The sequence below is a fragment of the Pseudomonas fluorescens group sp. genome (genome assembly GCF_020093335.1).
Taxonomy (GTDB): domain Bacteria; phylum Pseudomonadota; class Gammaproteobacteria; order Pseudomonadales; family Pseudomonadaceae; genus Aquipseudomonas; species Aquipseudomonas petroselini.
Map to the genome: position 1 here is coordinate 1 of NZ_JAIOKW010000016.1, position 115,343 is coordinate 115,343.

The 115,343-nt window shown below is 60.3% G+C and carries 101 protein-coding genes, 2 tRNA genes and 2 pseudogenes (1 of these 105 running past the window's edge); 54 read left to right on the forward strand and 51 right to left on the reverse strand.

Annotation, left to right across the window (positions count from 1 at the left end; translation table 11 throughout):
- Positions 1–178: 178 nt before the first annotated feature.
- Positions 179–255: transfer RNA gene (locus K7431_RS17575), tRNA-Met, on the reverse strand.
- Positions 256–533: 278 nt separating this feature from the next.
- Here K7431_RS17575 and dinB point away from each other — a divergent pair.
- On the forward strand, positions 534–1,592 hold the full coding sequence (gene dinB / locus K7431_RS17580; protein ID WP_015885687.1) for a DNA polymerase IV: 1,059 nt from the start codon (positions 534–536) through the stop codon (positions 1,590–1,592).
- A 69-nt stretch (positions 1,593–1,661) separates the two neighbouring features.
- Here the strand turns inward: dinB and K7431_RS17585 are convergent, their stop codons facing one another.
- From K7431_RS17585 to K7431_RS17600, 4 genes are all read right to left on the reverse strand, one after another.
- Positions 1,662–2,615: a hypothetical protein gene (locus K7431_RS17585; protein WP_015885686.1), complete on the reverse strand. Its 954-nt coding sequence runs from the start codon at positions 2,613–2,615 to the stop codon at positions 1,662–1,664.
- 20 nt (positions 2,616–2,635) lie between these two features.
- Entirely contained in the window at positions 2,636–4,351 is a 1,716-nt protein-coding gene (locus tag K7431_RS17590; RefSeq protein WP_043205836.1) for a proline--tRNA ligase, read from the reverse strand.
- A 200-nt stretch (positions 4,352–4,551) separates the two neighbouring features.
- The gene (locus K7431_RS17595; RefSeq protein WP_015885684.1) at positions 4,552–6,084 is read right to left on the reverse strand and encodes an AmpG family muropeptide MFS transporter; all 1,533 of its coding nucleotides are present in this window, start codon (positions 6,082–6,084) and stop codon (positions 4,552–4,554) included.
- Between the two features lie 43 nt (positions 6,085–6,127).
- Complete coding sequence (locus K7431_RS17600; RefSeq protein ID WP_046035256.1) at positions 6,128–6,442, reverse strand: MGMT family protein; 315 nt, start codon at positions 6,440–6,442, stop codon at positions 6,128–6,130.
- A gap of 201 nt (positions 6,443–6,643) precedes the next feature.
- Between K7431_RS17600 and K7431_RS17605 the strand changes: the two genes are divergently transcribed.
- From K7431_RS17605 to groL, 5 genes are all read left to right on the forward strand, one after another.
- Positions 6,644–7,651: a DUF481 domain-containing protein gene (locus K7431_RS17605; RefSeq protein WP_043205834.1), complete on the forward strand. Its 1,008-nt coding sequence runs from the start codon at positions 6,644–6,646 to the stop codon at positions 7,649–7,651.
- A gap of 117 nt (positions 7,652–7,768) precedes the next feature.
- A complete protein-coding gene (locus K7431_RS17610; protein ID WP_015885681.1) occupies positions 7,769–8,500 on the forward strand; it encodes a HugZ family pyridoxamine 5'-phosphate oxidase in 732 nt (243 codons plus the stop codon).
- Positions 8,501–8,566: 66 nt separating this feature from the next.
- Positions 8,567–9,043 carry an FxsA family protein gene (locus K7431_RS17615; RefSeq protein ID WP_015885680.1) on the forward strand — a complete coding sequence of 159 codons (477 nt, stop codon included), beginning with the start codon at positions 8,567–8,569 and terminating at the stop codon, positions 9,041–9,043.
- 247 nt (positions 9,044–9,290) lie between these two features.
- Positions 9,291–9,587 carry a co-chaperone GroES gene (locus K7431_RS17620; protein WP_003175874.1) on the forward strand — a complete coding sequence of 99 codons (297 nt, stop codon included), beginning with the start codon at positions 9,291–9,293 and terminating at the stop codon, positions 9,585–9,587.
- 50 nt (positions 9,588–9,637) lie between these two features.
- On the forward strand, positions 9,638–11,284 hold the full coding sequence (groL, locus tag K7431_RS17625; RefSeq protein WP_015885679.1) for a chaperonin GroEL: 1,647 nt from the start codon (positions 9,638–9,640) through the stop codon (positions 11,282–11,284).
- A 102-nt stretch (positions 11,285–11,386) separates the two neighbouring features.
- Here groL and K7431_RS17630 read toward each other — a convergent pair whose 3' ends face one another.
- Positions 11,387–12,124, reverse strand: a complete 738-nt coding sequence (locus tag K7431_RS17630) for a phosphatase PAP2 family protein (RefSeq protein ID WP_015885678.1) — start codon at positions 12,122–12,124, stop codon at positions 11,387–11,389.
- Between the two features lie 50 nt (positions 12,125–12,174).
- Positions 12,175–14,124, reverse strand: coding sequence for an LTA synthase family protein (locus K7431_RS17635; RefSeq protein ID WP_015885677.1), 1,950 nt, complete (start codon positions 14,122–14,124; stop codon positions 12,175–12,177).
- Positions 14,125–14,324: 200 nt separating this feature from the next.
- Between K7431_RS17635 and colR the strand changes: the two genes are divergently transcribed.
- The 5 genes from colR (at position 14,325) to K7431_RS17660 (ending at position 18,094) form a co-directional block, all read left to right on the forward strand.
- Positions 14,325–15,008 (forward strand): two-component system response regulator ColR, encoded by a 684-nt coding sequence (colR, locus tag K7431_RS17640; protein WP_003175870.1) that lies wholly within the window; start codon positions 14,325–14,327, stop codon positions 15,006–15,008.
- Positions 14,998–16,278 carry a sensor histidine kinase gene (locus K7431_RS17645; RefSeq protein WP_015885676.1) on the forward strand — a complete coding sequence of 427 codons (1,281 nt, stop codon included), beginning with the start codon at positions 14,998–15,000 and terminating at the stop codon, positions 16,276–16,278. The genes colR and K7431_RS17645 overlap by 11 nt, the downstream gene beginning before the upstream one ends.
- A 187-nt stretch (positions 16,279–16,465) precedes the next feature.
- A complete protein-coding gene (locus K7431_RS17650) occupies positions 16,466–17,146 on the forward strand; it encodes a class I SAM-dependent methyltransferase (protein WP_043205833.1) in 681 nt (226 codons plus the stop codon).
- 4 nt (positions 17,147–17,150) lie between these two features.
- Positions 17,151–17,870 carry a lipopolysaccharide kinase InaA family protein gene (locus K7431_RS17655; protein WP_015885674.1) on the forward strand — a complete coding sequence of 240 codons (720 nt, stop codon included), beginning with the start codon at positions 17,151–17,153 and terminating at the stop codon, positions 17,868–17,870.
- A complete protein-coding gene (locus K7431_RS17660; RefSeq protein WP_015885673.1) occupies positions 17,867–18,094 on the forward strand; it encodes a hypothetical protein in 228 nt (75 codons plus the stop codon). Before K7431_RS17655 ends, K7431_RS17660 begins: the two co-directional genes overlap by 4 nt.
- Before the next feature lie 60 nt (positions 18,095–18,154).
- On the opposite strand, the gene K7431_RS17665 is transcribed toward K7431_RS17660, so the two are convergent.
- From K7431_RS17665 to K7431_RS17695, 7 genes are all read right to left on the reverse strand, one after another.
- Positions 18,155–21,181: a multidrug efflux RND transporter permease subunit gene (locus K7431_RS17665; RefSeq protein WP_015885672.1), complete on the reverse strand. Its 3,027-nt coding sequence runs from the start codon at positions 21,179–21,181 to the stop codon at positions 18,155–18,157.
- A 3-nt stretch (positions 21,182–21,184) separates the two neighbouring features.
- On the reverse strand, positions 21,185–22,315 hold the full coding sequence (locus K7431_RS17670; protein WP_043205832.1) for an efflux RND transporter periplasmic adaptor subunit: 1,131 nt from the start codon (positions 22,313–22,315) through the stop codon (positions 21,185–21,187).
- Between the two features lie 168 nt (positions 22,316–22,483).
- Positions 22,484–25,543 carry a multidrug efflux RND transporter permease subunit gene (locus K7431_RS17675; protein ID WP_015885670.1) on the reverse strand — a complete coding sequence of 1,020 codons (3,060 nt, stop codon included), beginning with the start codon at positions 25,541–25,543 and terminating at the stop codon, positions 22,484–22,486.
- Entirely contained in the window at positions 25,540–26,697 is a 1,158-nt protein-coding gene (locus K7431_RS17680; protein ID WP_015885669.1) for an efflux RND transporter periplasmic adaptor subunit, read from the reverse strand. The genes K7431_RS17675 and K7431_RS17680 overlap by 4 nt, the downstream gene beginning before the upstream one ends.
- Positions 26,698–26,960: 263 nt before the next feature.
- A complete protein-coding gene (locus tag K7431_RS17685; RefSeq protein ID WP_015885668.1) occupies positions 26,961–28,058 on the reverse strand; it encodes a DUF1513 domain-containing protein in 1,098 nt (365 codons plus the stop codon).
- 2 nt (positions 28,059–28,060) lie between these two features.
- The gene (locus K7431_RS17690; protein WP_015885667.1) at positions 28,061–29,125 is read right to left on the reverse strand and encodes an imelysin family protein; all 1,065 of its coding nucleotides are present in this window, start codon (positions 29,123–29,125) and stop codon (positions 28,061–28,063) included.
- A 31-nt stretch (positions 29,126–29,156) separates the two neighbouring features.
- Positions 29,157–30,584: a di-heme oxidoreductase family protein gene (locus K7431_RS17695; protein ID WP_015885666.1), complete on the reverse strand. Its 1,428-nt coding sequence runs from the start codon at positions 30,582–30,584 to the stop codon at positions 29,157–29,159.
- 139 nt (positions 30,585–30,723) lie between these two features.
- Here K7431_RS17695 and K7431_RS17700 point away from each other — a divergent pair, with 139 nt between their 5' ends.
- The gene (locus tag K7431_RS17700; protein ID WP_015885665.1) at positions 30,724–31,287 is read left to right on the forward strand and encodes an NAD(P)H nitroreductase; all 564 of its coding nucleotides are present in this window, start codon (positions 30,724–30,726) and stop codon (positions 31,285–31,287) included.
- A gap of 123 nt (positions 31,288–31,410) precedes the next feature.
- Here K7431_RS17700 and K7431_RS31175 read toward each other — a convergent pair whose 3' ends face one another.
- The 8 genes and pseudogenes from K7431_RS31175 to gap form a co-directional block, all read right to left on the reverse strand.
- On the reverse strand, positions 31,411–32,166 hold the full coding sequence (locus K7431_RS31175; protein WP_370636118.1) for a methyl-accepting chemotaxis protein: 756 nt from the start codon (positions 32,164–32,166) through the stop codon (positions 31,411–31,413).
- A 102-nt stretch (positions 32,167–32,268) separates the two neighbouring features.
- Positions 32,269–33,573 (reverse strand): annotated as a pseudogene (locus tag K7431_RS31180) (PDC sensor domain-containing protein); the annotation flags it as partial.
- Between the two features lie 114 nt (positions 33,574–33,687).
- A complete protein-coding gene (locus K7431_RS17710; RefSeq protein WP_015885663.1) occupies positions 33,688–34,089 on the reverse strand; it encodes a YbaN family protein in 402 nt (133 codons plus the stop codon).
- Positions 34,090–34,237: 148 nt separating this feature from the next.
- Complete coding sequence (locus K7431_RS17715; RefSeq protein WP_015885662.1) at positions 34,238–34,846, reverse strand: biliverdin-producing heme oxygenase; 609 nt, start codon at positions 34,844–34,846, stop codon at positions 34,238–34,240.
- Between the two features lie 137 nt (positions 34,847–34,983).
- Positions 34,984–37,554, reverse strand: coding sequence for a TonB-dependent receptor (locus K7431_RS17720; RefSeq protein ID WP_015885661.1), 2,571 nt, complete (start codon positions 37,552–37,554; stop codon positions 34,984–34,986).
- A gap of 115 nt (positions 37,555–37,669) precedes the next feature.
- Entirely contained in the window at positions 37,670–38,638 is a 969-nt protein-coding gene (locus tag K7431_RS17725) for a FecR family protein (protein ID WP_015885660.1), read from the reverse strand.
- A 74-nt stretch (positions 38,639–38,712) separates the two neighbouring features.
- The gene (locus K7431_RS17730) at positions 38,713–39,231 is read right to left on the reverse strand and encodes an RNA polymerase sigma factor (RefSeq protein ID WP_015885659.1); all 519 of its coding nucleotides are present in this window, start codon (positions 39,229–39,231) and stop codon (positions 38,713–38,715) included.
- A gap of 138 nt (positions 39,232–39,369) precedes the next feature.
- Entirely contained in the window at positions 39,370–40,371 is a 1,002-nt protein-coding gene (gap, locus tag K7431_RS17735) for a type I glyceraldehyde-3-phosphate dehydrogenase (RefSeq protein ID WP_015885658.1), read from the reverse strand.
- Positions 40,372–40,592: 221 nt separating this feature from the next.
- On the opposite strand from gap, the gene edd reads away from it, so the two are divergent.
- The 4 genes from edd (at position 40,593) to K7431_RS17755 (ending at position 45,693) form a co-directional block, all read left to right on the forward strand.
- Positions 40,593–42,419, forward strand: coding sequence for a phosphogluconate dehydratase (gene edd / locus K7431_RS17740; RefSeq protein WP_015885657.1), 1,827 nt, complete (start codon positions 40,593–40,595; stop codon positions 42,417–42,419).
- Positions 42,416–43,372 carry a glucokinase gene (locus K7431_RS17745; RefSeq protein ID WP_015885656.1) on the forward strand — a complete coding sequence of 319 codons (957 nt, stop codon included), beginning with the start codon at positions 42,416–42,418 and terminating at the stop codon, positions 43,370–43,372. The genes edd and K7431_RS17745 overlap by 4 nt, the downstream gene beginning before the upstream one ends.
- An 85-nt stretch (positions 43,373–43,457) precedes the next feature.
- A complete protein-coding gene (locus K7431_RS17750; RefSeq protein WP_252121015.1) occupies positions 43,458–44,234 on the forward strand; it encodes a response regulator in 777 nt (258 codons plus the stop codon).
- A gap of 31 nt (positions 44,235–44,265) precedes the next feature.
- The gene (locus K7431_RS17755; RefSeq protein WP_015885654.1) at positions 44,266–45,693 is read left to right on the forward strand and encodes an ATP-binding protein; all 1,428 of its coding nucleotides are present in this window, start codon (positions 44,266–44,268) and stop codon (positions 45,691–45,693) included.
- A 123-nt stretch (positions 45,694–45,816) separates the two neighbouring features.
- On the opposite strand, the gene K7431_RS17760 is transcribed toward K7431_RS17755, so the two are convergent.
- Complete coding sequence (locus tag K7431_RS17760) at positions 45,817–46,746, reverse strand: AraC family transcriptional regulator (protein ID WP_015885653.1); 930 nt, start codon at positions 46,744–46,746, stop codon at positions 45,817–45,819.
- A gap of 328 nt (positions 46,747–47,074) precedes the next feature.
- Between K7431_RS17760 and K7431_RS17765 the strand changes: the two genes are divergently transcribed.
- Complete coding sequence (locus tag K7431_RS17765) at positions 47,075–47,416, forward strand: antibiotic biosynthesis monooxygenase family protein (protein ID WP_015885652.1); 342 nt, start codon at positions 47,075–47,077, stop codon at positions 47,414–47,416.
- A 44-nt stretch (positions 47,417–47,460) separates the two neighbouring features.
- Positions 47,461–47,706, forward strand: a complete 246-nt coding sequence (locus K7431_RS17770) for a hypothetical protein (RefSeq protein ID WP_043205829.1) — start codon at positions 47,461–47,463, stop codon at positions 47,704–47,706.
- Between the two features lie 114 nt (positions 47,707–47,820).
- Here the strand turns inward: K7431_RS17770 and K7431_RS17775 are convergent, their stop codons facing one another.
- Positions 47,821–48,453, reverse strand: a complete 633-nt coding sequence (locus K7431_RS17775) for a flavin reductase family protein (RefSeq protein WP_015885650.1) — start codon at positions 48,451–48,453, stop codon at positions 47,821–47,823.
- A 176-nt stretch (positions 48,454–48,629) separates the two neighbouring features.
- Here K7431_RS17775 and K7431_RS17780 point away from each other — a divergent pair, with 176 nt between their 5' ends.
- On the forward strand, positions 48,630–49,385 hold the full coding sequence (locus K7431_RS17780) for a COG4705 family protein (protein WP_015885649.1): 756 nt from the start codon (positions 48,630–48,632) through the stop codon (positions 49,383–49,385).
- Positions 49,386–49,446: 61 nt separating this feature from the next.
- On the opposite strand, the gene K7431_RS17785 is transcribed toward K7431_RS17780, so the two are convergent.
- The 4 genes from K7431_RS17785 to K7431_RS17800 form a co-directional block, all read right to left on the reverse strand.
- Positions 49,447–50,766 carry an MFS transporter gene (locus K7431_RS17785; protein ID WP_015885648.1) on the reverse strand — a complete coding sequence of 440 codons (1,320 nt, stop codon included), beginning with the start codon at positions 50,764–50,766 and terminating at the stop codon, positions 49,447–49,449.
- A 286-nt stretch (positions 50,767–51,052) separates the two neighbouring features.
- The gene (locus tag K7431_RS17790; protein ID WP_015885647.1) at positions 51,053–52,378 is read right to left on the reverse strand and encodes a sigma-54-dependent transcriptional regulator; all 1,326 of its coding nucleotides are present in this window, start codon (positions 52,376–52,378) and stop codon (positions 51,053–51,055) included.
- Positions 52,372–54,138, reverse strand: a complete 1,767-nt coding sequence (locus tag K7431_RS17795) for a sensor histidine kinase (RefSeq protein ID WP_015885646.1) — start codon at positions 54,136–54,138, stop codon at positions 52,372–52,374. Before K7431_RS17795 ends, K7431_RS17790 begins: the two co-directional genes overlap by 7 nt.
- Before the next feature lie 268 nt (positions 54,139–54,406).
- Complete coding sequence (locus K7431_RS17800; RefSeq protein WP_015885645.1) at positions 54,407–55,930, reverse strand: fumarate hydratase; 1,524 nt, start codon at positions 55,928–55,930, stop codon at positions 54,407–54,409.
- A gap of 216 nt (positions 55,931–56,146) precedes the next feature.
- Between K7431_RS17800 and K7431_RS17805 the strand changes: the two genes are divergently transcribed.
- Positions 56,147–57,079, forward strand: coding sequence for an iron-sulfur-binding ferredoxin reductase (locus K7431_RS17805; RefSeq protein WP_015885644.1), 933 nt, complete (start codon positions 56,147–56,149; stop codon positions 57,077–57,079).
- 30 nt (positions 57,080–57,109) lie between these two features.
- A complete protein-coding gene (locus K7431_RS17810; protein ID WP_015885643.1) occupies positions 57,110–57,859 on the forward strand; it encodes an enoyl-CoA hydratase-related protein in 750 nt (249 codons plus the stop codon).
- A gap of 102 nt (positions 57,860–57,961) precedes the next feature.
- Here K7431_RS17810 and pyk read toward each other — a convergent pair whose 3' ends face one another.
- On the reverse strand, positions 57,962–59,413 hold the full coding sequence (gene pyk, locus K7431_RS17815) for a pyruvate kinase (RefSeq protein ID WP_015885642.1): 1,452 nt from the start codon (positions 59,411–59,413) through the stop codon (positions 57,962–57,964).
- 173 nt (positions 59,414–59,586) lie between these two features.
- Here pyk and K7431_RS17820 point away from each other — a divergent pair, with 173 nt between their 5' ends.
- Together K7431_RS17820 and K7431_RS17825 are read left to right on the forward strand one after the other, a co-directional pair.
- A complete protein-coding gene (locus K7431_RS17820) occupies positions 59,587–59,961 on the forward strand; it encodes a hypothetical protein (RefSeq protein WP_015885641.1) in 375 nt (124 codons plus the stop codon).
- Positions 59,962–60,186: 225 nt separating this feature from the next.
- Complete coding sequence (locus K7431_RS17825; protein WP_015885640.1) at positions 60,187–60,546, forward strand: PilZ domain-containing protein; 360 nt, start codon at positions 60,187–60,189, stop codon at positions 60,544–60,546.
- A 77-nt stretch (positions 60,547–60,623) separates the two neighbouring features.
- Here K7431_RS17825 and K7431_RS17830 read toward each other — a convergent pair whose 3' ends face one another.
- The 6 genes from K7431_RS17830 to K7431_RS17855 are packed head-to-tail and all read right to left on the reverse strand — an operon-like array spanning position 60,624 to position 67,306.
- Positions 60,624–61,955 carry a DUF58 domain-containing protein gene (locus K7431_RS17830; protein WP_015885639.1) on the reverse strand — a complete coding sequence of 444 codons (1,332 nt, stop codon included), beginning with the start codon at positions 61,953–61,955 and terminating at the stop codon, positions 60,624–60,626.
- 7 nt (positions 61,956–61,962) lie between these two features.
- On the reverse strand, positions 61,963–62,958 hold the full coding sequence (locus tag K7431_RS17835; protein WP_015885638.1) for an AAA family ATPase: 996 nt from the start codon (positions 62,956–62,958) through the stop codon (positions 61,963–61,965).
- Positions 62,955–64,124 carry a DUF4350 domain-containing protein gene (locus K7431_RS17840; protein WP_015885637.1) on the reverse strand — a complete coding sequence of 390 codons (1,170 nt, stop codon included), beginning with the start codon at positions 64,122–64,124 and terminating at the stop codon, positions 62,955–62,957. The genes K7431_RS17835 and K7431_RS17840 overlap by 4 nt, the downstream gene beginning before the upstream one ends.
- Positions 64,121–65,650 carry a DUF4129 domain-containing protein gene (locus K7431_RS17845; protein ID WP_015885636.1) on the reverse strand — a complete coding sequence of 510 codons (1,530 nt, stop codon included), beginning with the start codon at positions 65,648–65,650 and terminating at the stop codon, positions 64,121–64,123. The genes K7431_RS17840 and K7431_RS17845 overlap by 4 nt, the downstream gene beginning before the upstream one ends.
- The gene (locus tag K7431_RS17850; RefSeq protein ID WP_015885635.1) at positions 65,637–66,617 is read right to left on the reverse strand and encodes a stage II sporulation protein M; all 981 of its coding nucleotides are present in this window, start codon (positions 66,615–66,617) and stop codon (positions 65,637–65,639) included. The genes K7431_RS17845 and K7431_RS17850 overlap by 14 nt, the downstream gene beginning before the upstream one ends.
- Positions 66,614–67,306, reverse strand: a complete 693-nt coding sequence (locus K7431_RS17855) for an RDD family protein (RefSeq protein WP_043205827.1) — start codon at positions 67,304–67,306, stop codon at positions 66,614–66,616. Before K7431_RS17855 ends, K7431_RS17850 begins: the two co-directional genes overlap by 4 nt.
- Positions 67,307–67,473: 167 nt before the next feature.
- Between K7431_RS17855 and sbcB the strand changes: the two genes are divergently transcribed.
- Entirely contained in the window at positions 67,474–68,901 is a 1,428-nt protein-coding gene (gene sbcB / locus K7431_RS17860; protein WP_015885633.1) for an exodeoxyribonuclease I, read from the forward strand.
- 91 nt (positions 68,902–68,992) lie between these two features.
- Here sbcB and mvaT read toward each other — a convergent pair whose 3' ends face one another.
- Positions 68,993–69,367, reverse strand: coding sequence for a histone-like nucleoid-structuring protein MvaT (mvaT, locus tag K7431_RS17865; protein WP_005790963.1), 375 nt, complete (start codon positions 69,365–69,367; stop codon positions 68,993–68,995).
- Between the two features lie 350 nt (positions 69,368–69,717).
- Between mvaT and purU the strand changes: the two genes are divergently transcribed.
- Positions 69,718–70,566, forward strand: a complete 849-nt coding sequence (purU, locus tag K7431_RS17870) for a formyltetrahydrofolate deformylase (RefSeq protein ID WP_015885632.1) — start codon at positions 69,718–69,720, stop codon at positions 70,564–70,566.
- Between the two features lie 86 nt (positions 70,567–70,652).
- Positions 70,653–70,823 carry a hypothetical protein gene (locus K7431_RS17875; protein WP_015885631.1) on the forward strand — a complete coding sequence of 57 codons (171 nt, stop codon included), beginning with the start codon at positions 70,653–70,655 and terminating at the stop codon, positions 70,821–70,823.
- Positions 70,824–70,836: 13 nt separating this feature from the next.
- On the opposite strand, the gene K7431_RS31185 is transcribed toward K7431_RS17875, so the two are convergent.
- Together K7431_RS31185 and K7431_RS31190 are read right to left on the reverse strand one after the other, a co-directional pair.
- Positions 70,837–71,601 carry a methyl-accepting chemotaxis protein gene (locus K7431_RS31185; protein WP_370636119.1) on the reverse strand — a complete coding sequence of 255 codons (765 nt, stop codon included), beginning with the start codon at positions 71,599–71,601 and terminating at the stop codon, positions 70,837–70,839.
- 93 nt (positions 71,602–71,694) lie between these two features.
- A pseudogene (locus K7431_RS31190) lies at positions 71,695–72,726 on the reverse strand (HAMP domain-containing protein); the annotation flags it as partial.
- A 204-nt stretch (positions 72,727–72,930) separates the two neighbouring features.
- On the opposite strand from K7431_RS31190, the gene K7431_RS17885 reads away from it, so the two are divergent.
- Positions 72,931–74,409, forward strand: coding sequence for a helicase HerA-like domain-containing protein (locus K7431_RS17885; protein WP_015885629.1), 1,479 nt, complete (start codon positions 72,931–72,933; stop codon positions 74,407–74,409).
- Between the two features lie 4 nt (positions 74,410–74,413).
- Here K7431_RS17885 and K7431_RS17890 read toward each other — a convergent pair whose 3' ends face one another.
- On the reverse strand, positions 74,414–74,869 hold the full coding sequence (locus K7431_RS17890; RefSeq protein ID WP_015885628.1) for a DUF721 domain-containing protein: 456 nt from the start codon (positions 74,867–74,869) through the stop codon (positions 74,414–74,416).
- Positions 74,870–75,174: 305 nt separating this feature from the next.
- Here K7431_RS17890 and secA point away from each other — a divergent pair, with 305 nt between their 5' ends.
- From secA to K7431_RS17905, 3 genes are all read left to right on the forward strand, one after another.
- On the forward strand, positions 75,175–77,910 hold the full coding sequence (gene secA / locus K7431_RS17895) for a preprotein translocase subunit SecA (protein WP_043205822.1): 2,736 nt from the start codon (positions 75,175–75,177) through the stop codon (positions 77,908–77,910).
- A gap of 123 nt (positions 77,911–78,033) precedes the next feature.
- Positions 78,034–79,251, forward strand: a complete 1,218-nt coding sequence (gene argJ / locus K7431_RS17900) for a bifunctional glutamate N-acetyltransferase/amino-acid acetyltransferase ArgJ (RefSeq protein ID WP_015885626.1) — start codon at positions 78,034–78,036, stop codon at positions 79,249–79,251.
- A gap of 20 nt (positions 79,252–79,271) precedes the next feature.
- Entirely contained in the window at positions 79,272–80,216 is a 945-nt protein-coding gene (locus tag K7431_RS17905) for a Nudix family hydrolase (protein WP_015885625.1), read from the forward strand.
- A gap of 162 nt (positions 80,217–80,378) precedes the next feature.
- On the opposite strand, the gene K7431_RS17910 is transcribed toward K7431_RS17905, so the two are convergent.
- Genes K7431_RS17910 through K7431_RS17920 form a run of 3 tightly spaced genes read right to left on the reverse strand, consistent with a single transcriptional unit; the run spans position 80,379 to position 83,960 of the window.
- Positions 80,379–80,957: a cob(I)yrinic acid a,c-diamide adenosyltransferase gene (locus K7431_RS17910; protein ID WP_015885624.1), complete on the reverse strand. Its 579-nt coding sequence runs from the start codon at positions 80,955–80,957 to the stop codon at positions 80,379–80,381.
- Between the two features lie 2 nt (positions 80,958–80,959).
- Entirely contained in the window at positions 80,960–82,996 is a 2,037-nt protein-coding gene (locus K7431_RS17915; protein WP_015885623.1) for a sensor histidine kinase, read from the reverse strand.
- A 46-nt stretch (positions 82,997–83,042) separates the two neighbouring features.
- The gene (locus K7431_RS17920; protein ID WP_015885622.1) at positions 83,043–83,960 is read right to left on the reverse strand and encodes a putative 2-dehydropantoate 2-reductase; all 918 of its coding nucleotides are present in this window, start codon (positions 83,958–83,960) and stop codon (positions 83,043–83,045) included.
- Between the two features lie 123 nt (positions 83,961–84,083).
- Between K7431_RS17920 and K7431_RS17925 the strand changes: the two genes are divergently transcribed.
- Together K7431_RS17925 and K7431_RS17930 are read left to right on the forward strand one after the other, a co-directional pair.
- Positions 84,084–84,569: a YajQ family cyclic di-GMP-binding protein gene (locus tag K7431_RS17925; RefSeq protein WP_003209785.1), complete on the forward strand. Its 486-nt coding sequence runs from the start codon at positions 84,084–84,086 to the stop codon at positions 84,567–84,569.
- A gap of 135 nt (positions 84,570–84,704) precedes the next feature.
- Positions 84,705–85,547, forward strand: coding sequence for a mechanosensitive ion channel family protein (locus K7431_RS17930; RefSeq protein WP_015885621.1), 843 nt, complete (start codon positions 84,705–84,707; stop codon positions 85,545–85,547).
- 192 nt (positions 85,548–85,739) lie between these two features.
- Here the strand turns inward: K7431_RS17930 and K7431_RS17935 are convergent, their stop codons facing one another.
- Entirely contained in the window at positions 85,740–87,032 is a 1,293-nt protein-coding gene (locus K7431_RS17935) for an OprD family porin (RefSeq protein ID WP_015885620.1), read from the reverse strand.
- An 872-nt stretch (positions 87,033–87,904) separates the two neighbouring features.
- On the opposite strand from K7431_RS17935, the gene K7431_RS17940 reads away from it, so the two are divergent.
- The gene (locus K7431_RS17940) at positions 87,905–88,330 is read left to right on the forward strand and encodes an HIT domain-containing protein (RefSeq protein WP_015885619.1); all 426 of its coding nucleotides are present in this window, start codon (positions 87,905–87,907) and stop codon (positions 88,328–88,330) included.
- A 3-nt stretch (positions 88,331–88,333) separates the two neighbouring features.
- Positions 88,334–88,540 (forward strand): SlyX family protein, encoded by a 207-nt coding sequence (locus K7431_RS17945; RefSeq protein WP_015885618.1) that lies wholly within the window; start codon positions 88,334–88,336, stop codon positions 88,538–88,540.
- A gap of 68 nt (positions 88,541–88,608) precedes the next feature.
- Here the strand turns inward: K7431_RS17945 and K7431_RS30955 are convergent, their stop codons facing one another.
- The gene (locus K7431_RS30955) at positions 88,609–89,211 is read right to left on the reverse strand and encodes a cold-shock protein (protein ID WP_025854767.1); all 603 of its coding nucleotides are present in this window, start codon (positions 89,209–89,211) and stop codon (positions 88,609–88,611) included.
- 413 nt (positions 89,212–89,624) lie between these two features.
- On the opposite strand from K7431_RS30955, the gene K7431_RS17955 reads away from it, so the two are divergent.
- The 20 genes from K7431_RS17955 to nadA all read left to right on the forward strand — a co-directional run bounded on the left by K7431_RS17955 (position 89,625) and on the right by nadA (position 106,499).
- Positions 89,625–90,098 carry a Dps family protein gene (locus tag K7431_RS17955; protein WP_003193874.1) on the forward strand — a complete coding sequence of 158 codons (474 nt, stop codon included), beginning with the start codon at positions 89,625–89,627 and terminating at the stop codon, positions 90,096–90,098.
- Positions 90,099–90,278: 180 nt separating this feature from the next.
- The gene (locus tag K7431_RS17960; protein WP_015885615.1) at positions 90,279–90,623 is read left to right on the forward strand and encodes a ribbon-helix-helix domain-containing protein; all 345 of its coding nucleotides are present in this window, start codon (positions 90,279–90,281) and stop codon (positions 90,621–90,623) included.
- A gap of 322 nt (positions 90,624–90,945) precedes the next feature.
- A complete protein-coding gene (locus K7431_RS17965; protein WP_003193872.1) occupies positions 90,946–91,167 on the forward strand; it encodes an FmdB family zinc ribbon protein in 222 nt (73 codons plus the stop codon).
- Positions 91,168–91,274: 107 nt separating this feature from the next.
- A complete protein-coding gene (gene aspS, locus K7431_RS17970; protein WP_015885614.1) occupies positions 91,275–93,050 on the forward strand; it encodes an aspartate--tRNA ligase in 1,776 nt (591 codons plus the stop codon).
- A gap of 150 nt (positions 93,051–93,200) precedes the next feature.
- Complete coding sequence (locus tag K7431_RS17975) at positions 93,201–93,947, forward strand: YebC/PmpR family DNA-binding transcriptional regulator (protein WP_015885613.1); 747 nt, start codon at positions 93,201–93,203, stop codon at positions 93,945–93,947.
- Positions 93,948–94,123: 176 nt separating this feature from the next.
- The gene (ruvC, locus tag K7431_RS17980) at positions 94,124–94,648 is read left to right on the forward strand and encodes a crossover junction endodeoxyribonuclease RuvC (RefSeq protein WP_015885612.1); all 525 of its coding nucleotides are present in this window, start codon (positions 94,124–94,126) and stop codon (positions 94,646–94,648) included.
- A 67-nt stretch (positions 94,649–94,715) separates the two neighbouring features.
- On the forward strand, positions 94,716–95,327 hold the full coding sequence (gene ruvA, locus K7431_RS17985; RefSeq protein ID WP_003175802.1) for a Holliday junction branch migration protein RuvA: 612 nt from the start codon (positions 94,716–94,718) through the stop codon (positions 95,325–95,327).
- Entirely contained in the window at positions 95,328–96,386 is a 1,059-nt protein-coding gene (gene ruvB, locus K7431_RS17990; protein ID WP_015885611.1) for a Holliday junction branch migration DNA helicase RuvB, read from the forward strand.
- A gap of 151 nt (positions 96,387–96,537) precedes the next feature.
- Positions 96,538–96,993: a tol-pal system-associated acyl-CoA thioesterase gene (gene ybgC, locus K7431_RS17995; protein ID WP_015885610.1), complete on the forward strand. Its 456-nt coding sequence runs from the start codon at positions 96,538–96,540 to the stop codon at positions 96,991–96,993.
- Between the two features lies 1 nt (position 96,994).
- Positions 96,995–97,690, forward strand: a complete 696-nt coding sequence (gene tolQ / locus K7431_RS18000; RefSeq protein ID WP_015885609.1) for a protein TolQ — start codon at positions 96,995–96,997, stop codon at positions 97,688–97,690.
- A gap of 23 nt (positions 97,691–97,713) precedes the next feature.
- Entirely contained in the window at positions 97,714–98,166 is a 453-nt protein-coding gene (gene tolR / locus K7431_RS18005; protein ID WP_161793227.1) for a protein TolR, read from the forward strand.
- Positions 98,166–99,239: a cell envelope integrity protein TolA gene (gene tolA / locus K7431_RS18010; protein ID WP_015885608.1), complete on the forward strand. Its 1,074-nt coding sequence runs from the start codon at positions 98,166–98,168 to the stop codon at positions 99,237–99,239. The genes tolR and tolA overlap by 1 nt, the downstream gene beginning before the upstream one ends.
- 17 nt (positions 99,240–99,256) lie before the next feature.
- The gene (gene tolB, locus K7431_RS18015) at positions 99,257–100,537 is read left to right on the forward strand and encodes a Tol-Pal system beta propeller repeat protein TolB (protein WP_043205819.1); all 1,281 of its coding nucleotides are present in this window, start codon (positions 99,257–99,259) and stop codon (positions 100,535–100,537) included.
- Positions 100,538–100,594: 57 nt separating this feature from the next.
- Positions 100,595–101,095 (forward strand): peptidoglycan-associated lipoprotein Pal, encoded by a 501-nt coding sequence (gene pal / locus K7431_RS18020; RefSeq protein WP_003193861.1) that lies wholly within the window; start codon positions 100,595–100,597, stop codon positions 101,093–101,095.
- A 6-nt stretch (positions 101,096–101,101) separates the two neighbouring features.
- Positions 101,102–101,938, forward strand: a complete 837-nt coding sequence (gene ybgF / locus K7431_RS18025) for a tol-pal system protein YbgF (protein WP_015885606.1) — start codon at positions 101,102–101,104, stop codon at positions 101,936–101,938.
- Positions 101,939–102,102: 164 nt separating this feature from the next.
- Positions 102,103–102,750 (forward strand): 7-carboxy-7-deazaguanine synthase QueE, encoded by a 648-nt coding sequence (gene queE, locus K7431_RS18030; protein ID WP_015885605.1) that lies wholly within the window; start codon positions 102,103–102,105, stop codon positions 102,748–102,750.
- A gap of 16 nt (positions 102,751–102,766) precedes the next feature.
- On the forward strand, positions 102,767–103,441 hold the full coding sequence (gene queC / locus K7431_RS18035) for a 7-cyano-7-deazaguanine synthase QueC (RefSeq protein ID WP_015885604.1): 675 nt from the start codon (positions 102,767–102,769) through the stop codon (positions 103,439–103,441).
- A gap of 63 nt (positions 103,442–103,504) precedes the next feature.
- Positions 103,505–103,580 (forward strand) — tRNA-Lys (locus tag K7431_RS18040).
- 316 nt (positions 103,581–103,896) lie between these two features.
- Positions 103,897–105,183 (forward strand): OmpP1/FadL family transporter, encoded by a 1,287-nt coding sequence (locus K7431_RS18045; protein ID WP_015885603.1) that lies wholly within the window; start codon positions 103,897–103,899, stop codon positions 105,181–105,183.
- Positions 105,184–105,440: 257 nt separating this feature from the next.
- Positions 105,441–106,499, forward strand: a complete 1,059-nt coding sequence (gene nadA / locus K7431_RS18050) for a quinolinate synthase NadA (RefSeq protein WP_015885602.1) — start codon at positions 105,441–105,443, stop codon at positions 106,497–106,499.
- Positions 106,500–106,636: 137 nt separating this feature from the next.
- Here the strand turns inward: nadA and K7431_RS18055 are convergent, their stop codons facing one another.
- From K7431_RS18055 to K7431_RS18085, 7 genes are all read right to left on the reverse strand, one after another.
- Positions 106,637–107,125, reverse strand: coding sequence for an RDD family protein (locus tag K7431_RS18055; RefSeq protein ID WP_015885601.1), 489 nt, complete (start codon positions 107,123–107,125; stop codon positions 106,637–106,639).
- A 96-nt stretch (positions 107,126–107,221) separates the two neighbouring features.
- The gene (locus K7431_RS18060; protein ID WP_007951194.1) at positions 107,222–107,434 is read right to left on the reverse strand and encodes a cold-shock protein; all 213 of its coding nucleotides are present in this window, start codon (positions 107,432–107,434) and stop codon (positions 107,222–107,224) included.
- Between the two features lie 393 nt (positions 107,435–107,827).
- Positions 107,828–108,952, reverse strand: coding sequence for a glycine cleavage system aminomethyltransferase GcvT (gcvT, locus tag K7431_RS18065; protein ID WP_015885600.1), 1,125 nt, complete (start codon positions 108,950–108,952; stop codon positions 107,828–107,830).
- Between the two features lie 39 nt (positions 108,953–108,991).
- Complete coding sequence (locus K7431_RS18070) at positions 108,992–110,368, reverse strand: L-serine ammonia-lyase (RefSeq protein WP_015885599.1); 1,377 nt, start codon at positions 110,366–110,368, stop codon at positions 108,992–108,994.
- A 161-nt stretch (positions 110,369–110,529) separates the two neighbouring features.
- The gene (gcvP, locus tag K7431_RS18075) at positions 110,530–113,370 is read right to left on the reverse strand and encodes an aminomethyl-transferring glycine dehydrogenase (RefSeq protein ID WP_015885598.1); all 2,841 of its coding nucleotides are present in this window, start codon (positions 113,368–113,370) and stop codon (positions 110,530–110,532) included.
- 10 nt (positions 113,371–113,380) lie between these two features.
- Positions 113,381–113,764 (reverse strand): glycine cleavage system protein GcvH, encoded by a 384-nt coding sequence (gcvH, locus tag K7431_RS18080; RefSeq protein WP_015885597.1) that lies wholly within the window; start codon positions 113,762–113,764, stop codon positions 113,381–113,383.
- 444 nt (positions 113,765–114,208) lie between these two features.
- Positions 114,209–115,343, reverse strand: the 3' portion of a protein-coding gene (locus tag K7431_RS18085) for a sigma-54-dependent transcriptional regulator (protein WP_015885596.1). The gene runs 377 nt beyond the window's last position; 1,135 of the gene's 1,512 nt are visible here — the last part of the coding sequence; its start codon lies beyond the right edge, outside the window — the gene reads right to left on this strand; its stop codon occupies positions 114,209–114,211.

Sequence of the window (115,343 nt, forward strand, 5' to 3'; positions counted from 1 at the left end):
GCGCTGGGTGGCGAAGCCGCCCCAACAAAGACACCGCCGAGCGCCTGATAAACCAAGTCGCCTGGTTTGGGGCGGCTTCGCCACCCAGCGCGGGGCAAGCCCGCTCACTACAAAAAAGCAGATACAAAAAAAGCACGCACAAAAAAGGCCACTCTTTCGAGTAGCCTTTTTTGATGTTTGGTTGCGGGAGCCGGATTTGAACCGACGACCTTCGGGTTATGAGCCCGACGAGCTACCAGACTGCTCCATCCCGCGTCTGTGTGTCGGCATTCTACAGAGGAACGCGTGTGTGTCAACCTGTGAATTGAAGAAAAGCGCTTGTGGTTCAAGTGGTTAGCTCTCCAAGCTAACGCCGGATGAGGCTCTGGGCCAGTCGGGCCGAGGGTTTCAGCTCTATTGGGATGCGAAATTCGATTGAGAAAATAAATTCATCTTGGAATTTTCCTACCGCTCAAGCGGAAGATTCAAACTACTGGTGCTATATACAGGTGTGAATGCGATACTGGCGCCCCGTAGGTTCACACCCCGTTTATATGACGCAGCGCAAAATCATCCACGTCGACTGTGATTGCTTCTACGCCGCCATCGAGATGCGCGATGACCCGAGCCTGGCGCAGAAGCCGTTGGCGGTGGGCGGCTCGGCGGACCGGCGCGGGGTGATCGCTACCTGCAACTACGAGGCACGCGCCTACGGGGTGCGCTCAGCGATGTCGTCACGCCATGCCTTGAAGCTGTGTCCGGACCTGACCATCGTCAAGCCGCGCATGGATGCTTATAAGGAAGCGTCGAAGGAAATCCAGACGATCTTTCGCGATTACACCGACCTGATCGAACCGCTGTCGCTGGATGAAGCCTACCTGGACGTGTCCGACAGCCCGCATTTTGGCGGCAGCGCCACGCGTATCGCCCAGGACATTCGCCGCCGCGTCTCCAACCAATTGCACATCACCGTGTCCGCAGGCGTGGCGCCGAACAAGTTCCTGGCCAAGATCGCCAGTGACTGGAAGAAACCCAACGGGTTGTTCGTGATTACCCCGGACCAGGTCGAAGACTTTGTCTCGCAGTTGCGAGTGAGCAAGTTGCACGGTGTGGGCAAGGTCACCGCCGACAAGCTCGCGCGCCTGGGCATAGAAGACTGCTTGCAGTTGCGTGAATGGAACAAGCTGGCGCTGGTGCGCGAATTCGGCAGTTTTGGCGAGCGGCTGTGGAGCCTGGCCCGTGGGGTCGATGATCGTGTCGTGCAGAACGACAGTCGCCGGCAGTCGATCAGTGTAGAAAATACCTACGACGTGGACCTGCCGGACCTCTCAAGCTGCCTGGCCAAACTCCCCGAATTGATGGAAACCCTGGCCGGACGCATGGCGCGCATCGACAGCAGTTACCGTGCGGGCAAGCCGTTCGTTAAGGTGAAGTTTCATGACTTTACCCAGACGACGCTGGAACAGGCGGGGGCCGGGCGGGACCTGGAGAGTTATCAGCAACTGCTGACCCAGGCGTTCAATCGTGGCGGGAAGCCGGTGCGGTTGTTGGGGATTGGTGTGCGGTTGCTGGACCTGAGCAACGGCAACGAGCAGCTCGAGTTCTCCTGGTAGGAACCCGGAACCAAAATGTGGGAGGGGGCACGCCCCCTCCCACATTTGTTCTGCAACACTTCGAGCGTCTCAGCGTGCTCCAGGGTCTGCGACTAGCCGCCCCGCATCCTTGGTCAGTGCCTGCAGGAATTCCTGCTGCAACTCGGGATCATTGCGGGTCAGTTCGATCAGGCTTTGTTCCAGCTCGCTGGCTTCCTCTTCCAGGCCCAGCTCCGACAGGCGCTTGACGCGGTGCACCCACTGGCTGACTTCGTCGTCTTCCAGGTCGTCGTAGATCAGGCCATGGGCTTCCAGCAACTTGCCGCGCAGGGTGTTGCTGATCGCCAGGGTCGAGTCCGAATGCACATCGTCCTGGCCATCTTCCACGCTGATCTTCAGGGTCGTGACGCGGTTCAAGTCCTGCTCGGCAAACGGGCTGTCCAACAGGTTCAGGCGCAGCACGCCGTTGCGGTCGGTGGTCAGCTCATGCACTTGCTTGCCGGCAGTGACCTGCACCGGGCGTTCGCTCCAGGGCAGGCTCGAATACTCCACACGCTTGTCGCGCTGGACTTCATCGATGCCCGCCAGGTTCTGTTGCGCACGGCCGTGGGATTGCACGTTCATGAACGGGTTGAGACCGTCCACACCGTAGGTCAGCCAGTCGTGGGTCATGCTGGTCGGCAGGTTGCCGAGGGCGAAGATGTTCACCACGTTGGCGCCCGCGCCCGCCACCAAAGCGACCGCGCCCAAGGGCATCTCATAGAGTTTTCGCCAGGGTTGGTAAGGGGTGTAGCGATCGTAGCGACGGGTGACTTCGAACTCAGTGACCTCGAAGGTCTTTTGCTCGTGAATGCGTACCCGGCGTTGCGGCAGCTCCAGCACTTTGGGTTCGCCTACATCGATCTGCAGGCTGTGGTCGAGCAACTTACGCTCGACTCGCTCCTCGTGCTCACTGCGTTGCGACATCTGGTTGGCGCAGCCGCTGACCAGCAGGGCGCCGCACAAGGCGGCGCCCCCCAGGGCTCTGGTGTTTCGCTTGAACATGACTTCTCTTGATCTGGTTTTCAGCGACGAATACGCGCCTGAAGGAAAGACAGCACGTCAGCCACCGGCAACGGTTGGGCTTCGGCTTCGGTCCGGCTCTTGTATTCCAGATTGCCATCGGCCAGGCCGCGGTCACTGACCACGATCCGGTGCGGGATGCCAATCAGTTCCATGTCGGCGAACTTGATGCCCGGGCTGGTTTTCTTGTCCCGGTCATCCAGCAACACTTCAAAACCGGCGGCCGTCAGTTCGGCATACAGTTTGTCGGTGGCTTCGCGCACTTGCTCGGTTTCATAACGCAGCGGTACCAGGGCAACCTGGAACGGCGCCAGGGCGTCACTCCAGATGATGCCTTTCTCGTCGTTGTTCTGCTCGATGGCAGCGGCCACCACGCGCGATACGCCAATGCCGTAGCAACCCATTTCCAGGGTGATCGGCTTGCCGTTCTCGCCCAGCACTTCGCACTTCATCGCCTTGCTGTACTTGTTGCCCAGCTGGAAGATATGCCCGACTTCGATGCCGCGCTTGATTTCCAGGGTGCCCTTGCCATCCGGGCTTGGGTCGCCGGCCACCACGTTACGCAGGTCGGCCACGGTCGGCACCGGCAGGTCACGTTCCCAGTTCACGCCGAAGTAGTGCTTGTCGTCGATGTTGGCGCCGATCCCGAAGTCGCTCATCAGCTCGACCGAGCGGTCGATGATGATCGGCAGCGGCAGGTTCAGCGGGCCGAGGGAGCCGGCACCGGCGCCAATGGCGTCGCGCAGTTCGGCGTCGGAGGCCATGACCAGCGGGCTGGCCACGCCAGGTTGCTGGGCGGCCTTGATTTCGTTGAGCTCGTGGTCGCCACGGATCACCAGGGCGATCAGCTTGCCTTCTTCTTCGGCGCGCACGATCAGGGTCTTGATGGTCTTTTCAATCGGCAGATTGAATTTCTCCACCAGGGCCGCGATGGTCTTGGTCTCTGGCGTATCCACCAGGCGCAGCTCTTCAGCCGGCGCTGGACGGGAGGTTTCCCGTGGCACGGCTTCGGCTTTCTCGATGTTCGCTGCGTAGTCGGAACCGTTGCTGAATACGATATCGTCTTCGCCGGACTCGGCCAGCACGTGGAATTCGTGGGAGCCGGCACCGCCGATGGAGCCGTTGTCCGCTTCAACCGGGCGGAATTTCAGGCCCAGGCGCGTAAACACGTTGCAGTAGGCCTGGTGCATGCGGTCGTAGGTGACCTGCAGGGACGCCTGGTCAGCGTGGAACGAATAGGCGTCCTTCATGATGAATTCGCGGCCGCGCATCAAACCGAAGCGTGGGCGGATTTCGTCACGGAATTTGGTCTGGATCTGATACAGGTTCAGCGGCAGCTGTTTGTAGCTGCTCAGCTCGTTGCGCATCAGGTCGGTGATCACTTCTTCGTGGGTCGGGCCGGCGCAGAAGTCGCGGCCATGACGGTCCTTGAAGCGAAGCAGTTCAGGGCCGTACTCTTCCCAGCGCCCGGATTCCTGCCACAGCTCAGCCGGTTGGGTGCTCGGCATCAACACTTCCAGAGAGCCGGCGGCGTTCATCTCTTCACGCACGATGGCTTCGACCTTGCGCATCACCTTCAAGCCCATGGGCAGCCAGGTGTACAGGCCGGAGGCCAGTTTGCGGATCATACCGGCGCGCAGCATCAGCTGATGGCTGATCACGACCGCGTCGGAAGGCGTTTCTTTCTGTGTGGCGAGCAAATATTGACTGGTACGCATGGTAGGCCGTTGTCGGTTGCTTGGACTTGAAATGACTTGGGATTGTACGGGCGCAAGCTGCCGCCGTACAGGCATCAGAATACAGGGCTGTTTGTAGTGAGGGCGCTTGCTCCCGTTCGACAGCGCAGCTGGAGCCGGCTTTTATAGGGGCGCTTCGCACCCCAGCGGGAGCAAGCTCCCTCACTACACAAGCATGTGTGTCAGTCGTCTACCGGTGGATTCAACCGAATCCGCCGATTCTCCTGATACCAATGCAGCGCAATCAGCAACAACGTCGGCACACCCAACATGCAGGTGATCAGGAAGAAATTGTGATACCCGAACTTTTCGACCATCACCCCCGAATACCCACCGATCAGGCGCGGCAGCAGCAGCATGATCGAGCTGAGCAGGGCGTATTGGGTGGCGGAGAACTTCAGGTTGGTCAGGCTTGAAAGGTAGGCGACGAACGCCGAGGTCGCCAGCCCCGAGCTGAAGTTGTCCAGCGAGATGGTGAAGATCAGCATTTGCAGGTCCGGGCCCATGTCCGCCAGCATCACGAACAGCAGGTTGGTGCCGGCCGACGCGATACCGCCGATAAACAGGATCGGCAGGATGCCGAAGCGCACGATCAGCAGGCCGCCCATGCCGGCACCCACCAAGGTCATGATCAGGCCGAAGATCTTGCTGACCCCGGCGATCTGGTCTTTGGTGAAGCCCTGGTCGATGTAGAACACGTTGGCCATTACGCCCATCACCGTGTCGGACATGCGATAGGTGGCGATCAGCCCCAGCAGCAGTAATGCTTGCCAGCGGTAGCGCAGGATGAAGTCATTGACCGGCGTCAGCACAGGGGCCAGGCCGCGTCGCCCCATGGCCGAGAGGCACAGGGCGGTCAGGGTGATATAGAGGATGGCGCGCAGGAAGGCACGGTCTTCCATCAGCAAGTCCCACAGGCTCATGCCGTGGAACAGCACGCTTGCGAAATCCGTGTTGAACAGTTGGGTGAACATCGCCGGCACCGACACCAGCAACACGATCAGCACAAACACCGAGACCAATTGATGCACGAAGCTGTAGCGCCCGGCCTGCAACTGGGTGCGCAGTGGCACATTGGGTTCGCGCATGAACAGGGTGGTCAGCAGCGCAGGAATCATCAACACGCCGAACAGCACATAGGTGCCGGTCCAGGCCGAGTGTTTATAGTTGAAGCCGGTGGAACCGAAGCCTTCGGCAAAGAACAGTGCACCCGCCGTGGCCAGCAGCGCAGCGATGCGATAACCGGACATGTAGCTGGCGGCCAGGGCAGCCTGGCGGCTGTCGTCGGCGATTTCCAGGCGGTAGGCGTCGACGGCGATGTCCTGGGTCGCCGACGCGAAGGCCACGACGACGGCGATAGCGATCAGCCAGGACAAGTGTTTCTGCGGGTCGCAAAAGCCCATGCCGATCAATCCGAGGATCACCAGCGATTGGGCCAACACCAGCCAGGAGCGGCGGCGTCCGAGTTTGCCGAGCAACGGCAGGCGCCATTGGTCGAGCAGCGGCGACCAGACCCATTTAAAGGCATACGCCAGACCGATCAGGCTCGCGTAACCGATGGTCTCGCGGGCCACACCGGCCTCACGCAACCACACTGAAAGCGTCGAGAACACCAACATGTAAGGCAAGCCGGCGGCAAAGCCGAGCAACAACAGGACTAACGTCGAGGGGCTGGCATAGGCGGCGAGCGCGGCGCGCCAGGTTTTACGGGGCATGGGCTGGAGTCTGCCTCAGGTTTGCGGAAACAAAGCGCGCACTCTAACCGCTGTGCTCTACCGGGCGCCAGCCATGGCGCTGAATATCCACGCGATTGTTGCGGACAGTGACACCTTCATCGCGTAAACGCGCGCGCTGTTCGTCACCTGACGCACTGCCCGCCGGCAGACTTATCCGACCACCGGCACCCAATACACGGTGCCAAGGCAGCTTGGTGTCTTCGGGAAGCTGGCTCAAGGTGCGGCCCACCCAGCGCGCCGCGCGTCCGAGCCCGGCCAGGTGTGCCAGCTCGCCGTAACTGACCACGCAACCTTCAGGCACTTGCGCCAGGGTCAGGTACAGCGCGGTGCGGCGCATCTCGGCGGGGCTTTGCGGGGGCTCGGCAGATTTATTCACTGTGAGTCTATCCGTTGAAATCGTCGTCATTTGTGTAAGAAACGTCTGTAAACATGGCGATGAGCATTGAACTCAACCCCGATCCTTGAGTCAGTCCTTGCTAAGACGTTATCTAACACGATAATGCCCTCTTTTCGCCAAGCCCGAGCCTCGAATCCGCTTATGTTGTCCAGAACCCTGCTGTGCCTCGCTGTTGTCAGCGCCTCAACGCCCTTGCTCGCAGATACCGTGTGGTTAAAGAACGGTGATCGCCTGACCGGCAAGATCAAGGTCTTCGACGGCGGTAAGTTGCTGATCCAGACCGACTACGCGGGCGCCATCCCGGTGGACTGGAAGCAGGTCAAGACCCTGCAAAGCGACCAGGAGTTACTGGTCAAGCAGGATGCCGACACGGGCGAGAAGGCCAAATCATTGCAAGCGGCGGATGATGGCAAAGTGGTGCTGGCCAATGGCGAGGCGCCCAAGACCGTCGACCTGGCCAGTATCCAGCAGATCATCAAGCCCAAGCCGGTGATCGAAGACTTGGTGTGGAAGGGCAATGTCGACATGGCGCTGGACTACAAGCGCGCCGAGAAGGACACCAACGACTACGACGTCGACTTCAAGACCACCGCGCGGCATGGCCAATGGCGCCATACCGGGCAGGGCGAGTACAACCGCGAATTCCAGGACGACGTGACCACCACCGACAACTGGGCGTTGGAATACGACCTCGACCGCTTCCTGACCGAACATTGGTTCTGGCAAGGTCGCTTGACCTACAAGCGTGACAAGGTTGAAGACCTCGCCCGCCAGCGTACGGTCGGTACCGGCCCGGGCTACCAGTTCTGGGATGATGAGCTGGGGGCATTCTCCCTGGGCTCGCTGGTTAACCGCACCGATTACGAATATTCCGACGGCGGCAAGGACAACTTCTATTCCCTGGCCATGAAGTGGAACTACAACCGCTATCTGGTGGGCAAGACCGTTGAGTTCTTCACCAGCGGCGAACTCGGCAAACCCATCGGTGGTCCGGCGGAGTATTCCCTGGATGCGGAAATGGGCCTGCGCTACAAAGTCACCGAATGGGCCTCGCTCAACCTCAAGGCTGAACGCGATGTCATCAGTGGCGACTCGGAAAGCAGCCTGAGCAAGACCCGTTACACCGCAGGCTTCGGTGTGGCCTGGTAACAGCCTTCGACACCTCCCGGCAGGAGAGCCTCTGGCAACTGGTGCGTAGATTGATTACCTTGTGTTGAGATCCATTCCCATATGCCATGGGCGGCGGAATACCCGAGGAGTCAAACGTTGAGCGCACAGGTTGCCAAGAACGCCCGAGAGCTGTTGCTCAAGGAATACCGTGGGGCCCTCTCCACATTGTCCAAGGCCATGCCCGGTTTCCCTTTCGGGTCGGTCGTGCCGTATTGCCTGGACGAGCAGGGCCGCCCGCTGATCCTGATCAGCCTGATTGCCCAGCACACCCATAACCTGCAAAAAGATCCCAAGTGCTCATTGCTGGTGGGTGAACGTGAGGCGGATGACGTGCAGGCGGTCGGGCGCCTGACCTACCTGGCCGAAGCCGAAAAACTGGAAGAGGGTGCCGCGATTGAAGCAGCGGCCGAACGCTACTATCGGTACTTCCCCGATTCGGCCAACTACCACAAGGCCCACGACTTCGACTTCTGGGTACTCAAGCCGGTGCGCCACCGCTACATCGGCGGCTTTGGCGCGATTCACTGGGTCGACCAACTGACCCTCGCCAACCCGTTCGCCGGCCAGGCTGAGCGCAGCATGATCGAACACATGAACAGCGATCACACCAAGGCCATTGCCCACTACATTGAACTGGCAGGCCTGCCTGCCACCGAACCTGCGCAGTTGGCGGGCATCGACAGCGAAGGTATGCATTTGCGTATTGGCCAGTCGTTGCATTGGTTGCCTTTTGCAGCGCCTTGCAACACGCCGACACAAGTCCGCGAAGCGCTGGTTTCATTGGCTCACGCCGAGGTCTGGCCGAAAAAAGAGGCCGCTGACGCTTGAATTCACGAAATGGCGACGTCATCTAAGGTGGACTGGCAAGGCATTCTTGCGTTGAGGAACCATTTGATGCGCCCTTTTTTATTGCTCTTTCTGCTGTTCCCGGTGTTGGAGCTGTTCGTATTCGTTCAAGTCAGCAGTGCGATCGGGTTTTTCCCGGCCCTGTTGCTGATCATTCTCGGCTCGATGCTCGGCGTCCTGGTGCTGCGCGTCGCCGGCCTGGCCACGGCGCTACGTGCCCGTGAAAGCCTCAACCGTGGCGAATTGCCCGCGCAGACCATGCTTGAAGGCCTGATGATGGCCCTGGCGGGTGGCCTGTTGATCCTGCCAGGCTTTATCAGCGATGTGGTGGGCCTGGTGATGTTGCTGCCAGTCACCCGTAAGCTGCTGGCCGGCAAGATGCGCCAGCGGGCTGAAGAGGCTGCGATTCGCCAGCGTGCCTTCGCCGAAGACCTGCAACCCCGTGGTGGCCCGGCTCCGCGCCAGCCCCTGGGGCGTGAAGGCGATGTGATCGAAGGTGAGTTCGAACACCGCGACAGCAAATAACCGCTTCATTGGCACGGCACCTTCGGGTGCCGTGTTGCTTTCAGCCGTCGGCACAGGTAAAAAATTTCCGCCGCGGCCCCTTGTAATAAGCTTATGCGCCCTTATGTAACGGTCACCGCAAGGTTTCTGGTGGCGACACCAGACAGACTTCCGCGTCTTGCTTGGCGAGGCGCGACCGGCACAGCCGGAAGACAACCCGCCGGTACACACACCGGCCGATGAAAAACACAATTAGGAGAGATCGACAATGAGCAAGCTTCGTCCTCTGCACGACCGCGTCGTAATCCGTCGCAGCGAAGAAGAAAAGAAAACCGCCGGCGGGATCGTTCTGCCAGGTTCGGCTGCTGAAAAAGCCAACCACGGTGTGATCGTCGCTGCTGGCCCAGGCAAGACCCTGGAAAACGGTGATGTACGTGCGCTGGCCGTTAAAGTCGGTGACAAGGTTGTATTCGGCCCTTACTCCGGCAGCAACACTGTGAAAGTCGACGGCGAAGACCTGCTGGTTATGGCTGAGAACGAGATTCTCGCCGTTCTGGAAGACTGATTTCCCCGCTCATTTTCCCGTTACTACAAAGTATTTAAGGAATATCGATCATGGCTGCTAAAGAAGTTAAATTCGGCGATTCCGCCCGCAAGAAAATGCTCACCGGTGTCAATGTCCTGGCTGACGCAGTAAAAGCGACCCTGGGCCCGAAAGGCCGTAACGTGATCATCGAGAAGAGCTTCGGCGCTCCGACCATCACCAAGGACGGCGTTTCCGTCGCCAAAGAAATCGAACTGGAAGACCGTTTCGAAAACATGGGCGCGCAGCTGGTCAAAGACGTTGCCTCCCGTGCCAACGATGACGCAGGCGACGGCACCACCACTGCTACCGTCCTGGCCCAGGCGATCGTCAACGAAGGCTACAAAGCCGTCGCTGCCGGCATGAACCCGATGGACCTCAAGCGCGGCATCGACAAGGCGACCATCGCCATCGTTGCTGAGCTGAAAAACCTGTCCAAGCCATGCGCTGACACCAAGGCTATCGCTCAGGTAGGCACCATCTCCGCCAACTCCGACAGCTCCATCGGCGACATCATTGCCGAAGCCATGGAAAAAGTCGGTAAAGAAGGCGTGATCACCGTTGAAGAAGGCACTGGCCTGGAAAACGAACTGTCGGTTGTAGAAGGCATGCAGTTCGACCGTGGCTACCTGTCCCCGTACTTCGTCAACAAGCCGGAAACCATGGTTGCCGAGCTGGACAGCCCGCTGATCCTGCTGGTTGACAAGAAAATCTCCAACATCCGCGAAATGCTGCCAGTGCTGGAAGCCGTTGCCAAAGCCGGCCGCCCACTGCTGATCGTTTCCGAAGACGTTGAAGGCGAAGCCCTGGCGACGCTGGTTGTGAACAACATGCGTGGCATCGTTAAAGTTGCAGCCGTCAAGGCTCCAGGCTTCGGCGACCGTCGCAAGGCCATGCTGCAGGACATCGCCGTTCTCACCGGCGGTACCGTTATCTCCGAAGAGATCGGCCTGAGCCTGGAAAGCGCCACCCTGGAAAACCTGGGCAGCGCCAAGCGCGTGACCATCTCCAAAGAAAACACCATCATCGTTGACGGTGCTGGCGTAGAGCAGGACATCCAGGCTCGCATCACCCAGATCCGTGCCCAGGTTGCCGAAACTTCGTCCGACTACGACCGTGAAAAACTGCAAGAGCGTCTGGCCAAGCTGTCCGGCGGCGTTGCAGTGATCAAGGTTGGCGCCGGTTCCGAAGTTGAAATGAAAGAGAAGAAAGCCCGCGTTGAAGACGCCCTGCACGCAACCCGCGCAGCCGTTGAAGAAGGCGTGGTACCTGGCGGTGGCGTTGCGCTGATCCGTGCTCTGGAAGCCCTGACCAACCTGACCGGCGACAACGCTGACCAGAACGTCGGTATCGCTGTACTGCGTCGTGCTGTTGAAGCGCCGCTGCGCCAGATCGCTGCCAACTCCGGCGACGAGCCAAGCGTTGTGGTCAACGAAGTCAAGAACGGCAAAGGTAACTACGGTTACAACGCTGCGACTGGCGTCTACGGCGACATGATCGAAATGGGCATCCTGGACCCTACCAAGGTGACTCGTTCCGCGCTGCAAGCTGCAGCCTCCATCGGTGGCCTGATCCTGACCACCGAAGCTGCAATCGCTGACAAGCCTAAGGCTGAAGGCGCTGGCGGTGGCGGTATGCCAGACATGGGCGGCATGGGTGGCATGGGCGGCATGATGTAAGCCAGCCTTACCCGGCACTTGAAAAAGCCCCGCCTGCAGTGATGCAGGCGGGGCTTTTTTGTGCCTGTGTGGGCATCGGCAGTGGCTGAACAGGTTGCCCGTCTACGTGTGGAGTTCCCGCACCTGCGGCACCTCAACCCTCGAGGGCCGGTAGAGCAACAGGCAGTACAGGCCCAGGCAGATCAGCCAACAGAAAATCGCTGTCCATACATTGTGGGAGAAGAAGTGGGCGCCTTGCAGCATGCGGCTCACTGAAAAAGCGCTGCCCAGGCCGATGGCAAAGATGAATGCCTTGCGCGCCAGGCGTGGCCGGCGATCGCGTAGCGCAAAGAACCAGGCAAACAAGGCAAACCCGGTTGCCGCATGACCGCCGGGCCAGCAGCGCCCAGGTTTATCCGTGGGCGGGCGCGGGCTCAGCAGCTCGCTGTAGGTTTCCTGGCCGCCGAATTCCTTGAGGCTCCAGGGGCACTGCACGGCGGTGATGGTTTTCAACGGCGAGACGAAGGCCGTCGCCAGGCCGAGGGACAGGACCAGGCAGACCAGTTCGCGGCGATAAGGCTTGAGCCGTTGCAGGATAAAGGTGCCGACAAGCCCTAGAATCGCCAGGACCGAAAACAGGATGACCAATTGCTTGGCACGGTCATGCAGGATGTCTTCAAGGAAGAAACTGTAACGCCCGATGAAGCCGCCATCCGCCGCATTGTAGAAACGCTTGGCGAGGTCCATGTCCAGCGATGTCAGCTCCAGCAACAGCATCAGGAGCGTGCCACCGGCGGGTATGCCCAGGCACAGCCAAAGATTGAGTGGCTTGGAAGCCGGCGCCGCGAGTGTGGACTGCATGACGAACCCTGCTTGAAGAATCCCGTACCGAACGGCACGGGACGTGTTCGTTAACGCGTGCTAAGTACCGGAGCCTCGTCCTTGGGGGCTCGCCATCCAAGTAATTGCTGCTTGAACCCGTAACTGGCGGCTTGGTAGTAGGTGATCGCCCGTTGGATCAACGCGTCATCGCTGCCGACCCGCAGCTCCTGGCTCTCGCCCAAGGCTTGATCGTGGCGACGCAGACCCAGGCGTGGGCTGAGGATCGCCAGGTCAGTGCCGTCAAACAAACCCAGGTGTTGGTAGTTACCGACCACTACGCGCGGTGGCAGCGGGTTGTCCTGCAACAGGTTGCGGCCGAAGAAGGTTGATTCGTAGCTCAGGTTGATCAGGCCCAGCAAGGTTGGCGCCAGGTCGATCTGGCTGGCCAGTTGCGCGGTTTCCCGAGCATCGATCAGCTTGGGCGCATAGATGAACAGTGGAATCTGGTAGTTGGTGATAGGCAAGTCTTCCTTGCCCGCGCTGCCGGCCGTGTGGTCGGCGACGAACACGAAAATCGTGTTATCGAACCACGGCTTCTGGCGCGCTGCCTCCAGGAACTCGCCGATGGCATGGTCGGTGTATTTCACCGCGCCATCACGGCCGTTGCCGGATTTGATATCGATGCGCCCGTCCGGGTAGGTGTACGGGCGATGGTTGGACGTGGTCATCAGTTGCAACAAAAACGGCTGCTGTTTGGCGTAGTCGGCATCGGCCAGCTTGAGGGTCTGTTTATACAGATCCTCGTCGGCCATGCCCCAGGCGTTTTTAAACGAAATCTCCGATTCAGGCACGCTGCTCTGATCGACGACCCGATAACCGTTGCCGCTGAAGAACGCGTTCATATTGTCGAAGTAACCACGCCCGCCGTAGACGAACACACTGTCATAGCCAATGGCGCTGAGGTGTTGGCCGAGGCTGGCGAAGCCGCTTTCCCGGCCGATGCGCTTGACGATCGAGCGCCCAGGCGTGGGTGGAATTGCCAGGGTGATCGCCTCCAGACCGCGATCGGTGCGGGTGCCGGTGGCGTAGAAGTTATTGAAATACAGGCTCTGTTTGCGCAGCGCATCCAGGTTAGGCGTAAGGTTGCGGCCATCGCCATTACTGCCCAGGTACTTGGCGCTGAAGCTTTCGATGGTCACCAGCACGATGTTGGGTTTACGTAGCGTGCCTGGGTTGGTGATGGCGCGGCGGATATCCAGCGGGTCCTGGCCGATGAAGCGCGCGTTGGGTTCGCTGAGTTCAGCGCGCAGTTGTCGTGCCACGATGTCCGTCGGCAGGGTTTTGTAGAACTGCGGGTAATCCAGCTCGTTATTACGGAAGGCCGCAAAGAACTGATACGGGCCATTGCTCGCCAACTCGTTCTTGTAGGCATTGCCGCCCTGCGTGCGCGGGCTGTCCTGGCTGATCAGTTGCAGGCTCAGGCCGGTGACGACCAGCAGGGCCAGGGCGTTCAGCAGACGACCACGCATCGCCGGCAGCGGGGCACTCATCGCTGCGTTGAATGGCTTGCGCAGGGCCAGGCTCAGCACCATGGCCAGCATCGCCAGCAGGCTGAGCAGTTTGCCGATCGGGTAGGACTCCAACAGGTTGTTCAACACCTCATCGGAATACACCAGGTAATCGACGGCGATAAAGTTGAAGCGCACGCCGAATTCATCCCAGAACAACCATTCGGCAACCGAGGTAAACAACATGGCGAACAGGCTGACAGTCAGCACTGCCTGCAGGAACCAACGGTGCCCACGGCGGCGCCACAGGGCGGGGGGGCATAGCAGCAGGTACAGCCCCAGTGGCAGGGCCGCGTAGGCTAGAAAACCCAAGTCGTAGAGCACACCCACACCAAACACCGGCAGTAAGTTGCCTCCGACCTCGTCCAGGTGAGTGATGAGCAGTACGCTGCGTGTGAGCAAGAAAATAACCAGCCAGGCACCGGTTACCAACAGCAAATAGCGCATTGGCGCTGTTTTGAACAAACCCATGTCTATGTTCCTTATATCAATGGGGGCGATCTTCGCCCTGACACTGTAGTCAGTTTGTGAAGCTATAGTGAAAAACTCGTTCGACAATACAATCAGTTGAAAAGCTTTATCGACGGGCCTTTCAGCTCTATCCCTGAGCCCCACTTGGCCTTAAGCTGCGCGAGCCAACACGGCCGTTACCGCGTACGGAGACACTGCCCATGCGAATTTTATTGGTTGAAGACAACCGCGATATCCTCGCCAACCTGGCGGATTACCTGGGTTTGAAGGGCTATACCGTGGACTGTGCGCAGGACGGTTTGTCAGGCCTGCACCTGGCCGCCACCGAGCATTACGACCTGATCGTGCTCGACATCATGCTGCCCGGCATCGACGGCTACACCCTGTGCAAGCGCCTGCGTGAAGACGCCCGCCGTGACACGCCGGTGATCATGCTCACCGCCCGCGACCAACTCGACGACCGGCTGCAGGGCTTCAAGTCCGGTGCCGATGACTACCTGCTCAAGCCGTTTGCCCTGTCGGAACTGGCCGCGCGTATCGAAGCCGTGCTGCGCCGTGCCCAGGGCGGCGGTCGCCGCGCCCTGCAGGTGGGTGACCTGAGCTACGACCTCGACACCCTGGAAGTCACCCGCGAAGGGCGCCTGCTCAAGCTCAACCCGGTCGGCCTGAAACTGCTGGCGGTCCTGATGCAGAAGAGCCCGCACGTGCTGCGCCGCGAAATTCTCGAAGAAGCCCTGTGGGGCGATGACTGCCCGGACAGCGACAGCCTGCGCAGCCACGTTCATCAATTGCGCCAAGTGATCGATAAGCCGTTCGCCAAACCGTTGCTGCAAACGGTGCACGGCGTGGGTTATCGCCTGGCCGAGGGTCGTGATGGAGTTTAAGCAAAGCCTTTCCCAACGGATCATCATCGCCTTTGCCTTGATGAGTGCGTTGGTGGCGGGCGCCTTTGCCATGGGTATCGTGGCGACTGTGCACTTGGTCGAAGAAAAGTTGATCTCGGCGGGCCTGGGCGGTGACTTGCAGCGTCTGCTGCTGATGGACACGGTCGAGGACTGGCGGCACCGGCCCGAGCCGGACCAACTGTTTTACTTCAGTGGTGGGCCTGGCGACTTTGAGTTGCCCAAGGATTTGCGGCACCTTGAGCCCGGGTTCCATGAAGTATTCCGCGAGACGCTGTCGTACCACGCCATGGTCGAAGTCATTGACGGCAGGCGCTACGTGCTGCTGCAGGATCAAAGCGATTTCGAAGAACGCGAGCGGGTGCTGTTTGCGGTCGTGCTGGTGGGCTTCGTCCTCAGCTTGGCCCTGGCGGTGTTCCTGGGTTGGGTGCTGGCGCGCAAAGTGATGGCACCGGTCGTGCGTCTGGCCCGCCAGGTACGTCACCGTGACCAGTTGCTGGGCCTGGCACCGCCCCTGGCGCCGGACTACGCGGCGGATGAAGTGGGTGAGCTGGCCGTGGCCTTTGATGCCACGCTGGGAAGGCTGCGTCAGGCGCTGTCCCGCGAGCAGATGTTTACCAGCGATGTAAGCCACGAATTGCGCACGCCGTTGATGGTATTGGCCAGCTCCTGCGAACTGTTGCTGGAAAACCCGGCCATCGATCAGCGTGGGCGTAACCAGGTACAGCGTATCGCCCGGGCGTGTGAAGAAATGCGTGAGCTGGTGCAAACCTTCCTGATGCTTGCCCGCGCCGAACACGACAATGCGTCGATGTCGCCACAGGTGACGTTGCCGCAGGTCGCCGATGACTTACTCGGCATCTGGCGTGAACAAATCGAGCGTAAAGGCCTGGAACTGATCTACCAGCCGGGTAACCCCCTGGACACGCGCTACAACACCACCTTCCTGCATGCGGTAATGGGCAACCTGTTACGCAACGCCTTGCACTACACCGAACACGGCTTTATCCGCCTCACGTTGGAGCCGAGCGGTTTTGTGGTGGAAGACTCCGGAGTGGGCATTCCGGAAGACAAGCGCGAAGCGATGTTCGAGCCCTTCGTGCGCGGCAACGAGAAACGCGGTGAAGGCTTGGGCTTGGGCTTGTCGCTGGTCCAGCGGATCTGCGAAAACCAGGGCTGGAGCGTCAGCCTCAGCACCATGGAGCCCAACGGCTGCCGCTTTCATGTGCAATTGAGTCAGGTCAACGCCTGACTCTACCCCCTGCCGCAATCCTGCCAGAGATCCCCGCTATTCGGCGAAGATGGCCCCATGCCATTGCTTGTGTCTGTAAAGTCTTGAAATGTATGGGATTGGACAGGACAAGTTTTTCACAACTGGTTGACCTGTTGATCACAGTTCTCTGCTTAAGGTTGTAGGCATCAGTAACTGGAGATCAGTGATGTCTACCCCGATCAAACTCGAATTTTCCGAAAAGTACGACGACGAGCACGCGCAGAATTATTTGCTCAAGCATCAGGACAATCTGGCTCGCCGGCTGTCCCACAAACGCGACGAGCAATTAGCGCGCGGTGCGCTGGCCATGGCCGGTGAGCCTGGGCTGGTGCTGGACCTGCCATGCGGGGCCGGGCGGTTCTGGCCGTTGCTGGCTGAAAAGCCCAACCGTGTGATTATCGGTGCCGACAATTCAGCGTCGATGTTGAAGGTCGCCACAATCGCCCAACCGGCGGACGTGGTGAAACGGGTACGCCCCTTGCAGACATCTGCCTTTGATATCGATTTGCCAGATAACTCGGTCGACAGCATCTTCTGCATGCGCTTGATGCACCATATTGGTGATCCGGCGCACAGGCTAGCGATACTGCGGGAATTTCAGCGTGTTACCCGCGACAGCGTCATCATTTCGCTGTGGGTGGATGGCAATTTCAAGGCCTGGAAACGCAAGCGCGCCGAAGTAAAACGTCGCAACAAGGGTGAGCAGGAAGGTTACCAAAACCGGTTTGTGTTACCGGCTGCTACTGTTGAAGCAGAATTTGAGGAAGCGGGTTTCCGTGTCCAGGAGTCCCTGGACTTCATACCGCTCTACGCCATGTGGCGAGTCTATGTATTGCGCAAGAGGTAACAGGATGGCAGTTGAGTGCGTAGCGGGCAGTCACGTAGCTCCCGAAGAGCGATTCGATTATTTCTGGCGCCAGCAGGGCGAGTGGGTCGAGGAGCCTAACCGTCGGCGTGGCGGTGAAAGTGGCGTGCAACGGGTCATGGGCCCCAATGGACGCTTGCTCTACAGCAAACGCCAGACTGGGCATATCTACCGCAGCTGGTTGCACCCGTTCGGCCGCCCCACGGTGTTGCGCGAGCGCGATGCCATCAAGGGCCTGCGCCTTTTGGATGTGCGAGTGCCGGAGATGGTGTTTTGCGAGGCGCGCCGCGACCCCGAGCACCAATGGAAGGCGTTGTTGGTCACCGCCTCTCTCGACGGTTTCGACGAAATCGAAAACTGGTACGCCGCCGGTGGCCGCGAACAGTACGGCGAGTTGGTTCACGAGCGTCTGCTCAAGGAATTGGCCGGCACCCTGGCGCGTATGCACAAGGGCCGTTGGCAGCATGGCTGCCTGTACATCAAGCATATTTTCGTGCGGGTGACGGGCGAAGGTGACTCGGCCAACGTGGAAGTGGCGCTGCTGGATTTCGAGAAATGCCGCCAGCGTTTGACCGCTTATCGGGCGGCCTCCCATGACATGCTGCAATTGCGCCGCCATTCGTCGTGGAACGATACCGACTGGAAGAAACTCAGCTATTTTTATGAGACGGCGTTTGGCAGCGCTATCAAGGGTTTAACCAGATGAAGCTAGAAATAGCACGAGGTTTGTTCCTGGTCGGGGCGCTGGGCGTTGCAGCCTTGGCGCTGGCGGCGTGGGAACAGCCCCGCACACAGGTGCTCAGTGCGACGCAGGGTGGCGGGCAATGCCTGTTGCCGCGCGTCGCCAAGACCAGTGTGGCGGTCAAGCCTGATCATGAGTTGTTGCTGTTCATGTTTGGAATGTCTCAAGGGATGAGGCCGCAGAGTTGAAACGATTCAAACCCCCGAAAAAGGGCCTTGCGATGCGAGGCCCTTTTTTTTGCCTGCAGGTCAGGCCTTATCCGGTTTGGCCAGCAAGGTATACACGCAAGGCAGCACAAACAATGTAAACAGCGTGCCGATCGACATCCCTGTCGCAATCACCATACCGATATCAAACCGGCTGACCGCGCCCGCACCCGTGGCGAAAATCAGCGGCACCATGCCGAACACCATCGCCGCGGTGGTCATCAACACCGGTCGCAAGCGAATCGCTGCGGCTTCTTCCACCGCCTGGCGTGGCGTCAGGCCCTTGTCTTTGCGCAGTTGGTTGGCGAACTCCACGATCAGGATCCCGTGCTTACTGATCAAACCGATCAGCGTCACCAAACCGACCTGGGTGTAGATGTTCATGCTTGACCAACCCAGGAACAGCGGAATCAGCGCCCCGCAGATCGACAACGGTACCGTCACCAGAATCACCAACGGGTCACGGAAACTCTCGAACTGCGCCGCCAGCACCAGGAAGATAATCGCCAGGGCCAGGCCAAAGGTGACCCACAGCGCCGTGCCTTCCTGGATAAATTGCCGGGACGCGCCGCTGTAGTCGAACGCATAGCCGGGCGGGGTTTCTTCAAGGGCGATCTGGCGCACGGTGTCGATGGCCTCGCCCATGCTGACGATGGGAAAACCCGAGATCAGCGCCGAGTTGAGTTGCTGGAACTGGTTCAGCTGCCGGGGGCGGGCGCGGTCCGTCAACGTGATCAGGGTCGAGAGTGGCAGCAACTCGCCCTGGGCGTTTTTCACGTAGTAGTTGTTCAGCCAGTCGGGGTTGTCGCGGTAGGCACGCTCGACCTGGGCAATCACTTTGTAGCTGCGTCCATCCAGGGTGAACCGGTTGATTTCCGCCTCCGCGAGCAACGTCGCCAGGGTGCCGCCGAGGTCCTGCATCGACACGCCCATCTGCGCCGCCTTGGCACGGTCGATATCCACCACCACTTCGGGTTTGTCGAATGCCAGATCGATATCGACAAAGGCAAACTTGCCCGACGCCATCGCGCGCTTTTTCACTCGGTTGGCCACATCGAGCAACGACTCATAGTCGTTGGCCGTGTTGATCACAAAGCCGAACGGCAAGCCTTCGCCCGTGCCCGGCAAAGAGGGCAGGTTGAAGCCGAACACTTGCAGGCCGGGAATCTGCTCGAGGCGCTTTTGTACCTCGGGCAGGATTTGCATCTGGGTGCGGTCGCGCTCGTTCCACGGCTTGAGCAGAAAACCGCCGATGCCCGATTGCACACCGTTGAAGCCGTTGATCTGGAACGACGAGTAGTACTCCGGGAACTCCTTGAAGATTTTGATGAACTCGTCTGTGTAGGTGTTGAGGTAGTCCAGGTTAGTCGGCTGCGGCGCGCTGGCCATCATGAAGATGATGCCTTGGTCTTCGTCAGGCGCCAGTTGCGACTGGGTGAACTTGAGGAACACCGGGATCAGGCACAGCACGATCAACGCAAACACGATCACCACCGGCCGTGTGTTCAACGTGCCGTGCAGCATGCTCTGGTAGCGGCGCTTGAGGCTGTCGAAGATCCGGTCGAGGCGGTGAGCCAGGCCCGAAGGGTTTTCATCGTGACGCAACAACAGCGCGCACATCATCGGCGACAGCGTCAGGGCGACGATGCCGGAAATGATCACTGCACCGGCGAGGGTGAGGGCGAATTCCTTGAACAGCGCACCCGTGAGCCCTTCGAGAAAACCAATCGGCGCATACACCGCCGCCAGGGTGACGGTCATCGACACCACCGGCAGCGCGATTTCCCGTGCGCCTTCCAGCGCTGCATCCAGAGGCGTCTTGCCGTCTTCGATATGCCGGTGGATGTTTTCCACCACCACGATGGCATCGTCCACCACCAGGCCGATGGCCAGGACCATCGCCAGCAGGGTCAGCAGGTTGATCGAATAGCCCATCAACTGCATGAAAAACAGCACGCCGATCATCGACAGCGGGATCGTGATGACCGGGATCACCACCGACCGCAGGGCACCGAGGAACAGGAACACCACCACAATCACGATCAGTACCGCTTCAAACAGCGTCTTGACGACTTCGTTGATGGACGCCTGGATAAACAGCGTGGCGTCATAGGCAATTTCGGCCTTGAGGGTGGGCGGCAGCTGGGATTCCAGCTCCGGCATGATCTTGCGCACTTCCTTGATCACATCCAACGGGTTGGCGCTGGGCGTGGCCTTGATACCGATGTACACCGACGGCGTGCCGCCAAATGAGCTGATGGCGTTGTAGTTTTCCGCGCCCATTTCCACCCGGGCCACGTCCCGCAGCAGCACACGGCTGTCGCCGGCGGTTTTCACCGTGATCGCGCCAAATGCGTCGGCGGACTTGAGGTCGGTGTTGGCGTTGATACTGGTGACCACGAACTCGCCCTTCACCTCGCCGGCGGCGGACAGGAAGTTGTAGCGGCGCACGGCGTCGGTGATGTCGCTGGCGCTGAGGCCGAAACCAGCGAGTTTCACCGGGTCGAGCCAGATGCGCATGGCGAATACCTGGTTGCCGAGGATCTCCGCTTCGGCCATGCCGGGCAGGGTGGCGAGCTTGGGCTGGATCACCCGAGACAGGTAGTCGGTGATCTGCGGATTGCTCAGTTGCCCGCTGGAGAAGCTGATGTACATCAGCGCCGAGGCGTCGGCGGCTTCTTTGCTCAGCACCGGGTCCTCGGCATCCTGGGGCAGCTTGTTCTTGACCTCGTTGGCCTTGGCCAGCAATTCGGTAAACAGGCGATCGCTGTTGGCGCCGATGCGCGCGTAGATCGAGATCACCGAGAAGTTCTGGCGACTCACCGAGGTCATGTAGTCGATGCCTTCGGCGCTGGCCAGGCTTTGTTGCAGGGGTTGGGTGATATAGCCCTGGATGGTCTCGGCGTTCGCACCGGGGTAGGCGGTGGTCACCGTGATCAGGGCGTTCTCCATGCTTGGATACTGGCGCAGCGGCAGCTTGCTGTAAGCCTGGAAACCCAGCAGCACGATCAGCAGGCTGACCACCATGGCCAGCACCGGCCGGCGAATAAAGACGTCGGTGAACTTCATGGCTCAGTGCCCTGCCGGCAGGTTTTTGTCCGGGCTGATGGCAATGGGCGTGCCGTTGTCCAGCTTCAGCTGGCCGGCGCTGACCACCTGCTCGCCGGCTTTCAGGCCCTTGCTCACCAGCACCAGGCCGCCGCGCCGCTCACCGGTCTCGACGAACCGCCGTTCGGCGATCAGCAGCGGCTTGCCATCGGCATCCTTTTCCACCTCGCCGCCCTCGGTTTTTTTCTCGGCCACGGCGTACACCGAGTTGCCGTAGAGGGTGTAGGTAATCGCGCTTTCCGGCACCACGATCTGCGCGGCGGGATTGGGCAGCAGCACGTCCAGGCTGGTGAACATGCCGGGCAGCAGCTTGCCCTCCGGGTTGGCCAGGGTGGCGCGCACCAGCACATTGCGCGTGCTGTTCTCGACCTTGGGGTTGATCGCACTGACGCTGCCGGGGAATGGTTCGCCCGGGTAAGCCGAGACGGCGACCTGCACGGCCTGCCCAAGGGCGACTTTGGGCACGGAGTGCTCGGGGATATAGAAGTCGACGTAGAGGCTGCTGATGTCCTGCAAGGTGGCGATCACCGTGCCGCTGGCCAGGTAGTCGCCTACGTCCACTTGGCGAATGCCGATGGTGCCGCTGAATGGCGCGACGATGTGCTTTTTCGCCAACGACGCCTTGAGCTGATTGACCGTGGCCTTGTTCTTTTGCAGTTGCGCGGAGAGGCGGTCGAACTCGCCTTTGGAGATGGCTTGGCTGCCGACCAGTTGGCTGCCGCGACCGTAGTCCAGCTGGGCCAGGCCGAGGTCGGCCTGGGCGGTTTCCAGCAGGGCGCTTTCCACTGCGCTGTCGAGTTGCACCAGCGGCTGCCCGGCCTTGACCTTCTGCCCGGACGCGAACTGCACGTCCTTGACTGTGCCGGCAACCTCCAGGCTCAGGTTGACCCCTTGCAAGGCTTTGAGCGTACCCACCGAGGGCAGGCGTAGTTGCCAGGGCTGCTCGGTCGCCGTGGCGACGGCCACACTCACGGGTGGCTTGGGTTTGGAGAAGACCTGGATTTGCTGATAGATGGAAAAGGCTTTATAGCCCGCCAGCAGCAGGACAATTAACAGGACAACACCCAACATGATCAGCAGGCGACGGCGCAGCATATTCCGGTTCCTTGGAAAAACTGGGGCAGACGAAGACAGGCACATCCGGAACATACTCCGAGTGTCGGAGGTATTCCAGCGGGTAAGTTTTACCGTCGGTGGCAGGCTGGAACTCACCGATTGTCAGTTATAAAAGGTGAGAAAGGGCTGTCAGCCCTTTCCAGTGAATCAGTGCGAGGATGTGCTGCCAACCGTTCGAGCCGCAGGGTCGGCTTTGGTCAATGCCGCGTACACCGATGGCAGGACGAACAAGGTAAATAATGTCCCGATCGACATGCCGGTGGCGATCACCAGGCCAATATCAAATCGGCTGACGGCGCCTGCGCCGCTGGACAAAATCAGCGGGATCACCCCCAGCACGGTTGCCAGGGTGGTCATCAGAATAGGTCGCAGACGAATTGCTGCTGCCTCCTCGACGGCGGCACGCGGTGAAAGGCCCTGTTCCTTGCGCAGTTGGTTAGCAAATTCGACGATGAGGATACCGTGCTTACTGATCAGGCCTATTAACGTGACCAAACCGATTTGCGTATAGATGTTCAGGGTGGACCAGCCCAGGAACAGCGCGATCAACGCCCCGGCTATCGACAGTGGCACCGTCACCAGTATCACCAAGGAATCGCGCAGGCTTTCGAACTGTGCGGCCAATACCAGGCCGATGATCGCCAGCGCCAGACCGAAGGTGCCCCACAGCGCGTTCCCCTCCTGAACAAACTGGCGGGTAGCATTGCTGTAATCGAAGGTGTAGCCCGGTGGCGCCTCTTCTTGGGCGATTGCTTGCAGGGTTTCGAGCGCATGACTCATGCCGACAATCGGAAACCCTGAAACGATGACTGAATTGAGCTGTTGGAACTGATTCAACTGCCGTGGTCGCACCTGTTGGCTGGATACTTTGATTAATGTCGAAAGGGGAAGCAATTGACCGTCGGCGTTTTTGACTGCGTAGTGGCTCAGCCATTGCGGATTGTCTCGGTAGGTGCGCTCGACCTGGGCAATCACCTTGTAGAGGTGGCCATCAATGCTGAATCGGTTGATTTCCGTTTCAGCCAGCAGGGTCGCCAGGGTCAGGCTCAGCTCTTCCATGGATACCCCCATTTGCGCGGCTTTGGTCCGGTCGATGTCGATCACCACTTCGGGGCGGTCGAACGCCAGGTCGATATCCACGTAGGCAAATTTTCCTGAGTCTATTGCACGTTGCTTGATACGTTCGGCCACGCTCATCATCGACTCATAGTCTTGCTGGGAACTGAGCACGAAGCCGAAGGGCAGGCCCTCACCCCCTCCTGGCAGGGACGGCAGGTTAAACGCGAAGACCTGCAGGCCGGGGATACGGTCCAATTTTTCGCGCAGGGGGGCGAGTACCTGCATCTGTGTGCGGTCACGCTCATTCCAGGGTTTGAGTAGAAACCCACCGACACCTGAATGAACACCGTCCAGGCCGTTGATCTGGAACGAAGCCTGGTATTCGGGCAGCGTCTTGAACGGCTCGATAAATGCCTGGGTATACGTATTCAGGTAGGCAAGGTTGGTCGGCTGCGGCGCACTGGAAAGGATGAATATCAGGCCCTTGTCCTCATCGGGTGCCAGTTCCGAAAGGGTGAATATGAGCATTACGGGAATCAGGCCGAGTACGACCAGGGCAAACACCAAGACCACCGACTGCGCTTTCATGATCTGATGCAGGCGTTGCTGATAGCTTTTTCTCAACGCATTAAAGAAGCGGTCCAGGATCAGGAACAGGCCCTTGGGCTGTTCCTCGGGGCGTAGCAACACCGCGCACATCATCGGTGACAGGGTCAGCGCGACGATACCGGAAATCACCACGGCACCGGCGAGCGTCAGGGCGAACTCCTTGAACAAGGCGCCCGTAAGGCCTTGCAGGAAACCGATAGGGGTATACACCGCAGCCAGTGTGATGGTCATGGACAGCACCGGCACACATATCTCTCTCGCACCCCGGATAGCCGCTTCAAGAGGGGATTTACCCCTTTCGATGTGCCGGTGAATGTTTTCCATCACCACGATGGCGTCATCGACGACCAGGCCGATCGCCAGAACCATGGCCAGCAGGGTCAGAACGTTGATGGAGTACCCCATCACTTGCATGAAAAACAGCGTGCCAATCAGTGACAGCGGAATAGTGACGACTGGAATTACCGCTGAGCGCAGCGAACCCAGGAACAAAAAAACCACCAACACCACGATCACGATGGCCTCCACCAGGCTGGACAGCACCTGGTCGATAGAGGCGTTGATGTACAGCGTCGAGTCGTAGGCGATGTCCACGTCCAGGCCAGGTGGGATCTGCGATTGCAGCTGCGGCAGCAATTCGCGAACGTGCTTGGCCAACTCCAGGGGGTTGGCGTCGGGGGCCGGTTTGATGCTGATGTAGAGTGCAGGGATGCCATTGAACGTACTGAAACTGTCGTAGTTCTGTGAACCCAATTCCACGCGTGCCACGTCACCCAGGCGCACCTGGCTGTCGCCCTTGGTTTTCAGGGGGATCGCATTAAACCCCTCTACCGAATGGAGTTCGGTGTTGGTCTGGATGCTGGTGACGACATATTCACCTGTCACATCACCTGCGGTGGGCTGCACGTTGTAGCGCTTGATCGCCTGCGTCACCTCACTGGCGCTCAAACCAAAACCAGCGAGTTTTATAGGGTCCAGCCACAGGCGCATGGCAAAGCTCTGGTTGCCGATGATCTGCGCTTCGGCCATGCCCGGCAGGGTCACCAGCCGAGGTTGAATCACACGACTCAGGTAGTCAGTGATCTGGGCGTTGTTCATGATTTCGCTGGAAAAGCTCAGGTACATCAACGCGGTATTGTCAGCCGCGACCTTGCTCAGTATCGGGTCGTCAATCTCGCGCGGTAACTGGTTCCTGACTTCATTGGTCTTGGCCAGTAGCTCCGTGAACAAGCGGTCGCTGTCGGCGCCGACTCGCCCGTAGATCGAGATGATCGAGATGTTCTGGCGACTGGAAGACTTCATGTAATCGATGCCTTGCGCGCTGGCCAGGCTCTTCTGCAACGGTTGGGTGATGTAGCTTTGAACACTCTCGGCACTTGAGCCTGGAGAGACCGTGGTCACCGTGATCAGCGCACTTTCCATCTGTGGGAATTGGCGCAACGGCAGTTTTCCGTACGCCTGCCAGCCCAGCAACACAATTAACAGACTCACCACCAGCGCAAGTACGGGGCGGCGAATGAACAGGTCGGTGATCGTCATTCTTCGTTTTCCCGATAGGTCGCCTGGGGCAGGTCGTCCGGTTGATTCCTGTCGATGCTGATATGCACCGGCGTACCGTGCACCAGCTTGTTCTGACCGGCAGTGACGACTTGTTCACCCTTGTGCAGGCCCTTGTCGACCACGACAAGGCCATCGCGTCGCTCGCTGCTTTGGATCAAGCGCCGCTCGGCGATCAGCACGGGCGTGCCGTCTTCCTGCAGCCCATGCTCCTGGGTGTCATCGGGGGGGGCCACAACGTACACGTATTGGCCGTAGGGGCTGAACGTGATCGCGCTTTCCGCAACCACCGTGTGCAATTGCGGGTCGGCCAGCTGTATCCGCAGGTCAGCGAACATGCCTGGCAGCACATTTTTGGGCGGGTCTGCCAGGGTCGCCCGCACCAATACATTTCGCGTGCTGTCATCAACGATCGGGTTGATGGCGCTGACGCTGGCGAGGCTGAAAACACCGGGGCGCGCGGAGACTTCAACCTGAACCGACTGGCCGATCGTGATCAATTGGGCGGCTTGCTCAGGGACATGGAAATCAACGTAAAGACTGCTGGTGTCCTGCAGGCTGGCGATCACCGTACCGCTTTGCAGGAAGTCACCCAGATCCACTTGGCGAATACCGATGATGCCGCTGAAAGGGGCGACGATAGATTTCTTTTTCAGTGCTTCGCTGCGTTGCGCAACGAGGGCATTGTGCCGCGTGAGCTCTGCACTCAGTCGATCGTACTCACCTCGGGAAATGGCGTTGATCGTCACCAGCTCCTTGCCGCGTTCGAAATTCTGCCGGGCCAAACGTTGGTCTGCCCGTGCCATGTCCAACTCGGCCTGTTCGGTCTGGTGCTCAAGTTGCAGCAACGGTTGGCCCGCATCGACCCTTTGCCCTGACTCGAAGTGCAGCTGGGTGACCACGCCGGGGACTTCGATACTTAAATTGATACCTTGCAATGCCTTGAACGTGCCAGCCGCCGGCAACTGGCGCTGCCAGCGCTTTTCGAATGCGTTGGAGACCGCCACGCTCACGGGCGGCTTTGGCGCATGCAGGATCTGCAGCTGTTGGTAAACCCAAAACGCCTTGTAGCTGGCAAGCATCAGTACGACTAACAGGACGATACTGAGCATGGTAAGCATCCGACGGCCCGGCATAGCTGGTTCCTTATAGTGAGGCGAGTGAGGTGTTGCATGAAGGACGCGCAGGCAGGACCATCCGACGACACGCTGAGCGCCGAAGTTTTCACGAGAAAGGCGGGGGCAATAAGCAGTAAATTCGCGAGTTTCTGTAGGAATACAGATCTCTAAATGAAAGGTGTTTTCATATTTGTTGTAGGAAAAATGCGGAGTGTTGCTGAGGGAGGGGCATGCGCCAGGGCGTCAGCCCAGGCGCTAAGGCGCTGAAGAGAGTCCCGGCGTTAGATCAGATGCAGATGGTTATCCCAGAGCCCCGCCGGCAGCTCCAACGGTTTTGCAAGCAGTGGGTTCTGGCGGCAGTCGTAGAACCGGCAACGCCCTTGTCCCGACGTCACGACAAACCCATCGTCTACGGCACCGACACCGGCACAGTCGGGCAGCGGCCCATCAAGCCGCAGTTCGCCGCTGTCCATGTCCCAGATGAAGAAGCGGTTGCCACGCGGTGCGGTCAACGCCACCAGGCGCAGCTCGCTGTGCACTGCAACGCTGGCGGTGTAGTGCCCCATGGCCTGCAGCTGTTCATCGGCCACCGGGAATGCCACGAAGGGCTGCCCTGGACGCTTGATCGCCAACAACTCGGAGCGTTCCTGGGACGGCCCCATGAACTGCTGCCCGGTGAGAATGGTGCCGTCGCTGGCGATCCCCATATGGCGCACGCTGTTCATCTGCTGGCCGAGGGTTTCCTTGCTGATCAGCGTACCGTCACGCTGCATCAGCACCAGGCTCGGTTCCATGGCGTTGAGGTTCATCTCCACGCGGCTTTCGGCTTCGGTGCGAATGCCGCCGTTGGCCACCACCAGGGTTTCGCCGTCGGGCATCCACGACACCTGGTGCGGACCGATACCGTGGGTGGAGATTTCGCCAGTGTGCACCAGCCGTTCGCCTTCGAACCTGTACACGCCGAGCAGGCCGCGGCCAGGGTCGGACGTATCGTTTTCGGTGGCGTACAGCCAGTCGCCGCTCTTGTGAATGACCGCGTGGCCATAGAAGTGCCGGTTGGCCTTCGAGGTGATGGTTTGCAGCAACGCGCCATCCCGCAGGTCGATCAGGTAACTCTCGGTGCCCGGGCGACGGGCGACAAACAGCGCAATCGGCAACGTCGGGTGGTTGATGATGTCGTGGCAGCGCTGGCCGACCTGGGTGGCAAACACCGGCTTGCCGTCCAGGCGATAGCCCACGGCGTAGTGCTTGCCGTCCGCATCATCCCGCGCCGAGAGCAGCAGCGGGCCCTTGTCTTTACTTTTGAACAGCGTCCAGCCACCCAACGTGAGTGCGCTGAGCAGCACGCTGCCAACGGCCAAAGCCTGTCGCCTGAGCATCATCAGTCACCGTCGTTGGCATTGAAGCCCAGTTGGATGCCCAGCGCCTTGGCCAATTCGCCTTCGTGCAGGCGGTGGACGACGTTGAGGCTGTCATAGATATCGTTGAGCTGCTGGCGCCCGGCATCGTCGGCCAGCAGCTCGTTGAGGGTGCGCGGGTTGCTGTCGAACAGTTTCAGGGACGCGGCGTAGGCGGCGTCGATCTTGTCAGCCAACGGTTTCTGCTCGGACGGCAGCAGGCCGCGCAGGCCTTTGTTGTCGACGCCGACCCACACGGTCTGGGCCGCCGCGAGGCTGGCTTGCAGGCTTTGCAGGGACGACTGGCTACGCCACGCATCGGCCTGGAAAGGCTGCGGGATACCCTTGGTCTGGCGGCCCATCGGCGTGCCGAGCTTTTTCTTCAGGGTGTCCAGTGCGGTCACTTGGACGCGCAGCAGATCGGCAATGGCTTCGTGGGAATCGGCGTAGCGCTGGTTCGGGAACTTGGTCATCTGCGCGAGCATGCCGTCGGTGCTGTTCCAGCTGGCCAGGATCTCTTCGGCGAGCGCCTTCTGGCGATCACCGATGGCCATCAGCAGTGGGCAGTAACGGGCCTTTTGGGCGTCGTCGGCGATATCGGTCTTGGCGTCGTAGAGGATGTATTCGTAGGCCGACAGGCCTTGCACCACCACGCTGGACTTGGCCAGGGCGGCACCGTCGATCTGCGGCTGGCTGGCGACCAGTTGCTCGACCTGGCGGCCGACCAGGTTTTTCTTGTCCGGCCAGAACTGCACCTGCCACGCACGGTTGCCTTCAGCCAGCGGGCCGATCAACAGCGGTTGCAGCTCGGCCCAGGCCTTTTGTGCGTGGAGGAAGTCGGCACGCGCGGTGTCCAGGCTCTCTTTACCCTGGCAGTAGGCCAGGGCGCTGACGGCCAGTTGGCGGTCGGCTTCAACCCAGCGGCTGTAGGTGGGCAGAATCACTTGCTTGGCGATGGCCGCCGAGGTCACGGCTTGCGGGTCTTGCGGCGAGCAGGCACCGAGGGCGAGGGCGGCAAGGCTGGTGAACAACAACTTGGGACGGAACATGTCGAGCTCCCTTCTGTAATTGGGGCGAAGCTTATAAAGAATTCAGGAACGCCAGCAACGCAGCGCGCTGCTCGGCATTAAAAGACAACACATGCTGCTGCGCCGCTTGTGCTTCGCCGCCGTGCCACAGCACGGCTTCCAGCAGGTTGCGAGCGCGGCCGTCATGCAGGAACTGGGTGTGGCCACTCACGGTTTGCGTCAAGCCGATACCCCACAACGGCGGCGTGCGCCAGTCGTGGCCGCCGGCCTTGAATTCGCTGCGGTTGTCGGCGAGGCCCGGTCCCATGTCGTGCAACAGCAGGTCGCTGTAGGGGCGGATCACTTGGTTGGCCAGCTCAGGTTCGGCGGCGTTGGCGGCCGTGGTGAACGCGGGCGTGTGGCAACCTTGGCAGCCAGCTTGATAGAACAGGTTTTTACCGGCCAGCACCTGTGGCGTGTTGACGCCTCGGCGCGCCGGTACGGCCAGGTTACGGGTGTAGAACAGCACCAGACGCAGGATATTGTCGCTGACCTCCGGCTCGCCGTCGGGGCCATTGCCGTTAGGGGCTTGTTTGCAGGCGACTTGGGCATCGGTGCAGTCATCGAACGGTCTCAGGGAAGTCGTGAGGCCCATATCACCAGAGAACGCGTGAACATTTTGTTGATTGAGGTTGGGTTGCCCGGCTTTCCAGCCAAAACGCCCGAGCACGGTTTTTTGCTGGGCGTCGTCCCAGACCCAATTGGCGCGGCCGACGATGGCTTCCTTGTCGGCGGTCTTCGGGTCGGTGTTGCGCAGGATATCGGCATCGCTGATGGCTTCGAGCAGGCCCAGGCCGATCATCGGCGGGGCGATGCGGGCGGAGAAGCGTGTGTCCGGATGCATCGGGCCGTAGCCGAGTTGGGTGATTTGCAGGTCCGGCTTGCGTAACTCGACCACGGTGCCGTCCTTGAACGTCACGTTGACCGGTGTGTAGTCCATGCGCACTTTGCCTTCGGGCACTACGCCCGGCACCGCCATGTCCTGCAGTTGCCCGCCGTAGACCGGCTCGGGCACTACGCCGATCTGTTCGATGAGTGTGGCATAGGGCGCAGCGTCCGGAATCGACAGGCGCACCAGCATCGACACCGCATTGGGTGCGTCGGGCAACGGCGGATGCCCACGGCCGTCCTTGATATGGCAGTTCTGGCAGGCGTTGGTGTTGAACAACGGGCCCAGGCCATCACGCGCCGTGGTGGTGGACGGGGCGATCACCCACGGGCTGCGAAAGAAGCTGTTGCCGACGCTGAAGTCCAGGCGCCGCGTGGGCGACAGGTTCGCCGAGGGCAAGGAAAACGCGTTCTGGTCGCGCTTGTTCACCGTCGCAGCGCCGCCCGCCCGTGATTCACCCGGCTCGGCCTTGGTAAACCTGGGCGCGTCATCGCAGGCAGTCAGGCTCAAGGCCAGCAACCCCGCGGACAGGCGAAAAAGCGAACGGAACATCGGGTTTCCTGAGTGAAGGCGCAAAATAGGGGCGCAAAGTCTAACAGGGCGGGGCGCAATGAATAAGAGCAATTATCGTTTGGTGGTATCCGATTCATTCCCGCTAGAATGACCGCACATTTTTTTCTGGAGGTGGCCAATGCAGGCTCTCGACGCTTTGCTCAACCGTGTTTCCGTGCCGCGCCTGCTGGAACCGGCACCGACCCAGGAGCAGCGCGACGTGCTGTTCGCCGCCGCCATGCGTGCACCCGACCACGGCCAGCTGCGCCCTTGGCGTTTCCTGACGGTTGAAGGGGCTGCCCGTGAGCAAATGGGCACGCTGCTGGCCGAGGCTGCGCGCCTGCAAGACGCGGACGCACCGCAAGCCGCCATCGACAAGGCCCAGAACGGCCCGCTGCGTGCGCCGCTGGTGGTGGTGGTGATTGCCCGTCTGCAGGAACACTTCAAGGTGCCCAAGTCCGAACAACGGCTGGCCGCCGCCTGCGCGGCGCACGGCATCCTGCTGGCCGCGTATGCCCAGGGCATTGGTGCGGTGTGGCGCACCGGCGAACTGTCCTACTCGGCCCACGTCGCCAAAGGCCTGGGGCTGACGGCGGATGAGGAAGTGATTGGCTTCCTCTATTTGGGTACGCCGCAGAACCCGCCGCGCACGGCGGCTAAGGAAGATGTGGCGGCGTTCGTCCAGGCCTGGCAGGGTCTTTAGCCGTTCGTGGACCCCATGTGGGAGGGGGCTTGCCCCCGATAGCGGTGTGTCAGCTACAGATAAGTAGACTGATACTCTGCAATCGGGAGCAAGCCCCCTCCCACATTGCTCCTTTGGTGTTATTTAAACCTTGAACTGATCCATGAGTTTCATCTGCTGGCTGGCCAAGGCATTGAGTTGGCTGCTGATGGCCGCCGACTCAGTCGCCTGCCCGGTCAGGGTTTCGGTCACGGTGCGGATCGCCGAGACATTGCGGTTGACCTCTTCGGCCACCGCGCTTTGTTGTTCGGCGGCGCTGGCGATCTGCAGGTTCATGTCGCTGATCACGGTGACAGCATCGCTGATCTTGCCCAGGGCCTGCACCGCTTGATGGATCTGCCCCGCATTGCTCTGGGCCTGGCTTTGGCTCGAATGCATGGTGGCCACCACGCCACGGGTGCCGCTCTGGATGCGTTCGATCACCAGGCGGATTTCCTCCACCGAATCCTGGGTGCGCTTGGCCAGGTTGCGCACTTCGTCGGCCACCACCGCAAACCCACGGCCACTTTCCCCGGCGCGTGCCGCTTCGATGGCGGCGTTGAGGGCCAGCAGGTTGGTCTGCTCGGCAATGCTGCGGATCACTTCCAGCACTGAGCCGATCTGCTCGCTGTTGACCGCCAGGGCTTCGACTTCCGTCACCGCCTTGCTGACTTCCTCGGCCAGGGTCGTGATATCCCGTGTGCTCTGTTCAATGATTTGCATGCCTTCGCGTGCCGATTGATCGGCACCGCGTGCCGCGTTGGCAGCATTCGAGGCGCTGTTGGCGACGTCGTGGGCGGTGGCGCTCATTTCATTGGACGCGGTGGCCACTTGGTCGATTTCGCGGAACTGCACCTGCATGCCTTCACTGGTCTGGCGCGCGATGGCGGAAGACTGGTCCGCCGTGCCCCGGGCTTCGGTGATGCTCTGCTTGATCTGGGCGATGGTCGGTTGCAGCTTATCGAGGAAGCGGTTGAACCAGTTCACCAGTTCGCCCAGTTCATCTTTCTTTGCATACGCCAGGCGTTGGGTGAGGTCGCCTTCGCCGCTGGCGATGTCCTTGAGCATGGCCGCCACGCTGTTGATCGGGCGGGTCACGCCGGTGGCGGTCAGCCAGATCAGCAGCAGGCCCAGCAGGCCGGCGGCAGCGGCCACCAGCAGTGCCTTGAGGGTGCCGGCCGCCTGGGCTTCATCGAGTACGCCTTGCAGTTTGACGTTATCGGCCAGCATCACGGCTTTTGGCAGCTTGATCACCACGCCCCAGGATTTGGCCTCGGCAATCGGCTTGACCGGGTACACGGCGCGAATGGTGCCGTCCTGTTCGCGGATCATGCGGTTGTCGCTCGCCAACAATTGCACGATTTCCTTGCCTTCGGTGCCGAGGGTGTCGATCAGGTTCTTGCCGACCTTCGCCGGCTCGCCGCTGTAGGCGGCAATCAAACCGCTGCTGGAGAGAATCTCCAGGTGTGCTGCGCCGTTGAACAGGTTCTTCTGTGCAGCGTCGGTGGTTGCTTGCAGGGCGGTGAGGGCGATGTCGACGCCCACCACGCCGATGACCTTACCGTCTACGATCAGCGGCAGGGAAATGGTGGTCATCAGCACGGGTTTGCCGGCCACGGTGTCCTCGTACGGGTCCAGCAGACAAATGCTACGGCTATCACGTGGGCAGGTGTACCAGATGTTGTAGGGCGTACCGCTGAGGTTGAGGCTGGTCTTGGTCAGGTCGTCCTCGACCATGATGGTGTTCAAGCCTTGACCGCCTGCACGGCTCCAATAGCTGGAGAAGCGGCCTTTCTCGTTGGAGACGCGGGCCTTGTCGTCGATGAATTCGTTGTCTTTGCCATCCAGGCCGTTGGGTTCGAATGACAGCCAGATACCCAGTACCTTGTTGTTGCGTTCGAAGGCGCTTTTCAGGCTCTGGTTGAGTGCTTCGCGCAGTGCGCCGGGCTCCAGCCCTCGCTGAGCTGCCAGGTTGCGCAGGTCTTTGACCTGATCGGCGAGGGCGGTCAAGGCCACCAGGCTGTCACCGAAGGTTTTCTGCAACTGCACCGCCTGTTCGGCCGCCCTGGCTTGCAGCAGTTGTTCGACGCTGGCAGTGAGCATGCGCGAGCTTGAGTCGCTGACCAACTGATCATTCTGGGTGGTGTTGTAGATATTGATGCTGACGACCAGCGCGATCACCCCCAACAGGCAAAGACCGGACAGCAACACAATTTTCAAGCGGATGGAGAGGGTGTTGAACATAGGTTCACTCACGAATGCACTCATGGGTATGCAAGCACCAGAGCCAAGTCCATTCAGCGCTATGTCTGAAACATCGGCGTCATAAATCAATACATGAGAGGCAGGCGATGAACGGCGCGTAAGCGCCTGTACGCGCCGTTATACGGGCTGTGCGAGCCGTTCGGGGCGTGACCAGATCCACAGGTTGCCCAGGCTCATCCCGGCAATCGCCAGGTAGATCGGCCAGCCGTGGTCGAGCATCACCAGCATCAGCGTGGCGCAGAGCAGCATGCTCACGGTGGCGCTGACCTTGGCCCGCCGGGCAATGATCTTGCCGTTGCGCCAGTTGGACAGGATCGGCCCGAACAGCCGATGGTTTTCCAGCCAGGCGCTGAGACGCGGCGAGCTTTTGGTGGCGGCCCAGGCGGCCAGCAGGATGAATTCGGTGGTGGGCAAACCCGGTATGACAATCGCCACCAACCCGATGCCCAGGCTGACGTAGGCCAGCAGGCCGAAGAGGATCCGGGCGATTTTCGAGGTGGATGGGGTTTTGCGGGTCATGGTTTATTTGTAACGTCGCGAAGTGAGCGCCAACTGTGGGAGGGGGCTTGCCCCCGATGGCAGTAGTTCAGTCACTGTAGAGGGTGACTGGTACTCAGCTATCGGGGGCAAGCCCCCTCCCACAGTTGATGGCATTTCAATCTGGAGGTCAGGCCAATTCAGGGGCGCTAGCGTACGCCTGTTCCAGCAATACGGTGAAGCGTACAAACGCGTCGATCGCGCCTTTTTCCACAGCAGCTTCTTCTTCGGCGCTGAATGGCAGGGCGTCGAGAGTGCGCGTGAAGCTTTTCCAGCCTTCGGCACGACCACCGGCCGGCTCACCCAGGTGGCGGGCACCGAAGGTTTCACTCAGGCCCAGGCCCACGGCGCGCTTGATCAGGAACGCGGCGCCCAGCTTGGAACCTTCGGACACAAACAGCCAGCCCAGGGCTTCGGCCTTGCTCGGGTTTTTCACGGCGCCGGCGACCGGTGCAGGCACGTCGGTGTCCAGGTCGCTCAGGTCCAGCTTGGCGGCTTCGGCGCGGCAGCGCTCGGCCAGGTCCGGCACGATCTTGATCAGTTCGGCATCGTTGTACAGGGCCACCAGTTCCGATTGGAACAGGTATTGCGCCACCACGAAACGGGCGAAGTTGGCTTGGGTTTCAAACGGGGCATGAGCCTTCACCAGTGCGTCGAGCTTGGTGTGTGGCTCGTGGGTGATCTGGTTCAGGCGCTGGGAGCGCAGGCTTGGGCGTTCAGCGGTAGGGGAAGCGGTCATGAAAAAAGTCCTTGAGAAGGGAAGCGCCTGGGTGCCCGAAAGAGAGCTGTTATCAACTAGACGAACAAGAAGACGCGGCACAGTAAAAAATCCTCACCCCGGCGCTGAATAATTACGCCGGGGTGAGGCGGGTTTCATCAGATGTCCCAGATCACGTTGATCGCAAAGTTGCGACCTGGCTGGGTCAGGCGGTCGAGGTTGGCCGGGGAGGTCACACCGGCTTCGCCGACGCCGTCGTAGCTGCGCACGTCGTCCCAGTTCCAGTACTTCTTGTCGGTCAGGTTGTAGAGGCCGCCGTTGACGGTCACGTCGTGGGTGACCTTGTAGAAACCGGTCAGGTCGACGACGCCGAAGCCTGGGGTCTTGAACGGGGCACTGGTGGTATTGCCGTCGGGCGAGAAGAACGTATTTTTGTCGACGCGGTTCTGTTTCTTGACCAGGGTCCAACTGACCAGGGCGCCATATTGCTCCTGGTCATAACCCAGTCCGAACACGCCCTTGAGTGGGTTGACACTGTTGAGCGGCTGGCCGGTTTCGTCGTTACGGCCGTAGGCGTAGGCCACGGCGCCCTGTGTATACACACCCTGTGGCGCGCCGAAGGCGTCCAGGTTCATGCGACCCTTGGCTTCAATGCCCTTGATGGTGGCGCGTTTGATGTTGAAGGGTTGGAAGATCGTGCCGGTCGGACTTACCGAGGTGTTGTCCTCGTCGATGAAGTCCTTGTACTTGTTGTAGAACACCGCGACATCGAAGTTGCCCGCGTCGAAGTTGCCGCGAATCCCGGTCTCGATGCCTTTGCTGGTTTCCGGCTTAAGGTCCGGGTTGGGCTCGACCACGTAACCTTGCTGGAGGTTTTCAAAGCGACCGTACAACGCCTTGGCCGACGGCGTGCGGAAGCCTTCGGCGTATTGGCCGAACCAGGTGTAGTGATCGGTCAGCGCGTAGGTCAGGCCGAATTTCGGCGAGACCCGGTGCCAGGTCTTGGTGCTGTCGTCGTGGGGGTAAATGCGGGTCGGGTCGGTGGCGTTGAGGAAGTCCTCGGTCAGCTTGGGCTTGAGCTGGGTGTAGTCGTAGCGAACGCTGGGCAGGAAGGTCCAGTTTTTCCAGGCGATCTGGTCCTGGGCAAACAGCGAGTAGGTGTTGATGGTCGGGTCTGGGAAGTCGCTGGCCTTGCGCACGCTGTCACCGGCCGAGGGGCTGGGTGCGCCGATGGCCGTGCAACCACTGCCGACGGCCAGGCAGGTGGCGGCGCCTTCGCGCGAACCGGTGACTTTCTGCTGCTTGAGGGTGGTGCCGTACGTGACGTGGTGATCGGTTTCGCCGAGGCTGAAAGCCTTGTCCAGCTGTGCGTCGAACACCCATTGCCGTTCTTGGTACAAGGTCTCGCGGGTACGCAAGACGCGGCGACTTGGCTGGTAGATTTCGGCCGTCGTCTGGTCGGTCTTGGCAATCTGGTAGTTGAGGCTGGTCTTGATGCGGTCGGCAATCGGCGACTCGAGGGCAATGCTGTTTTCCAGGCCGAAGCGTTCACGGGTAATGGTGTCGTTGCCGGTACGGGCACGGTACCAGTTCGAGACGAAGGGGCCGGCGTTGAACGGGCCGCCCACGGCGTTCTTGAGGTTGGTGTCGCGATCATCCTTGTACTTTTCATACGTCAGGCCCAGACGGTTGTCATCGCCGTAGTTCCAACCGAGCTTGGCCAGGATATTGGTCGTACGTGCGTCTTCCGGGTTGGCGCCGGTGCGGGCCAGGCCGGTGGCGTTGTTGCCGTCGTAGGACTCCATCTCGTGGCCATTGCGCTGGCTCAGGTGCAGCAAGCCGTCGACGTCCTGCACACGGCCGGCGACGGTGCCGGAGGTCAGCCAGCTTTCGTCGGCGGAGCTGTAGCCGGTCTTCAGGCGCGCGCCGACGTCCTGGCCGGGCTTGATGATGTCGTCCGGATCGAGGGTGAAGTAACTCACCGCGCCACCAATCGCGCTGCTGCCGTACAGGGCCGACGCCGGGCCGCGTAGGATCTCCACGCGCTTGACGATTTCCGGGTCGACGTAGTTGCGACGGGTCTTGGCGTAGGGGCCGTTGAAGAAGTTGTCCGGCACTTCCACGCCGTCCACCTGGGTGAGGATGCGATCGCCGTCGATGCCGCGAATGTTGAAACCGGCGTTACCGGCACGGGTGCCGGCGCCGCCGACTGAAACGCCAGGCTCGTAGCGCACCAGTTCGCGAATGGTGTTGACGTTCTGGCGGTCCAGCGCTTCGCGCTCATGCACGCTGACGGTGCTCGGCACGCTGCTCACATCCTGCTCGTTACGGGTGGCGCTGATGGTCACCTGTTGCAGGTTGAGGGCGCCGCCCGCTGCGCGCTTTTCCAGGACGATGCTGTTGCTGCCCAGTTTGCGGTAGCTCAGGTTGGTCCCCACCAACAGCCGGTCCAGGGCTTTTTCCGGCGACAACGGGCCGCTTACGCCAGGGGACGATACACCCTGGCCCAGTTCCGCCGGCAGGCCGACTTGCCAGCCGGTCACGGCGGTAAAGGCGTTCAGTGCCGAAACCAGCGGCTGTTGCTCGATGCTGAAGGTGTAATTGCCGTGGCTGCGCGGGGCAGGTTCGGCGGCGGTGGCGGTCATCACTGGCGCAGCGGCCAGCAGGATGGCTGCCGTCAGCAAGGACAGGACGGGCGAAGAGGACCGGCGGTTGAAACAAGAGGACATCGAGAGCGCTCCGGGGTACGAGTCTTATAGTTGCGAACTGAGACAAATAGGAATCAGTTGCATTGGCTAAGACGAGACGTACCACCGACAGCTATCGAGTAAAAATAATTCTCATTTAGTTCAAGATCACCAGCGCCGGGTATTCCGACAGCTTGGCCGAGGTGATGTGCGCCAGCGAACGCACCACGTCCAGGGGCTGGTCGAGGCGGTAATTGCCGGTGACGGCGACGCTGGCGAGTTGGTCGTTGGTGTTGACGATCCAGCCGGGGTAATAGCGACGCAGCTCGGCGAGCACTTCGCTCATCGGGCAGTTTTCGAAGATCAGCCGGCCTTGCACCCAGGCCAAGTCCTTGTTGGCGTCCAGTTTGGCGGGTTGGCCAAAGCCCTTGGGCCCGATGCGGATACTTTCACCGGCGCTCAGGCGCACACGGGCATCGTCGAAGGTATTGCTCAGGTCCACATCGCCGCGCTGCACTTGCACCTGCGCTTCGCCATTCAGGTAGCGCACGGCGAAGGCGGTATCGCGCACGCTGGCGCGTACGGGGCCGGCGTCGATCTCCAGGGGCAGGCCATGGCTGGGCACGACGTCGAAAAACGCTTCGCCCTGGTACAGGCGGGCGATGCGCTGGTGGTCCTTGATGCTGCTGGAAAACGCCGAGTTGGTGTTGAGCAGCACTTTGGAGCCATCGTCCAATTGCAGGCGCTGGCGTTCGCCCACCACGGTGAGGTGGTCGGCTTGCAGGCGTACCGGCAGGTTGCTGAAGCTGAACAGGCCGATCAACAACACGGCGGCAGTGGCCAGCGGTTTCCAATGCGGCTTGACCCGGCGCCAGGCGCTGGGTTTGCGCGGCGCGGCCAGTGCGACAGCAGCGCTGTGGACCGGCGCGCCACCCCAGGCGGCTTGGGCCTTGCCGAACGCGTGGACATGCGCGGGGTCGCTGGCCAGCCAGGCTTCGAATTCAGCCTGCTGCCCGGGCAGCGGGCACTGCAGGGCGATCAGCCAGTCGAGGGCTTGGTCCATAGCCGTGTCTTGCAACACCTCATGAGCCAGCTCATGGGGGCGCAGTTTATTCGGGTCCGTCACGGTGTTCCTCGGGTCTTCGCCACGTTCTATTCAACTTTCCTACAGCTTGGGTCGACGTTTCTGTCGGGAGAAGCTTAAGGCCGATCCAGCCGTTCGGCCACACCTACACAGATGGCCATGATCAATTTCAGTTCCTTTTGCACGGTGCTCAAGGACACTTCCAACTGATCGGCGATCTCCTGGTAACTGCAACCGTGCAGGCGGCTGAGGATGAAAATCTGCTGTTGGCGGGCGCTCAACTGGCCGAGGCTGACACTCAGGGCTTCAAGCATCTGCTCGGCCTGGGTGGCGTCTTCGGGGGTGCTGATGGGCGCGGCGACGCTTTGCAGGACGTCCATCGGAACATCTTCCTGCAGCGTACGGGCCTGGATCCTACGCGCGCGCAGATGATCCAGCGCGAGGTTGCGCGCAGTTTGATAGACGAAGGGCTCAAGGTGATCGATCGGCCGCTCACTGAGGGCCCGGGTGACGCGCAGGTAGGTTTCCTGCAACAGGTCCTCGGCGGTGCTGTGGTTATTCACCATCCGCTGCAAGGTGCGAAGCAGAACCACCCGTTGGGTGATAAAGACGTGGTTGAAGCGAGATTGGCTCACAGTGATACCAGACCGGTTTGCAGTTAATGATAATGCTTATCATCAACTCAAATGGCAAGTGGCTATTGCTGTGAGCCTGTGTCGATCAAATGTGGGAGGGGGCGAGCCCCCTCCCACACAAGCCCTGCACAACTCAAATTATTCCGCGTTGCACAGCGCCAGGCAGTTATCCAGCATACGGTTCGAGAAGCCCCACTCGTTGTCATACCAGGCCAGCACTTTCAGCAATTTGCCGCTGACTTTGGTGTGATTGGCATCGAAGATCGACGACAGCGGGTTATGGTTGAAGTCACTGGAAACCAGCGGCAGGGTGTTGTAGCCGAGGATCTTCGAGTGTTGGCTGGCTTCTTTCAGCAGCGCGTTGACTTCTTCGGCAGTGGCTTCTTTCTTCAACTGCACAGTGAGGTCCACCAGCGACACGTTGATCACCGGTACCCGCACGGCCATGCCGGTCAGCTTGCCCGCCAGTTCCGGCAGCACCAGGCCGACCGCTTCGGCGGCGCCGGTCTTGCTCGGGATCATGTTCTGGGTGGCCGAACGCGCGCGGTACGGGTCGGTGTGGTAGACATCGGTGAGGTTCTGGTCGTTGGTGTAGGCGTGAATCGTGGTCATCAAGCCGCTTTCGATGCCCAACTCGCGGTGCAGCACCTGGGCGACCGGCGCCAGGCAGTTGGTAGTGCACGAGGCGTTGGAGATGATCTGGTGCGATTGACGCAAAATGTCATGGTTGACGCCGTAGACCACCGTGGCGTCCGCGCCCTTGGCCGGTGCCGAGATGATCACCTTGCGTGCGCCGGCGGTAATATGGGCGGCAGCCTTGTCACGGTCGGTGAACAGGCCGGTGCATTCAAACACCACGTCGATCTTGTGCGCGGCCCACGGCAGGTCGGCCGGGTTGCGGATGGCACTCACGGCAATCCGGTCACCATTGACGGTCAGGCTTTCCTGATCGTGGGCGACCTCTGCTTCGAAAGTGCCATGTACGGTGTCGTATTTGAGGAGATGGGCATTGATCGAACTGTCGCCCAGATCATTGATGGCGACGATCTGCAAATCCTGGCGGTAGCCTTGGGTATACAGTGCGCGCAGGACATTACGGCCGATACGGCCAAAACCATTGATTGCGATACGAAGAGTCATTGGAAAGTGCCTGTCGTCGATTTGTTGTAAGAATTACAAGATTATTCGCATAAAAATAGAAAACAAGCCTTTTTAGTGGCAATATTTTGTTCAATCTACAACGAGTGACCTGAATCAACTGGTCCGATGATCCAAACGACTCCCTGCCATCCCATGCGCTGCGGGCGTTTGATCAGCATAGACACTCAGGTCGCCACATCCGTTAGCCTGGAGTTCTACACATGCATCCCCGCGTCCTTGAGGTCACCGAACGGCTTATCGCCCGCAGCCGCGCCACCCGCGAGGCTTACCTTGCGCTCATTCGCGGCGCAGCCAGCGACGGTCCGATGCGCGGCAAGCTGCAATGCGCCAACTTCGCCCATGGCGTGGCCGGTTGCGGCACCGAAGACAAAAACAGCCTGCGCATGATGAATGCCGCCAACGTGGCAATTGTTTCTTCATATAACGACATGCTCTCGGCGCACCAGCCGTACGAACATTTCCCGGAACAGATCAAGAAAGCCCTGCGCGAAGTCGGCTCGGTCGGCCAGTTCGCCGGCGGCACCCCGGCGATGTGCGACGGCGTGACCCAGGGCGAGCCCGGCATGGAGCTGAGCCTGCTCAGCCGCGAAGTGATTGCCATGTCCACGGCGGTAGCGCTGTCCCACAACATGTTCGACGCCGCGCTGATGCTGGGCATCTGCGACAAGATCGTCCCCGGCCTGATGATGGGCGCGCTGCGCTACGGCCACCTGCCGATGATCTTCGTACCGGGCGGGCCAATGCCGTCGGGTATTTCCAACAAACAGAAGGCCGACGTGCGCCAGCGCTACGCCGAAGGCAAGGCCACCCGCGAAGAGCTGCTGGAATCGGAGATGAAGTCCTACCACAGCCCCGGCACCTGCACCTTCTACGGCACTGCCAACACCAACCAGCTGTTGATGGAAGTGATGGGCCTGCACTTGCCGGGCGCCTCGTTCGTCAACCCGTACACACCGCTGCGTGATGCGCTGACCCGCGAAGCCGCACACCAGGTCACGCGCCTGACCAAGGCCAACGGCAACTTCACGCCGATCGGCGAGATCGTCGACGAGAAATCCATCGTCAACTCGATCATCGCGCTCAATGCCACCGGCGGGTCCACCAACCACACCCTGCACATGCCGGCCATCGCGATGTCGGCGGGCATCATCCTCACCTGGGACGACATGGCCGACCTCTCCGAGGTAGTGCCGACCCTGTCCCACGTGTATCCAAACGGCAAGGCCGACATCAACCACTTCCAGGCGGCGGGCGGCATGTCGTTCCTGATCCGCGAATTGCTCGAAGCCGGCCTGCTCCATGAAGACGTCAACACCGTGGCCGGCAAGGGCCTGAGCCGTTACACCCAGGAACCGTTCCTGGTCGACGGCGAGCTGATCTGGCGCGACGGCCCCATCGAAAGCCTCGACGAAACCATCCTGCGCCCCGTGGCCCGTGCGTTCTCGCCCGAAGGCGGCTTGCGCGTGATGGAAGGCAACCTTGGCCGTGGCGTGATGAAAGTCTCGGCCGTGGCGCCGGAGCACCAGATCGTTGAAGCCCCTGCCGTGGTGTTCCAGGACCAGCAGGACCTGGCCGACGCCTTCAAGGCCGGGCAACTGGAAAAAGACTTTGTCGCGGTCATGCGCTTCCAGGGCCCACGGTCCAACGGCATGCCCGAATTGCACAAGATGACGCCGTTCCTCGGCGTGCTGCAGGACCGCGGCTTCAAGGTCGCACTGGTAACAGACGGGCGGATGTCCGGCGCGTCGGGTAAGATCCCCGCCGCGATTCACGTCAACCCCGAAGCCCAGAGCGGCGGGCCACTGGCGCGGGTGCGCGATGGCGATATCATTCGCGTGGATGGCGTGAAGGGCACCTTGGAGCTTAAGGTGGACGCCGAAGAGTTTGCAGCGCGCGCGCCTGCCACGGGCCTGTTGGGCAATAACGTGGGGGCCGGTCGCGAGCTGTTTGCATTTATGCGCATGGCCGCAAGCTCCGCAGAGCAGGGCGCCAGCGCCTTTACCTCTGCCTTGGAGACGCTTAAGTGAAGTTAGCGCTGGTCGGTGACATCGGGGGCACCAATGCCCGTTTTGCGTTGTGGCGGGATCAGGAACTGCATTCGATCCGTGTGCATGCCACGGCGGATCACACGAGTCCTGAAGAGGCGATCAAGGTCTACCTCAACGAGGAAGGCCTGGAAATCGGGGACATCGGCGCGGTGTGCCTGTCAGTCGCCGGGCCAGTGAGCGGGGATGAATTTAAATTCACCAACAATCACTGGCGCCTGAGCAAGACTGCCTTCTGCAAAACCCTGCAAGTGGATGAGCTGCTGCTGGTCAATGACTTCTCGGCCATGGCCCTGGGCATGACCCGTCTCAAGCCCGACGAATTCCGCGTGGTCTGCGCAGGCACGCCGGAGCCGTTGCGCCCGGCGGTGGTGATCGGCCCGGGCACCGGCCTGGGTGTCGGTACGTTGCTGGACCTCGGCGCTGGCCGCTTTGCGGCGTTGCCGGGGGAGGGCGGGCATGTCGATTTGCCGCTGAGCAGCCCACGGGAAACCCAGTTGTGGCAGCACATCTACAGCGAGATCGGCCACGTCAGTGCGGAAACCGCGTTGAGCGGTGGCGGGTTGCCGCGTCTGTACCGTGCGATTTGTGCGGTTGATGGCCACACACCGGTCCTGGAAACGCCCGAGGCCATCACGGCCGCAGGCCTGGCCGGTGACCCGGTGGCGATGGAAGTATTGGACCAGTTCAGCATCTGGCTGGGCCGCGTCGCAGGCAACAATGTGCTGACCACCGGTGGACGCGGTGGTGTGTATATCGTGGGCGGGGTGATACCGAGGTTTGCCGACTTCTTTATCCGCAGTGGCTTTGCCAAGAGCTTCAGTGACAAAGGCTGCATGAGCGACTACTTCAAGGGCATTCCGGTGTGGTTGGTGACGGCGCCGTATTCCGGGTTGACCGGGGCGGGTGTGGCGCTCGAACAGGCTTTTGCATAGGCAGTGATGGCCCTGTCGGGGGCAAGCCCCGTCCCACAGTTTGATGTGTGAATACATTCAAAGTGTGGGAGGGGGCTTGCCCTCGATGAGGCCATCAAGTACACCCCATAACAACAAGGAGGACCCCGTGAGCGTAATCAGTAAATCGATTCTCCTCGTCGACGACGACCAGGAAATCCGTGAATTGCTGCAGACCTACCTCAGTCGCGCCGGCTTCCAGGTGCGTGGCGTGCCGGATGGCGCGGGGTTCCGCCAGGCGATGAACGAGGCGCCCTGCGACCTGGTCATCCTTGATGTGATGTTGCCAGACGAAGACGGTTTCAGCCTCTGCCGCTGGATCCGCCAGCACCCGCGCCAGGCGCAGGTGCCGATCATCATGCTCACCGCCAGTTCCGACGAGGCCGACCGCGTGATCGGCCTGGAGCTGGGCGCCGATGACTACATCGGCAAGCCTTTCAGCCCCCGCGAGCTGCAGGCGCGGATCAAGGCCTTGTTGCGCCGTTGCCAGTTCGGCCAGGAGCGCAGCAGTGGCGGCGATGTGCTGGTGTTTGATGAGTGGCGCCTGGATATGATCAGCCACCGCCTGTTCCACGTGGATGGCGAAGAGGTGATCCTCTCCGGCGCCGACTTTGCCCTGCTCAAATTATTTCTCGACCACCCGCAACAGATCCTCGACCGCGACACCATCGGCAACGCCACCCGTGGCCGCGACCTGATGCCGCTGGACCGTATCGTCGACATGGCCGTCAGCCGCCTGCGCCAACGCCTGCGCGATACCGAAAAACCGCCGAGGCTGATCCGTACGGTGCGCGGCAGTGGGTATCAACTGGCAGCCAGCGTGGTTGCCGGCAATGCCCACTGAACCATTGACCGAGCGCCGTCGGCGCTTCCCGGTGCCGCGCTCGCTGTTGGGGCGCATGCTGCTGCTGACGCTGCTGGCCGTGTTGTTTGCCCAAGCGCTGTCCAGTGTGATCTGGGTGTCGCAGTTGCGTGCCACCCAGCTCGAAGGGCTGGTCACCAGCGCCCGCAGCCTCGCGCATTCGATGACCGCCAGCGTGAGTTACTTCCGTTCGTTGCCGGTGGCGTATCGGCCGTTGGTGCTGGACCAATTGCGCAGCATGGGCGGCACGCGTTTTGTGGTGACCCTCAATGATCGTCCGCTGGACATGGCCATCCTGCCGCAGACCCCGCGTAAACAGGCGGTGCTCGAGGCGGTGGACGAGGTGTTGAAACAAACCCTCGGCGCCGATGTGCACATGTCGGTGGAGTTCGTCAGCGCCGAAGACCTGCGTATCTTCAACGCCGGCCTGAAACTCGATGAACTGCCGCGCTCCTGGGCGCACTACGCCCTGACCCTGGAACCGGTGAACCCACCGGTGCTGGTCACCCAGATCCAACTCGCCCAGGGCGAATGGCTGTACATCGCCTCGCTGCTGCCCGAGCCCTACACCAGCCTTGAAGAACAAGGCCTGCCGTCCCAGCAAGTGTGGTTTATCGTGCTGACCAGCGGTTTCCTGCTGCTGTTTATCGGGTTGCTGGTGCACTGGCAGAGCCGGCCGCTCAAGCGCCTGGCGCGGGCGGCGCGGGACATGTCCCTGGGGGCCGATGTTGAGCCGGTGGCCGAAGGCGGCGGCAGCGAAGTGGTGGAAGTAGGGCGTGCGTTCAATGCCATGCGCGAGCGCATCAGCCGCTACCTGACCGAACGCAGCCAATTGTTCAGTGCGATCTCCCACGACTTGCGCACGCCGATCACCCGTCTGCGCCTGCGCGTTGAATTGCTTGAAGACGAAAACCTGCAAGCCAAGTTTGGCCGCGACCTGGATGAGTTGGAGTTGCTGGTGAAGGGCGCGCTGCAATGTGTGAAAGACACCGATATCCACGAAAACATCGAGCCGGTCGACCTCAATCACGTGCTCGACTGCCTGGTGGAGCCGTATCTGGCGCCTAACGGTAATGGCCGCGTGACTCAACATGGCCGCGCCCTGACCACTTATCCGGGCAAGCCGCTGGCGCTCAAGCGTTGCATCGGCAACTTGATCGACAACGCCTTGAAGTACGGGCAGAACGCGCATTTGCACATCGAGGACGATGGCGCGGAGTTCATCCTGCACGTGGATGACGAAGGCCCCGGCGTGCCGGAGCAGCGGTTGGAGCAGGTGTTCGAACCGCACTTCCGCCTGGCCGGGCAGCAGCAGGGTTACGGCTTGGGCTTGGGGATAGCGCGCAACATTGCGCATAGCCATGGCGGCGAAGTGAGTTTGCAGAATCTGCGCGAGGGTGGGTTGCGGGTGACCCTGCAACTACCGCGCGGCTTAGACTGAACACAAGCGGTCAACGTGTGGGAGGGGGCTTGCCCCCGATGACAGTATGTCAGTCAGCTTAGTCTGTAGCTGACCCACCGCAATCGAGGGCAAGCCCCCTCCCACATTTTGATCTTCATTGGGTCAGATGCTCTGGCGCAACCGCGCCAGGTCACGCAACGGCGGCGCCCCAAACAATCGGCTGTATTCCCGGCTGAACTGCGACGGGCTTTCATACCCCACGCGATACCCCGCCGCCGACGCTTCCAACCCTTCGGCAATCATCAATCGCCGGGCCTCCTGCAAGCGCAGTTGCTTCTGATATTGCAGCGGACTCATGGCGGTGATTGCTTTGAAGCGGTGGTGCAAGGTCGAGACGCTCAGGTTCACTTCCTTGGCCAGGTCATCGATACGCAGCGGTTGTTCGTAGTTGCCATTCAACCACTTGATCGCCTGACTGACGCGATGGCTCTGACTGTTGGCCACGGCAATTTCATACAGCCGATAACCCTGCGGGCCCCGCAACAGGCGATAGAGAATTTCCCGGTTGATCAATGGCGCGAGCATCGCGATATCTTTGGGCGTATCGAGCAGGCGCGCCAGGCGCAGCACGGCGTCGAGCAATTGGGTGTCGATACGGTCCACGTACATGCCACGGGAGGTTGGACGCGTCGGCACGCCCATCGGGCCGGCTTCGGCAATCAAGGCGGTGAGCTGGGCCGGGTCGATATTGATGCGTACCGACAGGTTCGGGTCTTGCGGGGTGGCATCAATGATTCGCCCGGCCACCGGCATGGCCACCGAAAAGACTAAATAGTTGAGCGGGTCGTAGGCGAAGATTTCGTCAGCCAGGCGCACTTCCTTGCTGCCGCTGGCCAGAATGCACAGGGCCGGCTCGACCAGCACCGGCATGAAGTCGCGCGGCGTGTTGTGGCGGTTCAGGTACAGCGTCGTGATGGCCGTGCCGTAGGAGCCTTCTTCCCAGGTATGCCGGTGCACGATACTGGCCAGCTCGGCGCGCTGTTTTTCCATCTCGGCATCGAGGGGGATGGATTTGGATTCGGGCGACGGCATGGGGCGTCCTCTACAGGCTGCGGTGATGGGGGCAAGCTTAGCGGCGACGGTTCAAACAGTGTTACGTCGATTCTGCACAATCCTTGCCTGATCCTGCGCCATATCGTGAATCAGGCAAGCAGCGGGCCTGTCATCTCCCTGAAACACGGCGTTTGCCCGTGGAATAAAGCCCTGGGCCGAACGTCCTCTCTACGCTTCTCGCAGGATTGTGCAATAAGCCGGCAGGAATCGACTAACCGCGTGCTCACCCGCGCCGTTATCTTTGATCCTGTGGCAACACACCCTCACAGTGCTTGCCGAGCATCACTTCTCAACGGGAGAGTCGAACATGTCCACCCCCATTCCCGCGAGCCATATGGCCTTTATCCGCGCCCGCACCGGGTGCAGCACCGAACTCGGTGCACGCTTGAGCAGTTTGATCGAACCGGGCCGCCAGGCTCAGGGTTGCCTGCAATTCTCGTTGCAGCATTCCCAGGTCGACCCTGATGTCTGGTTGATCTCCGGTTTCTGGAGCAGCGAGCAGGCGATGAGCGCCTACTTCGACTCTCCGGCCCTGATGATCTTTACCGAGCTTTTGAACGACAGGGTCGTGCGCAGCATGGACTTCCAGACCTTCACCGATGCATCCGCCGCGAATGCCTACGGCGAGTACCTGCAACTCGCCGGCTGATCAGGTTTAGAATGGCCGACTTTCCATTGGCCAGGACCTGCAACATGGCACGTAAACAATTTGCCCACCACGAAGCCGTATCCGCCGTAGTACCGGGTGAAGGTGGCTACAGCGCCGCCGTCGCCGTCAAGGCGCTGGATGGCATGGGCGCACCGAAGTTTCACAAGATCCTTGATGGACAGACGTTCAAGACCGCTTCCGACGCCGACGATGCAGCGACGGTGCAATTGGAGCGATTGGTCGATGTGGACGAAGACGGTCAACTGACCTGGGCAGCCGCCGCAAACTAAACCACACGTGGGAGGGGGCTTGCTCCCGATAGCGGTGTATCAGCTAAAGGTTTGCTGATTGACCCCCTGCTATCGGGAGCAAGCCCCCTCCCACAGTGTTGACGGCATTTTCAGTCAGGGTTTGGTGGCGCCTGGCCGGTACATCTTGAACAGCGCCTCCGGCCCCAACTGGAAGTAATCCGCCGGGCCACCACCGCGCAAAATCGGCTCGGCGGCGGCGGTGTCGTAGACCCCATCCTTGAGCAGCCACTTGGCGATGTGCACCGCGACCACCTCGCCCAGCACCAGCCAACTCGGCACCAACGCTTTGTCCGCACGTTGCAACTGGATGATCTGCGTCACCTTGCACTCGAACGACACCGGGCTCTCGCCCACCCGTGGCACGCCAACAATCTTCGACGCCACCGGCGTCAGGCCGGACAACTCGAACTCGTTGACCTCGGGGGAAACGGCGGCGCAACTCTGGTTCATCTGCTCGGCCAGCGGGCGGGTCGCCAGGTTCCACACAAACTCGCCGGTCTGTTCGATGTTGTTCAGGCTGTCTTTGCGCCCGACACTGGAAAACCCGATGATCGGCGGAATGTAGTTGAACGCATTGAAGAAGCTGTAGGGCGCCAGGTTCAGGCGGCCTTCACTGTCGTGTGACGAAATCCAGCCGATCGGCCGTGGCCCGACGATGGCATTGAACGGGTCATGGGGCAGGCCGTGGCCGTTGGCGGGTTCGTAGAAGTGGATATCGTCGGACATGGCCGGGTTCCTGCTGTTGGCTTCGTTGAGGTGGCCATACTGCAACCCAAGGCGGCTAATTTCCATCGGCGATATGGAATTTTCATTCCTCGCCCACCTATTTTTCACAGTTCCCCGTTCAGTCTGCGCCCAAGGTCGACACCCCCATAAGACTGAACCTTGGAGCCTTCTACCGCATGAACAAACTTCCTCAGATCACCCTCGCGTTCTGGGTCATGAAAATCTGCGCAACCACCCTGGGCGAAACCGCCGGGGATTTGCTGTCGATGACGCTGAATGTCGGTTATGCCATCAGCTCAATGATCCTGATCAGCGTGTTCCTGGTCACCTTGGTGACGCAACTCTGGTCCAAAACCTACAACCCCGTGCTCTACTGGATCGTGATTCTGTCCACCAGCACCGCCGGCACTACGATGTCGGACTTCATGGACCGCACCCTCGGCCTGGGCTACGCCACGGGCTCGATGATCCTGATCGTGATCCTGATGATCATCTTTGCCGTGTGGCACCTCAGTGGTGACTCGCTGAACGTGAACAAGGTGCAGACCTTCCGGGGTGAGTTGTTCTACTGGATGGCGATCCTGTTCTCCAACACCTTGGGCACGGCCTTGGGCGATTTCCTCGCGGACGATTCGGGGCTCGGTTTTGGCGGTGGCGCCTTGTTGATCGGCTCGACCATCGCCGCGGTGGTGGCGCTCAAGTACTTCACCCGGATCTCGTCGGTGCTGTTGTTCTGGGTGGCGTTTGTGTTGACGCGGCCATTCGGCGCAACACTGGGGGACTTTCTCACCAAGCCCCATGAAAAGGGCGGATTGGACTTTGGCACGGTGGGGTCGTCGGCGGTGTTGGCGGGTGTGTTGCTGGTGATGATTGTGGCTGCATCGTATGCGCAGCGGCGGTATGGGCAGCGTGAGGTTGCGGAACTGTCCTGATCTCACAAAAAAGGGCTGTGTCATCTGCTGACACAGCCCTTTTTGCAGGACTGGCGAAGCGTTAGTCAGTGGTGATACGTGAATGCTTGCGCGTGTCCTTCATGGTCACGTAGACCACCAGCGACACCGCGATGCATGCGGTCACATACCAGTAGTAGCCGGTCTCCATGCCGATGCTCTTGAACCACAGCGCGATGTATTCAGCGGTACCGCCGAAGATCGACACCGTCAGCGCATACGGCAGGCCCACGCCCAGGGCGCGGATTTCGGTCGGGAACAGTTCGGCTTTCACCACGGCGTTGATCGAGGTGTAGCCGCTGACGATGATCAGCGCAGCCATGATCAGGAAGAACGCGCCCCACCAGGACTGGATGGTGTGCAGGGTGGTGAGGATCGGCACGGTGAACAGCGTGCCGAGGATACCGAAGGCGATCAGGATCGGCCGACGGCCTACCTTGTCCGACAGCCCACCGACGATCGGTTGCAGGCACATGAACAGGAACAGCGTCGCCGCCGAGATGGTGGTGGAGTCGGAAATGCTCATGCCGACGGTGTTCACCAGGTATTTCTGCATGTAGGTGGTGTAGGTGTAGAACGCCAGCGTACCGCCCATGGTCAGGCCGACCACGGTCAGCAGTTCCTTGGGGTGGCGCATCAAGGTGCGCATGGCGCTTTCCTTGGCTTTTTCCTTTTTGGTGAACGACTCGGTTTCTTCCATGCCGCGACGCAGGTACAGCGCGACCACCGCACACAGGGCGCCAATGGCAAACGGGATACGCCAGCCCCAGGCATACAGTTGCTCGGTGGTCAGCACTTGTTGCAGCACGATCAGTACCGCCAGGGCGATGAGCTGGCCGGAGATCAGGGTCACGTACTGGAAGCTGGAGTAGAAACCGCGACGTTCCTTGGTCGCCATCTCGCTGAGGTAAGTGGCGGAGGTGCCGTATTCGCCGCCGACCGACAGGCCCTGCAGCAAACGGGCAAATACCAGCAGGATGGGCGCACCGATACCGATGATTTCATAGCCAGGGCTCAGGGCAATCAGCAGCGAGCCGAAGCACATCAGGTAGACCGAGGCCATCAAGGCCTTTTTACGTCCGACTTTGTCGGCATACAGGCCCATCAGCCAGCCACCGATCGGGCGCATCAGGAAGCCCACGGCGAAGATCGCGGCGGTGTTGAGCAGTTGGGCGGTGGTGTCGCCTTTCGGGAAGAAGGCTTTGGCGAAGTACAGCGAGAAAGCGGCGTAGACGTACCAGTCGTACCACTCGACCATGTTGCCGACCGATCCGCTGAAAATCGATTTGATCCGGCTGGACGTGGTGCGCTCTTTCGCCGGCGCAGCCGCCGACCCCAGAGGCAGGGAGTTGGAGTTATCCATTGAAGGATCCTTCATCTAGTTGTTTTTATGGAGCGTGCTTGAGCACTGCCTGGCTGGGGCTATAGCAGGAGCTGTGCCAGGTGGGTGAAGGCCCGGAATAGAAGGGTTACAAGATTTTATTGAGCGGAAAGTTGCTGATGATTTTCAGGTGATGAGCGGAAATCCGCTTATGGCTGCTGTCCTCATCGGGGGCAAGCCCCCTCCCACACTTGAGCGTGTTCACAAATCAAAATGTGGGAGGGGGCTTGCCCCCGATAGCAGCCTGCCAGTCAACACAACGATGGGCCTAGAGAAACATCTCCCGCACCAACCCATGCCGCTGCATTTTTTCATTCAAGGTTCTGCGCGGCAGTTGCAACTCCGCCAGCACCGCCTTGATATCGCCTTTATGCCGGGTCAACGCGGCCTTCAAGCAATGAGCCTCGAACGCCTCCTGCTGCGCCGCCAGGGATTGCCCGGCCTCGACGCCTTCCGGTTCCGGGTCGCCAAGCCCCAGCACCTGGCGCTCGGCGACGTTAGCCAGCTCACGCACATTGCCCGGCCAGTCGTGACTGAGCAGGCGTCCCAGTTGCGCGCCACTCAGCGGTTCGACGGTGCGGCCCAGGCGATCGGCGGCACTGTGGGTGAAGTGGTCGAACAGCAACGGGATATCCTCGCGGCGCTCACGCAAAGGCGGCAGGCGCAATTGCGCGACGTTCAAGCGATAGGCCAAGTCTTCGCGAAAGCGCCCGGCGCGGGCCTCTTCCAGCAGGTCCGGCTTGGTGGCGGCGATGATGCGCAGGTCCACGTGAATACTGTGGTTGGAGCCCAGCCGCTCCAGCTTCTGCTCCTGCAGCACGCGCAGCAGTTTCACCTGTTGGGCCAGCGGCATGCTTTCGATTTCATCGAGGAACAGCGTGCCACCGTGGGCGTACTCCAGCTTGCCGATGCGCTTGCCCTGTGCGCCGGTGAACGCGCCGCTTTCGTGACCGAACAGTTCGGCCTCGAACAATTGCTCGGGAATCGCGGCGCAATTGAGTGCCACAAACGGCTTTTTCGCGCGCGGGCCAAAATCATGCAGGCAGCGGGCGACCAGCTCCTTGCCGCTGCCGGTCTCGCCACGGATCAGCACGTTAACCGGCAGGCTCGCCAGGTCCAGCACCTGGCGGCGCAAGGTTTGCAAACCCCGGGACACGCCCAGCAGCGTCGATTCCAACTGCGCCCGATGATCGGCCTGTTGATGCAGGCGTCGGTTTTCGAGAATCAAGCCACGCTTGTCCAAGGCACGGCGCAGGCTGTTGAGCAAGGCATCGGGGCTGAAGGGTTTTTCCAGGAAGTCGTAGGCACCGTCGCGCATGGCCTCAACGGCCATCGGCACATCGCCGTGGCCGGTGAGCAGGATGACCGGCAAATCCGCGTCGCGGCGCTGCACCTCGGCCAACAGTTCCAGGCCGCTGAGGCCGGGCATGCGCACGTCGCTCAGGATCACCCCGGGGAAGTCCTTGGGCAGTCGCGCCAGGCATTCGTCGGCGCGGCTGAACAATTGCACCTCAAACCCCGACAGGCTCAACCATTGCTCGACGGCTGTGCGAATACTGGCTTCGTCATCGACCACAATCACCGCGTTCAGCATGGTTCGGGCGTCTCCAGCGCGATAGGCAAGGTCAGGGTGAATACCGCGCCATCGCCCCGGTTGCCGACGCTCAGGCGTCCGCCCAGTTCGTGCACGATAGCGTAGGACACCGCCAACCCCAAGCCGAGCCCGTCCCCCACGGGCTTGGTGGTGAAGAAAGGGTCGAACACACTGTTCAGGTGGTCGTCGGCAATCCCGCCGCCGGAGTCGCTGACGGTCAGCTGCCACAGCTGTTGATCGGCATGCAGGCGGATTTCCAGGCGTTTGCGCGGCTTGTCGGCCATGGCGTCCAAGGCGTTGCGCAGCAGGTTGATCAGCACCTGCTCCAGGCGAATCGCATCGCCGCGGACCCAGGCGGGGCGGGTCAGGTCCAGCACTACGCCGATGGCTTCATCGCGCAGGCGTGCATCCAGAAGATGCAGGGACTGGTCCACCACCGTGGCCAAGTCCAGGCGTTCACGCAGGCCACTCGGGCTTTTGCGCGCGAAGGTCTTGAGGTGACCGGTGAGCGCGGCCATGCGCGTGAGCATGTCGTCCAGCGGGGTGAGCGCCTTGTAGGCGTCGTCGACGCGGCCGTGATCGAGCAGTAGGCGCAACGTGGCCAACTGCATGCGCTGTGCCGTCAGTGGCTGATTGATTTCGTGGGCGAGGGCGGCGGACATCTGCCCCAGCGCTGCCAACTTGGCCGATTGCACCAGGCCATCTTGGGCGGTACGCAGCGCCTGGGTGCGTTCTTCCACCAGTTGTTCAAGCTCCTCGCGACTGCGCTGGCGCAAACGGGCCAGGCGCCAGCGTTGGGTCAGGAACAGCACCAGGAACACCAGCGCCAGCCAGGAACCGGCGGCGGCCAGCCCGGCGTTGCGTTGATCCTCAAAGGCGAACTGGGGCTTGCGCAGCAGGTGCAGGGTCCAGCCTTCGGCTTTCAGCGGCAAGGACTCCCAGATGTAGTTGGCGCTGCCCTCCGGGCCGTTGACGCGCATCAAATGGCTGTTTTCGCCAAAGCGCTGCAGTGACTGGGCATCCAGCGGCAGCAGTTGTTTTTTGTCGTATTGGCGGGTGGCCTTGAGTTCGGCAAGGTCGCTGGCCGACAGTGGCCGCAGGTTGCGATAACGCCAGCCGGGTTGATTGGCGATAAACACGATGCCACGCGCATCACTGACCAGCAGTAAGTCATTGCCTTGGGCCCACTCGCGCTCAAGCTCGGGGAACTCCAGCTTGACCACCATGGCGCCGAGGAACTGCTCGTGTTCATCCAGCACCGCGCTGGAGAGGAAGTAACCGGGGATCCCGGTGGTTACGCCCACCGCATAAAAGCGCCCGGTGCCCTGGCTCAACGTCTGGCTGAAGTACGGTCGGAACGCGTAGTTATGCCCCACGTAACTGCTCGGCAGGTTCCAGTTGCTGGCGGCCACGGCCAGGCCGGTGCGGTCCATCAACTCCAGCGTGGAAGACTGCGCAGCCCCGTTGATGCGTTCGAGCTTGCGGTTGAGCAGGTCCTGGGTGGAGGGATCCAGCGGGCCCTTCAAGGCGTTGATCATCTCCGAGTCCAGCGCCAGCACGGCGGGCAGGGCGCGGTAGCGTTCGATCAGGGTGTGCAGCGAGTTGGCATACAACGCAAGCTGCTGATTGGCGCGGGCGGCATCGTCCACCAGGGCTTGGCGTTCGGCATGGCGCGTGGCCAAGGCGGCAGCCAGCACGGCACCGGCGATGATCAGCAGGGAGTAGAACGTCAGGCGCAGGGGGCGAGGGATCACGATCATACGGTGATGGGCAGGCGCAGAAAGGGGAGTGCACCATAGCATGCACGACGTTAACGTTGTGGCGAGCGGGGTTGTGTAGTGAGCGGGCTTGCCCCGCGCTGGGTGGCGAAGCCGCCCTAAAACCTGACACCGCGTTCTGTTTGGCAAAATGATGGGGCGGCTTCGCCACGCAGCGCGGGGCAAGCCCGCTCACTACAGAGAAACCAGCAGGCAATAAAAAGGCGACTAGGCCCAAGGCCGCAGTCGCCTATCCTTGCAGGGGAAATGCTTACTGCACTTCTACCGCCAGGCTGTCACTGATCTTTTTCTGCCAGATGGCAGGACCGGTGATGTGGACGGATTCGCCCTTGCTGTCCACCGCCACGGTGACCGGCATGTCTTTCACATCGAACTCGTAGATCGCTTCCATGCCCAGTTCGGCGAAGGCGACAACGCGCGACTTCTTGATGGCTTGCGCCACCAGGTAAGCGGCACCACCGACGGCCATCAGGTACACGGCCTTGTGGTCCTTGATCGCTTCGATGGCGGTCGGACCGCGCTCGGATTTGCCGATCATGCCCAACAGGCCGGTCTGCTCGAGGATCTGACGGGTGAACTTGTCCATCCGCGTCGCGGTGGTCGGGCCCGCGGGGCCAACCACTTCTTCGCGCACCGGATCAACCGGGCCGACGTAGTAGATGAAGCGGCCCTTGAGGTCCACCGGCAGGCTTTCGCCCTTGTTCAGCATCTCGACCATGCGCTTGTGCGCGGCGTCGCGACCGGTGAGCATCTTGCCGTTGAGCAACACGGTTTCGCCCGGCTTCCAGCTCTGCACTTCTTCCGGGGTGAGGGTGTCGAGGTTGACGCGGCGGGCCGAAGGGCCGGCTTCCCAGACGATTTCCGGGTAGGCGTCCAGCGGTGGCGCTTCCAGCGACGCCGGGCCCGAGCCGTCGAGCACAAAGTGCGCGTGACGGGTGGCGGCGCAGTTGGGGATCATGCACACCGGCAGGGAGGCGGCGTGGGTCGGGTAGTCCATGATCTTCACGTCGAGCACGGTGGTCAGGCCACCCAGGCCCTGGGCGCCGATACCCAGTTGGTTGACCTTCTCGAACAGCTCCAGGCGCATCTCTTCGATACGGTTCTGCGGGCCGCGCTTTTTCAGCTCGTGGATGTCGATGGACTCCATCAACACTTCCTTGGCCATCACCGCGGCTTTCTCGGCGGTGCCGCCGATGCCTATGCCGAGCATGCCCGGTGGGCACCAGCCGGCGCCCATGGTCGGAACGGTCTTGAGCACCCAGTCAACGATCGAGTCGGACGGGTTGAGCATGGCCATTTTCGACTTGTTTTCGGAACCGCCGCCCTTGGCCGCCACGTCCACTTCCACGGTGTTACCCGGGACGATGGAGTAGTGGATGACCGCTGGGGTGTTGTCCTTGGTGTTCTTCCTGCTACCGGCCGGGTCGGCCAGGATGGAGGCACGCAGGACGTTTTCCGGCAGGTTGTAGGCGCGACGCACGCCTTCGTTGATCATGTCGTCCAGGCCCATGGTGGCGCCATCCCAACGCACGTCCATGCCCACGCGCACGAACACGGTAACGATACCGGTGTCCTGGCAGATCGGGCGATGACCGGTGGCGCACATGCGCGAGTTGATCAGGATCTGGGCGATGGAATCACGCGCCGCTGGCGATTCTTCGCGCAGGTAGGCTTCGTGCATGGCCTGGATGAAATCAACGGGGTGGTAGTAGGAAATGAATTGCAGGGCGTCGGCAACGCTCTGAATCAGGTCGTCTTGCTTGATCACGGTCATGAGTCGCGCTCCTCTATAAGGGAACATTCAATAAAGGTGAGCCCAGTGTTGCATCGGTCGGCTGAGCTCACCTTTCCAAGGCACGCCAAAGTGGTGCAGGCGCGACGCTAAAAAGGCGCGGCAGTATAACCCGGCGCGGTGGCCGATACACCCGACTATGGTCAAACTGTCGCAGGCATGATTCCCTGTGCGCACCCTTTGTGATTGAGTCCTTATATGCCTGAACTGTACGTCGGCGAACGCCATTGGTCGGTAACGGCCGGCAGTAATCTGCTGGATGCCTTGAACCAGGCGGGTGTGGCCGTGCCTTACAGTTGCCGCGCCGGCAGTTGCCATGCGTGCCTGGTGCGGTGCCAGGGCGAGGTCGAAGATAAGCAGCCCGAGGCCTTGAGCGCGGCGCAACGCCAGGAGGGTTGGCGCTTGGCGTGCCAGTGCCAGGTCCGTGGGGATCTGCGTGTCGAAACGTTTGACCCGCTGCGTGACGGTTTGCCGGCCGAGGTGGTGGGCATCGAGTGGTTGAATTCGACGGTATTGCGCCTGCGCCTGCAACCGGAGCGCAGTCTGCGCTACCGGGCCGGGCAGCACCTGGTGCTGTGGGCGGGGTCGGTGGCGCGCCCGTATTCCCTGGCGAGCTTGCCCCAGGAGGATGCCTTTCTGGAGTTTCATATCGATTGCCGTCAGCCGGGCGAATTCAGCGATGCGGCGCGGGCGCTGTCGGTGGGGGACCGATTGCGTTTGGGCGAATTGCGCGGTGGCGCACTGCAATATGATCCTGACTGGCAATCCCGGCCGTTGTGGCTGCTGGCATCCGGTACCGGATTGGGGCCGTTGTGGGGCGTGTTGCGTGAAGCGCTGCGCCAGGATCATCAGGGGGCCATCCGTGTGATTCACCTGGCCCATGATGCGGATGGCCATTACCTGGCCGAACCCTTGGCGGCGCTGGCCGCGCAGTACCCCAACCTGACGGTGGAGCTATGGACGGCGGCCGAGTCGGCCCAGGCATTGGCGCAACTGCGGCTTGTTTCGCGGCAAACTCTGGCCTTACTCTGCGGGCACCCTGTCAGCGTGGAAGCGTTTTCCAAGCGTTTGTTCCTGGCGGGACTGCCGCGCAATCAACTGCTGGCCGATGTGTTCCTGCCCCGTGGTTGAGCGCTGAACTCTACAGTCGCGAGATTGACCATGACTGACGCCATCCAACAGCGGCGCGAACGTGGGCTGCTGACCCTGCAGCTCAATCGCCCCGACAAAAAGAACGCCCTGACCCGCGCCATGTACACACAACTGGCCGAGGCGTTGGAGCAGGCCGATGCGGACGGGGAGATTCGCTGCGTACTGATCCAGGGCAGCAGTGAGTGCTTCACTGCCGGCAACGACATTGGCGATTTTCTCGACCATCCGCCCAGCGATCTTGATACCCCGCCGTTCCACTTCATGAAGAGCCTGCTCAACTGTCGAAAACCAGTGATTGCTGCGGTGGCGGGTGTGGCGGTGGGCATCGGCACGACCCTGTTGCTGCATTGCGACCTGGTGTATGTCAGCCGCGATGCGCGGTTGCGCATGCCGTTCGTCAATTTGGGACTGTGTCCCGAATTTGGCTCGAGTTTGATCCTGCCGCGCTTGTTGGGGCATGCCAAGGCGGCTGAGTTGCTATTGCTGGGTGAGGGGTTCACCGGTGAACAGGCGGCTGCCTGGGGCATTGCCACCGAGGCGTTGGGCAGTGGTGAGGCGGCGCTGGCCAAGGCACGGGAAGTGGCCGAGCGTTTTGAAACCCTGGCGCCGGGGGCGGTGCAGGTGACCAAGCAGTTGATGAAGAGCGTGGACCGCGAACAGTTGCGGCAGGTGATCGAGGAGGAGGGGGCGTTGTTTACCCAGCGGTTGAGGTCGCCTGAGGCGATTGCGGCGTTGTCGGGGTTTATCAGCAGTCGCTGAAGGTACGTCGGTGAGGCCCTGACAGCCAGCAGGTCACTCTGGTCTGAAATGCAAAAAGCCCCGCCATTCACAGGGCGGGGCTTTTGTTTTTCAGCGTGTCACTCAGACCATTGGGTCGCCAACGTGCAGAATCTTCATGCCGTTGGTACCGCCGATGGTGTGGTAGCTGTCGCCCTTGGTCAGGATGACCCAGTCGCCTTTCTCTACAACACCACGCTTGATCAGCTCATCAATGGCAGCCTGGCTGACTTCGTGCGGCGGCAACGAGGCCGGGTCGAACGGGACGGTGTACACGCCACGGAACATGGCCGCGCGGGCCTGGGTTTCGCGGTGCGGGGAGAACGCGTAGATCGGCACCGACGAACGGATGCGCGACATGATCAATGGCGTGTAGCCACTTTCGGTCAACGCAATGATCGCCTTCACACCTGGGAAGTGGTTGGCGGTGTACATGGCCGCCAGGGCGATACTCTGGTCGCAGCTTTCGAACTCTTTGCCGATACGGTGGCTGGAGGTCTTGCTGGTCGGGTGCTTTTCAGCGCCGATGCAGATACGCGCCATGGCTTGTACGGCTTCCAGCGGATACGGGCCGGCGGCACTTTCAGCCGAGAGCATCACGGCGTCGGTGTAGTCGAGCACGGCGTTGGCCACGTCGGACACTTCGGCACGGGTCGGCATCGGGTTCTGGATCATCGACTCCATCATCTGGGTCGCCACGATCACCGCTTTGTTGTGGCGGCGTGCGTGCAGGATGATCTTCTTCTGGATACCGATCAGCTCGGCATCACCGATTTCCACGCCGAGGTCGCCACGGGCAACCATCACCGCGTCGGAAGCCTTGATCAGGCCGTCGAGGGTTTCGTCGTCGGCCACGGCTTCGGCGCGTTCGATCTTCGCGACCAGCCAGGCGGTGCCGCCGGCTTCGTCGCGCAGTTTACGGGCGTATTCCATGTCGGCTGCGTCGCGCGGGAAGGACACGGCGAGGTAGTCCACTTCCATTTCGGCGGCGAGCTTGATGTCAGCCTTGTCTTTTTCCGTCAATGCCGGGGCCGTCAGGCCGCCGCCACGGCGGTTGATGCCTTTGTGGTCGGACAGTGGGCCGCCGATGGTCACGGTGCAGATCAGCTCGGTGCCGGTGGCGGTGTCGACGCGCATGACCACGCGGCCATCGTCCAGCAGCAACTCGTCACCGACGCCGCAGTCCTTGACCAGGTCCGGGTAGTCGATACCCACGACGTGCTGGTTGCCCTCGGTCAGCGGGTGGCTGGTGGAAAAGGTGAAGGTGTCACCGATTTTCAGCTCGATCCGCTTGTTGGCGAATTTGGCGATACGGATCTTCGGGCCTTGCAGGTCACCCAGCAGGGCCACGAAGCGGCCGTGCTTGGCAGCCAGTTCACGCACCAGCTTGGCGCGAGCCTTGTGCTCGTCCGGGGTGCCGTGGGAGAAGTTCAGACGGGCAACGTCCAAACCAGCCAGAATCAGCTGTTCGAGGACTTCCGGCGAGTTGCTGGCCGGGCCAAGGGTGGCGACGATTTTGGTACGACGGACGGACATGCACAGACTCCTGAGTTCAAGCGCTGAGGAAGGCTACTATGCTCTTTCGTTGTAGTCATTGTTCGTTTGCACTACTTATCGATGATTGACTTGTTTTCGCTGCGGTGGAATACGAACATCCTTGAAGATTTTCGACGAGGGGTCGATACACTGCACAAGACAGGAGAACCCTCATGCGAATTTTGCTCATTGCTGCCCTGGCCGTCAGTGTTGTCGGCTGCACCCGTTGGTCGATGGACCACCATTTGAACAACGCCTACCGCGCCTACAAGGTCGGTGATTGTGAGCGTGTCACCCTGGAATTGTCCCAGGTCGACCGCGAAAGTCGCACCCGACGTTATGTGCAGCCAGAGGTTTCGATGTTGCGCGGGCAATGCCTGGAGCGGCAAAAGCTGTTCGTCGATGCGGTGCAGACCTACCAATTCATCATCAATCAGTACCCCTCGAGTGAGTACGCCTATCGTGCGCGTGCGCGGCTCGACACCCTGCAACAACTGGGGCATTACCCTGGCGCAAGCGTCGCTCGGCCGCGTCCAGCTTCGTTATGATGATATTCGTCATTTCATAACTGGCCCGTTGCCAGTCTTGGGCTATCCTTTAGATGTTCGTTTGTACAAGTTTCAAGCGCAAACGGATGTGGGGCCCGGACTCGGCGGCTGTTTAGCGGCAAAATATTGCCTGTTATCACACCGAGATCCAGGGAGAGCGGGCTTTTAGCCTGTTCCGAATCACTGGCACGGCCGCAGTCATGGCCATTGGATGGCGATCTCACCATGTTTACCGACCGACGGATCGAGCGGCATCAGCTACCTTATTTTCTGCAAGTGTTTAACCGCCTCACCGATAAGCCCATCGGTTTTCTAGGCAATGTCTCGGAAGACGGACTGATGTTAATCAGCCAATTGCCCATGATGGTCGACGTGGATTTCGAGCTGCGCTTGAAAATTCCCGGTGCTGACGGCACCTTCCATCCGATTGATCTCACGGCGACCTGTTTGTGGAGCCACGAAGATATCAACCCGCAGCATTATGATTCCGGGTTCAGCGTGCTCAAGGCCTCCGAGGAATATGGGCAGTTGATCAGCGTCTTATTGCACTATTTCAGTTTTGATCCCTTACAGGCGTCGGCCTGAATCACAGTGCCTGGTCGACCCGTTCCGGGGTAGTGCAGCCCCTGTTGTGGCCGTGCGCTGTTTAAAGGGGGCTTTTGTCAGAAAGCCCCGGCTTTCTTCCAGCCCAGGTAACGTGTCACCAGGGCCGGTCCCAGTTCAGACGGCAAGGTGTCCAATACGGATAACCCTTGGGCGCCGAGGCGGTCGTGCAGCTCATCGCGGGTATTGAGGTAGTCGATGGTGCCGCTGTAGGCCAAGGCTTCGGACAAGGTTTGCACGGGAGCCTGGCGCAATTGATCGAGCACTTCCTCGCGTAAACTGGCCACCATCACCCTATGCTGTCGGCTGATGCGCTTGACGGCCGTCAGCAGCGCCTCATCGTCCTCATCCCGCAGGTTAGTCACCACGACCACCAATGCACGGCGCTTTTGCCGAGCCAGCAGTTGGCTGGCCGCAGCCTGATAATCGGCAGTCCGTCGAGTGGTGTCCAGGTCGTATACCGCGTTGAGCAACAGGTTCAACTGGCTACTGCCCTTCACTGGCGCGAGGTAGCGCGGCTGGTCACTGGCAAAGGTGCACAGCCCTACCGCATCACCCTCACGCAAGGCGACATAGCTGAGCAACAGGCAGGCATTGAGGGCATGGTCAAAATGCGACAGCTCGTCATCCTGGCTGCGCATGCGTCGGCCGCAATCAAGCATGAACACGATCTGTTGGTCGCGTTCATCCTGGTATTCACGGGCGATTGGGGTGCGCTGCCGCGCGGTGGCCTTCCAGTCGATTTGCCGCAGGCTGTCGCCGTCGCGAAACTCGCGCAACTGATGAAACTCCAGCCCCAACCCTCGGCGTTGACGTTGACGCACACCCAGTTGGCTCAGCCAGTTGTCCACGCCCAGCAGCTGTGCGCCGTAGAGTCGGGCGAAATCCGGGTAGACGCGGGTGGCATCGCTCACCTCGATAAAGCGCCGCGCTGACCACAGCCCCATTGGGCTGGGCAGCAGAATTTCACAGCGGCTGAAACTGAAGTGTCCCCGCCGCAGTGGGCGCAGACGATAACCCAGCTCACTGCGTTCACCGGGGCGCAGGTTTATGGACTGGGGCATGTTTTCCACGGTCAACCCGTCGGGGACATGATCGAATACCTGCACTGTCAGCGGCTGTGGGAAGTCATGCTCCAAGGCCAGGCGTACCTCGCCCCAGCGTCCAAGTGCCAGGCTTGCGGGCATCTGTCGGTGTACGCGGGGAGACGGGCGGCGACGCAGGCGCATCGCATCCAGCATGGCCAGCAGCAACAGCGCCAGGAGCAACCCCCACGTCACGGAGTGCAAGGTGTCGGGCACTTTGAACTGCAATGCTGCTGCAGTGCCCAGCAGGATGCCCAGGCCCAGCAATACGCCGAGCCAGTTCAACAGCAGACGGGTCGGTTTCATGGGCGAGTCATTGCCGGGGAGCCGGGATCTGATCAAGCAGTTGCTTGAGCACCTGGTCGACCTCCAGCCCATCTATATCCAGCTCGGGCGCGATACGCACCCGATGGCGCAATACTGCCAGGGCACATCCCTTGATATCGTCCGGGGTGACGAATTCACCACCGCGCAACAACGCGCGGGCGCGGGCGCCGCGTACCAGGTCGATCGAGGCACGAGGCCCGGCGCCGATCGCCAGCCCCGGCCAGCTACGGGTGGCCCGTGCCAGGCGTACGGCATAATCGAGCACGTGTTCGTCCAGGGCCAGGTCACTGGCAATCTGCTGCAACTGCAGCACGTCCTCGGCCTGCAACACCGTGCGCAATGGGTGTACGTCCAGCATGTCGGCCCGCGACGAGCGCGTGACTTCGCGCACCATGTCCAATTCCTGCTGTGCGTCGGGGTAATCCATGCGCACCTTGAGCATGAAACGATCCAGTTCCGCTTCCGGCAGGGGGTAGGTGCCTTCCTGTTCGATGGGGTTCTGGGTCGCCAGTACCATGAACGGTTGGCCGATGGGCAGCGGCTCGCCTTCGAGGGTGACCTGCCGCTCCTGCATGGCCTCGAGCAAGGCTGCCTGGGTCTTCGCCGGCGCGCGGTTGATTTCGTCGGCCAGCAACAAGTGGGTGAACACCGGTCCCTTGCGTAGCTTGAACTGTTCGGTGTGAAGGTCGTACACGGCGTGGCCGGTGACATCGCTGGGCATCAGGTCCGGGGTGAACTGGATACGCGCGAAATCGCCATCAAAGCAACGCGCCAGGGCTCGTACCAACAAGGTTTTGCCCAGCCCTGGCACACCTTCCAGCAGCACATGGCCGCCGGCGATCAGTGCGGTCAAGACATCGTCGATCACCGCGTCCTGGCCAATCACCGCCTTGCGTAGCTCAGTGCGCAGGGCCTGGGCTTGTCCGCTGGCGCGTTGCAAGGTTTCGCGGGTCAAGGCGGTGGCGCTTGGAAATTCGCTCATAGGGCATTCCTGAGGGTTTGCAGGCATGCCACCTGCCGGCTGAAATCGGCGCTGGAGAGCCGTTTTGCCGGGAGTGGGCCAAGGGCCTGGCTGATCACGTGAGAAGGTTGACGCGTCAGGTGTTCAAGCACCCGCCACTGTTCTGCGTTGTCGAGGTGTTCAAAACCTGGGTGGCGGCGCCGTGCGGTGCGCAAGATATCGCGCTGTAGGGCATGCAGCAGCGTGCCATGGCCGCTACGGCGCAACAGGAAGTCGGCGCTGGCTTTCAGGTGTTCCTGCAATTGGCGACGGGCGTTGGAGGCGGGTGGCCGGATCGGGCCATGACGCATACCGGCCCGCCAAAGTGCCAAGGCGACCAAGGCAATGAGTGCCACCAGGGCTTGGGGGAAATACCGTAGCAATAAGGTGAACAGGTCGTCGAAGTCACTGTTGAACAGCAAGGTCACGGCGGTGCCCTGGTTCAGGTACCACAGCAGCCAGGCATTATCGTGCTTGCCTATGTCCGGGGTTTTCCACAGGTCGCTGTCGGTGATTACCGTGACGCTGCCTTCCCCGAGCTGGAGTTGCATCAGGTGAGTCGACTTTGCGCTATTGGCGGAAAATTGCGCCAGATGCTTGGGGTCGGTGAGGTTGAAGTCCGTGTCGAAACTGAAATACGCCGGTGCGGTTTCATTGTCGACATAGAGCTTGGTCAGGTCCGGGGCTTTCTTTTTAGGCGGCTTTTCACGGGTGGGGGCGAACTCGTCAGGCTCGTCACTCAAGGTCTGGTGGATAGGCAGACGATCGAGCAGCAGGTCGCCGCTTTTGCCGGTCTCTTCATCCCAGAGTGCCTCGGCCACCAGTAGCAGGTGGCCGCCGGATTTTGCCCATCCCAGCAGTTGCTCCACTTGGCGTGGCGACATGTTACTGCGTTCGCCGAGCAGTAATAGGCTGTTGCCCTTGGCCGGCAGGGTCGTCAGCCGTTCCAGGCTATTGGCCTGTTCAACTGTCAGGCCTTGTTGGCGCAGAAAGTGTTCGGCCGCCAGGTAGGGGTTGGCCAAGGCTTCCGGGGAAGGGCCGCGGTCCACGACTTCATCGTAGGGAATCGCCTTGCTCCAGGCGTAGTAACCACCCGCTCCAAGCAGGCACGCCAGCAATAGCCCAACCCACAGTAATGCTCGGTTCATGGCTGGATCCCTGAGCTGAACAGGGTGCGCCAGTCACTGCACAGTTTTTGCTGGACGGTGAGGGGGGGAAGGCGATGGCCATAGGCGAGATTTTGCCAGTGCCGAGTCAGCTCATCGCTGAAAGCCAGCAATTGCGGCTGCTGCAATTGGTTTACACGTGCCAGGACCTGACCTTCGGTGTCAGCGCTTTTCAGCGGCAGGCTGAAGTCATGCAGCAGTCGGCTGAGAAGGCCCCGATACAGCAGGCCGAGGGCTTCCCTGGGGTGGGTGGCCCACAGCTGTTCCGCAGCGCTGGCGACATCGTCGGGCAAGGTCTCGGCGCCCAGTTCAAGGCCGAACAGTTGCGTAGGTAGGGGGGCGACGGTTTTCGGTTTGCGAGGCCCCCGCCGAGTGACGAAGGTGCGCAACCATTCGCGATACCGCCACGCGAGCAAGATCAGGCTACCGATCAGAAGCCCCCACAACAGGACTTCCAAACCTTGGGCGATGTGTTTGAAGGTATTGCTGTTGAGGTTGTCCAGCAGCGCCTTCAGCCAGGCCGGAAGTCTGCCATCACTGTGAGCCTTGTTTTTAGTGGCGGGTTGTTCTTCGCCGAAGCGATAGCGGGTGACGGTTTCCGGGTTTTTGAAGGGCGGCTTGTCCAGTATCACCTTTACGGACTGGCTCGCACTCTGGGTGCTCAGCGGCTTGGGAGGACTGGAAGGATCGGCCAGGACGGGCGGACTGAATGGCAGCAACGTTAACCCGATCATCAGTAATAGCAACGGCACCACACTGCTCAGGCGTTGACGAAGACGTCGGAAGACCAACTCCAAGTCCCAGGCTTCCAGTGCGGTGCGGCGGTTAAGATAGAGGCTGAAACCGCAGGCGACGTAGATCGGCTCCCAAAACACCAGGATCAAGGCATAGAAGGCGTTGCCCAGGTGTTCCAACCAAAGCCCTTCCGCGCTGGTCGCCAGTGCCAGGCGTTGCCAGTCCCAATCCGTCTCGATGTTTTGGGGAATAAAGAAATAGAACAGCGCCATGCAACCAAACCACAGGCCGATTTCCAGGTGCACCCCGACGGTGGTCAGCCAACGTGCGGCGCCAGCGTTGCGTTGCTGCAGTACGCCCAGGCGTTTTTGGCGTGCTGGGCCATCCAGGCCTTCGAGTTGGCTCACAGGCATTAAAAAGCTTCGGCTCAGGCTGAGCCGTCGCCAGGTCAGGCTGGCCAGCAGCTGGCTTTTGAGCAGGCTTGGCCACTGGCGCACCGCCTGCTTGAGGCTGGGTGTTTCGCCAAACAAGGCCTTGGACAAGATGTACAGCGGCAAGCGGTCAAAGGCGGGCTTGAGCCACCAGAACAGGAATATCGCAGTAGACGGGTACTGCCACAGCAGGGCAGTGAGTAAGGCAAACACTGGCAGGGTGATCAACGCCCAACTGCTCATCAATAGCAGGCGGTGTTCCCGTGCCATTAGTACGCCAAGGTCCATGGCCTCCCAGGCAGTACGGGGGCGGATTACCACGCTGGCATCACTCAGGCGCATGGTGGGTCCTTCCGGCAACGCTCAGGTAAACGATCACCAGCAGCCACAGGACAGCACCCACCAGGTATTTGACCCAAGGGGTTATCGCAGTGGTGGATGACCAGTAGGCCTCGATGAAGGCAGCGATCAGTAGGAAGATCATGACGCCGCACAACATTTGCACGCTCTTGCGCGCCGCCAGCCGTAAGGATTCACCACGGGTCAACTGTCGCGGAGCGATCAGCGCCCAGCCCAACTGCAAACCGGCGGCACCGGCGAGGGCGATCGCGGTCAGTTCGAATGCGCCATGGCCGATGACGAATGACCAGAAGGTCTGGCCATAGCCGATTTCGGTCAGGTGCCCGGAGACTGCACCGATGACCAGACCGTTGAAAATCAGAAAGAACACGCTGCCCAGGCCGAACAATAAGCCGGCGGCAAATGTCTGGAACGCGATACCGATGTTGTGCATCACGTAGTAGCCGAACATCATCCAGTCTTCGCTCGATGCTCGCTCGGCGGCGCGGCCCAGGCGGCTGGCGTCGGGGTCATACATGCCCTGCATCTCGGCCACTTGCTGGGGGCTGACGATGCTGTAGATAAGGTCCGGAAACAGGTACACCAGCAGCGCGATACCGATCAGGCTGCCAAAGAACAGCAGGCTTGCTATCAGCACGAAACGCCACTGTTCCCGCACTAACCGAGGAAAATCGGCGAGTACGAACCCCAGTACATTGGCCGCCAATTGGCTGCGATGACGGTAAAGTTGTTGATGGCCGCGCAGGGCCAGTTGCTGCAGTGGGTCTACCAGGTAGCTGCTGTAGCCACGCTCCTGGGCCAGGGCCAGGTGCTGGCACAGGCGTCGGTACTGATGGGGGAAGTCAGCCACGTCGCCGGGCTTGGCCTTACCTTGCTCCAACTGTTTCAGGTGTTCGGCAAAGGCTTGCCATTGGGGCTGGTGGCGGCTTTCGAAAAGGCTCTGCTTCATGTTGGCCCCAACAGGCCACGGGCCACGCCGTTGAGTTGCTCTACAGCGCGAGCCGGGGATACCTGCAAAGGGGTGGCGAGAATCGAAGCCAGCTCGTGAACGCGCTCAGTGGACAGTTCAGTCTGGCGTTCCGCGAAGGCAAGGATGGCCCGTTGTTCGCTCAAGTCCAGGGCAAAGGGCAGGCGCAAGGCTGCAGCTTGAGGTATCTGGGGGCGCTCCAACGGCTGCTCTCGGTAAATCACCAGTGTGCCGGCGGCCAGGTCGCCCAGTCGCTTGAAGTGAACATGCTGCAGGCAACTGATAGCGCCGAGGAAATAGCCGAATGGCAGCATGTCGACAAATCGCAGCAGGTTACGGATCAGTGACGCGGACCAGCTAATCGGGGTGCCGTCATCTTGTACGACACGTAACCCCATGACCTGTTTGCCGGGCGAGCATCCCTGGTTAAGCACCTCGAACAGCACCATGTACCACCAACTGATCAGGAACAACAGCAGCGAGCCCAGGCCGATACCGACGTTGCCCAGCAAGGCCAGCGGTACCAACAGAATACCCATGATGACTCCGCGCAAACCCAAGTCAAAGGCGAAGGCCAGCACGCGTGGCACCAGGCCGGCCGGGCGCAGTGGCAGGTCGATGCCCTCCGGGGTCTCGATCTGGTAGCGGGTGTCCAATGGGGCTGACGGCATCGCGATCCTTGGCAGTGCAGAGTGGCTGGAAGACACGGATGCTAGCAGTGTCGGCGATGGAAGCAACCACTCAAGGTTTTGCTGGATGTTTGTACAGTGCATTTGGTGCTGGTCGCGGGGGTTGCTCAACGCCTAGACTTTGACGATCTTCAGTACAGGAAAAGCCCGTGACCTCCATTTTCTGGTACGACTATGAAACCACCGGTATCAACCCGCGCAGCGACCGCCCACTTCAGGTAGCCGGCATTCGTACGGACCTCGAACTCAACGAGATCGGCGCGCCGGTCAATCTTTATTGCCAGCCCAGCGACGATATCCTGCCCCATCCTGTCGCCTGTGCGATTACCGGTATCACCCCCGCGATACTCGCGGAAAAAGGCCTGGCCGAGGCCGACTTCATGACGCGGGTGCACGCTGAACTGGCCGCCCCGGGGACCTGCGGCGCGGGTTACAACACCTTGCGGTTTGACGATGAAATGACGCGCTACAGCCTGTATCGCAATTTCTTTGATCCTTACGCACGGGAATGGCAGGGCGGTAACAGTCGCTGGGATTTGATCGATGTCGTCCGCACGGCCTACGCCCTGCGCCCCGAGGGGATTGAATGGCCACAGCAGGATGGGCGCGTCACGCTCAAGTTGGAACGCCTGACCGAAGCCAACGGTATCGACCATGGTCAGGCGCACGATGCGTTGTCCGACGTGCGCGCCACGATTGCCCTGGCTCGACGGATTCGTGAGAAACAACCCAAGCTGTATGAATGGTTATTTCAGCTGCGCAGCAAGCAACGGGTGATGGACCAGGTGCGCTTGCTGCAACCGATGGTGCACATCTCCGGGCGTTTTTCCGCCGAGCGTCACTACCTGGGGGTTGTGCTGCCGCTGGCATGGCACCCGCGCAATCGCAATGCCTTGATCGTCTGCGACCTTGGGCTCGACCCGCAAGGGTTGCTGGACCTTGATGCCGACACGCTGCGCCAACGTCTTTATACCCGCCGTGAAGCGCTGGCGGAGGGCGAACTGCCGGTACCGCTCAAACTGGTGCATATCAATCGCTGCCCGGTGGTTGCTCCCTTGAATGTGCTACGGGCAGAAGATCGTGAACGCCTGCACTTGGACATGAATATTTATCAGGAGCGAGCGCTGCGGCTAACTGACGCACAGGAAGTTTGGCGCGATAAGTTAGCGGCCATTTACGCCGAAGAGGATTTCGCAGCGAGTGCCGACCCGGAACAACAGCTTTACGACGGTTTTATCGGGGACCGGGATCGGCGTTTATGTGAGCAAGTCCGCACGGCCGAGCCCGCGCAATTAGCACGCCAGCAGTGGCCATTTGATGATCACCGTTTGCCTGAATTATTATTTCGCTACCGTGCACGTAACTTCCCCGATACCTTGAACAGCGAGGAGCAACAACGCTGGAAACTTTTTTGTCAGCAACGTTTGTCCAGTCCGGAATGGGGCGCACCGAATACCCTTGACGCATTTAATCAGGCTCGGCAGGAGTTTGCCGTTAGTGCGACGTCGTTTCAGCATGGGGTGCTGGAGCAATGGCAGGAATATGCGGACACTCTAGCCGCGAGGATGAATCTGTAATCGCGGCTCACAGAATAGACAGGCAATAAAAAACGCCAGCAGGCTGGCGTTTTTTTAATGTGTCGCGTATCAGGCGCGAGCCTGGCGAGGCTTAGCCCAGCAGGGTAGCCCAACCCTCAACCACGTCACCGCCCCACTTGGCTTTCCACTCTTTCAGCGTTTTGTGGTTGCCACCTTTGGTTTCAATCACTTCGCCGTTGTGTGGGTTCTTGTATTGTTTGACCTTGCGAGCACGCTTGGTGCCGGTAGTTTTCACAGCGCCGCGCGGTGCTTTAACTTTCGACTCTGGATCCAGCAGCGCGATGATGTCACGCAGGGATTTGGAGTATTCACCCATCAGGGTGCGCAGTTTGCCTTCGAATTCCAGCTCGGTTTGCAGTTTGTCGTCTTGGGACAGGTTCTTCAAACGGGCTTGCAGCTCTTTGATAGCTTCTTCGGTGGCACGGTATTCGTTGATCAGAGACATGTGGACTACCTTATGTAGAGCGCTGATTGACAGGGATAGTGGCTCAATAATAGTCAGGCGGTATGCCCAAGTAAACATTTAAGGTCGCATTTCTGTGAATTACTTTAAATGTTTGTAGCAATGCTATGCATTCGAGTTAATTACAAGGGCGTAGACCTAAAGACAATTCTCCTGAAATGCGCGGAACAACCGTAGGGTGGCAAAATAGATTCATATAAAGGTGGTAAAACCTTAGCGTCTTAAGGGTCAAGGCGTGGGCCGGTGATCAGAATAAGCGTTAACGGATACTGCAGTTTTCCTGCGCAATCGCTAGAATGGCGGCCTTTGCGAAGTTCTGGAGTTTCCCCCTAATGCGCACTTTTCGGCTGGTGATTGCTTGCCCGGACCGGGTCGGCATCGTTGCCAAAGTCAGTAACTTTCTGGCGTCCCACAACGGTTGGATCACCGAGGCGAGTCATCACTCGGACAATCTCAGTGGTTGGTTCTTCATGCGTCATGAGATCCGTGCCGATACGCTGCCCTTCGGCCTTGAGGCCTTCCGCGAGGCATTTGCGCCGATCGCCGAAGAGTTTTCGATGACCTGGCACATCACCGACACCGAGCAGAAAAAACGCGTGGTGTTGATGGCCAGTCGCGAATCCCACTGCCTGGCTGACTTGCTGCACCGCTGGCACAGTGATGAACTGGACTGCGAGATCGCTTGCGTGATTTCCAACCACGACGACCTGCGCAGCATGGTTGAGTGGCATGGCATCCCGTATTACCACGTGCCGGTCAACCCGCAGGACAAGGAGCCGGCCTTCGCCGAAGTCTCCCGCTTGGTCAAGCAGCACGAAGCCGATGTCGTGGTGCTTGCGCGCTACATGCAAATCCTGCCGCCGGAGCTGTGCCGCGAATACGCCGGCAAGGTGATCAACATTCACCACAGCTTCCTGCCGTCGTTCGTGGGCGCCAAGCCTTACCATCAGGCTTCCCTGCGTGGCGTGAAGCTGATCGGCGCGACGTGCCACTACGTCACCGAGGAGCTGGACGCCGGCCCGATCATCGAGCAGGACGTGGTGCGTGTCAGCCACAGTGACAGCATTGAAGACATGGTGCGTTTCGGCCGTGACGTCGAGAAGATGGTGCTGGCCCGTGGCCTGCGTTACCACTTGGAAGACCGCGTGCTGGTGCACGGCAACAAGACGGTGGTGTTCTGACCGACCTGTTGTGATTGAAGAATGAAGGGCCTGGGCGTTAAATCGTCCCAGGCCCTTTTTCTTTGCGTGCCGTTGAGGAGTGAGCAATGAGTGATCCGCTGGACAAAGCCACATCAAAAGCCCCGGCGACGGTGGGCGAGGGGTGTTTGAGTCGATTTGATCCGGATGACCTGGACAGTGAGGACGGCACCGATTTTCCCGGTGCCGCCCAATTGTGGGAGCGGGAGCAGCGTAAACCCGAGCCCGAGGGCGAGTAACTGCCCGCCAGGATCAGATTCGGAAGCTACCGACCAATTGCTTCAATCGCGCGGCCTGTTGCTCGAGGTCGGCACAGGCGCGTAGCGTGGACTGCAGGTTTTCCACGCCTTCCTGATTAAGGGTGTTGATCTCGGTGATGTCCATGTTGATCGACTCCACCACCGAGGTTTGCTCTTCAGTGGCGGTGGCGACTGACTGGTTCATGCCATCGATCTCGCCGATGCGCTGGGTCACACTGTTCAGGCGTTCACCGGCCAGGTTGGCGATGTCCACACTGTCGAGGCTGTGACGCTGGCTTTCACTCATGGTGCTGACCGACTCCCGGGCACCGACTTGCAATTCCTCGATCATCTTTTGCACTTGTTGCGCTGATTCCTGAGTGCGATGCGCCAAGTTGCGCACTTCGTCCGCGACCACCGCAAACCCACGTCCGGCTTCGCCTGCGCGAGCCGCTTCAATGGCTGCGTTCAGCGCCAGCAGGTTGGTTTGTTGGGAAATACTGGTGATCACCTCAAGAATCTGTCCGATGTTCACGGTTTTGCTATTGAGCGCTTCGATGTTGCTGCTGGAAGCACTGATCATTGCTGACAGCTGGTTCATCGCCTGGATATTGCGCTCGACCACGTGCTGGCCGTCTTCAGCCAGATGCCGTGCATCGCTGGCTTGATGGGAGGCTTGCGCGGCATTGCGCGCGATTTCCTGGGCCGCAGCCCCCAATTCGTTGATGGCAGCGGCGACGCTGCTGGTGCGGTTGGCCTGCTCGTCGGAGTTGACCATCGACGAGTTGGAGGCACTGACCACGCGCAGTGCCACCTCATTGACCTGTTCAGTGGCCGAGGATACTTCGCGGATCGACGTATGAATCCGCTCCACGAAGCGGTTGAAGGCGTTACCCAGCGTGCCGAATTCATCGTGATTCTGGATCGTCAGGCGTCGGGTCAGGTCGCCTTCGCCGTCGGCGATGTCCTGCATGGCGCGGGTCATCACATGCAGTGGTTGCAACAGGATGCGGATCAGCATGCCGAGCAGGGCGATGATGATCACCACGGCAATGAGCGTGGCGATGACCGCCGAAGTGCGGAATTCGCTGAGCATGGCGAAGGATTTGTCTTTATCCACCGCAATACCGAGGTACCAGTTCACGGAAGGCAGGCCCTTGATCGGTATAAAGGTCACGATAGTGTCCTTGCCGTTGGCCTCGACTTCGCTGAAGTCCGGGCTGATCTTCGGGGTGTTTTTTGGATACACGTCGGCCAGGGTCTTCATCACCAGGTTTTTGTCCGGGTGTACCAATACTTTGCCATCGGCACTGACCAGGAACGCATAGCCCATGCCGCCGAAATTCAGCGCGCCAATGTTATCCACCAGGGTTTGCAGGCTCAGGTCGCCACCGACCACGCCGATGCTCTGGGTACCTTGGGTGCTGGGAGTGGCAACGGAAATGATCAGTTTGCCGGTGGCGGCATCGATATAAGGTTCTGTCAGGGTTGAGCCGTTGCTGCTCTGGGCGCCCTTGTACCAGGGGCGGACGCGCGGGTCGAAGCCGTCTGGCATTTTGGTATCAGGGCGGATGGTAAAGGCGCCTTTGCTGTCGCCGACGTAGGTCGCCATGAAGGCAGAGGTCAGCGCTTTCTGTTCCAGCAGGCCGGCAACCACGGAAGGCTCGGGGTTGATGGCGATGTTTTGCGCGGCGTTTTCCACCAGAGCAATGCGCCCTGTCAGCCAGGTTTGAATGTTGCTGGCGGTGACATCACCCATTTCATGCAGGTAGTTGTTGAGGTCGTCGCGAATGGCGTTGCGTTGCAGGTAGTCGTTATAGAGGGTAAACAGCGCGAATGCGGCGATGACGATAAGGGAGGCTGCAAGCAGGATTTTATGGCTGAAGCGCAGATTTTTATTCATGGCTTGTAGGGTCCGCTAAGGTCTTAATATCCGAAGCGCGTCCTTATGGGATGCGCAAAATGGCAGCGTCAAAAAAGGTGTGATACTTCTTGTGATAGTTCTGTGGGTCCCTGTAGGAACTACCTGACCTTTTTTTGGACTTTGTGGGTCTCACATAAGCCTGTATCGACCTGGCGACACTAAAGATTAACCATGGGTGACGAAATGCCTGACTCCACGCAACTCCTTATCGGTGCAGACCTTTCCGGCCAGCCCATCGCCCAGGCCATGCGCCTGGCCAACCGTCACGGGTTGATCGCCGGCGCCACCGGCACGGGCAAGACCGTCACGTTGCAACGCCTGGCAGAGGCCTTCAGTGATGCGGGCGTGGCGGTGTTTGCCGCGGACATCAAGGGTGACCTGTGCGGCCTGGGTGCTGCGGCGAACCCTCAAGGCAAGGTTGCCGAACGTATCGCCGGCATGCCGTTCCTCAATTACACCGCCAAGGCTTATCCGGTCACGCTGTGGGATATTCACGGGCAATCCGGTCATCCACTGCGCACCACCATCAGCGAAATGGGCCCGTTGTTGCTCGGCAGCCTGCTGGAACTCACCGACAGCCAGCAGTCGGCCCTTTATGCCGCGTTCAAGGTGGCGGATCGCGAAGGCCTGTTGCTGCTGGACCTCAAGGACCTCAAGGCACTGCTCAACCACCTGCGCTATCACCCGGAGTTGTTGGGGGAAGACGCGGCACTGATGACCACCGGTTCCAGCCAGGCACTGTTGCGCCGCCTGGCGGTGCTGGAACAGCAGGGCGCCGAAGCGTTGTTCGGCGAACCGGCCTTGCAGTTGGAAGATATCTTGCAGCCCACCGGTGACGGGCGCGGGCGCATTCATCTGTTGGACGCCAGCCGCCTGGTGCACGAGGCACCCAAGGTGTACGCGACGTTCCTGCTGTGGTTGTTGGCGGAGTTGTTCGAGCAACTGCCCGAGCGCGGTGACGCCGACAAACCGCTGCTGGCGCTGTTTTTCGATGAGGCGCATTTGCTGTTCGCCGACACGCCCAAGGCGTTGCAGGATCGTCTCGAACAGGTAGTGCGGCTGATTCGTTCCAAAGGCGTGGGTGTGTATTTTGTCACCCAATCGCCCGGCGACCTGCCGGACAGCGTACTGGCCCAACTCGGCCTGCGTATCCAGCATGGCCTGCGGGCGTTCACCACCAAAGAGCAAAAATCCCTGCGCGCCGTGGCTGAGGGTTTTCGACCAAACCCGGCATTTGATGCGTTGTCGGTATTGACCGAATTGGGCACGGGTGAGGCCTTGGTGGGCACTTTGCAGGAAAAGGGCACGCCGGAAGTCGTGCAGCGGGTATTGGTCGCACCGCCGCAATCGCGGATCGGGCCGCTCAGCGACGCCGAACGCGCCGCGTTGGTGGCCCGTTCACCGTTGCAAGGGCGTTATGACAAGCCGATCGATCGTGAATCTGCCTATGAAGTGCTGATGTCACGCAAGGAACTGGGGCCGACCGAGGACGCCAAGTCGGCCAGCGACGAGCCGAGTTTCACCGACAAGGCGGGAGCGTTTCTGGGCACCACGGCCGGCAAGGCCCTGAAGTCAGCGATGCAACAAGCCGCCAACCAGATGGGGCGGCAACTGGTGCGGGGTTTGTTGGGGTCGCTGTTGGGCGGTAGCAAGCGCAAATAGCGCGTCAGGGCTTGGGCTTGGCGTGGGCGGCGAGCCTTTCAAGCGCCGCGCGCAAGCCTGGGTTGCTGATGCCCTCGGCCGTTGCCTGAATGGTTTCGGCCGCATTCGTCGATAGATCGTGAGTATGCTCGGCCACCGCCGGCAGCGTAGTGGGCGGTTGTACTTTGAACTGGACCCGGGTCAGGCCGGCAAATTCATCAAACGCCATCAATTGACGTTGCAGGCGTTTTTGCTGATAGCGCAAACGCGTTGCCCAGTGGCCATCTGTGACAATTAGCAGCAGGTTGCCTTCGCGCCAGGACGCTACGCGGCAATGTTCGCGCGCAGCCGGTTGCAGCTGGCTTTCGAGTAGGCGTTGCAGATGGCCCAAGCGTTGCGCATGGCCAAAGATGGCTTTCAACGGCTTGGCATCGCGAAGCAACACGGCAGGAGCGCGGGCTGTCAGGGGGCGAAATGCCATTATTGGACACCTAAAGTAACAGAGCGGCCATCTTAGCAGAAAGCACCTCTACGCCCCCAGGCCATGCCTTTCTGGGGTTTTGTTCGTGAAATCAATTGGTAACTTCTGCCCTCCATGGGTTGAAGTTCCAGCAAAAGCCCTTATTTTAAACAAGCCCTCTCACCGCCTCATGCCAGCATCAGGGAATAACGCCACTTTCCTCACCCACGATTCCGGGTAGAATGCGCGTTCGCATGCGGCCGTGAGGGCTGCTCGGGCCACTGACGGTGCGCCCTCCATCCCTATGTGTGGAAGAACCTGCCGATATGTTTGCGCCTTTGTTAAAGAAACTTTTTGGAAGCAAGAATGAGCGCGAAGTCAAACGCATGCTCAAGACGGTGCAGCTGGTCAATGCCTTCGAAGAGCAGATGGTTGCCCTTTCGGACGAGCAATTGCGCGCCAAGACCGAAGAGTTCAAGGCCCGCATAGCTAAAGGTGAGACCCTCGACAAGCTGCTTCCCGAAGCCTTTGCGGTCGCCCGTGAAGCCGGTAAGCGTGTCATGGGCATGCGCCACTTCGACGTCCAGTTGATCGGCGGCATGACCTTGCATGAAGGCATGATTGCCGAAATGCGTACCGGTGAAGGCAAGACCCTGGTAGCAACCTTGGGTGTTTACCTCAACGCACTGTCCGGCAAGGGCGTGCACGTTGTGACGGTGAACGACTACCTGGCTCGCCGGGATGCCAACTGGATGCGCCCGCTGTATGAATTCCTCGGCCTGACCGTCGGCGTGGTAACGCCGTTCCAGCCGCCGGAAGAGAAGCGCGCGGCCTACGCTGCCGACATCACCTACGGTACCAACAACGAATTCGGTTTCGACTACCTGCGCGACAACATGGCGTTCAGCATGGAAGAAAAATTCCAGCGCGAACTCAACTTTGCCGTGATCGACGAAGTCGACTCCATCCTCATCGACGAAGCCCGTACCCCGCTGATCATCTCCGGCCAGGCCGAAGACAGCTCGCGCCTGTACACCGAGATCAACAAGTTGATCCCGCGTCTTGAGCAGCACATCGAGGAAGTGGAAGGCGTGGTGACCAAAGAAGGTCACTTCACCATCGACGAGAAGACCCGCCAGGTCGAACTCAACGAAGCCGGTCACCAGTTCGTCGAAGACATGCTGACCCAGATCGGCCTGCTGGCTGAAGGCGAAAGCCTGTACTCGGCCCACAACCTGGGCCTGCTGACCCACGTGTATGCCGGCCTGCGTGCGCACAAGCTGTTCCATCGCAACGTCGAGTACATCGTGCAGGACGGGCAGGTGGTGCTGGTTGACGAACACACCGGCCGTACCATGCCGGGTCGTCGCTTGTCCGAAGGCCTGCACCAGGCCATCGAAGCCAAGGAAGTGCTCAACATCCAGGCTGAAAGCCAGACGTTGGCCTCCACCACCTTCCAGAACTACTTCCGTCTGTACAACAAACTGTCCGGCATGACCGGTACGGCCGACACCGAAGCGTTCGAATTCCACCAGATCTACGGTCTGTCGGTCGTGGTTATCCCACCGAACAAACCGCTGGCGCGTAAAGACTTCAACGACCTGGTGTTCCTGACCGCCGAAGAGAAATACGCGGCGATCATCAACGACATCAAGGACGGCATGGCCCAGGGGCGTCCGATCCTGGTAGGTACCGCCACTATCGAAACGTCCGAGCACGTGTCCAACCTGCTCAATAAGGAAGGCATCGAGCACAAGGTCCTCAACGCCAAGTTCCACGAAAAAGAAGCCGAAATCATCGCCCAGGCCGGTCGCCCAGGCGCACTGACCATCGCGACCAACATGGCCGGTCGTGGTACCGACATCCTGCTGGGCGGCAACTGGGAAGTGGAAGTGGCCTCCCTGGACAACCCGACGCCTGAGCAGATCGCCCAGATCAAGGCTGATTGGCAGAAACGCCACCAGGCCGTGCTGGAATCCGGTGGCCTGCAGGTGATCGCTTCCGAGCGTCACGAATCGCGCCGTATCGACAACCAGCTGCGGGGTCGTGCCGGTCGTCAGGGTGACGCCGGTTCCAGCCGCTTCTACCTGTCGCTGGAAGACAGCCTGATGCGCATTTTCGCCTCGGACCGCGTGAAGAACTTCATGAAGGCCCTGGGGATGCAGTCCGGTGAAGCGATCGAGCACCGCATGGTGACCAACGCCATCGAGAAGGCGCAGCGCAAGGTTGAAGGCCGCAACTTCGACATCCGTAAGCAACTGCTCGAGTTCGATGACGTCAACAACGAACAGCGTAAAGTGATCTATCACATGCGTAACACGTTGCTGGCCGCCGACAACATTGGCGAAACCATCGCCGATTTCCGTCAGGACGTGCTCAACGCCACCGTCAGCGCACACATTCCGCCACAGTCCCTGCCTGAGCAGTGGGATGTTGCCGGCCTGGAAGCCGCGTTGAAGAACGACTTCGGTGTCGAGTTGCCGGTTCAGCAGTGGCTGGACGAGGACGATCACCTCTACGAAGAGACCCTGCGCGAGAAGCTCATGACCGAGCTGCTGGCGGCGTACAACGAGAAAGAAGAGCAGGCGAGTGCCGAAGCACTGCGCACCTTCGAGAAGCAAATCGTACTGCGCGTGCTGGACGACCTGTGGAAAGACCACCTGTCGACCATGGATCACCTGCGTCACGGCATCCACCTGCGTGGCTACGCCCAGAAGAACCCGAAGCAAGAGTACAAGCGCGAGTCGTTCACGCTGTTCTCCGAACTGCTGGATTCGATCAAGCGCGATTCGATTCGCGTGCTGTCCCACGTTCAGGTGCGTCGCGAAGACCCGATCGAGGAAGAAGCCCGCCTGCGCCAGGAAGCCGAGGCACTGGCTGCGCGCATGCAGTTCCAGCACGATGAAGCACCTGGTCTGGACGCCCCTGAAGTATTGGGCGAAGAGATCGATGTGGCCTTGGCTCAAACCCCGGTTCGCAACGATCAGAAGCTGGGCCGTAACGAGCTGTGCTATTGCGGTTCGGGCAAGAAGTTCAAGCACTGCCACGGCCAGATCGAATAAGATTTCCGCCTGACGCTGTAACACCCCGCGCCGCGACCGGCCTCTGCCGTCGCGGCGTTTTGCCATTAATTTCACCGTCGCTCACGACGGCACAGACATCACCTATTTTTAAGGAGCGCATTCATGGCTGTTGGTCTTGGTCCTTTGCCCACGTTGCACCCGGTTGCCGGTTTTGAACTCGGTATCGCTTCGGCCGGCATCAAACGCCCGGGGCGCAAGGATGTGGTGGTGATGCGCTGTGCCGAAGGCTCGACCGTCGCCGGTGTGTTCACCCTCAACGCGTTCTGCGCCGCGCCGGTGATCCTGGCCAAGCAACGCGTGGCCGGCACGATCCGTTACCTGCTGACCAACACCGGCAATGCCAACGCCGGCACCGGCGAGCCGGGCCTGGTGGCCGCCGCGCGCACCTGCGCCAAGCTGGCCCAGTTGACCGGCGTCGACGCCAGCCAAGTGCTGCCGTACTCCACCGGTGTGATCGGTGAGCCGCTGCCGGTGGAAAAAATCGAAGGCGCACTGCAAGCCGCGCTGGACGACCTGTCTGTGGATAACTGGGCCGCCGCCGCCACCGGCATCATGACGACCGACACCCTGCCAAAAGGCGCTAGCCGCCAGTTCGTGCACGATGGCGTGACCGTCACAGTCACCGGCATCAGCAAGGGCGCGGGCATGATCCGCCCGAACATGGCCACCATGCTCGGTTACATCGCCACCGACGCCAAAGTCTCCCGCGATGTGCTGCACAGCCTGATCCTGGACGGCGCCAACAAGTCGTTCAACCGCATCACCATCGATGGCGACACCTCGACCAACGACTGCTGCATGCTGATCGCCACCGGCCAGGCCAACCTGCCGGAAATTACATCCTCCAGCGGCCCGCTGTTCGCGGCGTTGAAGCAGGCCGTGTTCGAAGTGTGCATGGACGTGGCCCAGGCCATCGTGCGTGACGGCGAGGGCGCGACCAAATTTGTGACGGTTGAAGTCAACGGTGGCGGCAACCATCAGGAATGCCTGGACGTGGGTTACACCGTGGCTCACTCGCCGCTGATCAAGACTGCGCTGTTCGCCTCTGACCCGAACTGGGGCCGTATCCTGGCAGCCGTCGGCCGTGCCGGCGTGCCGGACTTGGACGTGAGCAAGATCGACGTGTTCCTCGGTGATGTGTGCATCGCCAGCCGTGGCGCCCGTGCTGAGACCTACACCGAAGCTCAGGGCTCGGCGGTGATGCAGCAGGAAGAAATCACCATCCGCATCGAGCTGGGTCGCGGCGAGTGCAGCGAAACCATCTGGACCACCGACCTGTCCCACGAGTACGTGAAGATCAACGCGGAATACCGTACCTGACAGCCAAGAGGAAAATCGCGGTGAAACGAGTGCATGTAGCAGCAGCGGTGATCCGCGGTGTCGACGGCAGGATTCTGCTGGCGCGCCGCGCCGATACCCAGCACCAGGGCGGTCTCTGGGAGTTTCCCGGTGGCAAGGTGGAGGCCGATGAATCGGTCGCCAGCGCACTGTCCCGCGAACTGCAGGAAGAGCTGGGTATCCAGGTCACCACGGCACGGCCGCTGATCAAGGTGCAGCATGACTACCCGGACAAGCAGGTGTTGCTGGATGTCTGGGAGGTTTCGGCGTTTACCGGCGAACCGCAGGGTGTCGAAGGACAACCGCTGGAGTGGGTCGCTCCTCGAGACCTGATCAACTATGAGTTTCCGGCGGCCAATGCACCGATCGTTGCGGCGGCGCGCTTGCCTGCCGAGTACCTGATCACGCCAGACGAGCTGGAAACCCCCGCGTTGTTGCGTGGCATCCAGAAAGCCATCGCGGGTGGCATCAAGCTGGTGCAGCTGCGCGCGCCCAACGGCTACGACCCCAAATACCGCGACCTCGCGGTCGACGCGGTGGGCCTGTGCGCGGGCAAGGCCCAACTGATGCTCAAGGGACCGTTTGAATGGTTGGGGGACTTTCCTGCAGCCGGCTGGCACATGACGGCGGCGCAGCTGCGTAAATACGCGAGTAAGGGCCGCCCACTGCCGAAGGATCGCTGGCTGGCGGCTTCGTGCCACAACGCTGAAGAGCTGGCGTTGGCGCAAATGATGGACGTGGATTTTGTCACGCTGTCGCCGGTGCAGCCGACTCAGACCCATCCTGACGCGCAGCCGTTGGGGTGGGCGCAGGCGGCGGAGTTGATCCGTGGGTTCAGCAAGCCGGTGTTTCTGTTGGGCGGGGTAGGACCTGCCGAGCGGGAACAGGCTTGGGAAGCTGGCGCTCAAGGTGTGGCGGGCATTCGCGCGTTCTGGCCGCAAACTTAACGCGGACATGTAGTGAGCGGGCTTGCCCCGCGCTGGGCTGCGAAGCAGCCCCAAAACCAGACGGCGTGTTGTGTCTGAGCCTACGCGGCGGCCTTGTTGGGGCTGCTTTGCAGCCCAGCGCGGGGCAAGCCCGCTCACTACAGGTTTGGCGTTTTTATTGGGTTAGTGGGGCTTCGCTGCTGCCTGCCACAACACTTCGGCTACACCCTGGCGCTTGGCGATTACCCTGGCAGCCACAAAGAGTAAATCCGACAACCGATTGATATACGCCAACCCCACGCCTTCCAGCGGCTCCAGCGCATTCAACTGCTGACACCGACGCTCCGCACTGCGCGCCAGGCTACGGCACACGTGGGCCTGGGCGATCAGCGCCGAGCCACCCGGCAGGATGAAGTTCTCCAGCGGCCCCACTTCTTCATTCCAGCGATCAATCGCCGCTTCCAGCCGATCCACTTCCGCCGCATTCAAGGCTTTGTACTCTGGCATCGCCAGCTCGCCGCCCAGATCGAACAATCGATGCTGGCAAGGCGTCAGTACCTCGATCACGTCCTGCAAGCCCGGATGCTGTCCGCCGAGTGCTTCGAGATAGGCCAGCAGCAAACCGAGCTGACTGTTCAGCGTATCCACTTCGCCAATGGCTTCCACGCGTGGGTGGTCCTTGGGCACGCGGCGGCCGTCGCCCAGGCCGGTTTCGCCCTTGTCGCCGGTGCGCGTGTAGATTTTCGACAGGCGAAAGCCCATGGTCATTGCTCCAGTTGGGTAAGTTCGTAAGGCGGCAGTTGGCTGCCGGCCAGGGGCAGGCGCAAGGTAAAGCAAGTGCCTTGGCCGAGGGTGGAGTGCACTTCCATCTGGCCCTTGTGGTTATTGGTGATGATGAAATACGACACCGACAGCCCAAGCCCGGTGCCCTGGCCGATTTCCTTGGTGGTGAAGAAGGGCTCAAATGTACGTTTGCGCACGTTCTCGCTCATGCCGATGCCATTGTCTTCCACCTGGATCTCCGCCCACGGTGGGTTGAGGCGGGTGCGCAGGATAATGCGCCCCGGCTCGCTGTCGTCTTCGCGCAGGTGGATGGCCTGGGCGGCGTTTTTAAGCAGGTTGAGCAGCACCTGTTCCAGTTCGTTGGCGGTGCCGGGTACCGGGCCCAGCTGCGGGTCGAATTGACGGATGATCGCCTGGCCCTTGAAGTCAAAGCCGATGGCCAGGTCGAAGTCGTTGCCGGCGATTTCCACCGCCTGGTCGATCAGCGCCGGTAAGTCGCACGGTGCCATCTGCCGGTTGCTGCGGCGGCTGAAGCTGAGCATATGGGTGACGATCTTCGCCGCCCGTGCCCCGGCCTGCTGGATACCATCGAGCAGTTGCGGCACTTCACGACTTTGCAGGTAGCGGTTGACGGTTTCCAGCTCGATGCCCGCCTGTTCGGCGTGTTCCAGGTTCTTGGGCAGGTCGGGAGACAACCGGCGGCGGATGTTCTGCACGTTATGCAGGATTGCCCCCAGCGGGTTGTTGATCTCATGGGCCATGCCAGCGGCCAAGCCACCCACGGAGAGCATCTTCTCCGACTGCACCATCATTTCTTCCAGGGACAGCCGTTGAGTGATGTCATCGATACGGATCACCACGCCCCGCCCGGCACCGCCCATCAGTGGGTAGAACGTCAGGGCGTAATGCTTGGGTTCATCGTCCTTGAACCACGTGACACGTTCGATGCGCTCCACGGTGTGTTGCTCGACCGCCGCCCTGATCTGCGGCAGATACGGCTTGAGTGGCAGGAAGGCGAGGTAGATCGGCTGGTTCAGGGCTTCATCCAGTCGCGTGCCGGAAAGCGCGCTGGCCTCCTGGTTCCACTGCGTGACGTAGAGCTGTTCATCCAGGGCGATCAGTGCCGAGGGCATCGAGTCGATGATGCTGTTCAGGTAATTCTGGAAGCCGGTGAGTTTTTTCTCGATCTTGCTGCGGACCTGGACTTCCAGTTCCAGCTTGCGGTTGGTGTGGCGTGTCTCTTCGGCCAAGCCTTGGGCCTGATCGTAGGCGGCCTGGGAGTCGTCACGTGCACGCTTGAGCTGCTGCTCGCGGGCTTCGATGCGCGACAGCATGGTGTTGAAGGCTTCTGCCAGGCTGCCGATTTCATCGTGGTTGCCACGACCGGCGCGCAGGGCGTAGTTCTCTTCACGGGTGACTTGGCGCGACAGCTCTTCCAGTTCATGGATCGGCCGGGTGATCAGGCGTTTGATCTGGCGGGCGATGATCAGCCACAGCAACACGCTGAAAATCAGGATGCCCAGGCTGGCGGTCAGCGTGCCGGTGTAGAACGCCACCGGCAGCTCGCTGCTGGCCACCAGCAGCAGATGACCGGACGGCTGGCCCGCGCGGGGCAAGGTGATGACCTGGTTGCTGCGAAACTCGGTCACGCGCCACGCTTCGATATGCCGGTAGTTGTCGGGCAGGTGCAGGCGGTCACCGTGTTGCATCTGCGCCAGGCGGTTGCCTTCGCCGTCGTACAGGGCGGCGGCGCGCAAGGGTGAATAGCTGGTCAGCTCATTGAGCAGGGCGTCAGCCTTGGCGGGTGATTCGAGGGCCTCGGCGGCGAGCGCGGGGTTGGACACCAGGCGACCAATGGCCTGCAAGGCCTGGGGGGCCATGCTTTCCTGGGAGATCCAGTAGGCGGCGCTGATAAAGGTCAAGTTGGCCACCAGCAATACAGTGGTCAACAGCACCAGCAGGGCGGCCAGCAATTTCTGCCCGACGGGTAGGTTTTCAAGACGCTGGCGCAGCGGCATCAGGGTTTTCCCAGGTGATAGACAGGCGGGCAGGGTAGCGCGTGGCTCAGTCGCGGGGCAATCCGCGTGCGAGCAGCTGCTCGACCAAGCGTACTTGCAGCTGGTTTAAATGCGGCAGGTTCAGCTGATGACGGGCGGCCGCCTGGCAAGCATAGCCCAATAGGTAGCTGATTTCGGTGCGGCGGCCGGCGGCCACGTCCTGGTACATGGAAGAGTAATTGGCCGCCGTGGCCAGGATCACCCGTTCCACTTCGTGCTGCAGATCCAGCGCGGCGGCAGGCTGGCCACAGCATTCCAGCAGTTCACCGAGTTCAGCGCACAGGGTGGCGACTTCGCAGTGATGGGCTTGCAGCTCGCCATTACGGCACTGATACAGCACGGTCAGTGGGTTGATGGCGCAGTTGAGCGCCAGCTTGCGCCACAACCGCGTGAGGATATCGGCGCTCCAATCGTGGGGAATGCCAGCCGCCTGCAAGTCATCCAGCCAGAGTGGCGGGGTAGGGTGGCTCGCGTCCCCCAGCCAGGTGTAGCCATGGCCGGCAAACACCACGCGCCAGTCGCCGTCGCGAAACGCGCCTTCGGTGCTGGAGGCAAAGATGCAACGGGCCTGGGGCATTTGTGCAGCGACCGCGTCCTGGCTGCCTAGGCCGTTCTGCAGCAGGATCAGTTCCGCGTCGGGCGCCAGTCGTCGTTGCAACTGTGCGACGGCGCTTTGGGCGTCGTAGGCCTTGCACGCCACCAGCAGGCGATGAATCGGCTCCGGGCTGTCAGGCGTTTCTGCGATCACCGGGTAGGTCTGTGCTACACCGTGCTCTACCAAGGTCAGACCCTGGGTGGTCTGGTAGTTGGCCAGGCGCGCCTCATCACGCAGGATCAACCTGACAGGGACGCCCGCGCGCGCCAGGCGCGTGGCCCAGAGTGTGCCCAGGCTGCCGGCGCCGAGAATATGCCAGGTGGTCGACATCAGTTTGTGCTCCGTGGGGTCGCTCACAGTGAATGGGGCGAAAGAACCGCTATAATGCCCCGGCATTTTAGCTCGGGCGCGCTCCATCTCTACTGAGCCCGCCCCTTATATTGGAGAAATGACATGCCTTCGTTCGACGTGGTATCCGAACTGGACAAACACGAAGTCACCAACGCCGTCGAGAACGCCGTCAAGGAACTGGACCGTCGCTATGACTTGAAAGGCAAGGGCAGCTTCGAATTCAAGGAAAAGGAACTGACCGTCAACCTGACCGCTGAAGCCGATTTCCAGCTGGAAGCGATGATCGAGATCCTCAAGCTGTCGCTGGTCAAGCGCAAGATCGACGCGCAGTGCCTTGAAATCAAGGACGCCTACGCCTCCGGCAAGCTGATGAAGCAGGAAGCCGTGCTCAAGGAAGGTATCGACAAGGAGCTGGCGAAGAAGATCGTTGCCCACGTCAAGGATGCCAAGCTCAAAGTCCAGGCTGCCATCCAGGGTGAGCAGGTGCGTATCACGGGCAAGAAACGTGACGACCTGCAAGAGGCCATTGCGGCATTGCGCGCCAAGACGTTCGACATGCCGCTGCAGTTCAATAACTTCCGCGACTGATGGCACTTTGGGGAACCTGGGGTCGTTTTCGACGTCCCACGCCCCAGCACCTGCTCCCACGATTGAGCCCTACGGGGCTCAATTGCATTTATGGCCACTCAATACACCGAACATCCGGTAAACAGGAGAATGTAGATGGATTTGAACGCTGAAATGGATCACCTGATCAAGACCTCAGAATCGTGGCTCCCGATGATCATGGAATACGGCAGCCGGTTTTTGCTGGCCATGGTCACCCTGGTCATCGGTTGGTGGCTGATCAACGTGTTGACCCACCGGGTAGGGCGCTTGCTTGCACTGCGTAATGCCGACATGGCGCTGCAACATTTCATTACCAGGCTTGCGAACATTGCGCTCAAGATCATGCTGGTGGTCAACGTGGCTTCGATGATCGGTGTGGCAACCACCTCTTTCATTGCGGCGATCGGTGCCGCCACCCTCGCCATCGGCATGGCATTGCAAGGCAGCCTGGCGAACTTCGCCGGTGGCGTGCTGATTCTGTTGTTCCGCCCGTTCCGCCTTGGTGACTGGATCGAAGCCCAGGGCACTTCGGGTACCGTCGATAGCATCCAGATCTTCCACACCGTGCTGCGTACCGGCGACAACAAGACCGTGATCGTACCGAACGGCATCCTGTCCAACGGCATCATCACCAACACCAACCGCCAGCCGACTCGCAAGGTGGTGTTCGACGTGGGTGTGGACTACGAGGCCGACCTGCAGAAAGCCCGTGAGGTGTTGCTGGAACTGTCGAAAGACCCGCGTGTGTTGGCAGACCCGGCCGCTGTGGCGGTGGTGTCGACCTTGGGCGACAGTTCGATCACCGTATCCCTGCGTTGCTGGACCAAGACGTCGGATTATTGGGACGTGGTGTTTATGCTGAACGAACTTGCACGTGATCGTTTAAAAGAGGCGGGGATTGATATTCCATTTCCGCAGCGGGTTATTCGTGTGATGCAGGAAACAGTCGCCAAGTAATGGGAAGTCATAGTCTTGAACTTGGCCGTTAGGTCAGGTTCAAGGTGCACAGGTTAATCTCGTTAGTTAGCTTGCTAGTTATTTTTCCGCTGAAACAATACAGCCATAAAAAAGCCGCTCCCTTGTTAAACAAAGGAGCGGCTTTTTATTTAAGGCCGAGGCCTCAAGTCATCGTTGTAATCAAACCGTCAATTACAAGATGTTCAGCGGGTATTGCGCGATCAGACGCAGTTCGTCGAGAGAACCCGAGTAAACCTGATCAGACGAGCGATAGGTCGCTTGACGTACGCGCAAGCTCAGGTCTTTGGCTGGGCCGCTCTGGATCACGTATTTGGCTTCGATATCGCGTTCCCACTCTTTACCGTTGTTAGTGGTAGAGGTGTTGGCGCCGGTACCTTTCACATAACGAGTCATGAAGCTCAGGCCCGGAATGCCAAAGGTTGCCATGTTCAGGTCATAGCGAGCCTGGTAGGACTTCTCGTCTTCAGCGTTGAAGTCGGAACGAGCGATGGAGTTGGCCAGGAAAATCGTGCCGCCGCCGTCTACGCCATAACCGTATTGGCCGTCGCCGCTGACTTTCTGCGCCGCCAGGGTGAAGGTGTGAGCGCCAATGGTGTACGCACCTTGCAAGCTGAACGCACGGTTGTCGAGTTTGGTCGTGCTGTCTTTGTCAGCACGTACCAGGCCGGCGCCGTCGCTCTTGGTGTCGTAGATGTTGAAGTCGACAGCCACGGATTGGTCATCGCTAAGTGCGTGGGTCCAGTTCACGTTGGCGTAGAGCTTCTTCCAGTAGTCTTCCACTTTGGAGTAGTAGAGGCTGGTGGTGATCTCTGGCGTCCAGCTGTAAACGCCGCCCACGAAGTTGGCGTCACGCAGGCCACGTTTCGAGCCTGGTTCGGAGCTGCCGATACTGTCGCGGTAGGTTTGATCCTGGGCAACGATCGAGGTGAAGTGACCCGCTTCCAGTTTCAGGTCTTTGATTTCGTTGCTGGTGATGGAAACGCCTTGCGGCAGTTCCGGCAGCAAGCGGCTGTCATCGGAGGCGAACACTGGAGCGGTAGTGTATTGATCACCGACCTTGAGGACCGTATTGGAAATACGGAACTTCACGGCAGCGCCTGCTTTGGAATAGTCGTCCTGCGAACGGCCGTCGGAACCCTCTGGGAACAGACCGGTACCGGCGCGGCCCTTGCCGCTGTCGAGTTTAACGCCCAGCAGGCCGATGACATCGACACCGACACCGATGGTGCCTTGGGTGTAGCCCGAGCTGAAGAGACCGTGGAAGCCCAGACCGGTTTCTTCGATACGGCTTTGCTCCGCACCTTGGTTACGGCGGTCACGGCTGAAGTACAAGGCACGCGTCAGAATGCTGGCGGTACTGTCTTCGATAAAGCCCTTGGAATCGTCCTGGGCGGACGCCATTGCGAACTGCGAGGTGCCTGCTGAAACAGCCAGGGCGATCATGCTCCACTTCATCACGCGCATCGTGATTTGCTCCTTTGGTTTTAGGAAGAGTACTGCCGTCCCACCTGTATTTTTGTCTGGGCGGCTCTTTCTTTTTGTGTCGGCGCAAAGTTATATCACGCTGACAATATTGGCGATACTTGCCCAACTTTCCTTTCAGCTTCTTTACGAGCTTGTCGTAGATTGCTATATCCATGTCGCAAATTCACAGCCTCACTGTAACGAGACTGACAACTTCAATACTGTTTCTAAACCGTTAAAAGAGCGTAAAAAACGTGACTTTAAAAGTTTGAAATCGTCCTTGGCGCGCATTGAACCGCTGTTGTTTTCATCGCGAAACACCTGATTCCCTTCTGGTGCCGTTGCCGACGATAAGAGGATGAATGCAGCAAGCGTGCCCAAACCGCAAACCGAATGTCATTTTTTCGTGAAAAACGTCGTCGCTCCGTGAAAACCGCATAAGCACGGGGTTTTTACGCCGATTGGTTTGGCCCGGACGCCCATGCTCCGCATCGGTGTAGAGGTGCGCACATCCTGAATCTGGAGAAAACGTTACCCATTCACCCCAGTCGGTGGGTAGACGGCGGATCTCTTTGAGGCATAAATGGGTCATTTTGGTGCAGGCCCCCAGATATCGCTTGATTGCGGTGATGGCTCAATGCCTTGTTTCTTGAGGCGTCTGTGTCGCGGGTCTCGCCATAATCTTTTGATCAGTGTTTGGCCAATTGCAGCAGGATTGGTCATTGAGCGTAGTCGAAATATTCGCCTGTCTCTAAATGGTGCACTTTTTTTCATTGCGCCATGTTCATGCGCGCAGGCGCTGGCGTGAAGCGTGGGCGATTCGCAGGTATGCTGGGGGCCTTGAACCTGACCTGCCGAACGGAGTGCCTGCGGTGTTCGCTTTAGATCAACGCCTTCAACAAGACACGCTGGTCATGGGGGATTTCCCCCTGTGCCGCCTGCTGCTGTCCAATGACTCGAACTACCCTTGGTTCATTCTGGTGCCGCGTATCAACGCTATCAGCGAAGTGTTTCAGCTGGATGTCGCCGATCAGCAGCGGTTGTGGCAAGAGACGACGGCCCTGGCCCAGTCGCTGAATGGCGGTTTCTGCGCCGACAAAATGAACATCGGCGCCCTGGGCAATGTGGTCAGCCAGCTGCACGTGCATGTGATCGTGCGCAAGCGTGACGATGCCGCCTGGCCGGCGCCGGTATGGGGCAAACATCCGGCGCAGCCTTACACCGATGCGCAAGTGGCAGCCATCCGCGGCCGTCTGCGCGAGTTGTTGCCCGCCGACTTCATCTTTACCCAGGGTTGAATCATGGATCTGCAAGACCGCGTCACCGACCTGGAAAGCCGCCTGGCCTTCCAGGACGACACCATCGAGACCCTCAATGACATCCTCGTCACCCAGCAGCGTGCTGTCGAGCGCCTGCAATTGCAGATGACCGCGCTACTTAAACGCCAGGAAGAAATGGGCGGCCAATTCGAAACCTCCGAAGAAGAAGCGCCGCCGCCTCATTATTAACAGGCGCGCATAAAAAACCGCGACCCAGCCAAGCTGGATCGCGGTTTTTTTTGCTGCGAGCGCGGGTATCAGCGACGCGGCAGTGCAGCGATCACGTCTTCGGCCTGCAGGCCTTTGTCGCGATTCATGACGGAGAATTCCACGCGCTGGCCTTCCACCAGGACGCGATGACCTTCGCCGCGAATGGCCCGGAAGTGGACGAAAATGTCGTCGCCCGAATCACGGGAAATAAAGCCGAAGCCTTTGGAGGTGTTGAACCACTTGACGGTACCGGTATCCCGATTGGTCATGTCGTAGGTTTGCGACGAGGCCGCAGGGGAGGAACGGTAGAAGCTGATGGCCAGGTGAAGAACGATGGCGACCACAGCAATCACCAGGCTGAGCAGGATGGCCGGGTGGCCGCCGACTTCAGGCATAGGTGCCAGGAGGGTGAGGGTTTGTACGACCACGGTCAGTACCAGCAGCGCGCTGACCAGGTTTTGCAGTTGATGACGTGTGCCTTTGTTCCAGTAAGGGATCACCGGTGCCAGCGTCAGGTTAAGAAGGCCGAACAAGGCCAGGTACAGAGCGTCGTGTTGTTCCAGGTAGGGAGGGCTTCCCTGTTGCAAGCTCGGTATAAAGGACAGCAGCAACGCTGCAACGCCCGTTAGCAGGTGGACGATTTTCAACATTTTGATTAACTCACTTTAAGACGGATCACGAGGAAGAGCTGACTGGCACGGTTCGCTTCTGAACAATGGGAGGCGTTGGGCACGTGCGCGGGGTATCAGCCTATGCCGCTGCCGCAGAAAGTAACGGCGACGACACGCCGCCTATTTAACAGCAAAGGCTGTGCCTACTCAAATCAAGCATTTCGGGGTGTTGCAAGGATGACGGCATTTCTGTGTCAAACGCTTGTCCTAGACACGTGCAGGCTTTTCAAACGGGTTGCAGGGATATTTCCTACTTGGGCCAGAGGCCCGGCCGCACCGTTTGAACGGCTACGCCGGGGCGAATTGCCGCGCCGGGCTGCGCATCACCGGCACTCTTGCTAGAGTGGTCCTGCACCTGATCAATGAATGCTTGTCAATTGAAGGGGATAAACATGGCAATCGATATCGGTATCAGTGAAGAAGATCGTAAATCCATCGTCGACGGGCTTTCACGGCTGCTTTCCGATACCTATGTACTGTATCTGAAGACCCACAACTTCCATTGGAACGTCACGGGCCCCATGTTCCGTACGCTGCACTTGATGTTCGAGGAGCAGTACAACGAGCTGGCGCTGGCAGTGGACTCCATTGCCGAGCGTATCCGTGCCCTGGGTTTCCCGGCACCGGGTGCCTATTCCATCTATGCCCGCCTGTCTTCCATCAAGGAAGAAGAAGGCGTGCCCAGCGCAGAAGAGATGATCAAGCAGTTGGTGGCAGGCCAGGAAGCGGTCACTCGCACCGCACGTGGCATCTTCCCGCTGCTCGACAAGGTCAGCGATGAACCGACGGCCGACCTGCTGACCCAGCGTATGCAGGTTCACGAGAAAACCGCGTGGATGCTGCGCTCCCTGCTCGAAAATCAGTAAACACCTGCCCTGAGTGGCGCCTTCCTGGCGCCGCTCGCTTGTTTCCGCGCGTTTCCTGGCGTTGTCCTACGTCTATCAACTCCCCGTCTTCTGGCTGCCTGCCTCTGCCTGCGGTTTTATAAGGCCATCGCCCAATGGGACAACCCATGGGCTGCTGTTTGGCAATGGAGTGTCAGGTGTATGTCACGCGGAGTGGGTAATGGAGTGATGGAAACCGGTGGTTTTCATAGGATAAAGATCGACCCTTTTGCGAAAGGGTTCGATATGGGGCTGGCCAAGCCATTGTCCCGGTCGGTAAGGCTCAACGGGTTTTCCACGTGCCTGCGATTGGAGCAGATCTACTGGAATATCCTCACGGAGATAGCCAGGATCAACGCCTGTTCAGTCAGTGCGTTGCTGTCCTATGTCGACCGGGAAGTGCACTTGCGTTATGGCGGTGTGAAAAACTTCAGTGGGTTGGTCAGGGTGGTCTGTGTGGTTCACGCCTTGAAAGGGGGTGTTGAACCGTCCTGTTCACCGGAATAGTGCATTGAGCACCGGCACCTGCCCTTGTAGTGAGCGGGCTTGCCCCGCGCTGGGCTGCGTAGCGGCCCCAAACCAGGCGACCCAGGCCTATCCTGGACCTCGGGTGTCCTTATTGGGGGGGGCTTCATTGGCGCGGCTTCGCCACCCAGCGCGGGGCAAGCCCGCTCACCACAAGGTCGTACGCTGAGATGGGCAAGGCTCCGGCAGAAAGCCGGCTGCGCTGCCTCGATTTACCAGATATAATCCCGCGCTTTGCTACGCATGCTGCGGAACCCGTAGGGCAGGCGTGGCGCAGTAACGATCTGATCGCCGAGACATCTCCATGCCCATGTACGACTATCAATGTGCTTCCTGTGGTCATCAGTTGGAAGCCATTCAGAAGATCAGCGCCGCGCCGCTGGTCGATTGCCCTGCCTGCCAGGCACCGGAGCTCAAGAAGATGTTGTCCATGCCGGGCTTCCGCCTGAGCGGCAGCGGCTGGTATGAGACCGACTTCAAGACCGGCGCCAAGAAGAACCTCGCCGGCGGCGACAAAGCAGACTGAGTTGAACTCTACGCGCAGGCTCCTGCATTATCCGTCCCCTGCTTTAATGTACGGTGACGAGGCAGGCCTCCACCGAATTTCGAATTACGAGAAGTGAAACCACTACCATGATGCGCAGCCATTATTGCGGCCAACTGAACGAGACCCTGGAAGGTCAGGAAATCACCCTTTGCGGATGGGTTCACCGTCGCCGCGACCACGGCGGGGTGATCTTCCTCGATATCCGTGATCGTGATGGTCTGGCCCAAGTGGTGTTCGACCCTGACCGCGCCGAGAGCTTCGCCGCCGCTGACCGCGTGCGCAGCGAGTACGTCGTGAAGATCACCGGTAAGGTTCGCCTGCGTCCGGCGGGTGCCGTGAACAAGAACATGGCGTCCGGCGGCATCGAAGTGCTGGGTTACGAGTTGGAAGTGCTGAACGAATCGGAAACCCCGCCGTTCCCACTCAACGAATACTCCGACGTGGGCGAAGAAACCCGCCTGCGCTATCGCTTCCTGGACCTGCGTCGTCCGGAAATGGCCGAGAAGCTGCGCCTGCGTTCGCGCATGACTACCAGCATCCGTCGTTTCCTCGACGAGAACGGCTTCCTGGATGTCGAAACCCCGATCCTGACCCGGGCCACCCCGGAAGGCGCGCGTGACTACCTGGTGCCTAGCCGTACCCACGCCGGTTCTTTCTTTGCTCTGCCGCAATCGCCGCAACTGTTCAAGCAATTGCTGATGGTGGCCGGCTTCGACCGTTACTACCAGATCGCCAAGTGCTTCCGCGATGAAGACCTGCGCGCCGACCGCCAGCCGGAATTCACCCAGATCGACATCGAGACCAGTTTCCTCGATGAAAAAGAGATCATGGGCCTCACCGAACAAATGATCCGCAACCTGTTCAAGGAAGTGCTGGACCTGGAGTTCGGCGACTTCCCGCACATGACCTTCGAAGAAGCCATGCGCCGCTACGGTTCCGATAAGCCAGACCTGCGTAACCCGCTGGAACTGGTGGACGTGGCCGACCAGCTCAAGGACGTCGACTTCAAGGTGTTCAGCGGCCCGGCCAACGACCCGAAATGCCGCATCGCCGCCCTGCGCGTGCCTGGCGGCGCGAGCATGCCGCGCAAGCAGATCGACGACTACACCAAGTTCGTCGGCATCTACGGTGCCAAGGGCCTGGCGTACATCAAGGTCAACGAGCGCGCCAACGGTGTTGACGGCCTGCAATCGCCGATCGTGAAAAACATTCCGCTGGACAACCTGAACGCGATCCTCGACCGCGTCGGTGCAGTCGACGGTGACATCGTGTTCTTTGGCGCCGACAAGGCCAAGATCGTCAGCGAAGCCTTGGGCGCGCTGCGGATCAAGCTGGGTCACGACCTGAACCTGCTGACCTGCGAATGGGCCCCGATGTGGGTCGTTGACTTCCCGATGTTCGAAGAGAACGACGACGGCAGCTTCAGCGCCTTGCACCACCCGTTCACCGCGCCGAAGTGCTCGCCGGCCGAGCTGGAAGCCAACCCGGCCGGCGCCCTGTCCCGCGCCTACGACATGGTGCTCAACGGCACCGAGCTGGGTGGCGGTTCGATCCGTATCCACCGCAAAGAGATGCAGCAAGCGGTCTTCCGCCTGTTGGGCATCAACGAAGCGGAACAGGAAGAGAAGTTCGGCTTCCTGCTCGACGCCCTGAAATACGGCGCGCCGCCGCACGGTGGCTTGGCGTTCGGCTTGGACCGCCTGGTGATGTTGATGACCGGCGCCCAGTCGATCCGTGAAGTGATTGCCTTCCCGAAAACCCAGAGCGCTGCGGACGTCATGACCCAGGCTCCGGGTGTGGTGGATGCCAAGGCGCTGCGCGAGCTGCACATCCGCCTGCGCGAGACGCCGAAGGCTGAGTAAGGCTGCTGCGTGAAAGCGCACTGAGGTTTACGCAGTCTAAAAAGGCGCATCTTCGGATGCGCCTTTGCGTTACAAGGGTTGTGTTTTAAAGAGAGAAGTCCTGCCTGGGGCGGGATTGATAAGGTTTCTACAGAATTTCGGAGTTGTGTTATGGCTGGCCATTCCAAGTGGGCGAACATCAAGCACCGCAAAGAGCGTCAGGATGCCAAGAAAGGCAAGATCTTCACCAAGTGGATCCGCGAACTGACCGTCGCCGCGCGCCAAGGTGGGGGTGACCCAGGCTCCAACCCGCGTCTGCGCCTGGCGCTGGACAAGGCCCTTGGCGCCAACATGAGCCGCGACATCATTGATCGCGCCGTGGCCCGTGGCGCCGGTGCCGCCGACACCGACGACATGGTCGAACTGACCTACGAAGGCTACGGCCCGGGTGGGGTAGCGGTGATGGTCGAGTGTATGACCGACAACCGTAACCGCACCGCGGCAGCCGTGCGCCATGCGTTCAGCAAGTGCGGCGGTAACCTCGGTACTGATGGCTCGGTGGCCTACTTGTTCGAGCGCAAGGGGCAGATCTCCTTCGCGCCGGGCACGGATGAGGATGCACTGATGGAAGCCGCAATGGAGGCCGATGCCGACGACGTGGTGACCAATGAAGACGGCTCCATTGATGTATTCACGTCGTTTGCCGGGTTCTATGCCGTGCGCAATGCGTTGGAAGCCGCCGGTTTCAAGGGCACCGATGCAGAAATCGTCATGCTGCCGACCACCAGTGCCGAACTGGACCTGGACGGCGCGCAGAAAGTGCTGAAGATGCTGGACATGCTTGAAGACCTGGATGATGTTCAGAATGTGTATTCCAACGCCGACATCCCAGAGTCAGTAGCCGAACAACTCGCTTAAGCATGATGAAATCCAGTGTGGAAGCGGGCTTTTGTGGCGAGGGAGCTTGCTCCCGCTGGGGTGCGACGCGCCCCCAAAAACCTGCGCCTGCTACGCAGTCGAGCGGGAGCAAGCGCCCTCGCCACAAAAGCAGCTTCCACATTGGATCTATGTGTTTCCACAAAACTGCAGGCGTTATGACTTTAATCCTAGGTATCGACCCCGGTTCGCGCATCACCGGTTTTGGCGTGGTGCAACAGACCCCGCGCGGCTGTGTCTACGTCGCCTCGGGCTGCATCCGCACGGGTGCGGGCGAACTGGCCGAGCGCCTGCAGATCGTCTATCGCGGCGTGCGTGAAGTGATCCAGACGTACGGGCCGGTCACTATGGGCATCGAAAAGGTGTTTATGGCGAAGAACGCGGACTCCGCCCTGAAGCTGGGCCAGGCCCGTGGTGCCGCCATCGTTGCCGGCGCCGAAGAGGGCATGGAAATCGCCGAATACACTGCGACCCAGGTTAAGCAGGCCGTGGTTGGCACCGGTGCCGCCAACAAAGAGCAAGTGCAGATGATGGTCATGCACATGCTCAAGCTCACCTCAAAACCGCAGATCGATGCGTCCGACGCCCTGGCCATTGCCATTTGCCATGCGCACACCCGCTCCAGCCTGCTGCCGCATGGCCTGGGGGCGGCACGCAGTCGTGGCGGGCGCCTGCGTCTCTGATAGCATCAGCGCAATCGTTATTTCCGGTCAGGCCTTGATCTGACCCCAAGCTTTAAGGATCTGAACCGTGATTGGACGTTTGCGCGGCACCCTGGCTGAGAAACAGCCGCCGCACCTGATTCTGGATGTGAACGGGCTGGGGTATGAGCTGGAAGTGCCCATGACCACCCTGTATCGCCTACCGTCGGTCGGTGAGCCGATAACGCTGCACACGCATCTAGTGGTGCGCGAAGATGCGCAACTCCTCTATGGTTTCATTGGCAAGCGCGACCGCGACTTCTTCCGCGAGCTGATCCGCCTCAATGGCGTGGGCCCGAAATTGGCGCTGGCGTTGATGTCGAGCCTGGAAGTCGATGAGCTGGTTCGTGCCGTTTCGGCCCAGGACACCTCGGCGCTGACCAAGGTGCCGGGCGTCGGCAAGAAGACCGCCGAGCGCCTGCTGGTGGAGCTCAAGGACCGTTTCAAGGCATGGGAAGTTGTACCAAGCATGTTTGCCCTGGTGCCGAATCAGCCAGATATGCCGGCGGGCCAAGTGGCCAGTGCCGAAAGCGATGCGGTCAGCGCGCTGATATCCCTGGGCTACAAGCCACAGGAAGCCAGCAAGGCCGTGTCGGCCATCAAGGACAAGAACCTGAGCAGTGAAGACATGATCCGCCGCGCCCTGAAGGGAATGATTTAAGTGATTGAAGCAGATCGTCTGATTGCGGCCACCGGCCCGCGAGACCGTGAAGAGGTCCAGGACCGGGCCATTCGCCCCCTGAGCCTGGCCGACTACATCGGCCAGCCCACCGTGCGCGAGCAGATGGAACTGTTTATCCAGGCTGCCCGGGGGCGCAGTGAGTCCCTGGACCACACGCTGATCTTCGGCCCGCCGGGTTTGGGTAAAACCACGCTGGCCAACATCATTGCCCAGGAAATGGGCGTGTCGATCAAGTCCACCTCGGGTCCGGTGTTGGAGCGTCCGGGTGACCTGGCAGCGCTGCTGACCAACCTTGAGCCGCATGACGTGCTGTTTATCGACGAGATCCACCGGCTTTCGCCGATCGTCGAAGAAGTGCTGTACCCGGCCATGGAAGACTTCCAGCTCGACATCATGATCGGCGAAGGCCCGGCGGCCCGTTCGATCAAGCTCGACCTGCCGCCATTCACCTTGGTAGGCGCGACCACCCGTGCCGGCATGCTGACCAACCCGCTGCGAGACCGTTTCGGCATTGTTCAACGTCTAGAGTTTTATAGCACCGCGGACCTGGCGACGATCGTCAGCCGTTCGGCGGGCATCCTGGGTTTACCGCTGGACCCGGAAGGCGCGTTTGAAATCGCCCGTCGGGCCCGTGGCACGCCGCGGATCGCCAACCGTTTGCTGCGTCGCGTGCGGGACTTTGCCGAAGTGCGTGCCAAGGGGCATATCACCAAGGCCGTGGCCGACCTGGCCTTGAACCTGCTGGACGTGGATGAGCATGGCTTCGATCACCAGGATCGGCGTCTACTCTTGACCATGATCGAGAAGTTCGACGGTGGCCCGGTGGGTGTCGACAGCCTGGCGGCGGCCATCAGCGAAGAGCGCCACACCATTGAAGACGTGCTGGAGCCGTACCTGATCCAGCAGGGCTACATCATGCGCACGCCAAGGGGGCGGGTGGTGACGCGGCACGCCTATCTGCACTTTGGGTTAAACATTCCGTCACGATTGGGCGAGATGCCTGTAGTAGACGAATTCCTCGATGCAGTGGACGATTAAAAGCTTCACGCCAGACGATTTATCCGAGGTTTGTGCTGTCCTAGTGGCTGGTGTCGTCTTTCAGTCAGTAGAAATATTCTTCAGGATGAAGAGTGATAATGAAAAAACAGTTGCGGGCCGGATTGGCAACCTGAGGAGTAAGCACTAGAGTATGCGCGCGCAAAACGGGGATCAGTCGTTCGCACATCGCTGTCGCGTTTATTACGAGGACACCGATGCCGGCGGCATCGTGTATTACGTCAATTACCTCAAGTTCATGGAGCGGGCTCGAACCGAGCGGCTACGGGAGCTGGGCTTTGCCCAATCCCAGCTGGCAGGGGAGGACCTGTTGTTCGTCGTGCACTCCAGCGAGGCGCGGTATCACGCGCCGGCGCGGCTGGACGACGAGCTGTTGGTCAGCGCTGAAGTAATCGAATTGAACCGTGTCAGCCTGCGTTTCAAGCAGCAGGTCAGGCGGGCAACGGATGCAACGCTGCTCTGTGAGGGGCAGTTCCTGGTGGCCTGTGTGCGCACCAATAGTTTGAAACCCCGGGCCATTCCCGAAGCTCTACGTGCGGCCTTTGCCGACGTAAGCGGCGCGGGTAAACAATCAAAGCAGGAGATTTAGCGTGGAACCTACCGTCGTCGACCATTCCTCCATGTGGAGCCTGGTCAGCAATGCCAGTGTTGTGGTTCAACTGGTCATGCTGACCCTGGTAGCCGCATCGGTTACCTCTTGGGTCATGATTTTTCAGCGCAGCAACCTGCTGCGTGCCGGTCGACGTGCCCTGGAGAGCTTTGAAGAGCGCTTCTGGTCGGGTATCGACCTGTCCAAGCTGTACCGCCAGGCCGGCAGCAACCCGGACCCTGATTCGGGCGTAGAGCAGATCTTCCGTGCCGGCTTCAAGGAATTCTCCCGTCTGCGCCAGCAGCCAGGCGTTGACCCTGAAGCGGTCATGGAAGGCGTGGCCCGCGCCATGCGCGTCGCCATTTCCCGCGAAGAAGAAAAGCTTGAGCAAAGCCTGCCGTTCCTCGCCACCGTAGGTTCCGTCAGCCCGTACATTGGTCTGTTCGGTACCGTCTGGGGGATCATGAACTCCTTCCGCGGCCTGGCTCAGGCCCAGCAAGCGACCCTGGCCACCGTGGCCCCCGGTATCGCCGAAGCCCTGATCGCTACGGCGATCGGCTTGTTTGCCGCTATCCCCGCAGTAATCGCCTACAACCGCTTCGCTGCCACCAGCGAAACGTTGATCGGCCGTTACTACACCTTCGCCGATGAGTTCCAGGCGATCCTGCACCGTAAAGTGCACACCAGCGAAGAATAAGCAGGTAATTCCCAATGGCTTTAATCGCTCGAGCTCGCAAAAAGCGCAAGCCGGTCGCCGAGATGAACGTAGTGCCTTACATCGACGTGATGCTGGTGCTGCTGGTTATCTTCATGGTGACCGCGCCGATGCTCAACCAGGGCGTGAAGGTTGATCTGCCCAAGGTTTCCAGTGAAGCCTTGCCGCAAGACAACAACACTCAAGTCCTGACCATTTCGATCAAGGCTGACAAGACCTATTACTGGAACCTTGGCAGCGAAGTCGACACGCAGAAGCAGCAAGACAAGGCCCTGACCTTGCCCGCGATGACCGATGCCGTGACCAAGATCATTCGCTCCGGCAACGAAGGCGGCAAGCACACCCAGGTGTTCATCCGTGGCGACAAATCGGTCGACTACGGCTCTGTCATGGGCGCCATGGGCGGGCTGCAGAAGGCCGGCGTGGGTAACGTTGGCTTGATTACCGAGGCGCCCTGATGCAGCAACAGCGAGAGCCGTCCGCCTCGGAAAGCTTCTTCTGGCCTAGCGTCTGGGCGATTGCCCTGCACGTCCTGGTGTTTGGCATGCTGTTCGTCAGCTTTGCCATGACCCCGGACCTGCCGCCAGCCAAGCCGATCGTGCAGGCGACCCTGTATCAGCTGAAATCGAAAAGCCAGGCCACCACCCAGACCAATCAGAAGATTGCGGGTGAGGCCCAGAAGTCGGCTGCGCGCCAGACTGAAGTCGAACAGATGGAACAGAAGAAGGTCGAGCAGGAAGCGGTGAAGGCTGCTGCGGAACAAAAGAAAGAAGAGGCGGCTCAAAAGGCCGAGGAATCGAAAAAGGCAGACGAAGCCAAGAAGGCCGACGAGGCGAAAAAGGCTGATGAAGCCAAAAAGTCCGAGAAGGCTGCCGAAGCTAAAAAAGCCGAAGAGAAACAATTGGCTGATATAGCCAAGAAGAAATCTGAAGAAGAAGCCAAGAAAGCTGCTGAAGAAGAGGCCAAGAAAAAGGCCGCTGAAGACGCCAAGAAGAAAATAGTCGAAGACGCGAAGAAGAAAGCCGCCGAAGACGCCAAGAAAAAAGCTGAAGCAGACGAGGCGAAGAAGAAAATCGCCGACGACGCGAAGAAGAAAGCTGCCGCCGACGCCACCAAGAAAAAGGCCCAGGAAGCAGCGCGTAAATCCGCCGAAGAGAAAAAGGCCCAGGCCTTGGCAGATTTGCTTTCCGACACGCCTCAGCGTCAGCAAGCCTTGGCCGATGAGCAGGGCGATGATGTCGCGGGCAGTTTCGACGACCTGATTCGGGCGCGGGCAGCAGAGGGTTGGACACGTCCACCTTCGGCGCGTAAAGGCATGACAGTAGTGCTGCAGATCGGCATGTTGCCGGACGGTACGGTGACTTCGGTCAGCGTGGCCAAGTCCAGTGGTGACGGTTCGTTCGACAGTTCGGCGGTTGCCGCGGTCAAGAACATTGGCCGGTTGACCGAGATGCAGGGAATGAAACCAAGCGACTTCGCTCCCTATCGTTCATTCAAGATGACATTCACACCTGAGGATCTAGCCTTGTGAGAAACCTTCTTCGAGGAATGCTTGTCGTTATTTGCTGTATGGCAGGGATAGCGGCGGCGGATGAAAAGAACATCCTGGTCACCAGCGGTAGCGATCGGGCCACTCCGATCGCCGTTGTACCGTTTGGCTGGCAGGGCGGCAGCGTGCTGCCGGACGACATGGCCCAGATCGTCAGCGACGACCTGCGCAACTCCGGCTACTACGCGCCGATTCCGAAAGGCAACATGATCAGCCAGCCGAACCAGGCCAGCGAAGTCGTGTTCCGTGACTGGAAAGCGGTGGGTGCGCAGTACCTGATGGTCGGCAACATCACGCCGGCCGGCGGTCGCCTGCAAATCCAATACACCTTGTTCAACGTGGCCACCGAGCAGCAGGTCTTGACCGGCAGCGTGTCGGGCACCGCCGAACAACTGCGGGACATGGCTCACTACATCTCGGACCAGTCGTTTGAGAAGCTCACCGGTATCAAGGGTGCTTTCTCGACGCGTCTGCTGTACGTGACCGCTGAACGTTTTTCCGTAGACAACACTCGTTACACATTGCAGCGCTCGGATTACGACGGTGCACGGGCTGTGACCTTGCTGCAATCGCGTGAGCCAATCCTGTCGCCGCGCTTTGCGCCGGACGGCAAGCGTATTGCCTATGTGTCTTTCGAGCAGCGTCGTCCGCGTATCTTCGTCCAGCACATTGATACTGGTCGTCGTGAGCAGATCACCAACTTTGAAGGCCTCAACGGTGCGCCAGCCTGGTCGCCGGATGGTTCGCGCCTGGCATTCGTGCTGTCCAAGGACGGCAACCCGGACATCTACGTGATGAACATGGCTTCGCGCCAGATCTCTCGCGTAACCAGCGGCCCGGGTATCAATACCGAACCGTTCTGGGGCAAGGATGGTTCGACCATCTACTTCACCTCTGACCGAGGCGGCAAGCCGCAGGTCTATAAGGCGAACGTGAATGGCGGTGGTGCGGAGCGTGTTACTTTTATCGGTAACTACAACGCCAACCCTAAGCTTTCGGCTGATGAAAAGACGTTGGTGATGATTCACCGTCAGGATGGTTTCACTAATTTCCGGGTTGCGGCCCAGGATTTGCAGCGCGGAACCGTAAAAATCCTCACAGATACCAACCTTGATGAGTCAGCCACTGTTGCGCCCAACGGCACCATGGTAATCTACGCCACCCGCCAGCAGGGCCGGGGAGTCTTGATGCTCGTGTCCATTAATGGACGCGTAAGGCTCCCGCTTCCTACCGCACAAGGCGAAGTCAGAGAACCATCCTGGTCCCCTTACCTGAACTGACGCGGCGCTACAAAAAAAGATTTGCTTAACACACTGGGGTTCATTAGGAGTTTCACGATGGAAATGCTGAAGTTTGGTAAGTTTGCTGCTCTGGCTCTGGCTCTGTCCGTAGCCGTTGGTTGCTCGTCTAAAGGCGGCGACAATGCCGGTGAAGGCGCAGCTGTTGATCCAAACGCTGGTTACGGCGCTAACACTGGTGCAGTTGACGGCTCCCTGAGCGAAGAAGCTGCTCTGCGCGCTATCACCACTTTCTACTTCGAATACGACAGTTCGGACCTGAAACCAGAAGCCATGCGCGCTCTGGACGTTCACGCGAAGGACCTGAAAGCTAACGGCGCTCGCGTTGTTCTGGAAGGTAACACTGACGCCCGTGGTACTCGTGAGTACAACATGGCACTGGGCGAGCGTCGTGCGAAAGCCGTTCAGCGCTACCTGGTACTGCAAGGTGTTGCTCCAGGCCAACTGGAACTGGTTTCCTACGGTAAAGAGCGTCCAGTTGCAACTGGCAACGACGAACAGTCGTGGGCTCAAAACCGTCGCGTCGAACTGCGTAAGTAATTCGTCATGCGAACGTGCCGTCGTGCTCTAACTGTATTGGCTCTCAGTCTCGCACCGCTTGCGGTGTGGGCTGCGGTTCCTGTGGAAGATAGCAACTCTGGCTATAACAATAGCGGGAGCAGTTATCCGCCAGCGGGTTATGGCACGAACGGCGCCTATGCTGGGGGGGCGGCTACGTCCGCCCCCTCCGCACAGGGCGAACTGTTCAACCAGCTGCAACGCATGCAGGATCAACTGGCGCAGCAACAAGGCGCGATTGAAGTTCTGCAGAACCAAGTGAACCAGCTGAAGCAAGAAGGCCTGGAGCGATACCAGGATCTTGATCGACGCATTGGAGCCGGCGTTACACCTGCCGCAACTCCTGATAATTCTTCTGCCGGTGGCGCGCCCAGTGCCGCTGCCGGTGGTGCAGCAGCGGGGGCTGCGGCGGCAAGCCAAGCCCCTGCCGCCAGCAGCGAACCGGGTGATCCGGCGAAGGAAAAACTGTATTACGATGCAGCCTTCGACCTGATCAAAGCCAAGGATTTCGATAGGGCCAGCCAGGCATTTACCGCTTTCCTGCGTAAATACCCGAACAGCCAGTACGCGGGCAACGCCCAATACTGGTTGGGCGAGGTCAACCTGGCAAAGGGTGATCTGCAGGGGGCAGGCCAGGCATTTGCCAAGGTCAGCCAGCTGTACCCCAAGCACGCCAAGGTGCCGGACTCGCTGTATAAACTCGCTGACGTAGAACGCCGCCTGGGTCATACCGACAAGGTCAAAGGCATTCTGCAGCAGGTTGTGGCCCAATATCCGGGTACCTCGGCTGCCCAGTTGGCCCAACGGGACCTGCAGCGCTTGTAAGCGAAGCAGCCCGTTTAGAAGAAACCCGCGCCTGGCGCGGGTTTTTTCGTTAGAATCCACGCCCTTTTATGAAACACGCTTTTTGGGGCCTGCGCGTTGGCGGGGTCCCTTAAAGTGCCTGACGGAGGCGGACAGCCTGTTTAGCTGTTACGCCCGTGGCGACTATGCAAGACACATTACGTATTACCGAAGTTTTTTACTCGTTGCAGGGTGAAACGCGAACGGCCGGCCTGCCCACAGTCTTTGTGCGCCTCACCGGTTGCCCCTTGCGTTGCCAGTACTGCGACAGCGCCTACGCCTTCAGTGGTGGCACCGTGCGCACCCTCGATGACATCCTGGAGCAGGTGGCCGGCTACAAGCCGCGCTATGTCTGCGTAACCGGCGGTGAACCGCTGGCCCAGCCCAACGCCATCCCATTGCTCAAGCAGCTGTGTGACGCCGGCTACGAGGTTTCCCTGGAGACCAGTGGTGCGCTGGACATCTCGGCAGTCGATCCCCGTGTAAGCCGCGTGGTCGACCTCAAGACCCCAGGCTCCAAGGAAGCGCACCGTAACCGCTACGAGAACATCGAGCTGCTGACGGCCAACGATCAGGTCAAGTTTGTCATCTGTTCGCGCGAGGACTACGACTGGGCGAACTCCAAGCTGATTCAATACGGGTTGGACCGACGCGCCGGCGAAGTGCTGTTCTCGCCAAGCCACCATGACTTGAACGCCCGTGACCTCGCCGATTGGGTGGTTGCGGACAATCTACCGGTGCGCCTGCAATTGCAGTTGCATAAATACCTTTGGAACGACGAGCCAGGACGCTGATATGACTGAACACACCATGGATCAAAAACGCGCGGTAATCCTGCTCTCCGGCGGCCTCGACTCCGCCACAGTGGTGGCTATGGCGCAAGCGCAGGGCTACAGCTGCTACACCATGAGTTTCGACTACGGCCAACGTCACCGTGCCGAGCTGAACGCCGCCGCCCGTGTCGCCCGTGACATGGGCGTGGTGGAGCACAAGGTGATCGGCTTGAACCTCAACGGCATCGGCGGCTCCGCGCTGACCGACAGCAGCATCGACGTGCCGGAAGCCCCCAGCGAAGGCATACCGGTGACTTATGTGCCGGCACGCAACACCGTGTTCCTGTCCCTGGCCCTTGGCTGGGCGGAAGTGCTCAACGCTCGAGATATCTTTATCGGCGTCAACGCGGTGGATTACTCCGGCTACCCGGACTGCCGCCCTGAATTCGTCGAGTCGTTCGAACGCATGGCCAACCTGGCCACAAAGGCCGGTGTAGAAGGGCAAGGCTTCCGCATCCTGGCGCCACTGCAAAACCTGAGCAAGGCCGATATCGTGAAGGCTGGCGTAGGACTTGGCGTCGATTACTCGCTGACTGTTTCCTGCTACCAGGCAGACGATGACGGCCGTGCTTGTGGGAAATGCGACAGCTGCCGACTGCGTGCAGAAGGCTTCCAAGCCGCCGGAATTGCTGACCCAACGCGTTATTTCTGATTTATTTCAAATAAGGTGTTGAATAATCCTTAGAAATCAGTATTATACGCGCCACCACACAGCGGGTCGTTAGCTCAGTTGGTAGAGCAGTTGGCTTTTAACCAATTGGTCGTAGGTTCGAATCCCACACGACCCACCATTTTTGGCGGTTTAGAAAATCCGGAAGGCCCACGCAAGTGAGGATTTCCGGGTTTTTTTTTGCCTGTTTGAAAACACAGCGAGCCCCAGGCCAACGAAAGCCTGGGGTTTTTTGTATCTGCGCGAAGCTGCCGTTGTCGCCAAAACCCATGGGTCACAATCGGGTTTTAAGGTCATTGCTGGAGACAAAAATACGGCCAAAGTCTTTGAAATCCATAGGATTGTCCGACAATCCAATGGATGAAAAACTCTTCATAAACCACCCGCTCGAACGTTGGTAGCTTCCTCATCGCTGCCCCATCATTCGAGTCCTAATAATGAATAACAAAACTCTTAAAGGCGCCTTGGCGCTTGCCGTTTCCCTGGCCTCAACCCAGCTGTTCGCCGGTGGTTTCGCATTAAATGAACAAAGCATCAGTTCAATGGGCACGGGCTACGCCGGTCGCTCCTCTTCGGCCGAGGACGCGAGTACGGTGTTCGGCAACCCCGCCGGCATGTCCCGCTTGAAGAAGAATGAAGTCAGCCTCGGCGCGACCTACCTTGATGCCAAAACCGATATCAAAGACGCCAGTTCCTCGCAGTTCGGTGCCAACAACCCAGGCACCAACAAAGGCGACATGGTGCCCGGCATTGCCGTGCCGATGGGCTACCTGGTCACGCCCATCGATGAGCACTGGGCGTTCGGCCTGGGCATCTACGCGCCGTTCGGCCTGGTGACCGACTATGAGCACAGCTTCCAGGGCAATGCTTTTGGCAGTAAGAGCAAGGTGTCGGTCATCACCGTGCAGCCAACGGTCAGCTATGCCTTCAACGACAAAGTGTCGGTGGGCTTTGGCCCGACTTTCAACCGCATCGACGGCGAGCTGGATTCCAACGTGCCCTTGGGGGGTGGCGCCGGCGAAAGCGTGAAGGTCAAGGGTAACGACAACGCCGCGGGGTTCAACGCCGGTATCCTCGTGCAGCCTCTCGACAGCACGCGTATCGGTGTGACCTACCACTCGCAGGTGGTGTATCACCTCAGCGGCAAGACCCATGCGTCCGGCCTGATTTCCGATACCTTTGACGGCGGGCCGCAGAAGTATGACGCCAGCCTGGACCTGACAACCCCTTCGTCGGTGGATTTCTCGGTCACCCAGCAACTGAATGACGACTGGACCCTCTACCTCGGCAGCACGTACACGCGTTGGAGTCAGTTGAAGAAGATCACCATCAACAACGACGGTGTGTCCGACCTCACCGCTCAATTCGGCGGCCTGGGTTCGATCACCGAGCAACAGCACTGGCATGACACCTGGTCCCACGCCATCGGCGCGGCCTATCGGGTCAACAAAGCACTGGTGCTGCGGACCGGTTTTTCGGTGGACCAGACGCCGACCAACAACACTGACCGATCCGTGCGGATTCCCACGGGTGATCGCACGGTTTTCAGCCTGGGCGCGGGCTGGACGCCAGTCGACAACCTGACCTTCGATGTGGCGTATTCCTACCTCAAGGAAGAGCCGATCAAGGTGCGGCAGAACCTTTCCCAAGTAGGCCTCACCTACGATGCCAAGTATGAAAATAGCGCCAATGGCTTTGGTGGGTCGGTGACTTACCGCTTCTGACGTCCGCGCAACGCACAGCGTCGGTTGTAAAAACGGGAAACCCCAGCCTTGGGGTTTCCCGTTTTTTTACACCCGACGGACGTACCCGCGAATGCCAGATTAGGCTTTTGAAACCATTGGATATTCTGTAGCCTTGCGCAGCTTCATCGCTAACCGTGCTTGATGAACACAATCACTTCGTCCGGCGGCGCCCGAAGGGCTCCAGAGCCGGTGGTACACTCGACTTTCGCGCAACGGCGCCTGCAGGTCTTGCGAACATGACGCAAATTTCCGAACGCCTTCTGGTTCAAGCCCACCTCGACGCCAAGCAGCCCAAGGCGCTCAGCGCCGATGAAGAGGCTGGCCTGCGTACCGCCATCGCCGCCGAGCTCAAAGCGCAAGACGCTGTGCTGGTTGCTCACTTCTACTGCGACCCGGTCATCCAGGCCCTGGCCGAAGAAACCGGCGGCTGTGTCTCCGACTCCTTGGAAATGGCCCGCTTCGGCGCCGCCCACCCGGCCAAGACCGTGTTGGTTGCCGGTGTGCGTTTCATGGGCGAGACCGCCAAGATCCTCACACCCGAAAAACGCATCCTCATGCCCACCCTGGAAGCCACCTGCTCCCTGGACCTGGGCTGCCCGGTGGAGGAGTTCTCGGCGTTCTGCGACCAGCACCCCGAACGCACCGTGGTGGTGTATGCCAACACTTCGGCGGCAGTCAAAGCCCGGGCGGATTGGGTGGTGACGTCGAGCTGCGCGCTGGAAATCGTCGAAAGCCTGATGGACAACGGTGAAACCATCATTTGGGGACCTGACAAGCACCTGGGTACCTACATCCAGCGCCAGACCGGTGCCGATATGCTGTTGTGGGACGGCGCCTGCATCGTCCACGAAGAGTTCAAGTCCAAGCAGTTGGAAGACATGAAGGCGCTGTACCCGGACGCAGCCATTCTGGTGCACCCTGAGTCGCCGACTGCGGTGATCGAACTCGCGGATGCCGTGGGCTCGACCAGCCAACTGATTGCGGCTGCCCAGCGCCTGCCGAACAAGACCTTTATCGTCGCCACCGACCGCGGCATTTTCTACAAGATGCAGCAGCTGTGCCCGGACAAGGTCTTCGTCGAAGCGCCTACCGCCGGCAACGGGGCTGCGTGCCGTAGTTGCGCGCATTGCCCGTGGATGGCGATGAACACGCTGGAGCGCACGCTGCAGTGCCTGCGTGAGGGCACTAACGAGATCTTCGTCGAGCCGTCCGTGATCCCGCAGGCGGTGCGCCCGCTCAAGCGCATGCTGGATTTCACCCAAGCCGCACGCCTTAAACTCGCCGGCAACGCCTGACTCAAGGCGGGCTCAGTAAAAAAATGTGGGAGGGGGCTTGCTCCCGATAACGGAGTGTCAGTCAGCTCATTTGCCACTGATACCCTGCTATCGGGAGCAAGCCCCCTCCCACAGGTTGATTTCCACTCGTCAGGGCGTTATTTCTTCTGCTTCGGAATCCGCACTAACTGCGTATCCGAATAGATGTCATGCCAGCTGCGTTTGCGCTTATCAAACAGCGACCAGATAAACCCCAGCCCCACGCATAACCACGACGCGATCGCCACCACAAAGCGCAACAGCGCCTGCCACAGGCTGATCCGCGAGCCGTCCGCGTTCTGTACGCGCACGCCCCACACCTGCATGCCCAGGGTCTGGCCGGAATGGGTCCAGAACTTCGCAAAGAAGCCAAACAGCACAAACAACAGAATCGTCGACAGCAACGGGTCGCCGTCCAGCGCGCCGGATTCGGTGAGGGTGCGCATCTTGGCCTCGCCAACAAACGCGATCCAGACCAGCTTGTAGATAAACGCAGTGACAATCAGCAGGGCAGTGCACAACAGGAAGTCATAGAACATCGCTGCCAGGCGACGGCCCAGGCCAACGGCGGGGAACTCGCCTTGGGGGCTCAGCAGGGGTTTCGGCATGGCAGGGCTCTCTTATGAAAAAAGCCATTTTACGAGCAAACGCGCATAAAAAAGCCCCTGATGTCAGCATCAGGGGCTTTTTGTCGCAGGGAAGGATCAGGCTTCTGCGATTACTTCATCAGCCTGCATGCCTTTTTGACCCTGCACGGCAACGAAGGTCACCTTCTGGCCTTCTTTCAGGCTCTTGAAGCCGTTGCCTTGAATAGCGCGGAAATGCACGAACAGATCCGGACCGCTTTCTGGAGTGATAAAACCAAACCCTTTCTCGTCGTTAAACCACTTGACGGTACCGCTCTGACGTGTCGACATTTCTTCTTTCCTTTGACGCTAAAAATTAATGACAGCCCCTTTCGAATGAAAGAGTACTGGGCTGGGTTGCAGGAAAGTAAGAGACGTCGAACGGGTTGTAGCACAACTACTTCAGCTACTGCCCAGGTCCAGGTTCCAAGCGACCCATGCAAACACAGTGGTCAAACTCTACGCCAACTAACAGAGAAAAAACAAGTCCTGCCAAAAGCCCAGCTTTTGCTGGGGCTAATGACACTTGTATGAATGTTGTGGGTCTGACTTATTCGATAGAGTTGGTCACTTGTTATAGGTTGAACCCTATAACAAAGACTATCGACAGTGCACTGTTTTATGGCGGTTGCGTTACAGATTAGTGCACGTTAACGCAACCGCGTTACTTATAGAAACAGTCAATCAGCCACGGAAGTAACGTTGCGGTACAAATGGCATTTTACTTACACGAAGTGGCACCTTTTTCCCACGCACCAACGCAGAGACTTCGGTGTCCAGTGCGATGAATGCGCTGTCCAGATAACCCATTGCCAACGGGCCGCCGAGGGTCGGACCGAAACCACCGCTGCATACGCTGCCAATCACTGTGCCGTCGGCGTCGACGATCTCCGCGCCTTCGCGCACGGGCGTGCGCTCTTGTGGCAACAGGCCTACACGTTTACGGCTCACACCGGCTTGCTGCTGGGTGAAGATCGTGTCGGCACCCGGGAAGCCACCGGCACGTGGGCCATCAGCGCGACGGGCCTTTGAGATCGCCCACAGCAAGCTGGCTTCGATCGGCGTGGTGTCGGTGTTCATGTCGTGGCCGTACAGGCACAGGCCCGCTTCCAGGCGCAATGAATCGCGGGCGCCCAGGCCGATGGCCTGCACTTCGGTCTCCGCCAGGAGGCTGCGGGCGAGGCTTTCGGCGTTGGCGGCCGGTACTGAGATTTCGAAGCCGTCTTCACCGGTGTAGCCCGAACGGCTGACATAGCAGTCCACGCCTAGCAGGCGCAGGGAGGCGAACTGCATAAACGTCATCTGGGTGACTTCCGGTGCCAGGCGGGCCAGCACCTTGACCGCCGCCGGGCCTTGCAGCGCCAGCAAGGCGCGCTCTTCAAACAATGGCTCGATGCTGCACTGGTCGCCGATATGCTGACGCAGGTGCGCCAGATCCTGGTCCTTGCAGGCGGCGTTGACCACCAGGAACAGTTCGTCGTTGCCCAGGTTCGCCACCATCAGGTCGTCGAGAATGCCGCCCTGAGCGTTGGTGAACATCGCATAGCGCTGCATGCCTACCGGCAGGTCGATGATGTCGACTGGCACCAGGGTTTCCAGGGCCTTGGCGGCATTCGCGCCGGTCAGGCGGATCTGGCCCATGTGGGACACGTCGAACAGCCCGGCCTGATCACGGGTGTGCAGGTGTTCCTTCATGACGCCCAGTGGGTATTGCACCGGCATGTCGTAGCCGGCGAAGGGCACCATGCGCGCGCCCAGTTCAATGTGCAGGGCGTGCAGAGGGGTTTTCAACAGGGTTTCGGTGGACATATTCAGCTCCTGAAAAACGTGCTGGCGCGCCGTTAGGCGTCAGCACTCGATAATGTTGACCGCCAAACCGCCACGGGCGGTTTCCTTGTATTTGCTTTTCATGTCGGCGCCGGTCTGGCGCATGGTGCGGATGACCTTGTCCAGCGAGACGAAGTGTTGCCCGTCGCCACGCAGCGCCATGCGCACCGCATTGATCGCCTTGACCGAGCCCATCGCATTGCGCTCGATGCAGGGCACCTGCACCAGCCCGCCAATCGGGTCGCAGGTGAGGCCGAGGTTGTGTTCCATGCCGATTTCGGCGGCGTTTTCCACCTGGGAAACGCTGCCACCCAAGACTTCGCACAGCGCGCCGGCGGCCATGGAACAGGCCACGCCGACTTCACCCTGGCAGCCGACTTCGGCACCCGAGATCGACGCGTTTTCCTTGTACAGAATGCCGATGGCGGCGGCGGTGAGCAGGAAGCGCACCACGCCGTCTTCGTTCGCGCCGGGGATAAAGCGCATGTAGTAATGCAGCACCGCCGGCACAATCCCGGCCGCACCGTTGGTGGGCGCCGTGACCACGCGCCCGCCGTTGGCGTTTTCTTCGTTGACCGCCAGCGCGTACAGATTGACCCAATCCAGCACCGACAGTGGGTCGCGCAGCGCCGATTCCGGGTGCTTGCACAGCTGGCGATGCAACGCCGCGGCGCGACGCTTGACCTTCAGGCCGCCAGGCAGAATCCCTTCATTGCGACAGCCGGCGTCCACGCAGTCCTGCATCACTTGCCAGATCTTCAGCAGGCCGGCGCGGGTTTCCGCTTCCGGGCGCCAGGCACTTTCATTGGTCAGCATCACCTGGCTGATGGACAGCCCGTAAGTGGTGCAATGGCCCAGCAAGTCCTTGGCGTGCTTGAAGGGGAAGGTCAATGGCGTGGCGTCTTCGACAATCCGGTCGGCGCCGGCGGCGTCTTCATCCACCACAAAACCGCCGCCCACCGAGTAGTACTCGCGGCTGCGGATCTGGATATTGGCGGCGTCGAAGGCGCGGAAAATCATGCCGTTGGGATGATAGGCGAGGGGTTTGCGAATCATCGCCAAGTGTTCTTTCTCGTTGAACACGATGCTGTGTTCGCCGAGCAAATTCAGGCGGCCGTCCTTGCGCATCTGCGCCAGGCGCGTTGCCACGGTTTCGGTATTCACGGTGTCCGGGTGTTCGCCTTCCAGCCCAAGCAGTACGGCCTTGTCGCTGCCGTGGCCTTTGCCGGTGGCGCCGAGCGAGCCGTAGAGTTCCACCTTGACGCTGGTGGTGGCGCTCAGCAGGTTGTCGCGGCGCAGGCCCTCGACAAATCGGGCGGCGGCGCGCATCGGGCCCACGGTGTGGGAACTGGAGGGGCCGATGCCAATCTTGAACAGGTCGAACACGCTTAAAGACATGAGTTGTTCTCCGGTTTCTTATTATTTTCTGAAGGTCGCCTTGGTCAAGTGTGGGAGGGGGCTTGCCCCCGATGAAAGTGTGCCAGTCAGCTCATCTGTCTCTGACCCACCGCTATCGGGGGCAAGCCCCCTCCCACATTTGTACCCAGTACATCCTTAAGTTATGCGTAGCTCTCGATCGACGGGCACGCACACACCAAATTGCGATCGCCAAACACGTTGTCGACCCGACCCACCGGCGGCCAGTACTTGCCTTCGATCAACGAAGCTACCGGGTATACCGCCTGTTCACGGCTGTACGGGTGCGACCACTCACCGACCAATTCAGCGGCGGTGTGCGGGGCGTTCTTCAGTGGGTTGTCGTCCTTGTCCAGGGTGCCGTTTTCCACCGCGCGGATTTCTTCGCGGATGGCGATCATGGCGTCGCAGAAGCGGTCCAGTTCTTCCTTGGATTCGCTTTCGGTCGGCTCGATCATCAACGTGCCGGCAACCGGGAACGACATGGTCGGTGCGTGGAAGCCGAAGTCGATCAGGCGCTTGGCCACGTCATCTACGCTGATGCCGCTGCTGTCTTTGAGTGGGCGCAGGTCGAGGATGCATTCGTGCGCCACCAGGCCGTTGCTGCCGGTGTACAGCACGGGGTAGTGCTCTTCCAGGCGACGGGAAATGTAGTTGGCATTCAGGATCGCCAGCTGCGAAGCGCGCTTGAGCCCCGCGCCGCCCATCATGCTGATGTACATCCAGGTGATCGGCAGGATGCTCGCGCTGCCGAACGGCGCTGCGCATACCGCGCCTTCCTTGCGTTCCATGGCGGCGTGGCCCGGCAGGAACGGCGTGAGGTGCGACTTGACGCCGATCGGGCCAACGCCCGGGCCGCCACCGCCGTGAGGAATGCAGAAGGTCTTGTGCAGGTTCAGGTGGGACACGTCGCCGCCGAACTTGCCCGGTGCGCAGAGGCCGACCATGGCGTTCATGTTGGCGCCGTCGATGTACACCTGGCCACCGTTGTCGTGAATGATGCCGCAGATTTCGCGGATACCTTCTTCGAACACGCCGTGGGTGGACGGGTAGGTGATCATCAGCGCGGCGAGGTGATCGCGGTGCTCAATGGCCTTGGCGCGCAGGTCTTCGATATCGACGTTGCCACGCGCATCGCAAGCGGTCACCACGACACGCATGCCCGCCATGTTGGCGGTGGCCGGGTTGGTGCCGTGGGCCGACGACGGGATCAGGCAGATGTCGCGACGTTCTTCGCCACGGCTCTGGTGATAGGCACGAATGGCCAAGAGGCCTGCGTACTCGCCCTGGGAACCGGCGTTCGGTTGCAACGAGATCGCGTCGTAACCGGTGGCCGCGCAGAGCATGGCTTCCAGGTCCGAGGTCAGTTGCAGGTAGCCGGCGCTTTGTTCGGCGGGAGCGAACGGGTGCAGGGCACCGAACTCGGCCCAGGTCACCGGGATCATTTCGCTGGCGGCGTTGAGCTTCATGGTGCACGAGCCCAGCGGAATCATGGTGCGGTCCAGCGCCAGGTCCTTGTCGGCCAGCTTGCGCAGGTAGCGCATCAGCTCGGTTTCGGAGTGATAGCGGTTGAACACCGGGTGGCTGAGGATCGGCGACTGGCGCAGCAGCGCTGCCGGCAGGGTGCTGTCCACGTTGGCCGCGAAGTCAGGCAAGGCCTTGCCGTCGGCGAAGATCGCCCACAGGGTTTCAATGTCGGCTTGTGTGGTGGTTTCGTCCACCGACACACCCAGACGCTCAGCGTCCACGACACGCAGGTTGATGCGCTGGGCGCGGGCCTTGTCGTGCAGGGTGGCGGTGTTGGCACCGGTGTTGAGGGTGAGGGTGTCGAAGAAGTGTTCCTGCTCGACCTTCTGGCCCAGGGCGGTCAAGCCCTTGGCCAGGATCGCGGTCAGCTGGTGAATGCGCTGGGCGATCTGCGTCAGGCCTTTGGGGCCGTGGTACACGGCGTACATGCTGGCGATGTTGGCCAACAGCACTTGGGCGGTGCAGATGTTGCTGGTGGCTTTCTCGCGACGGATATGTTGCTCGCGGGTCTGCATGGCCAGGCGCAGGGCCGGCTTGCCGAAACGGTCCACGGAGACGCCGACCAGACGGCCCGGCATGTCGCGCTTGAACGCATCCTTGGTGGAGAAGTACGCCGCGTGCGGGCCGCCAAAGCCCAGCGGCACGCCGAAGCGTTGCGCGCTGCCGATGGCCACGTCGGCACCGAACTCACCCGGCGGGGTCAGCAGGGTCAGGGCCAGCAGGTCGGCGGCCACGGCGACCAAAGCGTTGGAGGCGTGGAAACGCTCAGTCAGCGCGCGGTAGTCGAACACGTCACCGTTACTGGCCGGGTATTGCAGCAGGGCGCCGAAGAAGGCGCTGACGTCGGTCAGTTCACGCTCATCGCCCACCACCACATCAATACCCAGTGGCTCGGCACGGGTGCGCAGCACGTCGAGGGTTTGCGGGTGGCTGTGGATCGAGGCGAAGAAGGCATTGCTGCCCTTGTTCTTGCTCAGGCGCTTGCAGAAGGTCATGGCTTCGGCGGCTGCGGTGGCTTCGTCAAGCAGCGAGGCGTTGGCGATCGGCAGGCCGGTGAGGTCGCTGATCAGGGTCTGGAAGTTCAGCAACGCTTCCAGGCGGCCTTGGGAAATTTCTGGCTGGTACGGGGTGTAGGCGGTGTACCAGGCCGGGTTTTCCAACAGGTTGCGCAGGATAGGCGACGGCGTGTGGCAGTTGTAGTAGCCCTGGCCGATGTAGGTCTTGAACAGTTGGTTCTGGCCGGCGATGGCCTTGATCTTGGCCAGGGCCTCGGCTTCGCTCAGGCCATCTTCCAGGCCGAGCACGCTGGTGCCCTTGATGCTTTCCGGGATCACGCTGGCGCTCAGGGCTTCCAGGGAGTCAAAGCCCAGGCTGGCGAGCATGTGTTGCTCGTCTTCCTGGCGCGGGCCGATGTGGCGGGCGATGAATTCGTTGGCGGTAGTCAGATTAACGGTCATGGCGCGCTCCTCAAGCTTCAGCGTTGGCTTTGATCAGGCGGTCGTACGCATCCTGATCCAACAGCTTAGCCACTGCACTGGCATCAGCGGGTTTAAAGCGGAAGAACCACCCTTCGCCCATCGGGTCTTCGTTGACCAACTCCGGGCTGCCATCGAGTTTGTCGTTCACTTCGAGCACTTCACCGTCCAGCGGCATGTACACACCGCTGGCGGCCTTGACCGACTCCACGGTGGACGCTTCAGCGCCCTTGTCGTAGGCCTGCAACTCCGGCAGTTGCACGAAAACCACATCACCCAGCGCGTTCTGCGCAAAAGCGGTGATACCCACGGTGACGCTGCCGTCAGCTTCGGCGCGCAGCCATTCGTGATCTTCAGTGAAACGCAACTCGCTCATGGAAACTCCTCGGGGCCAGATTCGTCTGGTGGACGGGATTGGAATAATGGGGAGTTGCTTAGCAATATCGCGGCCAAGGTTAGTAAGTCTTTATAAATCAGTGAGTTATAAAAAATGGCTATGACGAGATGACGGTTGGCTGTAGCGATTTCGCTACACACGTGCGCGTGAAAAAAAGCCTATGTGGATCAAAGCCTTGCATGGCGCGCAAAAAACAGGGTTGTAGCGATATCGTTACGCTGTAGCGCTTTCAGTACAGCCGATGTCGTTCTCAGACCAAAACCTGGCAGGCGGTCGATGTTTGGAATGCTGCCAATGTGGGAGGGGGCTTGCCCCCGATGGCGATGGGTCAGTTAGAGATGCTTTGATTGACACACTGCTATCGGGGGCAAGTCGAATCGTCGCACCGCCCCTCCCACATTTGACCTCTATCGACCCAGCCAGTCAGGGCTTGTTGGAGGGAATGCCGTACTTGCGCAGGCGATGAGCAATCGCCGTGTGGGAGGTCTGCAGCCGGCTGGCCAGTTGGCGGGTCGAGGGGTAGCTGGCGTAGAGCTTTTCCAGCAGGCTGCGTTCGAAATCTTCCATGGCCTGTTCCAGGCTGTCGACTTCGCCGTCGCCCTGGCGCGCCACCGAGGTGCCAGCGATGTCGAGGTCGCCGATGTCCACCAGGCTGCTTTCGCAGATGGCGGCGGCGCGGAAGATCACGTTCTGCAGTTGCCGAACGTTGCCCGGCCAGCGGTTGCCCAGCAGCGCCGGGTAAGTACCGGGCGCCAGGCGGCACACCGGGCGCTGGATCTGTGCGCAGGCCTGCTGCATGAAGTAGCGGGCGAGCAGCAGGATGTCCTGGCCGCGTTCGCGCAAGGGCGGCACTTCAACGTTAAGCACATTGAGGCGGTAGAACAGGTCTTCGCGGAAGGTGCCCTCGCTGACCATTTTTTCCAGGTCACGGTGGGTGGCGCTGAGAATGCGCACATTGACCTTCACTTCACGGTCGCCGCCGACGCGACGGAAGCTGCCGTCATTGAGAAAACGCAGCAGCTTGGCCTGTAAGTACGGCGACATCTCGCCGATCTCATCGAGGAACACCGTGCCTTGGTTGGCCAACTCCATCAGCCCTGGCTTGCCACCGCGTTGCGCGCCGGTAAAGGCGCCCGGTGCATAACCGAACAGCTCGCTCTCGGCGAGGTTCTCCGGCAGCGCCGCGCAGTTCAAGGCCAGGAACGGCGCGCTGTGGCGTGCACTGATGGCGTGGCAGGCACGCGCGACCAATTCCTTGCCGGTGCCGGTTTCGCCCTGGATCAACAGCGGTGCATCCAACGCTGCCACTCGCTGCGCGCGCGCCTTGAGGGTGCGGATGACCGGCGACTCGCCGAGCAGCGCATCAAAGCCTTCGGCATGGCCGTGGTGCAACGCCGAGAGTTGTTCGCCAATGCGATTGGGTTGATAGAGCGTCAGCAGCGCGCCGGCGTCGGTAATCGGCGTGGCGTCCAGCAACAGCGTCTGGCCGTTGACGCTGATCTCTCGCAACGGCAAGCGAAAGCCTTGTTCCAGCAAGGTCTCCAGCAGGGCCGGATCA

Coding starts and splice junctions, on each gene's coding strand:
- K7431_RS31175 (WP_370636118.1), bottom strand. CDS start 32,166: ATGCAGGTGCAGTTCCGCGAAATCGACCAAGTGGCCACCGCGTCCAAT.
- K7431_RS17955 (WP_003193874.1), top strand. CDS start 89,625: ATGGCAATCGATATCGGTATCAGTGAAGAAGATCGTAAATCCATCGTC.
- tolA (WP_015885608.1), top strand. CDS start 98,166: ATGCAGCAACAGCGAGAGCCGTCCGCCTCGGAAAGCTTCTTCTGGCCT.
- gcvH (WP_015885597.1), bottom strand. CDS start 113,764: ATGAGCGAGTTGCGTTTCACTGAAGATCACGAATGGCTGCGCGCCGAA.
- K7431_RS17850 (WP_015885635.1), bottom strand. CDS start 66,617: ATGAAGCAGAGCCTTTTCGAAAGCCGCCACCAGCCCCAATGGCAAGCC.
- K7431_RS17800 (WP_015885645.1), bottom strand. CDS start 55,930: ATGACCGTGATCAAGCAAGACGACCTGATTCAGAGCGTTGCCGACGCC.
- K7431_RS17885 (WP_015885629.1), top strand. CDS start 72,931: ATGCCTGACTCCACGCAACTCCTTATCGGTGCAGACCTTTCCGGCCAG.
- K7431_RS17790 (WP_015885647.1), bottom strand. CDS start 52,378: ATGCTGAACGCGGTGATTGTGGTCGATGACGAAGCCAGTATTCGCACA.
- K7431_RS17945 (WP_015885618.1), top strand. CDS start 88,334: ATGGATCTGCAAGACCGCGTCACCGACCTGGAAAGCCGCCTGGCCTTC.
- K7431_RS17695 (WP_015885666.1), bottom strand. CDS start 30,584: ATGTTCCGTTCGCTTTTTCGCCTGTCCGCGGGGTTGCTGGCCTTGAGC.
- K7431_RS17595 (WP_015885684.1), bottom strand. CDS start 6,084: ATGCCCCGTAAAACCTGGCGCGCCGCGCTCGCCGCCTATGCCAGCCCC.
- K7431_RS17775 (WP_015885650.1), bottom strand. CDS start 48,453: ATGTCCGACGATATCCACTTCTACGAACCCGCCAACGGCCACGGCCTG.
- K7431_RS17710 (WP_015885663.1), bottom strand. CDS start 34,089: ATGACCCGCAAAACCCCATCCACCTCGAAAATCGCCCGGATCCTCTTC.
- secA (WP_043205822.1), top strand. CDS start 75,175: ATGTTTGCGCCTTTGTTAAAGAAACTTTTTGGAAGCAAGAATGAGCGC.
- K7431_RS17935 (WP_015885620.1), bottom strand. CDS start 87,032: ATGCGCGTGATGAAGTGGAGCATGATCGCCCTGGCTGTTTCAGCAGGC.
- K7431_RS17810 (WP_015885643.1), top strand. CDS start 57,110: ATGACTGACGCCATCCAACAGCGGCGCGAACGTGGGCTGCTGACCCTG.
- K7431_RS18060 (WP_007951194.1), bottom strand. CDS start 107,434: ATGTCGACACGTCAGAGCGGTACCGTCAAGTGGTTTAACGACGAGAAA.
- K7431_RS17700 (WP_015885665.1), top strand. CDS start 30,724: ATGCAGGCTCTCGACGCTTTGCTCAACCGTGTTTCCGTGCCGCGCCTG.
- tolB (WP_043205819.1), top strand. CDS start 99,257: ATGCTTGTCGTTATTTGCTGTATGGCAGGGATAGCGGCGGCGGATGAA.
- ruvC (WP_015885612.1), top strand. CDS start 94,124: ATGACTTTAATCCTAGGTATCGACCCCGGTTCGCGCATCACCGGTTTT.
- K7431_RS17685 (WP_015885668.1), bottom strand. CDS start 28,058: ATGCTCAGGCGACAGGCTTTGGCCGTTGGCAGCGTGCTGCTCAGCGCA.
- gcvP (WP_015885598.1), bottom strand. CDS start 113,370: ATGACCGTTAATCTGACTACCGCCAACGAATTCATCGCCCGCCACATC.
- K7431_RS30955 (WP_025854767.1), bottom strand. CDS start 89,211: ATGTTGAAAATCGTCCACCTGCTAACGGGCGTTGCAGCGTTGCTGCTG.
- K7431_RS17915 (WP_015885623.1), bottom strand. CDS start 82,996: ATGCCGCTGCGCCAGCGTCTTGAAAACCTACCCGTCGGGCAGAAATTG.
- K7431_RS17615 (WP_015885680.1), top strand. CDS start 8,567: ATGCGCCCTTTTTTATTGCTCTTTCTGCTGTTCCCGGTGTTGGAGCTG.
- queE (WP_015885605.1), top strand. CDS start 102,103: ATGCAAGACACATTACGTATTACCGAAGTTTTTTACTCGTTGCAGGGT.
- K7431_RS17760 (WP_015885653.1), bottom strand. CDS start 46,746: ATGCCGTCGCCCGAATCCAAATCCATCCCCCTCGATGCCGAGATGGAA.
- K7431_RS18070 (WP_015885599.1), bottom strand. CDS start 110,368: ATGTCTTTAAGCGTGTTCGACCTGTTCAAGATTGGCATCGGCCCCTCC.
- K7431_RS17765 (WP_015885652.1), top strand. CDS start 47,075: ATGTCCACCCCCATTCCCGCGAGCCATATGGCCTTTATCCGCGCCCGC.
- K7431_RS17645 (WP_015885676.1), top strand. CDS start 14,998: ATGGAGTTTAAGCAAAGCCTTTCCCAACGGATCATCATCGCCTTTGCC.
- K7431_RS17910 (WP_015885624.1), bottom strand. CDS start 80,957: ATGGGCTTTCGCCTGTCGAAAATCTACACGCGCACCGGCGACAAGGGC.
- dinB (WP_015885687.1), top strand. CDS start 534: ATGACGCAGCGCAAAATCATCCACGTCGACTGTGATTGCTTCTACGCC.
- K7431_RS17620 (WP_003175874.1), top strand. CDS start 9,291: ATGAGCAAGCTTCGTCCTCTGCACGACCGCGTCGTAATCCGTCGCAGC.
- ybgC (WP_015885610.1), top strand. CDS start 96,538: ATGCGCGCGCAAAACGGGGATCAGTCGTTCGCACATCGCTGTCGCGTT.
- gap (WP_015885658.1), bottom strand. CDS start 40,371: ATGACTCTTCGTATCGCAATCAATGGTTTTGGCCGTATCGGCCGTAAT.
- argJ (WP_015885626.1), top strand. CDS start 78,034: ATGGCTGTTGGTCTTGGTCCTTTGCCCACGTTGCACCCGGTTGCCGGT.
- purU (WP_015885632.1), top strand. CDS start 69,718: ATGCGCACTTTTCGGCTGGTGATTGCTTGCCCGGACCGGGTCGGCATC.
- K7431_RS17925 (WP_003209785.1), top strand. CDS start 84,084: ATGCCTTCGTTCGACGTGGTATCCGAACTGGACAAACACGAAGTCACC.
- colR (WP_003175870.1), top strand. CDS start 14,325: ATGCGAATTTTATTGGTTGAAGACAACCGCGATATCCTCGCCAACCTG.
- K7431_RS17805 (WP_015885644.1), top strand. CDS start 56,147: ATGCCTGAACTGTACGTCGGCGAACGCCATTGGTCGGTAACGGCCGGC.
- K7431_RS17590 (WP_043205836.1), bottom strand. CDS start 4,351: ATGCGTACCAGTCAATATTTGCTCGCCACACAGAAAGAAACGCCTTCC.
- K7431_RS18055 (WP_015885601.1), bottom strand. CDS start 107,125: ATGCCGAAACCCCTGCTGAGCCCCCAAGGCGAGTTCCCCGCCGTTGGC.
- K7431_RS18045 (WP_015885603.1), top strand. CDS start 103,897: ATGAATAACAAAACTCTTAAAGGCGCCTTGGCGCTTGCCGTTTCCCTG.
- K7431_RS17670 (WP_043205832.1), bottom strand. CDS start 22,315: ATGCTGCGCCGTCGCCTGCTGATCATGTTGGGTGTTGTCCTGTTAATT.
- pyk (WP_015885642.1), bottom strand. CDS start 59,413: ATGTCCGTCCGTCGTACCAAAATCGTCGCCACCCTTGGCCCGGCCAGC.
- K7431_RS17665 (WP_015885672.1), bottom strand. CDS start 21,181: ATGAAGTTCACCGACGTCTTTATTCGCCGGCCGGTGCTGGCCATGGTG.
- nadA (WP_015885602.1), top strand. CDS start 105,441: ATGACGCAAATTTCCGAACGCCTTCTGGTTCAAGCCCACCTCGACGCC.
- K7431_RS17920 (WP_015885622.1), bottom strand. CDS start 83,960: ATGTCGACCACCTGGCATATTCTCGGCGCCGGCAGCCTGGGCACACTC.
- K7431_RS17960 (WP_015885615.1), top strand. CDS start 90,279: ATGTCACGCGGAGTGGGTAATGGAGTGATGGAAACCGGTGGTTTTCAT.
- K7431_RS17770 (WP_043205829.1), top strand. CDS start 47,461: ATGGCACGTAAACAATTTGCCCACCACGAAGCCGTATCCGCCGTAGTA.
- ybgF (WP_015885606.1), top strand. CDS start 101,102: ATGCGAACGTGCCGTCGTGCTCTAACTGTATTGGCTCTCAGTCTCGCA.
- pal (WP_003193861.1), top strand. CDS start 100,595: ATGGAAATGCTGAAGTTTGGTAAGTTTGCTGCTCTGGCTCTGGCTCTG.
- K7431_RS17605 (WP_043205834.1), top strand. CDS start 6,644: ATGTTGTCCAGAACCCTGCTGTGCCTCGCTGTTGTCAGCGCCTCAACG.
- K7431_RS17750 (WP_252121015.1), top strand. CDS start 43,458: ATGAGGCCATCAAGTACACCCCATAACAACAAGGAGGACCCCGTGAGC.
- K7431_RS17600 (WP_046035256.1), bottom strand. CDS start 6,442: ATGCGCCGCACCGCGCTGTACCTGACCCTGGCGCAAGTGCCTGAAGGT.
- K7431_RS17965 (WP_003193872.1), top strand. CDS start 90,946: ATGCCCATGTACGACTATCAATGTGCTTCCTGTGGTCATCAGTTGGAA.
- K7431_RS17585 (WP_015885686.1), bottom strand. CDS start 2,615: ATGTTCAAGCGAAACACCAGAGCCCTGGGGGGCGCCGCCTTGTGCGGC.
- mvaT (WP_005790963.1), bottom strand. CDS start 69,367: ATGTCTCTGATCAACGAATACCGTGCCACCGAAGAAGCTATCAAAGAG.
- K7431_RS17690 (WP_015885667.1), bottom strand. CDS start 29,125: ATGTTCCGTCCCAAGTTGTTGTTCACCAGCCTTGCCGCCCTCGCCCTC.
- K7431_RS17635 (WP_015885677.1), bottom strand. CDS start 14,124: ATGGGTTTGTTCAAAACAGCGCCAATGCGCTATTTGCTGTTGGTAACC.
- K7431_RS17825 (WP_015885640.1), top strand. CDS start 60,187: ATGTTTACCGACCGACGGATCGAGCGGCATCAGCTACCTTATTTTCTG.
- K7431_RS17655 (WP_015885674.1), top strand. CDS start 17,151: ATGGCAGTTGAGTGCGTAGCGGGCAGTCACGTAGCTCCCGAAGAGCGA.
- K7431_RS17875 (WP_015885631.1), top strand. CDS start 70,653: ATGAGTGATCCGCTGGACAAAGCCACATCAAAAGCCCCGGCGACGGTG.
- K7431_RS17650 (WP_043205833.1), top strand. CDS start 16,466: ATGTCTACCCCGATCAAACTCGAATTTTCCGAAAAGTACGACGACGAG.
- K7431_RS17795 (WP_015885646.1), bottom strand. CDS start 54,138: ATGATCGTGATCCCTCGCCCCCTGCGCCTGACGTTCTACTCCCTGCTG.
- K7431_RS17680 (WP_015885669.1), bottom strand. CDS start 26,697: ATGCCGGGCCGTCGGATGCTTACCATGCTCAGTATCGTCCTGTTAGTC.
- K7431_RS17930 (WP_015885621.1), top strand. CDS start 84,705: ATGGATTTGAACGCTGAAATGGATCACCTGATCAAGACCTCAGAATCG.
- K7431_RS17845 (WP_015885636.1), bottom strand. CDS start 65,650: ATGCGCCTGAGTGATGCCAGCGTGGTAATCCGCCCCCGTACTGCCTGG.
- K7431_RS17820 (WP_015885641.1), top strand. CDS start 59,587: ATGCGAATTTTGCTCATTGCTGCCCTGGCCGTCAGTGTTGTCGGCTGC.
- K7431_RS17890 (WP_015885628.1), bottom strand. CDS start 74,869: ATGGCATTTCGCCCCCTGACAGCCCGCGCTCCTGCCGTGTTGCTTCGC.
- K7431_RS17840 (WP_015885637.1), bottom strand. CDS start 64,124: ATGAACCGAGCATTACTGTGGGTTGGGCTATTGCTGGCGTGCCTGCTT.
- K7431_RS17675 (WP_015885670.1), bottom strand. CDS start 25,543: ATGACGATCACCGACCTGTTCATTCGCCGCCCCGTACTTGCGCTGGTG.
- K7431_RS31185 (WP_370636119.1), bottom strand. CDS start 71,601: ATGGTCAACTCCGACGAGCAGGCCAACCGCACCAGCAGCGTCGCCGCT.
- K7431_RS17715 (WP_015885662.1), bottom strand. CDS start 34,846: ATGACCGCTTCCCCTACCGCTGAACGCCCAAGCCTGCGCTCCCAGCGC.
- K7431_RS17975 (WP_015885613.1), top strand. CDS start 93,201: ATGGCTGGCCATTCCAAGTGGGCGAACATCAAGCACCGCAAAGAGCGT.
- gcvT (WP_015885600.1), bottom strand. CDS start 108,952: ATGTCCACCGAAACCCTGTTGAAAACCCCTCTGCACGCCCTGCACATT.
- aspS (WP_015885614.1), top strand. CDS start 91,275: ATGATGCGCAGCCATTATTGCGGCCAACTGAACGAGACCCTGGAAGGT.
- K7431_RS17835 (WP_015885638.1), bottom strand. CDS start 62,958: ATGAGCGAATTTCCAAGCGCCACCGCCTTGACCCGCGAAACCTTGCAA.
- groL (WP_015885679.1), top strand. CDS start 9,638: ATGGCTGCTAAAGAAGTTAAATTCGGCGATTCCGCCCGCAAGAAAATG.
- K7431_RS17660 (WP_015885673.1), top strand. CDS start 17,867: ATGAAGCTAGAAATAGCACGAGGTTTGTTCCTGGTCGGGGCGCTGGGC.
- K7431_RS17780 (WP_015885649.1), top strand. CDS start 48,630: ATGAACAAACTTCCTCAGATCACCCTCGCGTTCTGGGTCATGAAAATC.
- queC (WP_015885604.1), top strand. CDS start 102,767: ATGGATCAAAAACGCGCGGTAATCCTGCTCTCCGGCGGCCTCGACTCC.
- K7431_RS17720 (WP_015885661.1), bottom strand. CDS start 37,554: ATGTCCTCTTGTTTCAACCGCCGGTCCTCTTCGCCCGTCCTGTCCTTG.
- K7431_RS17855 (WP_043205827.1), bottom strand. CDS start 67,306: ATGCCGTCAGCCCCATTGGACACCCGCTACCAGATCGAGACCCCGGAG.
- K7431_RS17630 (WP_015885678.1), bottom strand. CDS start 12,124: ATGCAGTCCACACTCGCGGCGCCGGCTTCCAAGCCACTCAATCTTTGG.
- K7431_RS17785 (WP_015885648.1), bottom strand. CDS start 50,766: ATGGATAACTCCAACTCCCTGCCTCTGGGGTCGGCGGCTGCGCCGGCG.
- K7431_RS17830 (WP_015885639.1), bottom strand. CDS start 61,955: ATGAAACCGACCCGTCTGCTGTTGAACTGGCTCGGCGTATTGCTGGGC.
- edd (WP_015885657.1), top strand. CDS start 40,593: ATGCATCCCCGCGTCCTTGAGGTCACCGAACGGCTTATCGCCCGCAGC.